The following is a 112,610-nucleotide window of genomic DNA, read 5'->3' as shown; positions in this document are numbered from 1 at the left end:
TCTCCTGCCTGTACGCGCCCACCGCGGCCTGGTGGAGCGGGCAGAGTGCCGCCGCGAAAGGGGTGCTCCTGCTCGGCACCGCCTTTCTCTTCACTTCTTTCTTCCCGCTGTGGGGCGCGGTAAGCGATACGCTGGCGGGCGACTTCAAAGCCCGCCGCAAACACGCCGGGCGGCTTCAGCCCGGAGAGATTTTGCCGCTGCTCGGCGCGTTCACTCCGCGTATGGCGGCGGCCGCCGGCCTGCGGCGGCTTCTCGACCTCCTGGCGGGTCTCGAAGCCGGGAGGAAGCCTTTCGCGCCAAGCGCGCCCGCGGCTTCCTCCGGCGCGCAGGAACAGCCTTCTGCGGCCCAGTCCGCCGAAGCCCCGTCTGCCGCGGAAAGCGCGGCGGACGCCGGCTTCGGCGCTGACGATACGGCCGGCGCGGCTGGCGCGGCTCGTTCCGGAAGCATTCCGGAACGCAGACACCGTTTCACAACGGAGCGCACGCGGCAGACCGTCCACCAAGGGAAGCAGGCGTATTTGCCTGCCGGAACCCGCTATGGAGGCGGGTGGACGATCAGGGGGTTGCATAACTGGAACGGCTTTATAGACGCCGTCCGCCGGGACCGACTCACCGTGGTGAGAACCGAGGAACTGCCGGAGAACGGAATCCGCAGAGCCGTCATCAGACGACAGGGAACGGACCCCCTTACCGGGGAAACGTTCACTTCCCTGACATACGGCAAAACGTTTTATCCCAAACACTACAACGATTCGGAGATTGATCGTTTAGGGGAAGATGCGCTGAACAAGGCTATTCTTCATAATCGGCTGCAATCGCAGAATGACCATCTCGGCCGCCTTCAAGCATACACATTTAGAGAAGAAGTGGTTGGGCCCGACGGAAAAATCATCGGAGTTCAGGGAAGAGTCCTCCCCGATGGCGAAGGCAATCTGACGGAAATTATCGACCATTTCCCTTACAATCACCGCCAGACAGTGTCGTTCCGCCGGCTTTCTGCGGATCAGGACTAAATTTTACCGCATTGTCGTAAGCACACGGGCTCATGTACCGCCGCTAAGCAAAAAGGCGATATGCGGAACGTCTGGAAAGGAGGACAACGATGGAAGCCAACATAGAGCTGCTGCGGCATCTGGCCCAGATTCACCGCCCCGTCGATAGCGACGCCGATGATATCTGGCATTATATGATTTTGAATATGGAAGAAGATGCCCTGGATCCCCCGGCGCTTCAAGCCGTCGCCTCCGCCTTGGAGAGTGAAACGAATCAGGGAATCGGGTTCCGTGAAATCCAGTTCGAGCGCGTGCTCGAGCACCCCGAGCTTGTCGAAATGGAATATTATGAGACGAATCTGGTCTGTCCGCGGGAATCGCTGGCCGCTCATATCCGTAAAATCCTTTTGCTGTACGACGCGGGGATGGAAGCTTAATATACCGGACTTGATCGCGTACCTCTCTCTGTGTCTCCTTACTCTCTAGCTGCAAATTCGCTTGTTCTCTGCCCGGGTTTCTTATTCCTTGGGCAATACACTCGACGTTTCTCTTGCGCTTTCCGCACGTTTTTCCGGAGCTTTATCACCGGTTCTTGCGGGTTCAAACGGCTTCCGGATACCGGGAGCCGTTTTTTTTAGGTAACGCAGTGACGCATTCCGGTAAGAAGTGCTATAATAATGGCTAAAATGAATTTCCATAACCCCGGAAGGATGGAGCGGAATGAACCCCCTTGCTAAGCAGTTGAATGAAACCATCGAAAAAGAAAACGCCTATGTGTATGAGATGTTATCGTCGTTGGGCAAGCAAATCTATTTCCCGAAAGTCGGCATTTTGAGCCAATCGGCCGAGGCGAAAACCAAAGCCGGTAAATATAATGCCACGATCGGTACTGCCATCGAGAAGGGTCAGCCTATGCACCTGAAGGTCATTCAGGATACGCTGTCCGCCTATGATCCGAAAGATCTTTACGAATACGCGCCTCCTGCGGGCAAGCCCGGTTTGCGCACCGCCTGGCGTAAAAAAATGCTGGAGGAGAATCCGTCCTTAAGCAACAAAACGTTCGGCAATCCGATCGTGACCAACGCCCTTACACACGGCCTGAGCATTGCGGCCGACCTGTTCGTAGAAGCGGGGGACCGCGTCATTATTCCGGATAAAAACTGGGAAAACTACGAGCTCACCTTCGGAATCCGCCGGGGCGCCGAAATCGTTACGTACCCGCTTTACAATGAAGACAACACGTTTAATTCCGCGGGACTCCGCGAACAGCTCCTAGCCCAGAAAGACAAAGGCAAAGCGTTCGTCGTTCTGAATTTCCCGAACAATCCGACGGGGTATACACCGGGACCGGAAGAAGGACGCCAGATCGTTTCCGTAATTCGCGAAGCTGCGGAAGCGGGCATCAATGTCGTGGCCGTTACCGACGATGCGTACTTCGCTCTCTTCTTCGAGAATTCCCTGCAGGAATCTCTTTTCGGCCAGCTTGCCGATCTTCACGACCGCGTACTGGCGGTTAAAGTGGACGGCGCTACGAAAGAAGAGTATGTGTGGGGCTTCCGCGTAGGTTTTATCACTTACGCCGGCAAGAATGAAGCGCTGCTCAGCGCGCTGGAACAGAAAACGCTCGGGATTATCCGGGCCACGATCTCCTCGTGCTCGCATCCTTCGCAGACGTTTGTCCTGCACGCCTTGAACTCTCCGGAATTCAACGCTCAGAAGCAGGAGAAGTTCGAAATCATGAAGGGCCGCGCGAACAAAGTGAAAGCTCTGCTCGACAGCGGCAAGTACGGAGACTCCTGGGATTACTATCCGTTCAACTCCGGCTACTTCATGTGCCTGAAGCTGAAAACCGTCGATGCGGAAGCGCTCCGCCAGCGCCTGCTGGAAGTTTACGGCGTCGGAACGATCGCCCTCAGCGAAACGGATCTTCGCGTCGCTTTCTCCTGCATCGACGAAGAAAACATCGAGGAGCTTTTCGACCTGATCTATCAGGGAGTACGCGACCTTGAGACGGTTTCCGCGAAATAAGCGCTACTTCTGTTGCTCCATATGCAAAAGCCCGGCTGCTATAGCCGGGCTTTTTATATTTATATATAGGAAGTCACAGAAGCGATCCCATGGAGACCCATAGGCGTGTCACAGGTCATGAAAGTCATCGGAGCCGCAAGAGTCACGGCAGTGTACACGGGGGGTCGCGGAGTCACTTGAACGGAATCCACAAGGTTCCATTCCACTGCACCGGCGTTCCCGCGGCCGTTCCGGCCGCGATTTTACCGGCGGGCACACGTACCGTCCTGCCCTCGATTTCCAGCACGGCCGACGGTCCGTCCAGCTCCCGCACGAGACCGGAACGCCGGATTTTGCAGCTGCTTTTCTCCTCCATTAATTGTACCTCCGTTGTCGTGTCTTTAATCCAAGCCTCTCCGTTCCCTGTCCCGCCGAGAAGTGCAGCCTGCGCTGGCGCCGCTCCCGGTGCCCGGTATTTCCCGGCCGCGTGACGGGTTCGCATCCGGCAGCCGAACATTCCTCCCGCCGTCACAGCTCGTGGACGGTAACTTCGCTGCGGATCATAAACCGGGCGTTAGGCCCCGCCTGGCCGATCCCTTTGGAAATGTAATATCGTCCATAAGAGGTTTCATGCAAGCCCTTCGTGATCCCTCTCGCCGCGAGCTCCCCCTTCCGGATAAAACGGAACAGAAACGGAACATGAAACTGCATGCCGTGAAAATGCCCCGCCATCAAGTAAGTAAACGGGCGCTTTAAACGGAGGACGAGGTTCGGATCGTGGGTCAGCACCACGACCGGCTTGTGCGCCGCGGTATGCCGGAACGCTTTACCGATCCGGCTGTGTCCGGTACCGAGGTCATCCACGCCGACGAACTGGAAGGCGCCGAGATCGGCCGACCGGTTGTTCAGCAGAGCAACACCCGCTTCGTCCAGAATCGCGTTCAGCTTCCTCATCCCGGCCGGATCCAGGCGGTGATCGTGATTGCCGAGAACGGCAAACGCCGGAATTCCGCGGGAAGCGACCGCCTTCATCACCTTTTCAACTTTCGGCAAATACTTGCTTCTGCGGGTGAAGTCGCCGGTTAGCGCGATATAATCCGGCTTTTCCGCGTCGATCAGCCGAGTAAGCCTGCCGGGACGGACCCTCAGCTTTTCGACGTGAAGATCGCTGATCTGCAAAATCTTAATGCCGAGCCCGGCCGGTACCCTCACGCGCTCCACTTTGAGCCACATGGTCGGTACGATCAAGAAGAGATACGCGCAGGCTGCCGCAGACAAAAGCCACACAAGTACAGTCATAAGTCTCATCCTGTTCCAGATAAAGGTTCCTTTCACCATAAGCCACGCATCCGGCGTTCGTCAAGAGACCGGATATCCCGGATAGCCCCGATAAAAAACAAACGCAAAATGTGTCTATTTTTGTCGAAGTGGGATACCTTGTACAAATAAAGCCCGGAAGCTATAATGAGATTACATAATGGCAATTAGTACCTATTATTTTGAAGGATTGGAGGTAAACGCGATGAAACGCTGGGTTTTTGCTATTCTTACGGTTGCGGCATTGGTTTACTCATCCGGACTGGCTTTTCCTTGGGGTCCGTGAGCCACTTAGAGGAACTGGGCTGAGCCTGGTTCTTTTTTTTATTTGGAGGTTAATATGATCTACTTCATCGTTCTGGCTGTCGTCATTACCCTTCTTTCGGGACGAAATCCGCTCTCCCTGGTAGAGAAAGTGAACTTCAAATTACCGTATCTCCTGCTCGGAAGTTTCGCCGCCCAGATCGCGATTTTCGCCGTAACGGTCCGGACAAACCGGACGTACCCCTATTGGACGGAAGCGGCCATTTTGGCTGTGCTTCTGTTTTTGTGGCTGAACCGGAAAGTTCCCGGCATCCCCCTTATTTTCCTGGGCGCTCTCTGGAACTGGACGGCTCTTGTCCTACACGGAGGGCTGATGCCCGTATCCGATACGGCGCTGGCATGGGCGGGACTTGCGACCCTGCCGGAGAATGAACCCCGCCATCAGCTCATGGCCGCGTCCGCCTTCTGGTGGATGGGCGATTGGATTCCGCTTGTACGAAGAGTAATCAGCATCGGCGATATAGGGATCGGAGCCGGACTCATCCGGTTTATGCTCGGAAATTCGGTGAAGAGGAGGAAGAATGAAGGACCATAACCCGTTTACTTCCCTGCTGTCGGCTTTCGGAATCCTCACCCTGATCACCGCATCGGCTTTTATCGCGCAAAACGCTTACGATCCGAAAATTTTGCTGCCTATCGCCGTCATGGTCATCGTCTTTGAAATGATGCCCCTTAAAATGCCTAACGGCACTTACTTCAGCGGGGGCACGATCGGTTTTATCCTTTCACTTTTTGAAATGGGATTTTTTGCAAGCACTTTCTTTCTTGTCCTGAACACGCTCACGTTTTTTACGCTGCATTCCAAGCCTTTCTATAAAATCAGATGGTTCCGCTTCTTCTCTACGCTCGGCATGTACGGCATCAGTATGCTGGCTGCCTGGGGTACGGGCGCTCTGACCGCTCAGGCCCCTCTGTACGTCAAAATCGTATGCGTATTTCTCGCGTTCGAGGGAGTGAACCTCCTGCTGAGGATGGGCATCGTGCGTTCGGTCACAGGTACGCCCGTTTCCGCAGGCAAAGCCATTTACGAGGCGCGCAGTCTTCAAATCGGCATCCTGATCGCCTCGGTCGTGCTTTATAAGATGCTGAAGCAGCCCAGCTATGAGCTTTTTATTTCGGAAATCGTATTCACGATCATTGCGATCAAGATCATTCATTATTTTGTTTCCGGGTATTTGAAGCAGATCGATATCATCGAAGAAAGCAACAAGCGCTACAAAAAGATGGCTTATTACGACTCGGTCACCGGTCTGCCCAACCGAGCTCATTTTAACGAACGCTTGACTCAGGACATTGCCGCGGCACGGGAAACGAAAGGAAAAGTCGGACTGCTTTTTCTCGATCTCGACCAGTTCAAAAATATTAACGACACCATGGGACACATCAGCGGGGACGCCCTGCTCGTTCAAGTCGCTGGACGGCTGCAAAGCTGTCTGGGGCAAGACCATACGGTATCCAGGCTGGGGGGCGATGAATTTACGATTATCGTGCGGGACATTGCGGGGGCGCAGGATTGCGTTCTGGTGGCCGAAACGGTCCTGTCCGCCCTGAAAACGGGTTTTTTCCTACAGGGGAAAGACATCTATATTACGCCGAGCATCGGCATCAGCCTGTATCCGGACAACGGATACGATTCGGAAACGATCGTGAAAAACGCGGACACCGCCATGTACAGGGCCAAGGAGCTCGGCGGCAACTTATACTCCATGTTCACCTCCGACCTGGAAGAAAATATTGAAAAGAAACTGATTTTGCAGAGAAATCTACATAAAGCGCTGGAACGCGGCGAATTCCATCTCGTCTACCAGCCTCAGCTCCAGCTGGATACGGGCCAAATTCAAGGCACGGAGGCTCTCGTCCGCTGGAACAACCCGGAGCTCGGCCTCGTATCTCCCGAAGATTTTATCCCGCTTGCGGAAGAAAGCCGGCAAATTCTTTCGATTGGCGAATGGGTGCTGAGGACAGCCTGCGAGCAAAACAAAGCCTGGCAGAACGAAGGCTTCCCGCCCGTCAGAATGGCGGTCAACTTATCTTCCATCCAGTTTGAACACGACGAGCTGATTCCCACGATCCGGCGCATCTTGGACGAAACCGGACTGGAAGCCCGGTGGCTGGAGCTGGAAATCACAGAGAGTCTTCTGCTCCGCAATAAAATCAAAACGATGCGTACACTCAGGCAGCTCAAGGAACTTGGCGTTCACATCGCCATGGACGATTTTGGCGTCGGCTATTCCTCCCTCAGCTACTTGAACTACTATCCGTTCGACCGGCTTAAAATCGACAAGTCCTTCATCCATCACATGAACGACCGCACAGGAGATGAATGGATCGTCCGCACGGTCATCCAACTGGCCCACGGCCTCCATATGACAGTCGTTGCGGAGGGCGTCGAGACGGAAGACCAGCTCGCTTATTTGAAAAAACAGGGCTGCGATTGCATTCAGGGCTTCCTGATCAGCAAGCCCCTGGCCCCCTCCCGGCTGCAGGAAAAGCTTTGGGGCGGCAGCGGAAAGGCGGAAACCCGGCCGGATTAATACAGAAGACCCGCAGGAAGCTGCGGGTCTTCTCAGCGTTCGGGCGGGGCCGGGGCGCCGCCGGGCGGCATGCGCAGGCTGGGACTGCCTGGACAGCATGGGCGGTCATCCGAGAAAGCCAACTTCGCACAAGATGCCATCTCTCCTTTGCGCATCAAGGTGTACGGAACGAAACCGGATGGAACTTTGACCTTGGAACATAAATTTGTTACAGTTAAGATTACAGTTAAATCGTTTTTGTTACAGTTACCCACAAGAGGTGAGCTTATGTTGAAATTGGGGATTCTGGATCAATCGCAAATAGCCGAAGGCCGTACGGCCTCCGACGCTCTTAAAGAAACGACCCGGCTTGCGCAGGAGGCGGACCGTCTCGGCTTCACCCGCTACTGGGTTTCGGAGCATCACGCTTCGAAATCGCTGGCCCACTCGAGCCCCGAGGTGCTCCTGGCCCATCTCGCGGCGGCGACTTCCCGCATCCGTGTGGGCTCCGGCGGCATTATGCTGCCGCATTACAGCGCCTACAAGGTCGCGGAGAACTTCCGCCTGCTGGAGGCGCTCCACCCGGGGCGGATCGACCTCGGGCTCGGCCGCGCGCCGGGCGGTATGCCGCTGGCGACCCGCGCCCTGCAGGCGGACAAATACGTCAGCATCGACCGCTATCCGGATCAGGTAGCCGATATCGCCGGCTACCTTCACGAAGCGATGCCTCCGGAGCACCCCTTCGCCGCGCTGCAGGCTTCGCCCTCCATACCGACGGCGCCGGAGGTATGGCTGCTCGGCTCCAGCGGCGAAAGCGCCCGCATCGCCGCCAGACAGGGCGCCGCGTTCGGCTTCGCCCAATTCTTCGGCAGCCCCGGCGGCGAGGAAGCCATGCGCCACTACAAGGCGCATTTCCAGCCTTCCGTGCTGGGCGACAAGCCGCGTACGCTGGCAGCCGTTCTCGCCGTCTGCGCGGATACGGAGGAAGAAGCGAACAAGCTCGCGTCAAGCACCGACTTGTACTTCCTGCGCCTGGAACGCGGCCTGGAGCTCGGGTTCTTCCCGTCCGTGGATACGGCGCTGAATTATCCGTACACGGAGTATGATCTCGCACGCATCAAAGAGCGCCGGGAACGGCGCATTGTCGGCAATCCCGAGCAGGTCAAACGCCGGCTTCATGAAGTTGCGGAAGCTTACAGCGCGGATGAGCTCCTGATCGTTTCGCCCATCCACAATTTCGGCGCCCGCCTCCGCTCTTACCGCCTGATCGCCGACGCCTTCGGTATGAAGGGCGAGGAGTAAAACAAGGCCGAGCATGCGCCCGCGTACCGCGCGAAACTCCCGGCGCCGTGCGCGGCGTCACATGACGGCGGTCAATCAGCAGCCCGGCTTCTCTCCGCCATAGCGGGCACGCAGCAGGCCAAACCGGCTGGGCCCGATTCGGTTTTGTTCCAATTCGGTTTTGTTCCGATCCGGCTCGCACCTTCCGAAAGGCGTTTCCCACGGCAAAATCGGCTAACCGCTCAAACCATTTTCACACCGCAGCCGCACCTTCATAGAAAAGCCCGGAGCTTGGGGATTTCCCCAGACTCCGGGCTTTTTTGCCGTGATTCTTACTTGATGATAATAGTCTCAACGACTTTATCTTTGCCTTTCAGCTCAACCGCAGTCGGCTTGACCAACCGGCTTACATCGCCTTGAATCGCAACGTCGGAGGCAACCTTGTACGTTGCTTTGTCCGTATTTCCGTAGACTTGGTTCGTTACGGTAACCGTAGCGATACGGCCTTCCTTGTTCAGCGTCATCGAATCGAAAAAGCCGCTGACCTGAAGCGTGCGGTCTTCAACCGCTTTTTTCGTTACTTCAATAAAAACAACCGTGTTGTTGTACGAGCGCAGTCTGACGACATCCCCGTTTTGAAGCTGGGACGCGCTTACTTTGGCGCCGTTGCGGTAAACGAACACTTCGGGATGCAGCGCATACGTTTTCAGGGTGCCGTTCTGATCGAGCACCAGCGTATTCCCGCTCACGGTTCCCGTCACTTTGCCGACGGCCGTGGTTTGGTCCTGTCCCGGCATCTGGCTGTCCGTGCGATCCAGCAGCGCGGCGAGCTGAGCGCGGGTTACTGGCATATTCGGACGGAACGTGTTGTCTTCGAAACCGTCGATCAGCCCTTTCTCGATAGCGACGGCCACATAACCGACGGAACCGGCCGGAATCTGCTTCGCATCCTTAAACGAAAGCTGCGTGTTGACTTTCGCTTTAGCCTCGGCATCCAGCTTCATCGCTTTCACGAGGAGAACCGTCGCCCACAGGCGGTCGGCAGGCTTGGACGGCTGAACCATGTCCTCGCTCTCGCCGAACAGGTCATTCTCAAGCGCTACGGCCACGTAACCTACCGCCCAGTCGGGAATTTTGTTCGCATCCTTGAAGTTCAGCTTCGTCTGCTTCTCTTCGTTCGATTCCGCTTTATCGCGCAGACCCATCAGCCGGACGGCAGCCGTAATGGCTTCAATGCGGGTAACCGTATTACGCGGTTTGAACGAACCGTCTTCATAGCCTTCAAAAACACGCTTCGAAGAAAGGCTTGCAATATTTTTCAGCGCCCACTCCACGTCCGAACCCTTCAAATCGTCGAACGTAATCCGGAAATCGAAAGAGCCGTGTACGCCGCCGTTTTTGCCCTCTTTCCAGTCTTTATCCTTATCATGGTCCTTATCCTTGCCGTTTCCGTTAGCGAACGCGGCAGTGCCTCCGCCCATTGCCATAGCGAGTACGACCGTGGATAGAACGGTTTTTTTCATGTTAAGTTTTTTCATCGGAAAACTCTCCTTTATGCGTGTAGGAATCAGCCCCGGCCCGGGCTGGATGAACCGGCAACTCTTCGCGAAGCATGACGGTTTACACTATAGCAATTCTTGGAGCCGCGGCGTTTTAGGGGGGTCCGTTCCAAGTGCAACCGGTAAAATGATGAAAAAAAGTCTCACTCTACCGGAGAGTGAGACCAATCACGACGAAATCAGGGTCAAAACGGACATCCTTGATATGCACGATGGAAGGCAGATACGAATCCAGCGAAATCGAAACCGGCGCGAGGGATACCAATCCCGGCGGCACTTCGAAGTTCCGGATATGCGTGCCCGTATGCGTTACGGTCAGTTCTTTGCCTGACCAGGCCAATTTAAACGTCATCTGCGCCCCGACAGGCACCGTATTTTTCCATAGCAGATTCACATCCGCGGTCAGATCCTCGCCGCTTCGTGTAAAGTCGGCTCCGGTTATCGTTACATCGGGCGATACCCGCGCGTGTTTGGCGATCGCCTTTTTGCCGAGCTGATTGAGTTCTTCATTGGACAGCCGGACTTCGGGCTTCTTGCTCCTGATGATATCCACCAGTTGGCTTTCCAGGGAAAGTTCCGTGTAAGCCAGATCAAGCTGCTGCTGAGGTTTGATATACGTTAAGAGTCCCCAGGCCGCCAGCCCCGCCGCAACGGCCAGAACGAGCAGGACCACGATTATACGCCGGATGATTTTCATGTTTATTCCCTCCTTGCCGTAATGACGCGTACCCCCTATTTACCCAGCGGACTCCAAATGAAAAAGCCGGTTCAACCCGAACCGGCTTGGAGTCTTATACGCGATGCTGCAGCTCCGGTTATTTCCCGTCTCCGTCTCTTTTGGCTTTCAGCCATTTCGGCGCGCCTTTGTTCTTCCGGTCCTGGGCGGTCTCCTGCTTGCGGGCGGCCTTGCGCGAGACCGGCTGCTGCGCGGAGCCTCCGCGTGCCGCTCCGCCGCGTCCCTCGCCCGCACCGCTGCGGGAGGCTGCGCCCGCGCTGCCGCGTCCCGTTCGGGCCGACGCGCCGCTGCGGCCGCTCTCTCCACGGCGATCCGTGGAGAGGCGCTCCCCGTCCGCGCCGGCAGTCCCGCCGCGGTGCGCCCCCGCTTCGCCGCCGGACGCGTGCTGGGCCGTGCCCGAAACACGGGCTCCGGCGCCCGCGTCATCCCGGCGCGGTGCGCCGCGGAAGCCGCTGCGCGGGCCTTGGCCGGCATCGACCACCCGGCCCTCGTACATCTCCTTCTCGTCGATGGAGATGCGCAGAGCCTTGCGGAACTTATCGATGATGAAACGCTCCTTCGGAGCGACGATCGAGATCACGGTTCCGCTGCGCCCCATCCTTCCGGTACGCCCCGCACGGTGCAGGTAGTACTCGGCGTTAAGCGGCATGTCGAGGTTGATGACATGCGTCACTTCCTCGATGTCGAGCCCGCGGGCCGCGACATCGGTAGCCAGCAGCAGCTGGAACTTGCCTTCGCGGAACGACTGCATGACGTTCGCCCGCTGCTGCTTGCCCGCCTCCCCGTAGAGCGCCTCCACGGACAATCCGAGGTGCTGCAGCTTCGATACGACTTCCGACACGTCGGCCGTCGCATTGACGAACACCATCGCCTTGGGCGGCTCGTACAGACGGATGATCCGGCGGAGCGTGTCGATTTTATTACGGGCTTCGCAGTTAAAAGCGAGATGCTCCAGCGTGGACGCCGTACGCTGATCCGGGTTGATCCGGATCTCGGCCGGGTCATTCATCAAGTTTTCCGCCGCTTGCCCGATCTCCGCGGGAATGGTCGCCGAGAAGAACAGCGATTGGGACGAGCGCTGAAGCGCTTTGAAGATCGAATAGACTTCTTTCATGGAGCCCAGCTCCAGCACGTGATCGACTTCGTCCACGATCAGCGTGGACACATGATGCACGTTCAGCTTACGTGCCTTGATCAGCTCGTTAATGCGGCCGGGAGTTCCTATAATCAGGTGTGGAGAACCTTTTTTGAGTCTCTCTACCTGCCGGGCCAGGGCCGCTCCTCCGATCAGAGCTTGGCACTTAATAGGACCGTCGCCGATCAGATCTTCCGCCACGCGCAAAATCTGCATGCCGAGCTCCCGTGTCGGAACGATGATAGCGGCCTGGACATGCTTCGCGTTCACATCGATCCGCTGCAGGGCCGGAAGCAGGAAAGCCAGTGTTTTGCCCGTTCCCGTTTGCGACTGCACAATAGCGTCCCGTCCCGTGAGAATGAGCGGGATCGCCTCGGCCTGAACGGCCGTCGGTCTGCCTATCCCCCGTTCCTTCAACTTTTCCGTCCAGACGGGGGCGATTTGCAGCTGTTCAAAATTGTCGTACATGAAGAACCTCTTTTCTGTATACCGTTGTTGTTTGTCTACATTATACGCGAGGAAGCTCCCGGGAACAAACCGGGGCATGCAAAAAAGGATGAGCTGCGGAGCCTGACCGCACTGCCCACCCTTAACGGCCCTATCCGGCCTGCATGGAGCGCTTATCTGAGAAAATCCCATTCTTCCAGCAGCATTTGCCGGATCGCCTCCCGCGCACGGTAAAGACGCTGCCGGATGACGCCTTCCGTCACGTTCATCTCTTCCGCCATTTCCTTGTAAGACATGTTATGAACCACTTTCATGGCCAGAATCTGACGGTAAGCGGGGCTGAGCTGGTTCACGTAATGGTTGATCGCTTCCTGCATGATCTTCAGCTCAACTTCCTTCTCCAGCGGGGTGCTGCCGGCCTCGTAAGCCGGGGCCGTTTCCCTCAGCGTCAGCGTTATCTCCGAATCCAACTCGTTGCGGTTGCGCTTATGCTTCTGCAAATAATTGAGCGTCACGTTGCGTGTCAGCTTCTTGAGCCAGCCTTCATATTTCTCCGTCTCCTTCAGTTGAGGAGCCTTGTCGATAGCACGGAGAAACGATTCCTGAATGATATCCTCGACTAAATTGTGATCCTGGAGGATGAAATAAATGGTCGGATATACCATCACATGAAATTCTTTATATATTTTTTCCTGAAGGCTTTTGTCCAGGTGGAAATAATTCGATGTAAACAAATGAATCATGTACTTCGACATGAGACATCCCCCTTATGTAAACCATTCCTAAAACTCATATTAGGCTATACCGAGGGAGTTAACAATATTAAACAGCAAAAAAATTCATTATATTTAAAGAAAAAGCTTACATTTCTATCCAAACATGCTTCTAAGTCTCATTTCGGATAAAATCAGGCGGGATAACGTCATTTTGCTCGCCAAAAAAGGAGATTTTTTTCTATTTCAATTTAGTAATATCAAGCTAGTTTCCTTCTTTTTTACTTTTCTTCCCTTCTATTTCAATTCTTTTTTGCTCCATCCAGCGGAAAACTTCGTCCAGCGCCACTTCGTCCATTTCCTTCGGAAAACGGTGTTCCAGCCCTTCGTAAATAAGCATGGTGTGATCTTTGCCCGCATGTTCAAGCGCTGCGGCCAGCTTGTAAGCATGCGAAATTTTAACCTGCGGATCGGCGGTTCCGTGCACGATCAGCACGGGAGACTCGATAAGGTCGGCCCATCTGGCCGGAGACCTGCGGATATATTCATCCGCCTGCTTGAGGGGATGGCCGACGACCCGTTTGAGCATACGCCGCAAGTCGACCCGCTCTTCATACGTGTCGTGAAGGTCGCTGACGCCGCCCCATACGACGACGGGGCCGACTTCCTCGCAGTCTCTGGCGGCCAGCAGCGCCATCAGCGCGCCGCGGGAGAAGCCGATCAGCGAGACCGGTACGGAGGCGACTTCGGGCAGATCTCTCAGCATCAGCAGCCCGTGATACACATCGTACCGGTCCTCTCCGGCAAAGTCCTCGCGTCCTTCTCCTCCTTCGTTGCCGCGGTAGAAGGGCGCGAAAACGACATACCCCCGCCGTGCCATCGAAACGATCCGGCGGATCCGCACCATTCCGACGCCCCGGATGCCTCCCCGGCAGTAGACGACCGCCGGCAGCGGTTCCGCGTGATCCGGCACGGCGAGATAGCCTTTGACGCGAAGTCCCTGGGCCGCGTACGTCACGACGTACAGCGAGACGTTTCTCGCGTGCCGGGACAGCAGCTCCCGCTCCAGGAGCTGGCCGTCTTTAAGGCTTCCCGTTTCGTTACCGGCCGCGCGTACGGCAGGCGACAAGGTGACCGGCGAGAGGGTGCTGATTTTTTTCCCCGATTGAATGGATTCCGACATGCTTGTTCAGCCTCCTTGTATGTATATATCCTGAATGTAGTTGCGGACCGACCCGGGACCCGTGGTGAAGGAAACTTTACAGTCCCCATGGCTTCCGATAGACTGGGAGTATCTTATTTTCATACGGAAGGAATGATCTTATGAGTCAAGAATTCGAAAACGAGTTTAACGCCCTCGTATCCAAAGCGGCCGAGCTGTTGACCGGGGACGGTTCCTCCGAAATGACCGAGAAAATAAAAATCTGGGCCGTCTATCAACACTTACATAAAGCGATGCCCGCTCTAACGAATCACTGGAACGGCTCGCACCCCGACGCCAAAACGCAAGTCCGGGCCATTTTCGAAGAAATCCGCGATCTCAACGAGCAGCAGAAGGCAAGCCGGGCCAAACCTGAATAAGAATTCGTCCACGCAGCCACAATAAGCCTGAGATCCCTTATAAAGGAGCGAAGGCATATGTCTAAAATCGCAGTCGAAGACAGCTTATCCAGTGTGAAGCAGGCCCTGCAGAGCAGCGGCTACGAAGTTACCTCGTTAAATCAGGCGGACGGAGCGTCCTGCGTGGTCATTTCCGGTCTGGACCAGAATTTGATGGGCTTCGAGGATGCCACCACCTCCGCTTCCGTCATCAATGCTCACGGCTTAACGGACGAAGAAATCGTCCAGGAAGTCGGCAGAACGACCGGGCAAAACCAGGGCTTCTGATCAGCGCAAACCGTCCTTGGTTTTCTTGCCGCACGTTTTTCCCATGGTTTCCATGGAACCGATTAAAAAAGCGATTCTCCTGCAGGAGAGCCGCTTTTTTTCTGGGTTATTTCTTGTTCAGCATGCGCTGTGCGGATTTATCCAGCAGACGGGGAAACAGCGAATACAGCTTCGTGCCGATTCCCGCTATAAAAGGAAGGTCAATCTCCGCCTTCTCTTTCTCGACCGCGCGGATGATCGCTCCGGCCACCCGCTCCGGCTTCAGCATGAACCAGCTGATGTTCTTGACGTAATTCCCCGTAGGGTCCGCCCGTTCGAAGAACGGGGTATCGATCGGACCCGGATTAACGGCGCTGAGCCGGACACCGGTTCCCGCCAGCTCCTGGCGAAGCGAATTTGTCAGGCCGAGCACGGCGTGCTTCGTCGCGGAGTATCCGGAGGACTTGGCCGACCCGATTTTGCCGGCCATCGAAGCGATATTGACGATGTGGCCCGAGCCCGATTTGACCATGGCCGGAAGAACCGCTTTCGTGCAGCGGACGATGCCCATGTAATTCACATCCATCATCTCTTCGAACTGCTCCAGCGGAGCGTCCAGAAACCGTTCGAATACTCCGAACCCCGCGTTATTGACGAGAACGTCAATCCGCCCGTACTCGGCCAGAACTTCGGCGAAAACCCGGTTCACTTCGGCCGTATTCTGCACATCGAGCCGGTACACGCCGCATCCGCCGCCGATCTCCGCCGCCAGCCGCTCCAGCTTGTCCCGCGAGCGTGCCATCAGAACGGGCACCGCTCCGCGCTGCGCCAACGCACGCGCGGTCTGTGCGCCTATTCCGCTGGAGGCTCCGGTGACGACGACTACTTTGCCTTCTATATTCATGGATGTGCTTCTTCCCCTTCCGATGACGCTTGTAGGCTTAGTATACCTTACGCGGCTTTTCTTCACCAGGCGGAGGCGGGCAGGACAGATTTTATTCCGCTCGAATTTAACTCCCCAATTAAATTCTCTCGCTCCTCCCGCACCCCGTATCGGAGAAACTCGCGTCAAAAAAAGACTGCTTCAACAGAAGCAGTCGTTTGGCCGGTTCTCCAGCTTGGTCCGGTTTAACTAAGCGAGAAGGACCTGAATATCCAGTTCGCCGATTCCGTCCATGAGCAGAGGAACCGTCAGCGCTTTCAGTGCATCCACCTCATGGACGTCTCCCGTGACGACCTTAGGGGGCGTAATGTCAACCTTGATGCCCTGATTGAACAAAATCGTACTGGCGTTGCCGCTGATCATGTTTCCGAGTTCGGAAATCGCACTGTGTCCCATTTCGTCCAGCTCGGTCAAAATAAATCCGCCCATCATAGCGGAAACCATCCGAAGCGCCGTTGATTCTTCAAAACCGAAGCGTATGTTTCCTTGCATTTGACCGGTCATACCGATTTGTATCCATACATAACGTTCGATAAAGTAAATATCTTTGACAGACAATTTACCGGTAGTCGGACGCACGTTCGCGACTTGTTCGATGACAATCCGCGCGGATTCCAGAAAAGGATTGATGTACTCCGCTTTCATGTGCTCTTTAACCCCTTTACCAACATATAGGAACAAAAATTGTTTCACAAGGCGATAAAACCATTCCTCCGGTTTAGGCACTCATGTCGGATTTTTTCGAACCAAACTTACACATTTTTCTACATTATATAGTAAAAATCGTTGTCCGTATACTTCTTTTGTCCTATTTTATCCATGTCAGCTTTGAGTCTTTTTTATCATTGGACCTATAAAGCGGGGCCAAACAGGAAGAGAATCGTGCGGCGGTCCTATTCCCCGTTTTGGGATTTTACGGATAGCGCGGGGATAGAGCAAATCAGTCTTTTACCGGATTAGACGCCGCCGAACCTCTTTGCACGTCATAAATGACCGCGCTTGTGAGGAAGCATTCCGTTTGGTACGATGAAAGGTGAGGTGAACAAAAACATGCACGGATTTTTGATTGATTTGGATGGCACCCTGTACAAAGGGAACGAAGCCATACCGGGCGCGAAGGAGTTTGTGGAGCTGCTCAATAAGAACGGCCTCCCTTACCTCCTTGTGACCAATAATTCGTCCCGCTCCCCGGAACACGTGGCCGGCCATTTAAACGGGATGGGCATAGACGTCGGGCCCGACCGCGTATACACGACGGCTATGGCTTCCGTTCAGTATTTGCTCGAACACGGAAGCGGCAATCGCGTTTACTGCATCGGCGAAGAAGGACTGCAGAGCGCTCTGCTGGAAGCGGGGTTCGAGCTCACCGACAAGGAGCCGGATTATGTCGTTCAAGGTATCGACCGGCAGCTGACCTACGACAAGCTGGCTTCGGCGGTCAAGCACCTGCTGGGCGGCGCCCGGTACATCCTGACGAACCCGGATCACCTGCTTCCGTCTGACAGCGGCCTGATTCCCGGAGCCGGCTCCATCGGCGCCCTCATCCGGACCGCTTCCGGCGCCAATCCGGTCGTCATCGGCAAGCCGTCGCCGGTCATTATGAACTATGCCCTGGCCCGACTGGAACTGCAGGCGAAAGACACGTGGGTGATCGGCGACAATACCGCAACGGACATCGGCGGCGGAATATCGGCCGGCTGCCGGACCGCTCTCGTGCTGACAGGCCTTGCCACGGAGGCCAATGTCCGGGAGCACATTTCGAAGTCCGGGAACGAGCCGGATCTGATTTGCCGAGACCTGCCTCATTTTTGGAACAGTCTTATGAAATAGCCCGGCCCGACAGCCTGGAAATGAGACAACTCCTTTTATTACAGAGAAACGGGAATCTCCCCTTGACAAAGAGCCCCGTTTCTCCCCCTCTTTTTGTAACCGGGATTGAAATGATCCCCCAAAACCCGATTGTCATTTATTTACATCCGATCATTTGAACTCTCCCCGGCCATCCTTTATAATAGAAAGAAAATTAAGTTATCTCGTTATATGTTTCGATAAATTTTACTTATAATCGGAGGGCTGCCCATGAATCTCAATCAATTGGAGACGCTCATCACGATTTCCAAGACGATGAGTTTCCGTAAGGCAGGCGAACTTCTCAACCTGACGCAGCCGGCCGTGTCTGCGCAGATTAGAAGCTTGGAAGAAGAGTTCGGGACGATTCTGATCGACCGCAACCAGCCTGTGACGCTGACGGACAGCGGCAAGCTGTTCCTGGAGCACGCCGAAAGAATCCTCCGCACTGTCGAGGATTTGAAACAACGGTTGGCCGATCTGAGCCAGACTCCCCAGGGCCATATCCATATCGGGACAACCACGTCCATTGCCATGCAAATTTTACCGCGGGTGCTGTTTTATTTTCAGGACCAGTTCCCTTTAATCAAAACCACCATTCATTCCATGACCTCTTCGCAAATTATGGCCAGTGTCGACAACGGCAGTGTAGATATCGGCATTTCGTATCTCTACGAAAAGTATCCGTCTCTGGAGGCTTCCGTCCTGTACTACGACACGTTCGAACTCATCGTATCCACCAGTCATCCGCTAAGCCGGTACTCTCATATTTCCATCGAGAAGCTGCGCAATCTGCCCTTTATCATGCTATCGCCGGAAACGGCGGGACGCCGATTCGTCGATCAGGTGTTCAAAACGTACGATATCAACCCGCAAATCGTGATGGAGCTGTCAAGCAGCGAAGAAGTCAAACGGATGGTCGAGCTGAATCTCGGCGCCGCCATCATCTCGAAGTTGTCTGTCGTCAACGATCTCGACCACGGTACGCTGAAAATGTTGAAAGTAGACGAGTTAGATATCACTCATCCCGTCGGCGTTGTGTACAAATCCGGCCGCTACCTCAACTCCGCGATGCACCAGTTCCTGCAGGATTTGAAAGGAATGCCGGAAACCCAATTTCTCGGTTCCGAATAGGAGGGCTACTTATGAAATTCGATCTTCATACGCACAACGAAAGATGCGGGCATGCAACGGGGACCATCCGTCACTACGTAGACGCGGCGGTGGAAGCGGGCTTGTCCGTGATCGGCATTTCGGATCATTCCCCTTATTTTTACAGCGAGCAGGACCAGTTGTTTCCCGGAATCGCCATGGCCAAAAGCGCCTTCGCCGCCTATGTGGAAGAAGTGCTCGGCCTGAAGAAGGAATATGCGGGCAAAATCGAAGTGCTGCTGGGCGTCGAATCCGACTTTTTCCCGGAGCATCTGGACCTGTACCGTTCCATGTATGAGAAATTCCCGTTCGACTATATTATAGGTTCGGTCCATCTGTCCGGCGGCGTCAGTATTTTTAACAAGAACCGGTGGAAAGGGCTTGACGACGCTCAGCATATCCTCCATAAAGAGACCTACTACGATCTGATCCAGCAATCGGCAAGAGCCGGATTGTTTCAGATACTGGGTCATATCGACGCGATGAAAGGATTCTATCCCGCTTTCTCGGACATTCCGACTCCCAAAGTGGACGAAACCCTGAAAGTCATCGCGGATGAGGATGTGGCGATCGAAATCAACACTTCCGGCAAAACCAAAACCGTAGGCGGATGGTATCCGTCCGATCTTATTCTGGAACGCGCCCTCCATTACGGGGTTAAAGTCACTTTCGGCTCAGACTCTCATGTTCCCCAGCGTGTTGGCGACGACTTCGAACTCGTAAGCAAGCGGCTGAAAGAAATCGGGTTTAAAGAATGGTGTTTCTTCCGCAATAAAGAGCGGGTTCTCGTTACCCTGTAATACCCGTCGCATTTCATAAAAAGACATAAGAAAACCGGCCGTCAATCGGCCGGTTTTCTTTAATTCCGTGAGCTGTGATTCCGGATGATCCGCAGGAAGTCGGCCCATAAAGCCGACAGTTCCCTGCACGGGCCATCCGGTTAGGACTGCCTGAAACAGCTTCTCCGTCCCAACGGAGATCATACAGGAAAAAGGCGTCTGCAAGATCAGAACCAGTTCCAAACAGGGAGCAGCGTGCTCATTTACTGCGGCTTCCGGGTACATTGCGGCGTAAGCAGCAAGTCTCCAGACAAAAAAAAAGCAGGCTTACCAACGGGGTAAGCCTGAAACGTTGTATATTAAAAAGGGGGTCTTGGTTATTATAATACCTCCCTTACATTATAGGAACGTAACAGAAATATTTCATTTATGTAACAAAATTGAAAGCGTTCTCTTATATTCCGACGGCAACTTCCCCGGTTTCGGCAGCATTCGCCTATGAAAAATTCCTTTTGTCTATTTCATAGAACAGCCGTTGCAGGATTCCGGGACGTGACGTATAATTCCAACAGAACAACCTGGTGAAGAGTCTACTATCGTCCGTTCATCCATATAAAAAAGCCGGAAAGCAGGTACAAGCCATGACCGATTTTCACCATCTTGACCATGTAAAGGAACAATCCACGTCCAAGCGTACGCTTTGGATTACTCTTCTCCTCACCTTATTTTTCACCATTGTTGAAGTTGTCGGGGGGATTATGTCGAACTCCCTCGCCCTGCTCTCGGATTCCGCGCATATGATCTCAGACGTCATTGCGCTCGGACTCAGCATGACCGCCATTTACCTGGCCTCCCGGAAACCTAACAGCCGCTATACATTCGGCTTTCTGCGGTTCGAAATCATTGCCTCCTTCCTTAACGGGCTTGCCTTGGCCGTGATCGCCATCGGAATCCTTATCGAGGGAATCAAGCGGTTTTACGAGCCGCAGGAGATTGATTTCAAACTTATGCTCATCATCTCCTCCATCGGGTTCGTGGTCAATCTGGTGCTCACGCTGGTTCTCCACCGCAGTATGGAAGAAGAGGAGAATCTCAACGTCCAGAGTGCCTTGTGGCATTTTATCGGAGATCTGCTCAGTTCCGTAGGGGTTATTATTTCGGCGGTGATCATTTATTTTACGGGAATGCTGTGGTTTGATCCTTTGATCAGTATCGTAATCAGCTGCATTATTTTCATCGGAGGCAGCCGGATCATTAAGGAATCTTTCCTCATTCTGATGGAATCCGTTCCCGCCAAGTTCAATCTGGAGGAAATCCGCCGCGATATCGGCAATGTCGAAGGGGTCGAAGATGTGCATGAAATGCACCTTTGGGCGATCTCGACGGATCATTACTCTCTGACCGCGCACGTTTTTATCGACGACAAAATCCAGCCGTTCTGCATCATCCTCGCCATTAACGAAACGCTGAAGGAAAAGTACGGCATTACGCATTCCACCATTCAGATGGAGCATGCGGGTATTCATCCTCACGGCGAATACGGCCGGGAATTTCTCAAACACCGGGAAGAGAAGCATCAGGAAGATTCTCCGGCTCCCGTTCAAAAACAAGCCATGACGTGAGACGACATGGCGCGCAAACACCGGAATCCCTTGCAAGGGGTCCGGTGTTTTTCGCGTTAGCCGGGCTTGTACCATTCTCATGCCGGGTGTTTTATAATGGATCTAACGTACCCATACCAGCCAACCTATCGGAGGTGCTTCCCATGAAAGCAGTTCTTCTCGAAACATTCGGCGCGCCGGAATCGTTCTCCATCGGAGAAATTCCGACCCCGGCCGTCCGGCCCGGACACGTGCTTATCCGCGTCGCCGCCAGCGGCGTGAATCCGATCGACGCGCGGATCCGCCAGGGCTTGATGCCGAATCTCGCTCCGCCCGCTCCCGCGGTCCTGCACGGCGATGTAGCGGGCACCGTCGAAGCCGTGGGCGAAGGCGTGACGAAGTTCCGGCCCGGCGACGAAGTGTACGGCTTCGCCGGCGGCTTCAAGGGCTTCGGCGGCGCACTCGCCGAATACATGCTGGCCGATGCGGAGCTCATCGCCCGCAAGCCCGCCTCGCTCTCGATGAGCGAGGCGGCGGCCCTGCCCGTCGTGGCGCTCACCGCCTGGCAGGGCCTGTTCGACCGGGCGCGGCTTCAGCCCGGCCAGCAGGTTCTCGTGCATGCCGCCGCAGGCGGCGTCGGCCACATCGCGATCCAGCTCGCGAAATGGGGCGGCGCCGACGTCTTTGCGACGGCATCCTCCGACGCGAAGCTGGACATCGCTTCGCGGCTGGGCGCGGACGGCGTCATCAACTACCGGACGGAATCGGTAGAAGATTACGTCCGCAGATGCTCGGACGGCGGCCAGGGCTTCGGCGTCGTGTTCGACACGGTCGGGAAGGACAACCTCGACCGTTCCTTCGCCGCCGCGCGCACAGGCGGCCATGTCGTCGCCATCGCCGCCCGCTCCACGCATGATCTCAGCCCGCTTCATGCGAAGGGGTTGACGCTGCACGTGGTGTTCACCGTGCTGCCGCTTCTGACCGGCGTCGGCCGCAAGCATCAGGGCGAGACGCTGGAGCGTCTTGCGCGCCTGGCCGACGAAGGGCATCTGCGCCCGCTGCTGGACGAGCAGCGGTTTACGTTCCGCGACGCGGCGGGAGCTCACCGCCGCCTGGAGTCGGGCAGCGCGATCGGCAAGGTCGTGCTGACGAACGATCTATAAGGACGTGCGGATGAACGACCTGTAAGGGCATGCCCCCGGATGCAGGCTGAGGCTGCGGCGGCGGGCGGTAAACTACTCATGATAAAAGAGCAGGTTTCGCAATCGTTCCCTCACGGATTTAGCTACTTTTGGAGCCGTATTTTAAACGTCGCTCCGTTTGCCTTGTTCACGTTGACGTTCAACTTGATGACCGGGCTTAGCTGGGTAACCGTCACCCCGGCATCCGCGGCAAGAACAGCCGATGCGCTCCTGTTAATTTGCAGAGGAATACTGCCCGTGTTCGTTTGAGTCGGATCGGCGGCGGCAATCTCGATTTCTGCGGAAGTTTCCGTGTAGACGACCGAAGCCTGTTTGCCGCTTGTCAGCAGATCCGTTCCGTTCACCGCAACCGACTTCGTGATGTTGTTCCAGAAATTCGCGGCAATCACATGTGAACTAAGATCTTGAACGGCTTGGGCATCGTTCGAATTTTCGAGCACGACAAGATCCGGATTTTCCGCATACGAGAGTGTTTGCGAAGCCGTTCTCCCGGAAAGAAGAACATACGCGTAGCTTGCGTTGGATGGGTTGATGCCATGGTTGAAAGCAAGACTCAAAAAGGAGTTCGTAACCGGTGTTGTCGGGCTGTCCTTATTGATATTCCGCCAAGAGCCCGTTCTCGTTTCCCGTAATCCGTCTATTGAGGGGAGTTGAGGAAAATAGTAGCCGATATCCGAATTCACCGTACTCCCCGCTAAATGAACCCATCTCACGCCCGCCATGGACTCCGACCATCCGGTCTGTCCCGGTTTGGCCCCTCCGTTGACCGTGAAACCATTCGTTCCGCCGCTGTCCAATTTGCGGTTTTCCACAATTGTTTCGATTTTACGCCCCGAAGCGCTTGAAATCCCCGTTCCCAGCGCAGCGACTTTGTCTCCCAGCAGAAACCAGGATTTTCTGCCTGTCAGATCGGTTCCGATGCCCGACAACCGCATACCCACTGCGGCCGCATTTCCGCTGGAGGCCCCGCCAACGAAATTGTAAGCCGATGTGCTTATATTTCCCTGATTGTCGGTAAGAGCACCGGAATCCACCGTTGTGCCGGGCAATCTGTACGGATTCACGGTCGGCCAGTAGTCATTGGAAAATTGGGTAAGATCGCCGTTGTACAGGTACGTCATTCCGTCTCCCGTGTGCCAGCCGCGCAAATTTTCGGTTCCCCCCGATTCGTACCGGGCTATGCGGCTCGAAGACATACTGATTCCAAAAGCGAAAGCCGGCCCCCTCTGGACAGCCCTGTCCATTTTAGGGAAAATTTTCGTCAGTTGACCGGCAGGAGCCGGGCTAACCGCAGAATCGTTCAGAACCGATTTGAGCCGGATGATATCGTCGGCAGGCAGACCCGCATAATAGGAACCGAAGCTCGTATCCTGCTGGACCCAGGCTTTTACCAGACTTTTCAGTTCTGCCTGTTTGGCCGCCGGTGCCGACAACGAGAGCCGGTTAACCGAAGCGACGATATCTCTTCCCATCTCGTGGTCCTGCTGATGCTGTCTCGATATCGCCCTGCCTCGTACCATATCCATGGCGGCGCCTTTATATATAACAGGCAGGAAGGAGTCCTGCACCCAGTTGTACACATTCCCCAGGTTTGAATCCGTTACCTGCCATGAAGAGCCGCTGAGTACATACAGAAGCCGTGACATGCCGGCCAGAAGCACCCGGCCGTAGCTTGCCGTATAGGCGATATTGGTATGCTGGATAAACGATCCGTCCCGGTAAAATCCGTCCCCATCGGTGACATAGAGAAAGATCTGGCTTAAGGCGTCCCGGCCTTGGGCCAGTTTTCCGCCTGTTTTGCCCAGAATTCCCCGTATCGTAACGACTTGGGCTTTATCCGACCGGTTGGCCCCCGTTTCGGTCAATGTACTGTTCAGGCGCTTGGTCGGATCGGGAACGAATTTATCGACCGCGGCGATATAATTCGCAAGCCGGACGGAGCCGAGTAGATCGTAGACCAATACCGCGGCATCGTTCAGCGCCTGAGGAGTCCCGATCTGCCAGTCCCACCAGTTGTCGGACTGGCTTTTGTTCTCGTTGTATATGCGGCTGTACATCCAATCGAGACCGTCTACGATGTCGCTTCCGAGCTCCGCGCTGCCGTATAGGGAAGACCCGGGCGTCGAATAGGCGCCCGCCAAACTTTTCAGCCGGTTGTAAGAGGCTGTCATTGTCTTGGATGCGCTCCAATCCGCAAGATCCGGCCACAGAAACGTGCGGCCCGCGCTTTTATCGAGCGACGCCCAGTATCCGCCGGCCGTTTCAGCCGAAACGGCCACTTGGGCCGCGATATCGGGGTCGCCTGCAGGGTAGTTACCGCCGGTGAGCAGGTTTTTCCATTTGATACGCAGGCTGTCAAATTCATCGGAGGCTTGGGCAGGTTGAAAACCGGCCGCTCCCGACAGCAGGACCAGCAGCAGAACCATGCCTATTTTTGCGGCGCGTAAGCGGTGAATCATCTTTTCCACTCTCCTTTTTTTCCATAGAAAAAGAGACCCTATTCTCGAAAAATAGCGTCTCCAATGGTATGGTCAACTTATTTAATTGTTCTGGGAATCGCCTTCCCGCCCCGGATGCAGGCTCTGGACCGCCCGCTTGGTTTTCTCGATGGAAGCGAGGCTGCTCTCGTAATCCCGTGAAACCAGCCCGACGTACAGCAGGTCGATCACATACAACTGGGCGATCCGCGAGCTCATGGCGCCCTGCCGGAAGTTCTGTTCCAGCGTGCTTGTGAACAGCTGAATGTCCGAATGCTCCGCAATGGGATTAAGCCCCAGCTGCGTCAAGGAAATAACCGTCGCGCCGTTCCGTTTGGCGATCCGCATCGCATGCAGCACCTCCGCATTTTCTCCCGTATAGGAAATGCAGAGGGCGGCGTCATCCGCGGTCAGATTCGCCGCGATGATCGCCTGCATGTCTCCGCTGTATCCGGCTTCGCACCACCGATTGATCCGGGCGGTCTTGTGCTTGAAATCTTCCGCTACAACCGCGGAGGCCCCGATCCCGAACAAGGCGATTTTTCTGGCGCGGGATAACACTTCGATGGCTTCATCCATAACTTCGGCCGAGAGGATAGCGAGGGTGTCCTGGATCGACTTGACGCTGTTGTGCGCCACGGACTCCATCAGCTCGCCCGTCGGGCTGCCGACGTTAACCTGCTGGAATTCCGCATTCTCCCTGGCGGGGACAAACAGGTCGGCGGCTATTCTCAACTTCAGCTCCTTGAACCCCTTGCAGCGGAACTTGCGGGACAGACGGACAATCGTAGCCTCGCTCGTTTGCGTGAGCCCGGCCAGTTTCTGCACGGATATATGGACCATGTCCTGCGGGTGGTCGAGAATAAACCGGGCGACTTTCTGCTCCATTGCCGTCAGCGAGTCGAAGGTTTCGTCTATGACAGTCAGTATGCCTTTGATCATGCTTTTCACGTCCTTAACGTGCGGGTTCAATCCCGTGCTTGTCTTCCCCTTTACTTTAGCGGCCCGTTTCCGAAAGCTCAAGTCCGAAGCAGGCTCATCCGCTTCTCGTAATGAGGGGAAACGAGATAAGGCCTCCCGGCCTGCGGCGCGAGCTTGCCGTTTTCGGTCAGCCCCGCATTGCGGCTTTCCAGGACAGCGATCAGCCGTTGTCTCCACATGTCCAGATCCTCCCGGTATTCGGGACAGCCGGACACGTCGCGGGTTTCTTCCCGGTCGCCGCGAAGGTCGAAGAGCTGCTCTTCATTCAATCTGGGAAACCAGATATATTTCATTTCCCCGTCCGTTACATACTGCATCTCCTGTTCCTCGGCGTAACAGGTGCTGTGTTCCCCGTGTACGAACCGGCGCTGCGCCCGCTCTCCCCGGATCAGGCCGAGAAGGCTTACCCCGTCGACCGTATCCGGGATTCCGGCTCCGGCCGCTTCCAGGAGCGTCGGCATAAGATCCTGAAGAACGACGGGAGCCTCCACCTTCTTCAGCCGGGTTTCCTGCCCGCCCCCCGGCAGTTTGACGAGCAGGGGAATATGCGCCGATCCCTCGTAGGCATACGTTTTACGCCATAAATGGTGATCTCCCAGCATATCCCCGTGATCCGAGGTGAACACGATCAGCGTCTCGTCCAGCAGCCCCGTCTTCCTTAAGTGAAAAAGCAGCCTCCCGATCTGATGGTCAATATGGTGGATGGACCCGTAATAGCCCGCTCTTGCCCGGTGGATTTCCTCCGGACTCCGGACGCCCCGCCAGGCGTCCGGTTTGGCGGCGTCCTCAGGCACGTTATGGCGCCCCGCCCAGTCTCCCATGAACGGCTCCGGCAGCTTTTTGCCCCGGTAGAGATCGAAATAAAAAGAGGGCGCGTCGTAAGGCGAGTGCGGCCTTGCAAACGACGTCATCAGAAAAAACGGCCGGCTCGGATCTCTTTTCTCCAGAAATTCGATGGATCGGTTGACCGTCCAATTCGTCGGATGCAAAAATTCCGGGGCGTGATAAGGCCTCGCCATCCAAGAGTTCCAGTCAATACCGTGATCGACGATTCCGTAATCGCCGGTCTTGTTGGCATCGAACCAGGCTTTGTAATCCGACACGAACCCCGGTGATTCCACCCGGCCCGATTCATCCAGTACCGTGTTGTGAAAACCGTTCAGCAGACGCTGGGGATGAAAGTGCATCTTGCCCACGCCCTGTGTGTGGTAGCCGGCCCGGCTCAGCTCGCCCGGCAGCGTGTGGGCAAATCCTCCGCCCATCGGGCCCTCGCCTCCTCCCATCCCGAGCACGCCCGTATTCCACGGGTCCATTCCCGTCAGCAGGGACGCCCTGGCCGGAACACACGAAGGCGACGGCGTATACGCATTCGTAAAGATCGTCCCTTCCGAAGCAAGCCAGTCCAGATTAGGCGTCTCGATTACGGAGTTTCCGTAGCAGCCGAGCGTATCCCAGCGCTGCTGGTCCGTCATTACAACCAATACATTCGGTTTTTGCACGATGGCATACCCGCTTTCAGCTTTTTATTCCCGTCAGGGCAATGCCTTGAACGAAGTATTTTTGAAAAAACAAGAAAAGCAGCAGAAGCGGCAGCACTGCCATGCAAGCGGCCGCCATCATAAGGGGATACTCCGTGGAAAATTCCCCTACGAAGCTTGATACCGCCAGTGACAGAACACGCATTTCATCCGAGCTTGTAAACAACAGCGGCCATATAAAATCGTTCCAGGACGCCATGATGACGAAGATCGCCAATGCGGCAAGGCCCGGCTTCGACAGCGGGAGGTAGATGGACCGGTAAATGCGGAAAAACGAACTGCCGTCTATACGGGCCGCCTCTCCGATTTCCTTCGGAATGGACATGAAGAACTGCCGGAGCAGGAAAATGCCGAATGCGCTGGCAAGTCCCGGTACGATCAAGGCATAGTAGGTATCCAGCCAGCCGAGCTGTTTCATGACGACAAAGGCCGGAATCAGAATAATCTGCTGCGGGATCATCATGTTGGATAAAATAAGCAGAAACAAGACCCTTTTGCCCGGAAAACTCATCGTCGCGAACGCGTAGGCCGCCAAAGAGCAGAACAGCAGCTGACCGGCGGTTTTAACGGCCGTTACCATAAGCGTGTTCAAATAATACCGGGAAAATCTGGTTTCCCTGAACACTTCCAGATAATTATCGAATCTCAGTTTTTCCGGGATCAGAACAGGCGGGGCCTGCATCGATTCGGCGAATGTTTTGAGCGAAGTGTCCAGCATCCACAGAAAAGGCAGCAGCATAATGGCCGCTCCGGCAATAAGCACGGCGTGCAGTACCATTTTCGCGAAGGGCACCCTCCGCTTTTCAAGCCGGCTCATTGATAGTGCACCCACTTTCTTTGCAGTGCCATCTGCACCAGCGTCATCGCAAAAATGAGAACGAACAGTACGACCGCCTGAGCGGAGGCGTATCCCATGCGGAACAAAACGAAGCCCTGATCATACATGTTGTAGACGACCGTTCTAGTCGCCTCCAGCAGAGCCGCATTTCCTCCGGTCATGACGAAAACCAGATCAAACACCTGCAGAGCGTGAATAACCGAGATCATCAGAACGAAGAAAAGGCTCGGCGACAGCAGCGGAAGGGTGATCCCGAAAAAAAGATACCGGGCCGAAGCTCCGTCCATCCTGGCGGCTTCATAGTAGGAGCCGGATATTCCCTGAAGCCCCGCCAGCAGAATGACCATGTTGTAGCCGACGGTAGACCAGACGGAGACGATCATAATGGACAGCATCGTGTAAGCAGGGTCCGAGATCCAATTCGGCTGGGGCAGATGCAGCCAGCCCAGGATATAATTGATCGGCCCGAATTCCGCGTTGTAAAGCCACTTCCAGATCATCCCGACCGCCGTAGACATTGTAACAACGGGCAGGAAGTACATCACCCGGTACAGAGACACTCCCTTCATTTTCCGGTTGAGGAGGACGGCTAATGCCGTGGCAAGAACCACGGAAACAGGGACGGTTACGATGCTGAACGTGGCGGTGTGAAGGATCGACTGAATAAATTCCTTGTCTTTCAGAAGGGCGGCATAATTCAGAAGTCCGTTGAAAACCGGTGCGGTCAGCCCGTTCCACTTGGTAAAGGACAGGACCAGGGAGGCGGCTGCCGGAAACAAGTGAAAGACCGCCAGACATAAGAACGCCGGAGCGATGAACAGATAAGCCCAGGCTGCTTCGATCCGGTAGTGCGCCCAGCCCCCGGCGCGGCTGCGTCTATTGGTTTTGTTCATTCGCGAGTATCCCGTTCATTTTCTGCGCGGCCGCCTGAAGGGCCTCTTGTACGGACTTCTTGCCGAGGAACGCGCCGGTCACTTCCTCCGTGAGGACCTTCTGCCATTCGGCCGTGTTTTTGGAAACGGGGTAAGGAGCCGTATGGTTAAGCGATGAAACGAAAGCGTTCATATCCAGAGCCGGAATCGACTTTGCCCAGAGATCGACGTTTTCCGTGTAGGCGGGGAAGTTAATGCCGTTCTTCGCCAGCAGCCCGGACCCTTCCTTACCGGCAAGCACTTTGAGGAGGTCCCATGTCTCTTGGGGGTGTTTTGTTTTATTGTTGATTACCCAGCTCGATCCGTGTACGTAAAAGCCCTGCTTCGCGCCCTTCGGCAGAGGGGCAACCCCGAGTTTGCCGCCGAGCATCCGGTTCAGGTTGTACGCGTCGAAAGACCCGCCCGGATACATGGCCGCTTTGCCCGAGCCGAAAATCTGCAGCGCCTCCGTATCCAACTGCTGTTGGGCGCTCGGAGAAATCCCTTCGTCCATCAGCGATTTCATAAACTCCAGCGCTTTCCGGGTTTCCGGGAGATCCAGACCGGACTTGGTGCGGTCTTCGCTGACGACGGAACCGCCCGCCTGGTAAATAAGCGGATAATAGCCCACCTGATCGGCGTTTACCGCAATGTAGCCGTATGTTTTTTTCTCCTTGTCCGTCAGTTTGGCGGCATTCGCTTTAAGCTTCTCCCAGTCCCACGTTTCGTCGGGGTAAGGGATTTTGGCCTGATCGAACAATTCCTTGTTATAAAACAAACCGAGCGATCCCAAATAATAAGGAATCCCGTAAGAATGCTTGTTGTACTTGTAAAGCTCGGTGATCCCCTCCGGAAAAACGGCCGTATCCAGCTTGTCTTTTTCTATGTAAGGCTGAAGGTCCGTCAGTAAGCCCAAAGCGGCAAATTTGTAAAAGTTAGGCCCGTTCATCATTAAAATGTCCGGCCCTGCCCCTCCGACGAGGCTTGTCTGCATTTTGGTCCAGTAATCCTTGTTAGGCGTAATAGTAATCTGGACGTTCACGTTGCTGTGCGTTTTTTTGTAGATCTCGATGGTCTGATTCAGCGTATCTTTCAGCTTCTCATCCCAGACGGCCAGATTCAACGTAATCGGTTCCTGCGAAGAAGCGCCTGCTTTTTCGCTTTGCGCCGTACTTTCGGCTTCCTGCGAGCAGCCTGCGGCAATCACCGCCGTCAATGCAGTCAAGGGCACTATTGCTTTCCATCTTGTTTTCCTTCTCATGACCAACCCTCCAAGTTGTAGGTTCGCTTTTGCTGCGAGCTTCCAGTGGACTGGTCGGCCGGCTGAACAAAACGGTTTGTAATATTTATTTCACCATTATACTATATGAGATAAATATTATTTCGTTTCATTTTATTCCGACTTTTCCTACCCGTCAAGTATTATTTAACAAAAAAAGAGCCGAAACGCTTATGCGTTCCGGCTCTTTATGGGTTTTTGTAACGAGAATCGATCGGCCGTAGCCCCATCAAGTCGGCTTAAGTTCCCCGGCTTTTCCTCTCCGCAGATGAGGATAAGCGATGCCGACAAGGATGAGCAGGACACCCGCCCACTGCACCAATGACACGCTTTCCTTAAGCACGGCTGCCGAAAGCACGACGGCTACGGGCAGCTCGGCCGCTCCGAGAATGGAACCCAGACCGGTCCCCAGCTTCGGCATGCCGTAGTTAAAGCATACGGTCGGAATCACGATCCCGAAAACTCCGACGAGCAGCGCATATTTCCAGAGTCCCTCTCCGAGCGCGCCGTTCCATATAAAACTCGGCGTATGATAAACGAATACGAGAAGAAGCCCTCCCATATTCATCATCAGGGTCCGGTTGATGGCCGGCACTCCCGTGCTCACCTTGCCGCTGAAATAAATAAAACCGGTGTAGGTCACGGCGGACAGCAGGCCAAGCACCACTCCGACTACAGGTAAATCGATGGAGCCGAGATTGGCCACGCCGGATGCCAGCCCCGTTCCGATCAATAGCAGCACCAGGGAGACCGCCTTCGCGCGGCTTGGTCTTTTGCGTTCCAGCACCGCTTCCAGAATGACGCCGATCCACGTGAACTGGAACAGCAGCACGATGGCGATGGAGGCCGGAACCGTCTGCAGGGAATTGTAATATAAAATGCCGGTCGAACCGGTCGTCAGCCCCACCATAAGCAGCGGCACCCATTGCCCCGGCTTCATTTTATGGCGGGAGAGCGTCAGAACGAGTACGAGCGAGATCAGCGTGCCGAACAAGTTCTGGGCGCCTACTACCTCACCCGGCTCGAAACCCGCGTCATACGCGAATTTAACGAACGTAGAGAGCATCCCGTAACTGCATGCTCCCAGGAATACAAGAATAATCGCTTTCCACATGATGGGATCCCCCTTCTCTCTTTCCGAACTAAACGGCGTGGAACGCTTTATTTCATTAGCATGCCGCAGGTTTTCTTTTCATAACAAAAGCACTTCCGCGCGGGAAAAGCTGCGCGGAAGTGCCGTATATTTCATAATATGCCAGGTTGGCGTGCTTACATGCCCAACCATTTTTTGAACAGACGTTTCGTGGTGTCCTTGTTCATTTCCGCGATGGAAGTCGTGAGCGGAATGCCTTTCGGACAGGAACGCACGCAGTTCTGCGAGTTACCGCAGCCCTCGATGCCTCCGTCTTCCATCAGCGTATCGAGACGCTCGTCCTTGTTCATTTCACCTGTAGGGTGGGAGTTGAACAGGCGGACTTGCGAAACCGCGGCAGGACCGATGAAGCTTGTCTTCTCGTTTACGTTCGGGCAAACTTCCAGACATACGCCGCACGTCATGCACTTGGAAAGCTCGTAAGCCCATTGACGCTTCGATTCCGCCATACGCGGTCCCGGACCCAGATCGTACGTACCGTCGATCGGAATCCACGCTTTCACTTTCTTGAGGGCGTTGAACATCCGGGTGCGGTCGATAACCAAGTCTCTTACGACCGGGAACGTACGCATCGGTTCTACGCGGATCGGCTGTTCCAGCTTATCGATCAAGGCAGCGCAGGCTTGGCGCGCTTTGCCGTTGATGATCATGGAGCAGGCGCCGCATACTTCCTCGAGACAGTTGGACTCCCAGCAAACCGGAGTCGTTTCGCCGCCGTCCGATTTTTTCGGATTGCGCTGGACTTCCATCAGTGCGCTGATCACGTTCATATTCGGACGGTACGGGATTTCAAACTCCTCTTTGTAAGGAGCCGATTCCGGGCTGTCTTGACGGGTGACGATAAACTTGACCGTTTTGCTTGGTACTGCAGTTTGCGCTTCGGCCATGATCAATGCCCTCCCTCTTTCTCTTTCTTCTTCTTGTCCGTAGTGTAGTCGCGTTTACGCGGTGCGATAAGCGATACGTCTACGTCCTCGTATTCGATAACCGGACCTTCAGGGGTCCACTTGGCTTTGGTGGTCTTCAGGAAGTTATCGTCATCGCGTTCCGGGAACTCCGGCTTGTAGTGAGCGCCGCGGCTCTCGTTACGCAGAAGAGCGCCCAGCGTCATCGCTTCGGAAAGTTCGAGCATGTTCCAGAGCTGTCTCGTGAAGGCGACACCCTGGTTGTTCCAGCGGGCCGTATCCGTCATGTTGATATTCTGGAAACGTTCTTTATATTCTTTAATCTTGACGATCGTCGCTTCAAGATTTTTGTTGTAGCGCACGACAGTCATGTTCGAAGTCATCAGCTCGCCAAGCTCTTTGTGGATGACATAAGCATTTTCCTTGCCGTCCATTTTAAGCAGGCTTTCGTAACGATCGGTGTGCTTCTGCTTCTCGCGGTCGAACATGGCGGTGGACATATCTTCCACGTGCTTGTCGAGACCTTGGATATATTCGATTGCTTTAGGACCCGCTACCATACCGCCGAAAATGGCGGATACGAGGGAGTTCGCTCCGAGACGGTTCGCGCCGTGAACGGAGTAGTCGCACTCGCCTGCGGCGAACAAGCCCGGAATGTTCGTCATTTGGTTGTAATCGACCCAGATGCCGCCCATCGAATAGTGAACCGCAGGGAAAATCTTCATCGGAAGCTTCCGCGGATCGTCGCCTGTGAATTTCTCGTAAATTTCGATGATACCGCCCAGTTTAACGTCCAGTTCTTTCGGATCTTTGTGAGACAGATCCAGGTAAACCATGTTCTCGCCGTTGATGCCGAGCTTCAGGTCGTTACAAACGTGGAAAATTTCACGGGTCGCGATATCACGCGGAACCAGGTTTCCGTAAGCCGGGTATTTCTCTTCAAGGAAGTACCAAGGCTTGCCGTCTTTATACGTCCATACGCGTCCGCCTTCACCGCGCGCGGATTCGGACATCAGGCGAAGCTTATCGTCGCCCGGAATCGCGGTCGGGTGAATCTGGATGAACTCGCCGTTCGCGTAGTAAACGCCCTGCTGGTACACGGCGCTTGCTGCCGTACCGGTGTTGATAACGGAGTTCGTTGTTTTACCGAAAATGATGCCGGGACCGCCGGTCGCCATGATGACGGCATCGGAAGAGAAGGTCTGCACTTCCATGTTGCGCAGATCCTGGGCGGCAATCCCGCGGCAAACGCCGTCGTCGTCGATGACCGCGCCGAGGAATTCCCAGTGCTCGAACTTCGTTACCAGTCCCGCTGTTTCGAAACGGCGGACCTGCTCGTCGAGCGCGTACAGCAGCTGCTGGCCTGTCGTAGCGCCGGCAAATGCCGTACGGTGGTATTTCGTGCCGCCGAAACGGCGGAAATCCAGAAGGCCTTCCGGTGTCCGGTTGAACATAACGCCCATCCGGTCCATCAAGTGGATAATGCCGGGAGCCGCGTCGCACATCGCCTTAACCGGCGGTTGGTTGGCGAGGAAGTCGCCGCCGTATACCGTATCGTCAAAGTGCTCCCAAGTGGAGTCGCCTTCGCCTTTCGTATTAACCGCTCCGTTGATGCCGCCTTGGGCGCACACGGAGTGGGAACGTTTTACAGGAACCAGGGAGAAAAGCTGTACGGGCACACCCGCTTCCGCTGCCTTAATGGTTGCCATCAGACCGGCCAAACCGCCGCCGACGACAATTACTTTTGAATTAGCCATTGCTGGTCACCCCTCCGATCATTCCGCTAACGACAGGAAGCTCCTGAAATTGCGGGTCTTTAAATGCCACGAGAGATGCGATGAACATTACAGACATGACAAGGAACAAGCCGATCCAGATATAGGAAGACACGCGTTGGGCGCGTGGACCCACCGTGATGCCCCAGCTGACAAGGAACGACCACATGCCGTTTGTAAAATGGAAAGACGCGGCGATAACGCCGATTACGTATATGGTCAGCAAAAGAGGCTGAGATACGATGTCATGCATCGTCTGTCCTAAGCGTTCATGCTCTACGTTGCCGAGTGCCACTTGAAAACGCGTTTCAAAGAAATGCCATGCCACGAACAGGAAGGTAAGAACCCCCGTGATCCGCTGCCATAAAAACATCTGGTTGCGGAAATAGCCGTAACGGCTTACGTTGTTGCGGGCCGTAAACGCTACGTACAGACCGTAAACGGCATGGTACAGAAGCGGAATCCAGATCCCGACGATCTCGAGCACAAGCACGAGCGGCAGGCTGTTCAGCCAGTTGATTTGATCCACAAACGCTTCAGGTCCCTTAGTTGCTTCAAAGTTGGTAAGCAAATGCTCGATCAAGAAGAAACCAACCGGAATAACGCCAAGCAAGGAATGCAGCTTGCGGTTAAAATACGAGTTCTTGCCCATTAGTGATGCTTCCCCCCTCAAATTTTCGCCTCGACACGATACGTCTCGACAATTCCAGACAAAACCAAATTCCATTGTACTCCCCTGTCCGGGGACCGTCAACCGCCAAAAAAGGCACACTCATCGCTTTTTCCTGCCTCGGATTAGCGACAATGGGCCGAATTTTTTGTGAACAACTGGTGACATATACATCGTACCTCTTTATCGCTTATAATGGAATTGCTGTTTTTTTATATTCATTATAATATTTTTGCATAATAAGAAGAATTTAAACCCCAGGAGGCACGAATTATGGAACATCTCGACGTTTTTGCTGTCGTTGTCGAACAGGCCAGCTTGAATAAAGCGTCGCAGGTGCTAAATTTGTCGCAGCCTGCCTTATCGCGCAAGATCATGAAGCTGGAAGAGCAGCTCGGCGTCCAGCTCTTTTCCCGCAAGGGGAAGCGCCTTGATTTAACCCGGGCCGGCGAAATCGCATACGAGTATGCGCTGGAGCAGAGGCAGGGCGAACGCCGCTTCCTGCAGACCCTGTACGAATATAAGACCGCCGGACGTCATATGAGCCTCACCATCGGAGCCAGTCTGACCACGCTGCAGACCACGCTCCCCGAGCTTGTGACGATGTACCTGGCGGAATATCCGTCCACGGATATGAAAGCTCTGACCGGCAAGACTCACGAGATCGTCATGATGGTCAAGGAGAAAAAAGTCGACATCGGCCTCGTCGCCTCCTCCATCGACCAGCCCGGACTCGCCTGCGAGCCTCTTTTCGACGATCATCTCTGTCTGGTGCTGCCGCAGGGTCATCCTTACCTGGACCGCGAGGAGCTGTCCATCGCCGATCTGAACGGTCTCTCGATGATTCTCTTCTCCAAAGGCACCTGGTACCGGGTGCTTACCGACGAGCTGTTTCACCGCTTTTTTATTTTTCCGGACGTCAAAATGGAAATCGACTCGTTCGAGGCGATCATGCGTCTCGTCGTTACGTGCCAGGCGGCTACGCTGCTGCCGAAATCGTACCTGCACGACCATTCGTCCGAGCAGGACGGACTCTGCGTCCGGGAGCTGCCCGAGCTTATGAAAACGCCGCGGACCACCTCGCTCATTTTTGTGAAGGAAACTCACCAGAACGAGGCGGTCGCGCATTTTATCCGCAAGGCCAAGGCGCATTTCGCGGGCTTAAGCCAGTAGTGCGGAGCCCAGGCAGAGGCCGCTGCCGCGCGAGCGTTTGGGGCCGTTACGCGGATATGCCCGTATCTCGGATATGCCTGTATAAAGGCTACAACGGCCAAGCCGACATGCTCCAAAGAGCCGCCGGCAGGGCCTTTGCCGCCGGCTGCACAGAACCTTCCAGCCCTGCACGGCCTGGCGAGGTTCTTTTTTTTCGCCAAGGTTCTGTTAAACTGTGTTGTTGATTTTTTATTGAAGCAACGGGCAGCACAGCGGAATTTATTTTTCGCTTGACCCTAACACCGGTGTCAGGACTCATACTATTCATATAACCTGCTAGAAAGGAAAAAAGATAAGTTATGGATATTACTCCACAAGAAGAAATCATGATTAAGGCACTCCGTGAGGCTGCGTTACCTCCTTTATTTGTGCTCATACGAATTAGAAATGAGATTTCAAATGACACTGTAAATGTCGAAGAGAGCCGAAGAGATGTCGTCGTAAAAACAATGGAAAAATACATCAGCCCATTATGGAAAGACTATCATGAGGGGAAAAATTCACAAGCCAAAGAAGAATGAACCGCCGAATTGGGCGGTTTTTCTTTTGGACAAAAATCAACACTCAAGGATAACAAAGCCTTCGCCAAAAAACCGCCCCTGCAAGCAGAGGCGGTTTCCATTTTTTATCGTCCGGAAGAAAAATTTCTTTCTTCCATTATTGCGGCCCTGGCTTCGCATGCGGTAAGCCATGCGCGCCTTCGCCGCCGCTGTCCTCTTCAAGGCCCAGCTTACGCGCCACAAAGGCCGTGGTGCTCGCCTGGAACAGGATGGTGATCAGAACCGCCATAAACGTAACGGAAGCGATCAGATCCGCATGGGCGATGCCCAGCCCCGCCACCATGCCGGAAAGCGCGGCCGGAATCACGCCGGTTTCCCTCACCCAGAACATGAAGACAATCTCTCTCCAAGTCCATTTCGCTTTGCGGTCCGGCAGCGCGCAGAGAAGCACGACCAGCGGACGGGCGATGAACATGAACACGAAAATGATGCCGAGACTCGGCCACAAATACTTGAGCAGCAGCGGAAAATTGACCTGGCTGCCGAGCAGAATAAAAATCAGCATCCGCATCAGAACGGTCACATTTTCCGAGAAATGCGTCATTTCCTGCTTTTTATCCTCCATATGCAGCTTGAAGACGTCGGAATTGCCCCAGATCAGCCCGGCCGTGAACGTCGCCATAAAACCGCTGACCCCCAGATGTTCACCTGCCAGATAAGAGCCGAGAGCCGCCGCCAGCATCAGGATCGTCGCGTAATCGCGCAGAAAGCCGATTTTCACGTGCGCGGTCAGGAAGGCTCCCGCATACCCGATAATGGCGCCGACCGCCAGCCCGCCCAGCGCGGTTTTCACAAACTGCCAGGCGCCTGAAGCGACGGATACGTGCTCCGTTCCCAGAAGGATAGCAATCAGCGAGAAGGTAAGGATGGAGCCCGTAGCGTCATTGAATGCCGATTCGCTCTCCACCGTCTCGCGCACCTTGGTCCGGATTCTCACCTGTTTGAACACGGGAATAAGCGTAGCCGGATCGGTGGAAGAGATGATAGCTCCTAGGAGAAGCGCGTGCAGCCAGGGCAGGCCGAGAAACCAGTGGGAAGCGGCCGCGACCGCCGCGCACGTAAGAATGACACCCGGTATACTGAGCAGCGTGACGGAGATCCAGACATGCTTCAGCCCGCTCAGCCGGATATTGCGCCCACCGTCGAACAGAATAAGCGTGGAGCCTACGACCAGGATGAACTGGTTGGTCAGCGAGCTGCTCGGTTCGGCGATCCAGTGAAACGCTTGCCCGAAAATCATCCCCGCGATCAGAAAAAGCGCCACATCGGGCAGGCGCAGCCATCCCGCCAGTTTGCCGAACAACATGCCCAGAACGACAATCAGGATAAATAAATACAGCTCATAGTCAATAAGCTGTGTCAAAGCATTCTCCATGCGCATACGCCCCTTTCCCGCTTCTTACCGAATCGCGCGGCTCTCAAACGTATCGATCTGCTCTTTCGTGCCGATGACGACCATCACGTCTTTCTCGTGCAGGACGTCTTCGGCGGTAGGCGCGATAATCACGTCGTCCGTCTTATTGATGGCGACGATATTGCAGCCGTACTTGGCCCTCGGATCGAGCTCCTTTAGAGTAAGGCCGGAAATACGCCGGGAAACGACGAGCTCCGCGATCGTGTAGTTTTTGGACAATTCGATGTAATCGAGAAGGTTCGGCGACACCAACTGGTGAGCCACGCGCACGCCCATATCCCGCTCTGGAAAGATAATCCGGTCCACGCCGATTTTCTCAAGCACCTTGGCATGCTGATCGGTCAACGCCTTCGCGACGACCGTTTTAACGCCAAGCTCCTTAAGCAGAATCGCCGCCATGATACTCGCCTGGATGTTGTCTCCGATAGCCACGACGGCGCAGTCGAAATTGCGGACGCCGAGCGAGCGTAGAACCTCTTCGTCCGTCGCGTCCGCAACTACGGTATGGGTGAGCTTGTCGCTCATCTCGTCTACTTTCTCTTCGTCTCTGTCGATGCCCAGCACCTCGTGCCCGAGCTGAGTCAATTCTTGGGACAAGCTGGAACCGAAGCGTCCGAGTCCGATAACTGCATATTGAATGAAAGCCATTGTTTTGTTTCTCCTTAACCTATCGTGATTTTTCCTTCGGGATAACGGTACAGTTCTTTCTCGGCTTTAGGCTGCAGCGCATACGCCAACGTCAAAGGCCCGAGACGTCCGGCGAACATGGTCAGGGCGATCATAACCTTGCCGAACACGGTAAGCTTCGTGGTCAGCCCCAGGGTGAGTCCTACAGTCCCGAATGCCGAAGTCACTTCATACAAAATCATAAGAAACTCGTGATCTTCCGTCGTAGACAGAAGCATGGTAACGAAAATAACAAGAAAGAGTGCAAACATCGTCAGAGTGATCGCCTTCAGGATGCGTTCCTTGCCGAGACGATTGCGGAAGAAGACGATATCTTCTTTTCCCCGCACCATCGCCACGATTGCCCCGACCAGCATCGTAAACGTAGTCGTCTTGATCCCGCCCCCGGTAGATCCGGGAGAAGCCCCGATAAACATCAGGATGATCATGAAAAATTGAGTGGCTTGGCGGAGAGAAGCGAGATCAAGCGTGTTCGCCCCCGCCGTACGCGGTGTGACCGATTGAAAGAACGAAGCGAGAATCTTGCCGCCGAAGTCCAATGAACCCAGCGTTTTCGAATTGGAATACTCGAAGATAAAAATAACAAGCGCCCCGGTCACGATCAGAATGCTTGTGGCGCTCAGCACCACCTTGGAGTGAAGGGTCAGCCTCTTCGTTTTCCGGTAATCCATCACATCGGACATCACGATAAAACCGATCCCGCCCAGAACGATGAGCGCCATCGTCACTACATTGGTAATAAAATCGTCGGCGTAAGCGGTCAGCGAAGAGAATGGGCCGGTAATGGGACCGAACAGGTCAAACCCGGCATTGTTGAAGAAGGAAACGGCATGCCAGATGCCGTAGTACAACCCCTTCGGAAAACCGAGATCCATCGACCAGCGGGCGGTAAAAAGGACAGCCGCGATTCCTTCGATGCTCAGCGAGTAGATCAGTACTTTCCGGAAAAGGCGGACAATGCCTTCCATGCTGCCCTGGTTCAAGGCTTCCTGAAGCAGCAGCCTTTCGCGGAGCGATATCTTCTTGCGCAGGATGAAGGCAAAAAGCGTCGCCATACTCATGAACCCGAGGCCGCCGATTTGAATCAGCGAAATGATAACAATTTGCCCGAACATCGTAAAATGCGACCCGGTGTCTACCACGACCAGACCTGTTACACAGGTAGCCGAGGTGGCCGTGAAGAGGGCGTCGATGAACGGAAGCGGCAGCCCGTCCGTTGACGAGACCGGCAGCATCAGCAGGCCGGAACCGATGAGGATAATGAGGGCAAATCCGAGAACAAGGATCTGCGGCGGCGTAAATCTCGACTTTTTTAACACATAATTTCCTCCTATATGAAGCACAAAAAAGACACTGGAAACCCACTGCCTTTCGGTTATGGTTCCTGCTGTCGCCTACGAGGTTAGCTGACGGATTCGGATGTACAGGCCACCCTATTTACCCTGCCCTATTCAGGCACAAGCGGTAAAATTCACCCCAATGTATGGTTCCCCCGTTTTCCTGCGGAAATTCGGCGTATGAAGTTGCGCGAAGAAATGAATCATCCGCATTATATATCTGTTATTAAACAAGCACAAAGCCCTTTTAACCGGATTTTACGGGGGGAAACCTGGACAATCTTCCTGCAGCTAACTGGGAGTCACGAATTGGCATCCTTACGCAAACTGTGATACGGTTAAAAAAACGATCGGAGAAGGAGCTGACCATGAAAAAATACGGTCTGGATAAACCGCTGCTGCTGCTCGCCCTGACCGGATTCCTTCTATATGCGGCCGTAGTTTTCATCTATAATACCGGAGCCGCTCCCGCCGGTTCCGATCCTTACGAAACGGCAGCCTCCATTACGAAAGAACAAGCCGCGGAGGCAGCGGTCGCATGGCTGCGGCAAAGGCAGGGCGCCGATACCGTAAACGGTTCCGGCGTCGTTACGGGCGGCGGGGCTCCCGGCACATTCGTCAGCTACCAATCGGAGAAGGAACTCAGCGGTTATCTCACCAAAGAGAAGCTTCAAACGTTGTATGACAAAAGCTACGCCAGCCGGGTGCCCGTCGATTACTATCGGGTAGAAGTCACCGAGGCTTCCCCTTCGGTCCGGAAGTCGATCATCGATATCCATATGACCACGAAAGCCGTCATCGGCTGGTCCGGCCTCGGCGGCGAAGCCCAGGCCGCCGTGTCCGCGGCCGATGCGGAGAAGCTCGCCCGGGAAGCGATAGCGAGGCAGGGCTACGAAGAGGCGGAGTTCGAGCGGATCAGCCCGCCTGCCGCCAAGTCCGGTCTGCTGCTGTTCGAGCGGCGGAAAGAGCCTGTCGGGGACGCTAAGCTGACGATCAGCGTGAAACTGGACGGAACCTCCGTTGCCTCGTTCACCCAATCGTTCCGGCTCCCCGACGCTTTTACGTCTTGGCTGGAACACCAGGAGGATACCGCCTCCATGTGGACCCGCATCAGCTTGTGGGGCAACGGCCTGATGGCCCTGATCGCCCTCGGCTATACCGTCCTTAAATGGAGGACGGTCGATTTTTCCCGGGGCGTCCTGCTAACGGCGGTGTATGCCGTGATCTACGTCATGAACAACATCAACATGTATCCGGCTTATAAAGCCGGCAGTACGCTGACGAGCAGCGGCCAGGAAGCGATGCTTTCGATCGTGCTGATCAACTTCGTGACGCTGCTGATGGCCGCAGCCGTCTACTTCTCTTTCACAGCGGGCGATGCCCTGTGGAGACGCGAAGGAAAGTCCGTCATGCCCCGCTGGCGCGACGCCGACTTCGGCTCGCGCGTAACCCGCAGCATGGCGCAGGGCTATCTGCTCTGCCTGTTCCTGCTCGGCCTCCAGCAGGTGCTGTTCCTTGTGGCGGAGAAAGGCTTCGGCGTCTGGTCGGTGAACGACCCGATGTCGTCTCCCCGCAACATGCTGCAGCCCGCTTTGCTTCCGCTGATGGCTTGGGCGGCGGGCATCTCCGAGGAGGCCACCTTCCGGCTGCTCGGCATCGCCCTGTTCAGCAGGCTGCTCCGGTTCAAATGGCTGGCCGTGCTTCTGCCCAGCCTCATCTGGGCGGCGGGACACACCGCCTACCCGATCTACCCGGTGTACACCCGGCTGATCGAGGTAACGGTGCTCGGCCTCGTGTTCGGCTACGCCTTCCTGCGGTACGGCTTCCTGACCGCCCTGTTCGCCCATACGGCCATGGACAGCATCCTTATGGGCTTGTCCCTTCTCACGGGCGAAGGACTGGCAGCCGGCACGCCTGCGCTCGGCCTGCTCTATATGGCGCTGCCCGCCGCCGTCGCCCTTGCGGTATCCTGGCTTCACAAGCTGAGATTTGTGAGCGGAAGCAGGCGGAACCGGCGGCCCGTCTAGAGAGTCGGCGGGTTTGCCTGAAGCGGGGGCAGCGGACCGCCTGCCGGCAGCAAGCCGCCCGGACTCTTGGATACGGCAGCCCGGACACGGCGGCAGTGCGATGGACACGGTCATGCGGCACATCGCCGCGAAGGAGCGGCACGGCGCAAACGGCATAACCGCGTGGCTGCGGCAAGGCCCGGAAACCGGCGGAAGTGCAATCACGCCGACTTGCGCCGCATAAAACGCACAAAAAAGAGGAACCGTCTCAAATGGACGGTTCCTCTTGTTCTTGTTCTCCCCGCAGAGCGGTCAATATTTGTGCGGCGAGTTTCTCGCCGATCCCCAGAGGCCGGAAATCTTCGACCGCGGCCTCTTTGATTTTTTTAACGGACCCGAAATGCTTCAACAGCAGCTTCCGGCGTTTCTCCCCGATACCGGGAATGGCATCGAGCTGCGAAACGACCATCGACTTCGCCCGCCGTTCCCGGTGGAACGTAATCGCGAAGCGGTGGACTTCGTCCTGGATCCGCTGAAGCAGGTAAAATTCCTGGCTGTCGCGCGGAATAGGAACGACTTCGGCGGGGTCGCCGGCCAGCAGCATCGCGGTTTTGTGCTTCACGTCCTTGGACAGGCCGCACACCGGAACGAACAGCCCCAGCTCGTTCTCCAGCACGTCGATAGCGACCGACATCTGCCCTTTGCCGCCGTCCACGATGATCAGATCGGGCAGCGCCAGGTTCTCCTTCAGCACCCGCTCGTAACGGCGGCGGATGACTTCCCGCATGGACTCGTAATCGTCCGGTCCCTGCACCGTCTTGATCTTGTATTTGCGGTATTCCTTCCGGTCCGGCTTTCCGTCCGTGAAGACGACCATCGCGGCCACAGGGTCGGAGCCCTGGATGTTCGAGTTGTCGAACGCCTCGATCCGCGTGACAGGCCCCGTACCGAGCCAACTGCCGAGGTTCTCGACAGCCAGCACCGTGCGCTGCGCATCCCGCTCGATGAGGCGGAACTTCTCCTCCAGGCCGACGCGCGCGTTGTCCCTGGCCATGTCGACCATCTGCTTTTTCAGCCCGCGCTGCGGAAAATGCACTTTCACCTTCAGCCAGCTCTCCAGCGCTTCCTTCACGTCTTTCTGCTCCGCGGTCGTCGGCATGCTGCGCGAATCGGAACCGGCGTGTTTCTCGGCTTCCGCCGCGAGCGGCGACGGCGAGGCCGCCTCTTCCGGGGCCTCCCGCAGGCTCTCCGGCGATCCGCCGTCTTCTCCGGCCTGCCGCACAGTCGCGCCCGCCGCTGCCTCCATACCGGCGCTCAGGCTTTCTGCCGGCAGTTCCTGCTGACTGCGGCCGGGCAGGAAGATTTCCTTCGGCAGCGCCGGGTTCTCGCTGTATACCTGCATCACGTAAGTGATGAAGTCCTCGTACTCGTCTCCATAGTACGGGAACATGGTCACATGCCGTTCGATCAGCTTGCCCTGGCGCATGTACAGAATCTGCACGCACATCCAGCCTTTATCGGCGACGTAGCCGAAAATATCGCGGTCCACCACATCCGTCGTCGTAATCTTCTGCTTCTCCATCACCGCGTCGATGTTCACGATCAGATCGCGAAGCTCCTTCGCCCGCTCGAAGTTCAAATCCTCGGCCGCGGCGTGCATCTTCGAGGTCAGCTCCTGTTTGACCTGTTCGTGACCGCCGTTCAGGAAACGCACAATCCCCTGCACCATCTCGTCATTCTGCTGTTGCGTGATGTCATGCTCGCACGGAGCCAGACACTGGCCCAGATGATAATACAGGCAGACGCGGTCCGGGATCGTTTTGCACTTCCGCAGCGGATACAGCCGGTCGAGCAGCTTTTTCGTCTCCTGCGCGGCAAACGCGTTCGGATAAGGCCCGAAGTACTTCCCCTTGTCTTTGACGATCTTGCGCGTCACTTCCAGACGCGGGTGCTCTTCATGAGTAATTTTGATATAAGGAAACGACTTGTCGTCTTTAAGCAGCACATTATATCTCGGATAATGCTGTTTAATCAGATTGCATTCCAGGATAAGCGCCTCGATGTTGCTTGAGGTCACGATATATTCGAAATCACGGATTTCCGACACAAGCCGCTGTGTCTTCCCGTCATGGCTTCCGGTAAAATAAGAACGCACGCGGTTTTTGAGCACTTTGGCTTTTCCCACGTAAATAATCGTGCCTTCCGCGTTCTTCATAAGGTAGCAGCCCGACTTATCCGGCAGCAAGGCCAGCTTGTTGCGGATATGCTCCTCGCTCTCCTCGCGGGTCATTCTGTGGAGAGGTTCTCCCCCCCGTTCTTCCGTCACTGCCTCTCCCTCCTTAGGCTTCCTGTATCCAAAATGGTCCTGTCTTTATCGGATAAATGCAAAAAAAGCTCCTTTTCAGCATAGCAGAAAAAGAGCTTTTTCTCATCGTTTGTTTGCGCGAGGCAATTATTGGTGACGGGAAAGAACGTTCTTGAGCGCATCCTTCGATTGGAAACCGACAACTTTATCGACCGGTTGACCGTTTTTGAATACGATCAGGGTCGGGATGCTCATAACGCCGAAGCGGGAAGCGGATTCCGGATTGTCATCCACGTTCACTTTCGCGATTTTCAAGCTTTCTTCCTCTTTAGCCAATTCTTCCAGAACCGGTGCGATCATCTTGCAAGGTCCGCACCATGGTGCCCAGAAATCAACGAGAACCGTGCCTTCTCCTTCTACTTCACCTTTAAAGGATTGGTCTGTTACGTTTACGATCGCCATGATTTCTTCCTCCTCATTTATCTAAAAGTTCATCGAAATCCTTAGCGGATCCGGATATTGTCAACATGTAAAGTATACCACAATGTGTCGGTTTTTCAACCGAACAGGGCAAGCCCTAAAATCTGGCAGTCTCCGGGTTGTGCCAACTTTGTCATGCTTTGAATCTCCGGGCATCTTTACAAGTTTCGCGAAAAATGGGTATACTGGCAATAAGCCTACGTCTGCTTATTTTCGAGCGGACAAGTGAGGAGGAACAGGCATGAGCGATCCTAAACATCCGGAACTTCATCTCAATGAAGAGCCCCGCAACGACCTTATGGATGTTGCCCTCGGTTTTGGCGGATTCTTCGCCGTTTTGATGATCATTTTCATCATTGGGGTCATTATTAAACTGGTGATCGGATAATCCGGACCGCCTGAAAGAAACCTGCTGCATATGCGGACAGGTTTTTTTCTTGTTTTCCGGCGTTTTATCGGGAGAAAAATACCTTTTGGCAGCAATCAAGCAGGACTTTGGTCTCAAAACGGAGAATTCTGGTAAAGGGCCATTTACGCCCTTCCTAATAACAGATGAAACTAGAGAAAATGGGGTGCCCTTTTTGATTCAATTGTCTGATGACCGGATAAGGCAGGTGCGTTTTACCGGTATAACCGAGAATGACCTGCAGCTGCTAAAAGCAAATGAACCCGCTTTCAAAGAAATCGTGGAAGTGGTGGTGGAGCAGCTCTACGAGCAAATCGCCGCCGAACCCGAACTCAGAGACCTGATCTCGCGACACAGCACGCTGGAGCGCTTGAAGCAGACGCAGGCGGATTACTTCCTGTCCATGACTTCGGGCGTACTGAACGAACAGTATATCCAGAACCGGCTGATCGTAGGCAGAGTGCATTCCCGGATCGGTCTGACAACGGAATGGTACCTGGGAACCTACATGCTGTATCTCGATCTGTCCCTCCGTCATTTCAAGCGTGTCCTTCCGGACGGAGCCTGGCTTGAAGTTGTCCATTCCCTGACGAAAATGTTCAACCTTGACTCGCAGCTCGTTCTGGAAGCGTACGAGCATGACGAGAAAGCTAAAATACAACAGTTGGCCGATGATCAGGCCATCATGCTCTCCGGCATTTCCAAAGCCGTTCAGGACCTCGCCTCCATGATGGTCGAGCTGAGCAGCAGCAGTCAGATCGTGGCCGAGACGGCCGTACAAACCGCGGAGTCCCAAGACAAGTCGCATCAATATTTAAAAGACCTGGAGGAAGAAGTCGGCCACATCCACGCGATGGGCGCTCTCATGAAGGAAGTGTCCGAGCAGACTCACCTTCTCGGCCTCAATGCGGCCATCGAAGCGGCCCGTGCCGGCGATGCCGGGCGCGGCTTCGAAGTCGTCGCCAACGAAGTGCGCAAGCTCGCCTCCCGTTCCCGGGAATCGCTGGAGCTGATCGAGGACAAGCTGACCGCGATTCGCACGATTCTCGGCACCGTACACGGCGAGTCCGAGCAGACGTCCATCTACGCGCGCACGCAGGCCGCAAGCTCCCAGGAGCTCAGCTCGTTCGTCCAGATGGTCGAGCAGGTCGCGCACGACCTGGAGCGCCTCAAAAAGAAATAAGCCGGGCAAGATCGCTGCCGGCTCCTCCTTCCCTGCTCCGCGGCATGCTGGCGGCGTATCGCGGAGCAGGAACAACCAAGAGCCGCCTGCGGATCACATTCCGCGGCGGCTCTTGGCGTATACGAATAAACGGGGGGGCAGCTAGGCCCCCCGTTTGTTATATCCGTCTACGGTCACGACTTCGACGTAAGGCCGTACACGGTCCATAATCCGCTGGCCTTTGTACTCTTCGTCACCGTCTTTGTTCGTGAAGCTGAAATGCTTCTCCAGGGCGTCCAGATCGTAATTGGACGTAAAGAATGTCGGCTTGCGGTTCATCCGGTAGTTGAGAATCGCTCCCAGGACATGGTCGCGCAGCCACGGATTGAGATTCTCCGCTCCGATATCGTCGAAGACCAGAAGGTCCGTCTCCTTCAGCAGCTCGATCGTCTCCTTCAGCTTTTGCGGCTCCCCGAACATCCCCTTGAGATCCTCCGCAAAATCCGGCATATATACGATGGCTCCCGTAAAGCCTTTTTTCGCCAGCTGATAAAGCATGTAGCACATCAGGAACGTTTTGCCCGTACCGAAGGAGCCCTGCAGGTAAAGCCCTTTCTTCTGCAGCCCTTCTTCCGTTGTCCGCATCACATAGTCGTTCAGGAAATCGACAGCCTTGGCGCGTTCCATATCCGTCCGCAAAATATCCGTGTACGTATGCTCCCGGCTGAGCGCCTGCTCGTCGATGTGAAACGTGCGGATCCGGCTGCGGATCGCATCCTGGGACTGCTTCGCTATAAATTTGCGGCAGGCCGTTTTTTCTTCATGAATATAAGTCCGGCCGCCGTTGTCTTCCACGTTCAGCATCGTATAATGCCCCTGCATATCGTTCGGGCACCGCTCCAGTCCCGGGCAGTTCAGGCAGTTCTTATGTTCTCTCGCATACTGGTACAGACGGTTCATGTTGATTTTGAGCGTATGATCGTCCAGCTGCGGATACTGTCCGCGGAGCTTCAGGATCAGCGGATCCTCCAGCACCTGTTTGGCCTGTTCCTCCGCCCTCTGCATCCAGCTGCTCTTGGGCATTTGTTTCAGCATATCGGACAGGGATTCCATCGGGGTTCCTCCTCCCGCCATTGTCTAGCACTCTCAGGAATTAAACATTTCATCGAGCTTCTTCGCCTTGCGCAGCATCGCTTCCAGCTCTTCCTCCGTTACGCGGGACGTCTGTCCCTTGTTCTGGACGATCGGAATCTGCGGCTTCATCTGCTTGCCTGCCGTGCGCGCTTTCCCTTTGCCGGCGTAACCGCCGGAAGCTTTGGCCGCCGCCGCTTTGGCTGCCGCCTGCTGCCGGAACTGCAGCCGCTGGCGCACATATTCGACGGCCTGCTCGAACGAGGCGATCTGCTTGCCGAGCATGTCCGACGCGACCGCTTCGATGGACGACTTGGCCCACGAGCGTTTGTCGATATGGATATAATGAATCAGGACATTAATGACTTCTTCTTTAAGCTTATAATTGAGATCGATTTTCTCGAAAATATCCAGAACCCCGTTCGGAACCGGACCTTGGGTGAAAAAGCTTTGCAGCACCAGGGTGTAAGGTTCGTTTCTAAGCAGCGAATTGTACTGGTGCTCGTTGTGCGCTCCCTGCAGGAAAGCCGGAACCTCCAGGTAGTACTGCATTTCCACCGACCGGGTTCCTTCTTCGGAATCGGCCGTATTGTCCCCGGCGTCGCCCGGCTCTGCGCGGTGAAGGAAGCGCTCGCGCTCTTCCTCTCTCTTCTTTCCCTGGCGGAAATACAGATTCGCCTTGTACTGCAAGGAATCGATCTGAAGCTCGCCGTCCTCGTCGAACATTCCGTCCTCATCGAGCAGACGAACCGTTTCCTGCAGAGTCAGGCTGTATTTCCTCGCTACCATGTTAATGGAGATCATCGTTTCGGGCTTGTACTTCAGATTCTCGACATAGATGCGGTTAAACGACTCCCGGGGATACCGGGTGATGAGATCCGCGTAGGCGTAGCCTTTGGTCGTCACGTCAAGCGCCTGCGCCGCCTGTTTGCCGGCCGACGCTTCGTACAGCGCCTGCTCCAGCTCGTAGTCGATCACCTGGGTGTTCAGGCGAAACAGCTCGTAGAAAGGAACCGACAAATTCTCGCTGTCCGCTCCCGCCAGCTCCGCGGGCTCCGGCATCGTAAGCTCGTCGCGCAGCGACAGCAGCAGAAACTTGCCGATTTTGTCCCGGAGGAGCAGGGTCAGATGCTGATTGCGGAAAAATTCGTTAGGTGAAAGCGGGCAAGACAGCGTGTACTCGTAGATGTAATCATCCTCGTCCTCCATGTAAATGCGAGACGTCTGGAGCAGCCCGACGGCCTCCAGTTTCGAGGACTGCTCGATGAACAGCTTGCGGCTGCGCTCGCCCGGGTCCAATTCCAGCGATAAAAAAAGCTTGCGCTGCTGCTCCAGCCCGGCATAGCCCGTTTTATCCGACGGGACCTGCTGGTAGAGCGTATGGTACAAGCTGACGGCATAGCCCCCGATCATCGGCTGATAGATCGAAGACAGCATTTTATAATCAAGACTGCTTAACGCGAAATCCCGGTACACGCAGAACCGGTGATTCTCTGTAAAATGCAGCAAATTGGTCAATCGCATAGCATCAAACTCTCCATCCGTACCTTAAAAGGTCTGAACATCATTTTACCACAAATCTCGACAGGGAAGGGAGTGAAAAATGTTACCTGGCCTTAATGACGAGGGGCCGCCCCGACTAAAGTCTAACTCCAAAACCGCCTTAGGGCCGTTTTGGCTCTCCTCCCGATCCGGTAAGATAAAGACATGAAATACGGAAACGGCGCAAGACAAACGAGCCGGACGGTTCCGGACCCCACAATCGACTATTCCAAAGGAGAGAATTAATCATGAATAAACTTTTCCGTTCCAGAACAGACCGTAAGCTTACAGGACTTTGCGGAGGCCTTGCCCAGCTGCTGGGCGTAGACGCTACCATCGTCCGCCTGATCGCTGTAATCGGAGCCGTGTTCAGCTTCGGCACCTTCACTCTGATTTACATCGTCGCTTCCTTGCTCGTTCCCAAAGAGCCTTATGCAGGCTACGGCTATCACGATTCTTACCACACGTACTAATCGGCTGCGGAAGCCGCAAACGGATGTCCCTTCTAAATTAAGAAAGCCCGGAGCTGATGCTCCGGGCTTTTTCTGGCTGTCTTTACAGCGTGTTCTAGAACATTTTGAAGCCTTTGATTCTCAGCGTGCGGATCGTCGTGCCGCTCACGACGGCCCCTATGAGTCCTCCGATGACCGGCGCGATATCCACCGCTGTAATCGATGTCATTTTGTCGCTGTAGTAGAAGCTCAGCCCGATGATCAGCGCCACAAACGCATAGACCGGAAACCAGGTCGTTTTCATCAGCATATTTAGAATAAACCCGAGTCCAAAAAACAGCACGAACATCAGGACGATGACGATGACCAACTGAATCAAAATCGGTCCACTCCTTTTACGCATTCTTCTCTCTATTGTAAAGCAATTTCCACAGTCAGGTAAAGTGTCCACATCATGAACATTGAGCGCACGACACCGTTTGTTCATTTGCCTTTTGAAAGCGGAGCCGATACAATGAGAAAGATTGGTAAGACCCGAATTTCTCTAGATTAAAGGAGGGTTTCCGTTTCTTATGAGTGAAGCCATCGAAACATTAGAAGGTTGGTACGCCCTGCACGATTTCCGCCGCATGGACTGGAATGCCTGGAAAGAAGCGTCTCCGGAAGAGCGCAAGCGCGCGGAGGACGAGCTTCGTTCGTTTATCGGCGAGTGGGCAACAATTGAAGATAATAAAGAAGGAAGCACGGCTCTGTACAGCATCGTAGGCCAGAAGGCCGATATTCTGTTCATGCAGCTCCGCGAAACGCTCGAAGAGCTGAACGATCTGGAGACCGCCTTCAACAAATCGGCGTTCGCCAAATACACAATCCCGGTCTACTCCTATGTATCGGTCGTCGAACTGAGCAGCTACATGGCCAAGCCGGGCTCCGATCCGATGGAAAATCCCGAAGTGGTCGCACGCTTGAAGCCGACGCTGCCTAAAGCGAAGCACATCTGCTTCTATCCGATGAACAAACGCCGTCAAGGCAGCGACAACTGGTACATGCTCGACCTCGAATCGCGCAAAGCCATGATGCGCAGCCACGGCATGATCGGCCGCAGCTACGCCGGCAAAGTCAAACAGATCATCACCGGCTCCGTCGGCTTCGATCTGTGGGAATGGGGCGTCACGCTGTTCGCCGACGACGCGCTGCAGTTCAAGAAGCTCGTGTACGAAATGCGCTTCGATGAAGTGAGCGCACGCTACGGCGAGTTCGGCGACTTCTACGTCGGCAACCTGCTCGACAATGACCGCCTCGGCCGTCTGCTGGACGTATAGCCCGCCCCGCGGCAAGCAAAAAAGCCTGAACGTTTCCCTTAGGGAAGACGTTCAGGCTTTTTTGCGCCGGCGGACGGGGCGCGCCCTCTCCGCCAGGGGTCCGGCGGGAGGTGCCGCGGCCGGCGCTTCCCCGCGGGGCGCGACTCGCGACCGGCGAACCGCGCCGCAGCGGCCGCTTGCGGGCGGGCCTCGCGTACACGCAGCCGCTGCGTTCCGTACGGCCGCCTAGCTTCCGTACGCATGCCGTGGGCGCTGCGTACCGCGAGTTAAGCCCTGTAACACGCGATTCGGCTTCGTTGCGTGCCCGCAAATCTCGCGAAGACCGGCGGGCCGTTATATCCCGTCTCGGCGGAACCCGACCGGCGCGATACGGCTCCTTAGTCCTCGTCGTCTTCCTCCGCGATCCGCTTCATTTCGGCTTCCATCTCCGCCTTGCGGCGCAGATAGTCCTCCGTGTCGCGGTCACGCTGGCGGCTCTTCTCCTTGAGCCGTTCTATCGCCGGAAGGATAAGTATGTCGATCTCCTTCTGAACGACGGCCACGTGACCGTATTCCTTCTGATTCTCCAGATAGTGGCCGACTTCGATCAGCGCATTGTAGCGGTCCAGCTCGCTGCGGGTCAAAAGCCCGCGTACTTGTACACTGCAGTGTCTCATTTCGTATGTACACCTCCCCCGGCTGCCTTATCCGTTCAGCAAAAAAGCCGCCCCGGCGCGCCCTCTGCGGACGGTTGCCGGTGGCGGCTTCGGTCTTGATCATCCTGTCCGGAAAGCCGATTAGCGCAGCTTTCCTTTGCGGACCACGAGCGGAAGACCGCCAATCGTATACAGGTAGCGCATATCGATGACTTTCTTCATTAGAGCCGCCGTACCGCCCTTCATTTTCTTCGTACCGACAATGCCGATGGCTTCGCCTTTGCCCAGGGAAGCTACCGTGCCGCGGTTGACGAACGCGAATTCCTTCAACGCGTTGCCGCGTATGGAAGCCACGAGGTTTAACGCGCAGTTCTCCCCCTGCTGGGTCGCGATTTGAGCCGTCGGCGGGTAAGGCCTCCCTTCGGGATTCATCACGAGGGAGCAGTCGCCCGTTACGAAAATATTGTCGTAACCCGGCGCGCGCAGGAATTCATCGACCTTGATGCGGCCGCGCATCGTTTCGAAGCCCGCATCCTCCAGGAGATGATTGCCGCGGATTCCTCCCGTCCAGATGACGGTACCCGTTTTGATGAATTCGTCCCCTGCGATGAGGACGCCTTCCGGCGTGCATTCCTTGATCGCGGTGGCGATTTTGAACGTGACGCCTTTATCGGTCAGCAGGCGCATCGCATACTCCACCAGCTCCGGATCGAAGCCGGGCAAAGCCGTCGGAGCCGCTTCGATATTATAAATGTGGACAAGCGCCGGGTCCACGTCGAACTCTTTGCACAGCTCGGGGATACGGTCCGCCAGTTCCCCGACGAATTCAATGCCGGAGAAACCCGCGCCGCCTACGACGAAAGTCAGCAGCTCTTTGCGGTCCGGCTCCTGTTTGAACCTCGCGAACTGGTATTCGATGTGTTCGCGGATATGACGTACGCTGTTAATGCTGCGGATCGTCATCGCATATTCTTTTAAACCCGGGATTCCGAACGTTTCCGGCTCGCCGCCGAGACCGATAACCAGATAATCGTAAGACAGGGTGCCGTCTTCGAGGATGACTTTCTTCTCCCCCGGACGGATTTGAACTACGGTCGATTTCACGAAGTCCACCTTGAATTCATCGATCAGTGAGGAAATATTGACGCGTGCATTATCAGGTTTATCCGTTCCGGCTGCGGGCATATGCAGATGGGTCGTAATATAATGATAATCATGCTTGTTCACCAGCGTTACGTCCGCTTCGTTATAATTTAACAGTTTCTGAAGACGTAAAGATGTTACAACACCACCGTAGCCAGCGCCCAATATGACTATCCTTGGGACTCTACTCATTGGTTCTCTCTCACTTCCATACTTTTTTAAGGGCTTGCATTGTGAAAATTAACACATATCTCCTTACGGATATGCCCGTGAAAATGTTTCTCTCTCTATCCTTCGAGCCAGGCAAATTCGCCATTTTTCACGGAAATGCAGCACCAATCTCATGCAATCATATAATGTGCCCTGTTAAATAGCAAGGGTCAATTTCCTCAAAAACGAAGGTTTTCCAACCAGTAATTTCCACCGACTAAAGGGGAAGTTAGTCCCAAATTAGCGCCTTTGGAAGAGCCTTTCAGAAGGATTGTCAACCGGTTTGCTCGGCTTTATACATCTATTTGGTTTATTTCCGCATTTCGGGCGTTTATAATGGAGCAGAAAGCAATGTGCAGAACAGTGGAGGTGTCCGAGTAGTGAGTGAAACCGAAATTCAGCACGACCAAGTGAAAGATCTGATCATCATCGGGGGCGGACCGGCCGGTATGTTTGCGGCGTTTTACGGGGGTATGCGTCAGGCTTCCGTTACGTTAATCGAAAGTATGCCTCAACTGGGCGGGCAGCTTGCCGCTCTGTATCCGGAGAAGCATATATACGATGTAGCGGGATTTCCGAAAGTGACCGCGCAGGAGCTTGTGAACAGCCTGGCCGTCCAGATGAATCACTTTCCGATTCACGTTTGTCTGGAAGAGAAAGTTCTGCAGGTGGTCAAGAAAGAGGAGCGCCTGTTCGAGGTTATCACGGATAAGGAATCTCATTTGGGCAAGGCGGTTATCATTACCGGAGGCGTCGGCGCCTTCGAACCGCGCCGTCTGGAACTGCCGGATGCTGCCCGGTACGAGAAAACGAATCTGCACTATTTCGTCAGCGATCTGAACTCGTTCGCCGGTCAGAAGGTTCTTATCAGCGGCGGAGGCGATTCCGCCGTCGACTGGTCGCTCATGCTGGAGCCGATCGCCGAGCAGGTTACGCTCATTCACCGCCGGGATAAATTCCGCGCCCATGAGCACAGCGTGGAGAAGCTGATGAATTCCCGCGTCAACGTCGTCACGCCGACCGAAATCACCGGGCTCGAAGGCGAAGATGCGATCCGCAAAGTAACCCTGAAGCATGTCAAGACAGGGGAAGAAACGGTGCTCGACGTCGATGCCGTCGTCGTTAATTTCGGTTTCGTTTCTTCATTGGGTCCGATCGCGGAGTGGGGGCTTCAGATCGAGAACGGCTCCATCGTCGTCGATTCGCGGATGGAGACGAACGTACCCGGCATCTTCGCGGCAGGAGACATCACCACGTACCCGGGCAAGCTGAAGCTCATCGCCGTGGGCTTCGGAGAAGCGCCCACCGCCGTCAACAACGCGAAAGTTTATCTGGACCCGTCCGCCAAACTTTCACCGGGACACAGCAGCAACATGAAGTTCTGATGCAAGAGCCGCAGACCGACTCTTACAAATGAAAATAAAGCACGAAGGGCATTCTAACTTTGACGCCGCGAACCCGCGAGCCGATTGAGGAGGAATGCCTTTTGTCTACTTTCTGCGCCGTTTGCAACGGAATGGACGAGCTCAGCGCCGTCTGTCCGCACTGCGGAAGCGGCAGCGCGTCCGACTGCGGACGGGTTAACGATTATTTCGGCCCCTACTCTCCTTACCGGCCGATCGAAGATATCTCCATGACCAACGGATACCCGGATGTCACGCGGAGCGAATGTCTGCATATGCTTTATTGCGAGGCATGCGGCGCAAGCTCGGTGCTGGCCGTTTCCGAGAGCTTAGCTTGATCTTCATTCTATTTTGACCGGCGGACAAAAAAAGAAGCTACGCAAGCGCAGCTTCGTCGCTATGATAAGCTTCCAGCACAATATGTCTCCGGTTAATTTCGCCTAGTAGTAAATCGACAAATTCCGATTCCAGTTCAAGGTCAAGGGCTTTGAAATACGATTCAACGAGGGTCTCGTCGCTAATCTGTCTCATACCAACCACCTTTCCTGCTTAACTTGTCATTATATTACCATGTGCCAAAAATTAGAACAATCGTTCTGTTATCCACAATCCCATGTGCATATCTTGTGGGTAATTTGTGAATAGACTCTAATATTGGCGAGTTTTGTAGGTGGGATGATGTGGACAAAGTTATACACACCTTTTTTTACTTTACCGTGATAAAAACAAATAATCGGAACTTGTCCCTCCATCAACAGAATTCATGAAGCTTCATTTGCGGATTTATTTAAATCTCCGCGCTGATTTCCCATATAACGGGAATAATCCGACTCCTTTCGCATATATTGAACGTAGTTGTCGTCCCTACTCCCTTTTGGGACCTGTAAATTTCACAGGATGGACGATCTCATTTAACGTAGATTTAATACTGGCCGTTTATACTGGGTTCAGTAAGCGAAAGGAGAAGTGAGTCATGATCGTCTACGACATCGTAGTCAACGGAGAAGTGAAAGAGACCATCCGGCCGCAGAAGCTCCGTTTGAAGGAACTGTATGCGTACATGCTGGAACAGTCCAAGCAGATGAAAATGAAGTACGGGGAAAACACGCGCGTTCTCAAACGCATTCTCTATTAATTGCATATTGATTCCCTGGTGCCCCCTCTGATAGACTAGGAGGGTAAAAGGGAGGCTGTATTGCACTTGGAAAATCAACCTAAAAAAATTCAAATCATCGGCGAATTCAAAAAGTTTATTATGCGCGGCAACGTTGTGGACCTTGCGGTCGGCGTTATCATAGGGGCCGCTTTCAATAAAATCGTGACCTCGCTCGTCAACGATATCCTTATGCCCCCGATCGGTTTGCTGCTCGGCAAGATGGATTTCAAGAATTTAAAACTTCCTCTGTCAGGCGGCGTCACGATCAATTACGGAGCCTTTATCAATAACATCATCGATTTTATCATCGTTTCGGCCGTCATTTTCCTGATGATCCGCCAGATGAACAAGCTGCGCAGAAAAGAAGAACCTCAAGAGGAAGTCAAGTCCGAGCCGACGAAGGAGTGCCCCTACTGCATTTCGGAAATCGCCGCGAAGGCAACCCGCTGTCCTCGCTGCACTTCGGTGCTTGAACCGGAAGCGCTGCCCCAATCGTAGGGCCGGTTCGCTCTGCTTTCATTTCACATCTTAACCTATTGAATTCCACACAAAAAACCTGCTAGATGGCAGCCTTGGGGCGCATCTCGCAGGTTTTTATTTTTCCGGGCTCTCATACTCCCTGAAACAAAAGAAAAGAACCGCAGGGACGTAAACCGCCCTGGGGTTCTCTCTCTTAACCGGCTTAGTCGTCGCACTTCTCCGCTTTGCCTTCTTCGCCTTTCACCTTGAAGGAAGCGCCGCAGCCGCAAGATGCTACCGCATTGGGGTTGTCGATCGTGAAGCCTCCGCCCATGCCGGCATCCTTGTAGTCGATCTCGACGCCATACAGGTATTTCGCGCTTTCCGGGTCCACGACCACTTTCAAGCCGCTGAAATCCAGAACCTTATCTTCTTCCTTCTGGTCGTTGTCGAAACCCATACCGTACGAAAAACCGCTGCATCCGCCTTCTTTGACACCGACGCGCAGAAAAAGATCCGGTGTTTCCTCGGCCGCGAGCATTTCCTTGATTTTGTCCGTTGCCTCTTCACTGATCTTGATCAGACTCATATAAATAAACCTCCTTGTACGGAGCGGCCTTAGTCCAGCGCCCGACTCCTGAAAGCAGTCTTTTAGTAATCCACTTATCTTCCTTTAGTATACTCCTATTCAAGCTTCGTCTCAAGAGGTGACTCTCCCCGCTCCAGTTGGTAGTACCGCAGTATAAGTTTGTCGAGTCTTCTGCTGTCGTGCTGTACACTCGGGTGCAGGAATCCATATTTCATCCCGTTCTCTACCATCTGGGACCGCAGCTGCTCGATTCTGACGTCAAGCTTCTGTCTGCATTCCCACTCCTCCGATTGCTGCATATGTACCTACCATCCTATCCAAAAAAAGATCACCACTTCAGTGTACATCAAACCCCGAAGGATAATAAAGACCTTTTTACCAGTTTTTGTCCGGGTCTGCGAATATATTTACCGGCAAACCGGTACAGAGGCGGCGGTTCAGGCCGCCCTGGAAGAGCTGCAAGCTTTATCCTTATTGCCCCTTTGGGATGACAGGTTTATAATAGGAGGGATGAAACCGGACTTTTATCGCTTTTTTTAGTATGGAATCCTGCAGCCGACGTTATTCGGTTGACGGGATATGCTTCTTTGTAGAGGTTCACTTGATTTTGAACGTACGGTGAAAAATTTACACAGGATGGATTCAAAAGATCCGACGGGGAGGGTATACTAGTGAATGTCATTATAGACAGTCCTGACCGCCGCATGGCGGAAATTGCAGAAAAGGTTGAGAACGGAGAACGTCTTTCGCGGGAGGACGGCCTGTTTTTGTACCAATCGGACGATTTGTTGACCATTGGTCAATTAGCCAATAAGGTCAACCTGCGCAAGAACGGCAAAAACGTGTATTTTGTACAAAACATGAGTTTGTATTTTACAAACGTATGCGAAGAACACTGCGCGTTTTGCCATTTCCGCAGAGATGAAGGCGAGGCAGGCTCCTACACGCTGACGCCTTCTGAGATGCTGACGTATATCTCCGAAAATTTCCACCCGGATATTCGCGAGTTCCACATCAGCCAGGGTCACAATCCGCACGTGCCGTTCCAATATTATGTGGACGCCCTGCGCACCCTGAAACAGCATTATCCGCAAGTATCGATCAAAGCCCATACGGCGGCCGAAATCGACTTCTTCGCGCGAATCAGCGGACTCAGCTACAAAGAGGTGCTCCGCACCCTGATGGATGTAGGTCTCGATACGCTGCCCGGCGGCGGAGCCGAGATTTTGACCGAGCGCTACCGCAAGAAGATGAGGGTCGAGAAAGCCGACACGAACCAATGGCTGGATGTCCATCGTTCGGCTCACGAGCTCGGCATGAAGACGCATGCGACGATGCTCTACGGCTCGATCGAGACGCTTGAAGAGCGTATCGAGCACATGGCCCTGCTGCGCGATCTGCAGGATGAAACCGACGGATTCCTCGTGTTCATCCCGAATTCGATCCAGCCGGCCAGCGCGAGCGCGGGTATCCGCCGCCGCGTGCCTGCCGTCGACGAGCTCAAAACGATTGCGATCAGCCGTTTGATGCTCGACAATTTCCCGCATATTAAAGCCTATTTTATTAACATGGGCATCAAAGTGACTCAGCTTGCGTTCCAATTCGGCGCATCTGACGCTCACGGAACCATTGTGAAGGAACGCATTTCCCACGCCGCGGGCGCTCAATCGCCGGACGGAGTCACGAAAGAAGATCTGGTCTGGCTGATTAAAGGAGCGGGACGAGTTCCGGTTGAACGGGATACCTTCTACAATGTGGTTCAAACCTACAACTAATTGGGGTAAGAACCTTTTAGAAGCCTTTGACACAAGATGATGCAACGAACAAAAGCCATGGCAGAAGGGATTCATGTAACATGAACAAGTTTGTTATTCTGGGAGGCGGTTATGGCGGCATAACCATAGCCACGGAGCTTCTGGAAAAAGAAATACCCGACAACTGGACGGTCACGATGGTCGACCGTTCGCCTTTTCAAGGGCTGAAGACGGAATACTACGCGCTGGCTGCCGGTACGGCCGCCGAGACGGAACTTCGCGTTGCCTATCCGAACGATCCCAGATTATCGCTTAAATACGGAGAGGTTACGGAAGTGAACCTGGAAACAAAGCAGGTGATCTTTGCCGACAAAGAACCGCTCGACTACGATTACCTCGTGATCGGCCTCGGCTGTGTGGACAATTTCCACGGCATTCCGGGCGCGCAGGAATTTTCCAACGGCATTCAGACCTTCTCGCAAACCCGCATCACGTATCAGCGTGTCAATGACGTCGTTCCTTACGGTCAGGTTACCATCGTCGGCGGCGGCCTGAGCGGGGTGGAAATGGCGGCGGAGCTTCGCGAAAGCCGGCAGGATATCAATATCCGTATCCTGGACCGCGGCGCAAGCATTCTGTCCTCCTTCCCAACCAAGGCGAAAGAATTCGTACGTGACTGGATGCTCGACCACGACATCGAAATGCGTTCCCACGTCTCTCTGAAAAGACTGGAAGGCGGCGATCTCTACAACGAAGAAGAGATCATCCGTACGGACGCCACGATCTGGACGGCCGGCATCAAGCCGAGTCCGATCGTCGAACAGCTCGCGGTGGACAAAGATCCTTCCGGACGCGTTCTGCTGAACGAGTACCATCAGATCCCGTCCCACCCGAACGTGTTCGTCGTCGGTGACTGCGCCAGCCTGCCGTTCTCCCCGAGCGCCCAGGCGGCCGAATCGCAGGGCAAACAGATCGTCGAGGTGATGCAGGCTCTGTGGAAGAACGAAACGCCTAAGCTAGGCCAGATCAAGCTCAAAGGGGTCCTCGGTTCCCTCGGCAAGAAGACAGGCTTCGGCCTGATGGGTAAGAAAACCGTTATGACAGGCATGGTTCCGCGTGTCCTGAAAAACGGAGTCCTGTGGATGTCCAAACACCACTGGGGCTAGAAAAGCAAAAAAAAGCCCGGTTTGCAGACATTGTGCAGACCGGGCTTTTTGTTATTCAGTCGCCGAACAGATCGTACATCTCTTCGACTTCCTTTATTTTTTTGGAAATTTCGTCAAACAGCTTGTCGGCTGTCTCCGCCGCTACGATTTCACCGTTCACCATGGCAAAAGGAAAAAGGTAACATTCCCCGCAGTTTCCCAGACATCCGTATTCGATGACATCGTAATCCGGATTGTCCTCCAGCTTCTTCATGACGGCGTCCGTACCGTGATGCATATTGCTTGCGCAAAACTCAATGATAGGTCTCATGTTTGATCTCCACCTGTTTCACAAACTATCTGTATTGTAACACATCCGGGGAGATTTGAGCATAGGATCGCGGACGGACGGCACGCCATTATCTTCCCCTGGTATACTCCGGTCTGAAGTACAGGCTCCGCATAATGTCGGTGATCGAGTCTTGAACGTCGAACGCATCGGCCACTACACCGCTTCCGCTGCAGCGCGCGCAGGCCGTTTTCCCGCTTCCTCCGCAGGACGTGCAGATTCCCCGGTCTCCCCGGCTTCCTTCACCGGAGCAGCTTTGACACTCCGTTTCCCCATCCCCATAACAGTGGAAGCAATCGTTATTCTCGTTCATCGTGACTCAATCCTCTCCGCTTTTAATGTTATAATACAGTTCTCGTTTTATATGATTTGTATTATATAACATATGCCGCAGAATAAGAAGTGTTTTTTTGAAAAAAAATAAACGGCCGGCCCGAACGTCCGGCCGCCCCTTTCTATGCGGGGGATATTTTTTTTTCCCGAAATGTACTATAATAAAATAAGAAAGGAGTCGATTGAAATGACTGAAAATACCCAAAGTGCAACCATGTATGATGAAGTACTTGAGGTTCTAGATAAGCTTCGCCCGTTCCTGCAGCGTGATGGCGGTGACGTGGAACTGGTGGACGTGGAAGACGGTATCGTAAAACTGAAGCTGATGGGTGCATGCGGAAGCTGCCCGAGCTCCACGATTACGCTGAAAGCCGGTATCGAGCGTGCGCTTGTCGAAGAAGTAGAAGGCGTTGTCGAGGTTGTTCAAGTATTCTAATAAAAAAGACCGGCCCTTGGGGCCGGTCTTTTTTATGGCTTATGGGCATGAAGCGGGCTCCGCTTATCTGCCCTGCTTCAGCATCGGCAGCGTCTGGATCGGATCGAGGCCGCCGTTCACTTCCATGATGTTCCCCGTCAGGAAATCCGACTTCGGGTCGCACAGGAAGGACAACACCCGGGCGACATCCTCGCCCGTGCCGGGTCTGCCCCGCGGCGTTTCATCGTCTGTGCAGTTCTCCACTTCCTCGATCCGCTTCTCCTTGTTGGCTCCGCGGATATCGCCCGGACAGATCATGTTCACGGTGATCCCGTGGGCCGCTTCTTCTTCGGCCAGTGTCTTCGTGAACGAAACCAGCCCCACCTTGGCGGCCGCATAGACGGCCCTGTGGGGCCAAGCACGCGCTTCGGCGGCATGGCCGAAGCCGAAGTGGATGATGCGGCCCCAGCGCTTGCGCCGCATGTGGGGCAGCAGCGCGTGATCCAGCCGGATCACGCCGAGCAGGTTGCCGTTGATGAGATAATCAATCTCATCGCGCTTATAATCCGCGAACAGCCTCCGTTCGCGGATGAAAGGGCCGGCGTTGTTGACGAGCACATCGACGCCGCCCATCGTTTCCCCCACCGTCTCCGCGATGCGCTCGATATCCTCGCCGCGGGAGACGTCGCCTTGAATCGCGGCGGCGCGGACGCCCGTATTCTGGATGTGCCTGACCAGGTCGTGCGCTTCCTCTTCACTATGTACATAATTGATAACGATATCATACCCTTGATTGGCCAGCGTTAGCGCCGCCATTTTGCCGAGCCCTTTCGCGCTGCCCGTGATGAGAGCCGTTCTGCGTACCTCCGCCATGATTCTCCTCCCCGTTTTCCCCTATGCTGCCCTTGGATATATATTGGAACACGAGATCCATCGTGATGCAAACCATCTCGTATCCGCGGTCCATCTGCGCCAGATTATCCGCGATATTCTCCACTTGGATACGGTCGCCCAAATAGGAGTGGGACAGCATCAGATCATCCAGCATCTCTACATTCACGTAGTGAATTTCCATATTCCGCTGGTTGCGAAGAACCTGGAGCGGCTGTTTGGCTTCTGTTTTCAGTTCGTACAGTTTTTGCTGCAGGGCGGGATGAACCCCGCTCTCTCTCATTTTACGCAATACGGTAAAAAAGGAAAAGTGCGTTTTGAGGGTCTCCGTTTTGAGATCGAACAAATCGTTCAAAAAATACCCCAGCTTATCCAGCACCGAAAAAAGACGGATAAGCGCGTTTTTATAAAAATAAACATACCGCCTGTAATCGTCCAGCTCCTCGGGCTGCATTTCATCGAGATAAGACTTCTTGACACGTTCGGCAAAACGTCCGGCGCAGTATTTGCTTTCCTCCAGCTCATCCAAAGCATCGAGAAACCCTTGGGACCATACATAGAGTCTATGCAGCTTTTTGGGGCTGTAGGAGGGCGAAGAATGTCGGCTTTGCTGAAGGACGTTCAAATAACGCTTGATCGAAGTGAAAGCTTGTTCCAGCCGCTCGTCGGAGCGCTCGCCGCGTTTCGTCTCGTTGAAAATCGTTCTTAGCATGGCTTTCACTCATTTCCTTATTTTTTTCAGTATGAGCTCCGTCTCCGCGATCCATACATTCGGGTCCGGCCGGCCCGGAGCTTCCTATGAAGCGGCCGCTCCTTACGGGGCGTCTACTTTGGGATTACCCTAAATGAGCCTTTTTCGAAAAACGGGAGTCGTCGGCGCTCGGCCCGGACGTCTCGGCTGAACGGTTGATCCGCCCGCTCCGGGCCTTCCGGGAAAGCGGGTCAAGGCCCCATCCGTCTCCGTTAGCCGCCGCACGGTGCATCCAGACTCCACCCGGCATTCCGTCAGACAAATTTTCGCGGCAAAAAGAAAAACGGCTGCCCTTCACATTCGTGAAAAGCAGCGCGTTTTCCTTCCTCTAATTGAATGCGGCGTGGAATCAACCGCAAGTTCTCGGGTCGAAGGGACGCCGGAGACAGCCAGGCCCGCAAAAAGTCATTCCGTTACGGCTTCCTTTCGGTTAACGGGAGCCTTCGCCTGCTTCGGACTTTCCTGCTTGCTGCGCGGCTGCTCGGCACCCAGCGGTACGCGCGCATTCAGCATCACGACGCACAGGTAGCTGATCCATCCGAACAAGGCGCAGATCAGAACCGCGTGGATCATGCCGGTGAACAAGAAAGCCGTATCGTGTCCCAAGGACCAGGTAACGGTAGCTCCGCTGAAAATTTGAGCGATCAGGAAGCCCAGCACCCAGCCCGCGCCTTTGTACACATTTTCAAGATGGCTGTATTTCTTCCGTGCGATCAGGAACAAAGCGAGTCCGAAGATGAACATAATCACCGCCGCGATGCGGTGGACAAATACGATTCCGGTGGCGCCCGTCAGTTCCGGGACGACCTGTCCGTTACAGAGCGGCCAGCCGATGCAGCCTCCCGAAGACTCCGTATGCCGGACAAAAGCGCCCACATAAACGACGATGTAGCAGTAGACGCCGACAAACCAGACGAAAGCGCGGAAGCCGCGGCCGATCGGAGCGGCATCTTTCGGCAGCGCCGGTGTGCGGCCGTCCGCCGTACGGGCGACAGAAACCGCGTAGTTTCCCCATTTCGTGAACGTCAGCCAGAGCAGCAGCGTCATGGCGAAAGCAAGCAGCGAAAGGCCGAAATGAAGCGCCATAACCGCGGAAGACTGCGAAAAGACAACGGCCAGGGCACCCATAATCGCCTGCAGCACGGTGAAGAAGCCCGCACCCGCTACGAAATATTTCGCGTCCTTACGGCTGACCGTTTTGAAAACAAGAATAAATGTGGCGAGCAGCAGCAGACCCACAAGGCCCGTCACCGCCCGGTGACTGTATTCGATAACGGATGAGATCGTATAGGCCGGAACGAACTTGCCGTTGCAGAGCGGCCATTCGTTACCGCAGCCCAAACCCGAATCGGTTTTGGTTACGAGCGCGCCCATAATCACGATCAGGAACATGCCGATCATGGTCAGAAAGGACAACCGCTTCGTTAATTTATACATACCATGCACCTACTTCTCTATAATCAATAAGGCTATTTTTGCAAGAGATTTGGCCGCCAGACAGCAGCAATGCCGCTTGTATTCATTATAGCTACTATTCGGGGCCAATTCCATTCGCAAATGTTACAAAGCCTTGAAAGAAGCGGCTGGCACGCGGCCCATCATTAGGGAGTCCCTAATGACCACAAATTATGCAGAAAGACGCGGCTGGAAACGGTATACAAAAAAACAGCCGTTCCCGAAGGAACGGCTGTTTTTGTTTTACTTAAAAGAGAACGGGTCTCCCGAGTGCCTGTATTACTTGGCCAGCGCGTTGCCCACTTCGATCGCACGGTCCAGGAACTGCTCGATCTCTTCACGCGTTTTGCGCAGCTTGCTGACAAAACGGATCAGCTCCTGCCCGCCGCTGAAGGCGATAAAGCTCGGAATGCCCAGAATGTTCAATTCTTCGCAGAGATCGGGCACTTCGTCCCGGTCCAGCTCGATGAACGAGATGCGCCCGGCATACGCCTTTTCCAGATCCGGCATAAAAGGCTCGATATAATGGCAGTCTTTACACCAGGTTGCTTTAAAAACGGCAACGGTCACTTCGGATTTCTCTACCGCCGCCCGGAAATCTTGTTCATTGTGGACTTTTTCCATGGGGATCACCTCGAATAGAATCGTCCGGCCTTCATTCCCGACCGGCTTCATCGGAATCTGATAAACTTGTTTATCTTATAGCATGCTCCTCCGGGCCTGTCAATAACGGCAAAAATGCGGTCCATTCGGCCATTTACAGACATTGTAAAAAGTGATATCATATGAATATCAAAAAGATATTTTAAATTTTCTGATTGTCTAAAAGGAGATGAACGCGATGACCGAACGTCATGTATGGAAAATCAACGGATTTGTCGGCCTGCTTGCTATGGTCTTATTTATCGGAGCAGGTATTTTCTGCCTGACCGCGGAGCTGATTATCCCCGCCGTGCTGCTGTTTGTGCTGGCAGGCGTAGTGCTCAGCTCGTTTACCGTCGTACAGCCGAACCAGGGGATGGTCGTCAATTTTTTCGGCCGCTACAGCGGCACAGTCCGCGACAGCGGCTTCTGGGTAACGATCCCCTTCAGCGAGCGCAAAAAAATGTCGCTGCGTGTCCGCAACTTCAACAGCGCGCGGCTGAAGGTCAACGATGTGGACGGCAATCCCATTGAAATTGCGGCCGTCGTCGTTTTTCGCGTAGTCGATACGGCCAAAGCCAAGTTCGAAGTCGATAATTACCAGGCATTCGTGGAAATTCAAAGCGAGACCGCTCTCCGTCATGTCGCCTCCAAATACCCGTACGACTCATATGCCGGAGAAGCCTACTCTCTGCGCGCCAACAGCGAAGAGGTTGCCAAGGAACTCACCCTCGAGCTGCAAAGCCGCCTCAGCGTAGCCGGCGTTGAAGTATTGGAGTCCAGGCTGACTCACTTGGCCTACTCCACCGAGATCGCAAGCGCCATGCTCCAGCGCCAGCAGGCCTCCGCCATCATATCCGCACGCGAGAAGATCGTAGAAGGCGCGGTCAGCATGGTGCAGATGGCAATCGCCCGCCTTCAGGCGGAAGGCGTCGTCGAGCTGGATGAAGAGCGCAAAGCCGCGATGATCAACAACCTGCTCGTAGCGGTTGTCTCCGACAGGTCCGCCCAGCCTGTCATCAACTCCAGCTCCATTTATTAAGCTGACGCATGGCTGTTAAGAAGAACTTTCCGCTGCGGCTCGATCCGAAGCTCCATCAAGCTTTGGAGCGCTGGGCAGCCGACGAGTTCCGCAGCGTCAACGGGCACATCGAATTCCTGCTCCGGGAGGCGCTGGTGCGTGCAGGCAGAATGCCGGGTCACGCACCGGCGCCGCCTCCGGAATTGGAGAATGAGAACTGAGGCGAGAGGCGACACAAGCCTCCCGCCCCACCATAAGAGAGCCGATACTCCCCTCGGGGATATCGGCTCTACATTTTTAAGGCCATGCGTGAGCTGCACTGCTGCTCTTTTCTTCAAACGTCACGGCTTAATTCTTTCTTCACCTTAAAGTTAACCAGCTTGATCCCTCTGCATTCCACGCTTTGCTCCCAAACCAACCGGAACCCGTGATGTTCGAAAAACGGTTTCGCCGTGATACTCGCGTCCGCTTCCAGTTCGGCAAGCCCCCGGTTTTTTGCCTCGTATTCAAGAACGTTCAGTAAAGCTGAAGCTACTCCTTGTCCTTGAAAATCTTTATCCACGTACAGTCTGTCCACGTATCCGTTTACGGTCATATCCGAAAAGCCCACAATTTTGCCATTGATTAGAGCGACATACGTGATATTGCGGCTCATCGAATCCTTCCAGGATTCCAATCTGAGTTCCTCTTCCTCTTGGGATGCCCATGCATGAAGCTGCTCTTGGGTATAATCTTTCTTATTCACGGAATGAACGGTTTCATAAAACAACGAGACGATGGGGCGAATATCCGATACCTGAAACTTTCTGATTTCCATTTTATCTCCTCTTTGCCATCTTTGTAGGATTATCGCCGTATGCATCCGGCTTTAACCCCTTGCTGGCAAAAAAAGAGCGGGCTGTATACAGCCCGCTCCCTGCTCATGCTATTCGGCTTCCGCCTTCAATTTCTGCCGTATTTATTGACGTGTAATGATAACTGCATCCTGCTTGCTGTCCCATTTCGCTTCCCCGCCCAGCGCTTCGGCCAGGAATCTCAAAGGAACGCTGGTGTAGTCCCCGTGAAGCTCGACAGCCTGCTCCAGCGTCACCGGCTTACCGTCGACAAGCGCTTCGGCGCTGCCCAGCGTAAACACGATCGTATGGCCGCCGAGATCATCCGTTACCGTAATTTGCTTCGTTTCCCCGTCCCATTTCACTTTCGCGTCAAGCATATTCGCTACGTGCGTCACCGGCGCCATGGAAACATCGCCTTTGCGGTAGCCCCCAAAGCCGAACAAACTCATGTCCTCATCGTCCAGCGGCAGCGTAAAGGAACGCTTCGTAATCTGGAGATCCTCTTTGAGCAGCTTATAGATCGAGGAATTTTTATCCACCGATTTCAGGAAGCTTCCGAGAGAAGGAACCGATTCGGGATCAGCCGCATCGAAGACGAAACGGTCTCCTTCGGCTTTGACAGGGTTGATCGTGACGGGCTGATTAATATTCCATCTTTCACCGGTCACGCTCAGTTTGATCCCTTTCAATCCCGATTCCGCTTCAGGCAGCGGAATGGTAATTCCCGCGCTGCTTTTGCGGATTTGCTGGGAGCTGTCCACATACAAGTCCACGTTTACGGACGAGCGGTCGCTCAGAATGTCGCGGATCGGCTCATTGCCGGGACCGTTCACCAGCTTGTCGGTCGTTTCGTCATAGCTTGCCAGAACATCCTTCAGCCCGGTTTGTACGGCGGTATACATCGTTTCGACCGCTAGCGTTTTGTTGGACAGATAAGCATCCAGCAGCTTGTTCTCCTCGCCCGCTTGTGCGGCGGCTTCTTTGGCGATCGGTCCGAATACGTCGAATACGGTGCCGAGGAATTCCTTCAGGCCTTTCTCATCTGCGGCGATGTTCTGCAGGAAGGTTTTGACCAGACCGAGCGCTTCGCTGCCTTTAATTTCGGCATGAAGTTTTTGCAGGGAAACCGTCTCATTGTTCACTTTCTCCGAAACGGACGTAACCCCGATCGTCTTCGGATTCGGCGCATGGCCGATGAAGAACGACGCAAGCGTCGGAAGTTTGTCTTCGAGCACCTTCTGAAGCTCCTGGATGCTCTTCTGGCCCGGTACAAGTAAGCCTCCGTTAAGCTGACCTGTCTGCGCATTGCGAATGTAAATCGGCTTGCTTACGCCTTCGATGCGGATCATAATATCTTCGTTCTGAAGGGAGAGCTCGAAAGGGATGCTTCCCTTGCCGTATGTAAATTCGCCTTTCATCGATGCGTTCCGGGGATCCTGGATCTTCTCCTCCGTAAACTTGATCGTCACTTCTTTAAACAGGCCTACCAGCTTCTGCGCCTCGGGCGGCAGTCCGGCCAGATCTCCCGTCAGAAGTTCAAACTTGAGTGACTCCTGCGATTCCGCCGATTTGACGGCGTATTGGTTGACCAGCGCCTTGTTCACATCAAGACCTCCTACGGATTCGCAACCCGTAAGGACGATCATGAGCGCGCCCGTACCCCCGCACACAACCTTCTTCCAGTTATTCACTTTCATTTCTCCGGCTCCTTTCCAGCTCCCAAGTATTGCTAACTCTTTTATATACGCACAAGTAAGCAAAAAGACTCACATTCCCGATAAATTTTCCTGGAAAGCAGGACCGCTGCCCATTTGTTTGCATATCGTGCAAGAAGATGGAAAATCGGAAAAACCGGGCATCCTAATGATAGACGTTACGGCTGCTTCACAAAGTATTCCGGGGAAAAGAGGCTGCAACAATGAACGGCAACGGGGTCAAAGAGAACAATCCGCTCAAAGCGATCGGACACTGGCTGGCGGGTGTACCGCACACGATTACCCAGCTTGCATCGGGCAAACTGGCTTCTTTGCAGTCCGCGTTTCACTTGGGCCAGAGTGCCCAGAAACTTGTACCGGGCAAAGACAGTGTCAAAAGATTGCGCAGGACCTGGAAGGACCTCGCGGTACTGCCCGTAAGCCCGCTGGCTCCGGAGTTTTCCTTGTCCGCGCAGGAGCGGCGCCTCGTGGAGCGCATCCGCCTCGATACGCAGCGGAAAAACCGGAACAACGTAACCCGTACCCGGGCTTACTGGAACCTGTATGAGCAGCATCCCGAGCTTCATTGGGCCCTTCTCGCCCATATGGTCTCCCGCAACGGCGGCTGGAACATGACGGACCTGGAAGGGGAGTTTCTTCCCGCCCTGCTGAAACGTCCGGGACGCGAAGCTCTTTTCGCTTTTCTGGAGAGAGCGAATGCGCTCATATTCGGGGACGCTTACCCGCAGCTGCTGCTCTACGAGGAGTCGAAGCGGTCCGGCGAGCCTCTGTTTCACCTGCTCCCGGCCTTCGGGGTGTCCGTTTTTATGAGGCCCGTCTGGGAGGAATTCTGGGCGGTTCACGATCCGGTGCTGCTAACGGTCTCCCTCATCGTAAATGAACAACATTTTATAGAAAGCCGTGTCGTCAAACAGCAGTATTTCATTACGCATGTTATGGAAACGGCGGAATTTCAAGCCCAGGCGCTCCTTCAGCTGAATCAGGTTTTCTTTCCTTTCGCCCTGCACAAAGATCCTATGCACAAGTCCGCAGACCGCCTGAAATTGGCCGGTGAAATATTGGAAGACTTCACGGATATCAAGGAACGGATCGGATTCGGAAAAACGCTGTACGCCATCTTGTTCGGCATTCCGGCGGTCCACCAGGGCGTGGTGCTTTTCGCTTCCGCACATCCGCACACCGGCTCACGGGCGGACTACTGGCCGCATTTGTTCTCCCGCATCCGCAAGGACGCCCCCGGAGTCGGCGCAGCGGGCCCGAAGCTGGAAGGCTGCGAACTTAAGGCCGGAGCCGCGGGCATCTACAGTCCGGAGCTCGAACGCACGTGGAAAGACGTTCCGCTGACGGCTCCCGAGCCCGGGGACTGGTTTCCCGCGTATGCCGAGAGCGTGACGGGCTACTTTGGGGACATCGACGTCCCCGCTTTGTTCGAGATGAGCGCCGAATGCTGCTTCGGCCTCCATAAAATTCAACTGGCCGCCCTCGCGTCCACTCAGTTGAAAGGGGACTAAAAAACGCCCGGCGTCCCTTCTGCTTATGCAGAGGCACATCGGGCGTTTTTGAGGGGTTGGTCCAGCCGTCGCGGAGGCGTCCGCCGGGCGGCGCAGCGGGGCGCGAGGGCACAGGCCCCATCCCACGGGCTCGCAGACCGCTTGGCGCTGAAGCTTTATCCCCGGCGTCCGAGCACGCGGCCCGCCTTGGCATAAAGCTTCTGCAGCGGCGCGGGGAAGGTCTTGATGTCATCCTTCGTGACCACTTTCGTGACAAACAGAAGGATGACATAGAGCACGCAGGCCAAGGCGCCGATCAGGACGGCGTTGACGGTTGCGTTCACGACTCTCCACGGGAACAAGTGGAGATGCTCGAAGAGCAGCCGCTCCGCGAACACGCCTATCACCGCGACGACAGCCGTCGTGACGATCAGGCCGGTCCAGCGGCGCGGAGCCATGATGCGGAAGGTAACCACCTTGCGCATCACGGCCAGGTTAAAGGCGGACATGACGATGAAGCAGAGCATCGTCGAAGCCAGAATGCCGTAAATGCCGAGCCACGGCGATAGAATCAGGTTGCCGAGCAGCTTTACGGCTATGCCGAAGACGACACTGGACACGAGCGCGCGCATTTTGCCCATGCCCATCAGAACGGCGCCCGACGTCTGCATGATGATCTGGAACATCGCTCCCGCGGTCATCATGGCGATCATCGGAGGGCCGTACTCGTAGCCTGTCGGAGTGCCGCCGTAGTCGAACATGCCCGAAAGCGGGCGTGCCGCCGTACAGATCGCCAGAACCATGGGCAGGCCGGACAGGATAGCGAGCTGCATCACGCGGGAGGACTGGTTGCGGACCAGCTCCAAGTCCCGGCGGGAGTAAGCACCCGAAATAATGGGGACGACCGACTGGCTGAGCGCGATCGCCAGCACGATCGGCAGCCCCGCAAGCGATTGGGCCTGCCCGCCGAGGATACCGACGATATCCTTGGCTTTGGCTTCGCCGATCTGATCCCGCAGAAGCGGAATAATGGTGGAAGAGTCAATGTTATAAATCAGCGTAACCGTAATCGAAAAAATAACGATCGGAATGGACAATCTGAGCAATTGGCCGTAAATTTGCCCGTAACGGAGTTTTCCTCCCGATGGGCGGTTTTGACCGGTTTCCGTATACACGGGTTCGGAAACCGGCAGCGTCCCCCTGTCTTCTTTACGCAGCTTAAGCGCGAAATACAGCATGACGGCCAAGGCTGCGATTCCGCCGGTTACACCGCCGAAGGACGCCCCCGCCACGGCCCAGTCGAGCGAGACGCCCAGCAGCAGATAAGCGAGCCCCACCGCCGTAATCAGACGGACGATCTGCTCGATCACCTGCGAGATGCCGTTGGGCATCATTCTCTGGCGGCCCTGGAAATAACCGCGCATGATGGCGATCAGCGGGAAAAACAGCAGCGCCGGAGCGATGGCCAGCGTAGCCAGCGTGGCATGAGGATCACCGGACGATTCCGCATAATGCGGAGCCAGAAGGAACAGGATCGCGCACATGACAACGCCGGCTCCCACCGCGAATATCAAAGCGGCTTTGTAGATCCGGTTCGCTTCATCCATCCGCCCGAGCGCGGTCCGCTCGGAAATCATTTTGCTCAGGGCACTCGGAATCCCCGCCGTTGCGATAACCAGCAGATTGCTGTAGAGATTAAAAGCGATCGCATAACTCGCCATTCCCTCGTTCCCCAGCATATAAACGAGCGGAAAACGCTGAAATACACCGAGAAAGCGGGCAATCAAAGCCGCGACCGTCAAGATCAGAGTGCCTTTGACTAGCGAATCCTTAGACAATGTCGTTCCTTCTCCCCATACATAATAAGACCGGAAAAGGAGATCCTTTTCCGGACGTGATCGGCTGACGCCGTTTTACTTCGCCTGAAGCTTCTCCAAAGGCTGCGCGTTCCCGTAAACCGGCTTGGTCGTACGTACCGGAGCCGCCCATTTCACACCGTTTGTAATAACTTTCAGAACGTTCTCGTTGTAATAGGTCGGATACGTTTCATGACCGGGACGGAAATAGAAAATCCGGCCCTGCCCGCGGTGATAGGTGCAGCCGCTGCGGAATACTTCTCCGCCTTCGAACCAGCTGACGAAGACCAGCTCGTCCGGCGCGGGAATATCAAAATGCTCCCCGTACATTTCTTCCTGCTCCAGCTCGAAATATTGCCCGATGCCTTCGGCGATCGGATGGGAAGGATCCACGACCCACAGGCGTTCTTTCTCACCGGCTTCGCGCCATTTCAAATCGCAGGAAGTGCCCATCAGCTTTTTGAAAATTTTCGAGAAATGACCGGAGTGCAGTACGACAAGTCCCATGCCGTCCAATACGCGTTGGTGTACGCGGTTCACGATTTCATCGGCGACTTCGCCGTGAGCTTTGTGTCCCCACCAGATCAGAACGTCCGTGTCATCCAGAACCTCCTGCGTAAGCCCGTGCTCGGGCTGTTCCTGCGTTGCGGTCCGGATCTGGAAGGAGTCTCCCGCAATCCCCGCCGCAATCGCTCCGTGGATGCCTTCCGGGTATACTTCGGCTACTTTGGCATTCGTTTTCTCATGCACGTTTTCATTCCACACGGTTACTTTAATCATTTCGGTCTTCCTTTCCAAAGGAGAGATAAGGCGTATTCCGCGCGCTTCCGCAGTCCGCCTTTTTTGACGGGTATCCCTGAAGGGGTTAAATCCAAATGATAAACAGAATGATCATCAGCAGTTGAAGAACGACTTTGACGACAACGCTGGAGAAGAAACCGAGAACCGATCCTACCCCGACCTGGGCGGAGTGCTTAAGGTTCGAGCCATGGATCAGTTCGCCCAGCACAGCGCCGATAAAAGGCCCCAGGATAAGCCCGAAAGCCGGTATGACGAACGGACCGGCGAGCAGACCGATCGTGCTTCCCCATACGGACGCCTTGGAACCGCCGAATTTCTTGACGCCGAACGCACTCACGAGATAGTCGGCGATAGTGATGGCGATAACGATCGCCGATTGGATCAGCCAGAACCAGAAGCCGAAAGGTTCAAAGCTGAAGAAAAACCCGTAGACGAAAAAAGCTCCGAAGATAGCGAGCGCACCCGGAAGAATAGGAAAAATCGCACCCAGCATCCCGACGGCAAACAGCAAAATAATGAGGATCCATCCCAAAATAGCCATGTCTTCTCATCCTTTCTTCCCGAAAAACGTCCGCGGTTATCTTAATGGGCGGATAACGGGTCCAGCACGTATTCCTGAATGATTTTGGCGACCCCGTCCTCGTCGTTGGTAACCGTAACAAGGTCGGCGATACGCTTCACGCCGTCCTGGGCATTGCCCATAGCTACGCCCAGACCCGCCGCGCGGATCATCGCGATGTCGTTCTCGCTGTCGCCCATGGCGATAACCTGCGACATCTCGATGCCGAGAAGCTTGCAGACTTCTTCGATGCCGCTCGCTTTGCTGATTCCTTTGGGGTTCAGCTCCAGATTGTCCGGATGGGAGTTCGTGATTTCCAGCTCTCCCCAGCGGGCCAGCTCTCCGCGGATGATCTCCAGGCTTTCTTTATTTTCCGTGTAAAAGCCGAATTTGAGCCACTCGGGTTTGGTGATATCTTCCGCCCAGTTATCCCGGTTGTACATGCCCTCGACCGAATAAGCCCAATACCAGGTATCGTGCTCAATCGCCAGGTCGTACATCCGTTTGACCAGATCCAAATCAAGCAGCGTACGTTTCAGAAGGTCGTGCGGAGCTTTCCAGACTTCGCTTCCGTTAACGGAAACGATCGGGGTTTCCAGCTTGAGCTCTTCCGCATAAGGAAGGGCGCTTTGCACGCCGCGTCCGGTCGAGAAAATAACGGTGACTCCCGCTTCCAGAGCCGCGTAAATCGCTTCCCGGTTCGCCGGGGAAACTTGCTTTTCTTCGTTAAGCAGCGTGCCGTCCATATCCAATGCTACCAGCTTATATTGACTCAAAATGTTTCCTCCTCCAAGCTTTCCTTCAGGAAAGCCGCTTCGTAAGTATTGCCCCAGACTCCCGGGAGGGGAATCTGGAGCTAAACGAAACTTTTATGTCAGAACGCGGCTACGGTTTTCTTCGTGGTTTCTTCCATGTAGGTCGCGTGCCAGAGAGCGAACATGTAAATGGTCCACAGACGGCGTGCATAATCGCCCTGTCCGTCCTGATGGAGCTTGGCCATTCTTTCGACCGCGTCGATTTTTACATAGTCTTCGATGCCGCTCGCTTTAATCTGCTCCACCATGGTGGAGCCCGTCGGCCCTTTGAGCCAGTCGCGCAGCGGAACCGGGAATCCGAGCTTCGGACGGTTCAGGATGAAATCCGGCACGATGCCTTCCATCGCTTTGCGGAAGATATGCTTCGTGGTTCCTTCGGCGATCCGGTACTTCGTCGGGATGCGGCGGGCAACCTCGAACAGCTCCTTGTCGAGCAGAGGAACGCGCAGCTCCAGGGAATGGGCCATTGTCATTTTGTCCGCTTTCATAAGGATGTCGCCCGGCATCCACAGATTCATGTCGATGTACTGCATCCGCGTCACGGGATCCTGATGCTTCGTCTTGTCGTAATATTGGGCGGCAATCTGGAACGGATTCTGATATCGCTTGAACATCTCGCTGTCCACGCGCAGCACTTCCGCCTTCATATCCTCGGTGAAAATTTTCGCGTTGCCGAGGAAGCGCTCCTCCAGCGGAGTCGTTCCGCGAAGCAGGTAATTGCGGCCCTTCATGCCCGCGGGCAGCATTTTCACCAGCCGGTGGAGCATGCGGCGTACGGAAAGCGGCAGGCTCTCCAGCGGAGCCAGCGACAGAGGCTCCCGGTAGATCCGGTAGCCGCCGAACAGCTCGTCCGCGCCTTCGCCCGACAGCGTCACGGTAACGTGCTCACGGGCAAGCTGGGCCACGTGGTAGAGCGCGATGGCCGAAGGGTCGGCAACAGGCTCGTCCTGATGCCAGACGGCTTTCGGCAGCGTGTTGAAGAAATCTTCGCGCGTGATGATCTTGGAGTAGTGCTCCGTACCGAGCGCTTTGGCCGTTTCGGCCGCGATCAGGGTCTCGTTGTTCGTACCTTCGAAACCGACGGAGAACGTCCGGATAGGCTCGATCTGGCGCATATGAGCCGCAATCGCGGTCGAGTCGATTCCGCTGGACAGGAAGCAGCCGCGCTCCACGTCGCTGACCATGTGATGGACGACGGAATCTTTGAGCGTTTCGCGGATTTGCTCCACATACTCCCCGAAGGGGCGGTCCACCGGATCGAACATCGGATCCCAGTAGCGGTGAATCGACATTTCGCCGTCGAAGGACGCTTTTATGTAGTGCGCCGGCGGCAGTTTCTGAATCCCCTCGAACATCGTGTTCGGTTCAGGGACGTACTGGAACGTCAAGTAGTTCATCAGGCTCTCGGTCCGAATGGACGGACTTACGCTTCCCGATGCGACAAGGCTTTTGATCTCGGAACCGAACAGCAGCTGCCGGTCGTTGTACTGATAATAAAAAGGTTTGATGCCGAAATGATCACGGGCGGCGAAGAGCTGCTTCTTGCGGCGGTCCCAGATGGCAAAACCGAACATGCCGCGAAGATGCTTCACGCATTCTTCGCCGAATTCTTCGTACAAGTGGACGATGACTTCGGTATCGCTGTTCGTCCGGAAAACATGGCCGCGGTCCTGCAGCATGCTCCGCAAAGATTTATAATTGTAAATTTCCCCGTTAAAAATGATCCAAACGGATTCGTCTTCGTTGCAAAGCGGCTGATGGCCCTCCGCAATATCGATAATCGACAGTCGGCGGAACCCGAGCCCGATCCGATTCTCTGTCCAAAAGCCCGAGTCGTTCGGGCCGCGGTGATGAATCACGTCCGTCATCTGCTGAAGCATGGATACGGATGGCTCTCTATCTTCAAAATACATAATACCGGTGATACCACACACGAGTGATTCACACCTCCACTAAAGCTACAACTAGTCTTGTTGTTATTCGATAAACTAGTATAGCACACCCGGTCGCCTTTCTGAAAATGAAAACTCGCGGCCCCCTTTAACCGCGGCTTTTGGAGCGTGCCGGAGACGCTTGAAATTCCTTGGAATAGAAGCGTCTCCGCCTTTTTCCGGGGACCGCGGGCAGCCCTCGTTTACAAAAAGGCAATAACCCACATGAGGCGTTTAACAGATGAAGCCAGCCTCCGTTTTTTCATATCCACCGCCCCTTTTCCTTTATACACAATTGTTGGTATCAGGCAACTTTTGAAGCAAAAAAAACCGGGTTCCTGCTCTCAGTCTATGTCCCTTCCCGTTAGAAGTGACAAACATGAGCAGGTGCCCGGTTTGGCGATATGGTCTGGCGGCCGGTCATGCCGACGGTTTTGCCCGCCGGCCCGGCTGTACCCGTGCGGGCAGCAGCCTCCGCGAACACGGCAAGCTACCGCGCTCTCCGTGTCCGGGGAGTTCGTCTCCCCACACAGTCTCCCGACAGCCCTCCGGGCGTCCACCGTCACGCGGAGCCCCAGGCGAGGAGGCTGCACGCGGTGTCCCGGCCTAATGCTTGGCTGTGTCGTCCGTCTTGCCGCTGGCCGGTCCGCGCGGGGTGCCGTTCAGGCCGATATATTCGTCGTACGCGTCGAACATTTCCCTCGCGATCGGAGCGGCGCCGTAGGAGCCGTAGCCCCCTTCCGGGACGACGACCGCAACGGCAAGCTTCGGCTTATCGGCCGGAGCGAACGCGATAAATACGGCGTTGTCCACCTCTTTGGAGCCGATCTGCTGCGTGGACGTACCCGTTTTGGCGGCTACGGTGTAGTTGACGCCGTCGAAGCCCTGCTTGCTGACTTCCTTCATGCCTTTGAAAATCGTGTCCCAGTACTGGGGCTTGAACGAAGTTTCCTCGCTGAGCACAACGGGATCGAACTTCTTGATGGTTTCGCCTTCGTAGGTCGTGATGCGGTCCACGAACAGCGGCTTCATCCGTTTGCCCCGGCTGGCGAGCATGGCGGTGTGCTGGGCGAGCTGCAGCGTGGTCGACTTCTCGTTCTGCCCCCAAGACGCGTATACGAGCGCGGACTGCTTGCTGTCCAGCTTCGCATTGGCAAGTGACTCGTTGGAGCCCGCATACTCGTTAGGAAGGCCGCTTTCCGTAGAAACGACGAGGCCGAACCGCTTCAAGTAATCGTCCCACACCTTGAGCCCGTCCTCCCGGTCAAAATACAGCCGTTCCCCGATCAATGCGGACATAAACGTATTGGAGGAATGCTTGATCGCATCGGCGGCATTGATCGGACCGAACGCTTTGCGGCCGGAGTTCCAGATCGTGCTTTGCGATCCCTTTTTACCGAACGAATAAGAGCCCCGGTCGTTATAATAATCGTTCACGCCGAAAAAGCCTTCTTTGAGCCCGACAAGCACGGTCAGCGGTTTAATCGTCGAGCCCATGTACACGATGGAATTGGCGTGCTTTTTCAGCTCGTTCTCCGGATAATCCGGATAGGCCGTCGTAATCGTCCCGTTGTTGACGAACGGCTGGATTTTTTTGTACTCCGTCGTCTTAATCCCGCCGGTCCATAGGTTGGGGTCGTAATCCGGCATGCTGGCCATGGCGACGACACGTCCCGTATCGACTTCCATGGCGACGGCGTAACCCGAACGGGCATTGGGCGAATAGCCGTAGGAGCTCGATTTCGGCTGACGCAGGTAAGCCAGATGATCCATAATTTTCTGTTCCGTGCGGTTCTGGATGTCCTTGTGAATCGTCAAGTACAGGTTGTTGCCTTTTTCGGGCTTCGTGATGGACACGGGCCCGATAATTTTCTGCGAGGAGTTCACGGGATATTTCTTATAGCCGTTCTTGCCGCGCAGTTCTTCCTGATACATCAGCTCAAGCCCGTCATAGCCGACGTCTTCCGTATCGAGATATTCGGCCGTGTTTTCTTTGTTTTTATAAAAGCTGAGCCCGTATTTGGATTCCCTCGCGGTCGAAAACTGCCGCATGTATCCGGTCAGCTGAACCGCGATTTTATCCTGGTCGTAGGTCCGGATGCTCTCTTCCATCACTTCGATCCATTTGAATTCATCCCGGTGCTCCAGCAAATAGGACACCTCTTCCTTCGTCAGATCGGCTTTGATCCTTCTCGGAATGGAGTAATAGCTCGGCGCCTTCGTCTGCTGCTGGTTGATATCGTAGCCTACGTCCATCAGCTCTACGATTTCCTCGGGCGTCAAAGGTTTGGCCGTCTTGGAACCGTACTGCTGGAAAACGTCCGCAAGCTTACGGGCGAGGCCGATTACCTCTTCCTTATTGTTCTGCCCCGATTCAATCCGGAAAAAGACGGACTGGACCGGAATCGTATAGGCAATGGGGTAGCTGTTGGAATCATAAATATTGCCCCGGATCGGCGGGATGGGAGTTTCCCGGTTGGTGGCCGAGTTCTCCTCTTCCGCGAGCCTGTCTCCTTCGACAAACTGGAGGATGGCCAGACGGACGATCAGAACGGAAAACAAAATAAACGTCGTGAAAAAGAACAAATTAATGCGAACAGAGAAACGCGTGCGTTTAGAGGAATCCGGTTTTTCTAAATCTTCGTTGTGCATCTTGCTTCCTTCCTTGTGTCCTTTTCTATCCTTGCTCTATCTACCAGTTTACCATAGACATGTACCGCTAGAAAAATGTAAGAGAATGGGAGAATTAATTTCTTATGGTTCCCGCAAAAGAAAACCGCCCCCATAAGGGAGCGGTCCTCTAAGCTTCACGGATATGCGTCTGATTAAAGTTGGACGGGTTAAACCAGTCGCCTCCGCTGGAAAACCAGGTGGAATCGAGCGGAATCCATTTCTTGGAATCCGCCAGGTATACCTCGTTCCAGGCATGCGGACCGTATCCGCCCCGGCCGTCGTACCCGAGGCCGGTCACCACTTTCACGTCGAGACCGACGGAACGGGCCATAACGGCGTAGAGACGGGAATAGTCGATGCATACTCCTTTGCGCGTCGCAAACGTATCCTCCGGCGTCTGTTCCTTCCAGATACGCTGCTGCTCGTAAAGCTCGACTTTGTTCCAGTCGTATTCGACCCGGCTGCCGACCCATTTATAGAGCAGCTCCGCCTTCTCCTCGTCCGTCTTGCCTGCCTTCGTGACTTCCTGGGCGGCCGCGGAAATATTGTTCGGGATGTTCGCGTCCAGAACCTCGTATTTACGCTGCAGAATCTGGCTGAATTCCTGCTCCACGGCCCTGGTGAAGACCGGCACCTGGTTTTGCAGAAAATCGCCCGTAAACGGCTGGATGACTTCCTGCGCGCCTTTCTGGTACAGGGACGAAGCCTGGATATACCCTGTGGGCTTCGCCTGCGGGAACAGCGTCACAAAAACAAACAGCACGGCTACGACGAGCAGGGCCCGCCAAACGCCCGTTACGGACCCGATCAGTCCGCCTGTCGCCGCGCTGATGACGGAAGGGCTGTTCTCCCGGTCCCAGCGGCTTTGCGCCCATCTGAGCAGAACGGGATCGACGAACCAGTAAAGAGCCTGACGGATAATCAGATAAGCCAGCAGGAACAGGACGCCGAAGCGGAACAGTTCAAAGTCGCGGATAGCCGTAACCGCCGTATAATACGTCTGCTTCCAGACGGGCATTTCCTGGGCGGGTATTTGAATGGCAAGGCTGCTCAGCCAATTGCGGACGGGGTCCGAAACCAGGGTCGCCGTCTGCCAGGCTAGATAGATGGCCACTACCGTGATCAGAATTCCGCAGACCATATGCAGCAGATGCTTGGCAGAACCGGAGGCTCCGCGTATGATGCCTTGAATGGCTGAAACGATCACGATGAGGATAAGTGCAACCGAGATGAAATTGATCGTCGTGTCCCCGGAAAACAACGAGGTAAACATAGGCAGGCGGGCCTCCTTTTACACACATATAACTTCGCTTTGTATTATTGGCCGGCGTTCTTCTTCGCCTGCTCGACGAATGCGCGGACCGCTTCTTCTGCTTTAACCTTAAAAGTCTGGTTCATAAACGTGACGGACACTTCGGACGAACCGGGTGTTCCTACAATTTTAACATTTTTGGTCGCGGCTGTATAAGTACCGTCCGGGTTGGCCGTGTAGGTGGCATCCTTCGCCTCGTTCTGCACGGCTTTGACCGCTTGACTGCTGAGTTCGGTTAACGCGGCGTTTCCGATACTTTGCAGCGTTTCCTTATAGTTGGCTCCGTAAACCACCAGCGCCCCCACAATGGCGATAACCAGCAGCCACTTTACCACGGTTTTGACGAGACTGACGACGACCAGTAGAACGATGACAGCCACGAGAATCAGCAGCCAGCGCTCCTGAAAAAACGCTATCCAGGCATCCATTTCCTTGTATATCCCCCTTTGTAAAATAAAATACCGGCTCCGCCCGGCGGAAAGCTTTTATTCCTCTTCCCGTTTTCTGCGGAGCTCCTTCAATTCCTGCCGAATCTGTTCTTCGCGGTCGGTTTCCTGCTGCACGCTCCGTCTCGTTTTCAGAAATCGGATAACGGCCAAAGCGCCGAGCGCAGCCAGCAGAGCGACGATGAACCGGTCCATACGGCCACCTTCTTCCTTTCCTATTACGTGCCTGAACGCTAACGGTAGCATAAGTACGGGACAAGGGGCGTACATCTAGAAAAGACGAACGGAACCGAGAAGTTGTTTCGCCAGCAAAAATAACGAGGCGGTGTGCTACGTATGAAAACGGCAATATGGCTCTATTTCTTCATGTTTGTCGCATTCTTCGACTTACATGCCCAATACCCCATTCTGACACCCTTCGCCCTGTCCCTGGGCGCGGCGCCTTCTTTTATCGGTCTGATCATGGGCATGTATTCCCTCACCCATCTCCCCGGCAATCTTCTTGCCGGATACGGGGTCGATAAATACGGAAGCAAGCTCTTCATCGTGTTCAGCCTGATTGTAGCAGGTATCGTACTTATCTTTCAATCGCAGGTTAAAGACCCTTGGCAGCTTCTGATGATCCGTTCCATCAGCGGTTTCGTTCTCGCCTTCCTGTCTCCCGCCTGCTTATCGATGCTGGCCAAAATCGCCAAAGACAGCGTGCACCAAAGCAAGCTTATGGCCGGAAACGGGCTGATCCACACGCTCGCTTCCGTCGTCTCGCCCGCTGCCGGCGCCTATCTCGTCGCCCAGTTCGGCTTCACGGCCTCCTTCACCCTCCTCGGCTGGCTCCTTATCGTGACGGGGCTGCTCTCCATTCCGTGGCTGAAAGAAACGCGCCCGGAAGCCGCGGCTCCCCCGCTTCACACGGGGACCGGTTCCGCAGGGATAAGCGTATCCGCCGCCATGTCCCGCAAGCCGGGAAGCGGCGGCACGGAAGCCGCCGCGCCGTCACCCGGTTCGCAGGGCACCGGACGGAAGGCTGCACAGCTTCATGCGCCGGCAGCGGACAACTCCGGAGGTCTTGCCGGAGGCGCGGACAAAATCCCGTGGATGTTTTATTTCGTTCCGCTGGCGATTTCTTGTTCGCAGGGAATTTTGTTCTTCGAGCTTCCCCTGATGAAAACAGCCCAGTCTTCGCTGCTTACTTCCGGCCTTTTCTTCTCTCTGATCAGTCTCGGCGCTCTCGTTACGCTCAGCATGCTGTTCCTGAACCGGATACCGCCCGCCCACCGGACCGTTTCCGGCGCTCTTGCCCTGGCGGTGCTTTTCTTCGGTCTCGCGGTGGACTGGCCGCTTCCTTTGACGGTCACCCTGTTTATGATCGGGATGGCCAAAGGCCTTATTTTCCCGTCGCTCGCAACCCTGCTCGCCGGAATAACGAGCAGCAACCGTTACGGGAGAGTGTTCTCGCTCCTCTCCATCGCGTACTCCATCGGCGCTTTTATCGGTCCGATGGTGGCGGGCAAGCTCCGCGACTCCATCTCGCCTTACTTCATTGCGTTCGTTATCCTCATGGCCGCCCTGACACTGCTTCCGTTCCGGGTTCTGAGACAGAAGCCCGCGGCTGTCTGAGAGCCGTCCGTCTCATTTCACGTCCGATTTGGGCAAAAGCACAGGAATTCCTTCTCGCGGCGCCATAAGATACAGGAGCAGGTGATCTTCTAAATAAAGGAGTGAAGACGAATGGGAGCAGTCGGCGGATACGGCGGTTGGACTTCGACGGGAACGATTCTCGTTCTGTTCATTTTGCTGGTTATCGTTTCGCGCACCTTCATCTAACCCTAAAGCGCCTGCAAAAGGCGCGAAAGACGGCTTGAGCGTTCAAGCCGTCTTTTTGCCGTTTCGACATTTCCCAGGAAATGCACATCGTTCTTTGCCGATCGGACTATTTGTGAGCCGGAATTCTGTCCATTATAATAAATATCAACACGTATCTGCACCTTGAACAGACAAGCGGAATGAGCTTGAACGGAGGAACCGGGAATATGTCTATCGCCATTATTGTAGAGGGAAAAAACGACCGCAGCAGGCTTAGGCGTCTGCTCAGCAGTGAAGTGGATATATACTGTACATACGGGACTCCCGGCACCGAAGCTCTGGAACAGCTGAAGAAAAAAGTCGGGACGAGTGAAGTGTATGTGTTTACCGACAACGATTCTTCCGGCAAAAAAATCCGCGGCCGCCTCCGGGACCTGTTCCCGGACGGCGAGCAAATTTACACGAGACGCGGATACGCGGGCGTGGAAGGCACACCCGAGGAATACTTGATCCAGCAACTGGAAAAGGCAGGGCTCGAAGAATACATTGTGTATCCCCCGGCTCCTGCCTTGTAGGTTCCGCCTATTCCTTGCTTAACGTCTTGATGTCTTTTACGATGGTTTTGTAATCCAGATCGGGTCTGCCCGGATTGTAATACGTACGAATCTGGCCTTTTTTGTCCACCAGCAGGATGACGTTGGAATGGGTGAAATTTCCCGTGTTGTCCTTCGTGACCCCGATGGAGTACTTCTTGGCCAGCTGTGCCATTGCCTGTTCGTCCGTGCCGGTCAGAAATTTCCATCCCGTGAAATCGGCGCGGTTGCGGACCGCATACTCCTTAAGGGCGGTGGGTGTGTCTCTGGCCGGATCGAACGAGATCGATACGATGTCCGCTTTGTCCGCAAATACTTTCTGGGCTTTCATCTCATCCTGGACTTTGGATAAAAAATTGGTCGTTATCGGACATACGTCCGGACAACTTGCGAAAAAGAAATACACCAGTTTAACCTTGTTGTCGAAATCGGAAGAAGAAACCTTCTTGCCCTCCGTATCTGTCAGTTCAAAAGGCGCCGCGGTGCCGACCGGCTTATCCTTCAAATAAGCGCTGGCCTGCTCCTGACCGTATAATTTGTAGGCAAACGATGCGATGATCGCAAGCAGAACGACGGTAATACCTACCTTAAACCAGTTTTTTGCCCAAAATCCACCCGCCATAAATACACTTCTCCCCTCTAAATAAACATCCCATGTCGCCATGGGATGTCTTGTTCATCTGGATTCAAGTTTGGGTAATCTACTTTATAAATTCATAATGGTCGAATCGACCACCATGATCAAAAACAGCAGTGTCAGGTAATTCACGGAATAGATGAACATGCCTTTGGCCCATTTGTCGTCATCTTTCGTCTTAAATCCTTTGTAACCCATAAAAGCCCAGATCAGCCCCATAATCGTCGCCGCGAAGAAATACAGCGGTCCAACGTGAGCGTCTCCGCCGTAGAAGAAGAGAAGCTGGGAAACCGGCACCAGCAGGACGATGTAACGCATCATGCTTACTTTGGTGACGTAGTTGCCTTTCACGACAGGCAACAGCGGATAACCGGCTGCACGGTATTCTTCCTTCCTGCGGATTCCAAGCGCCCAGAAGTGCGGCGGCTGCCACAGGAACATGATGAGGAACAAGATGAGCGCGGTCATATCGAGCTTGCCTGAAACGGCGCAGTAACCGATCACGGGCGGAACCGCTCCGGAAAAGCTTCCCGCGAACGTGCTCCATACGGAAGTACGTTTGAAAATAGCCGTGTAAACCCACACATACAGGAAAAGACCGGTCAAACCGAGAAGAGAACTTAACGGGTTCACGGCGACAAACAACAGGGCGATACCTGCGATGCCGAGAATAATTCCGTAGCCGAGCACCACGGACGGCTTGATTTTGCCGCTTACGGTAGCCCGCTTCTTCGTCCGTTCCATTTTGGCGTCCATATCGCGGTCCAGGTAGTTGTTAAGCACCGTTCCCGAAGCCATGACAAGCGCCGTGCCGACCAGGGTGAAAATCATCAGGAAAAACCAGTCTATCGTAAAGTTTCCCGCCGATGCGATCCAAAATCCGCCGAAAGCGGTAATCAGATTAGAAAATATAATCCCCGGCTTGGTCAGGGCAAAATAATCTTTCCATGTAGCCGGCTCCGAAGGAACATCAGTCTGCACCGCCGATTCGACTTCCGCTTGATGATCCGCGTGAAGCACCGTATCGGGAGCAGCCTTGTATCCTAATTGTTTATCCAAGGATCTCAACCTCCATAGAAATTCATCAAAACCATAACGAGTCATCTGTTTTTCGTACCCACTCATCATATCAAGCAGGACCACGTTTGACAATGTAATGGCATGAGTTGTCATCATATTGTCGAATTCGGACAGACGGTCCCGCCACGTTCCCGACGAATTCTTTCCTAGACGTCACAAAACGGATTTAGTATAGTTAAATTAATCGTTTTAGGAAAATTAAAGAAAGCAGTTAGAAAAGATTTAGATTCCTAAACATTTTCCTAACAATTTTCATCCACCTCATGCAAGGAGGGTCCCCCTTAATGTCGAGCATTCTGATCATTGAGGACGATAACAGCATTGGGGATATGATGTCGATTTACCTGGCGGAAGACGGCTACACGGTAAAACGCGCTTCGGACGGTCAATCGGGGCTCCGGCTTTTCAAAGAATTCGAGCCCGACCTAATCGTCCTGGATATCATGCTCCCCGATTCCGACGGGATGAAGCTGTGCGCGGATATCCGCAGTCTGTCTTCCTTGCCTATCCTCATGGTTTCTGCGAAGAACGATGTGTCCGACCGCGTGAAGGCCCTGCTGATCGGCGCCGACGATTATTTATGCAAGCCTTTCAGCATGCGCGAGCTTTCCGCCAGGATTCAGGCTCTTCTCAGACGGTCTCAAATCGTACAGGCCAAATCCGCCCCGGCGGTCAGAGAGGCTCCGCCGTCCATTCATGTGGATACCGATAAGCGCTGTTTATACGTCAACCACATACCTGTGGAAACAACTTTCTCCGAGTTTGAACTTATTAAACTGCTTTGGCTGCATGAGGGAAAAGTGTTCAGCCGCGAAGAGCTGCTTAACCGGATCAGGGGCATCGATTCTTTTGTAACGGAACGGGCCATTGACGTACATATCGCGAATTTGCGCAAGAAGATCGAAGTCGATCCCAAAGATCCCAAATACATCAAAACCGTGTGGGGAGTCGGATATAAATTCGCTCTCGCCGCGGAATAGCCCTAATGAATACCTTGTCGACGGTTTTTGTGCCGGCGCAAGGTTTTTTTTGTGTCACGAGACAAGCGCCTAGACCATATGCTAAGTAAGGAAAAGCGCCCATCCGGCAAAAGCCGGCGCAACAACGCGAACCTAGTGGGCATTATAAGGAGGGTATACTCCCATGACGATCAGTTCAAATCCAGGCAGCAAATCGTACGGCACAACAGCTCCCGGCTACACGACTTATCCGTCTTACCCCGGATCCGCACAAGGCGGTTATCCTTCGTCCCCGGGCTCTCAGTTCCCCGGAACCCCGTTTCCGGGCTCGCAATTCCCCGGCTATCCGTCTTATCCGGGCCAATATCCTCCTCCGGGAGCGGGGTCGGGCAGCACCGGCGTCCCGGGCGGAGTGAGCCAGCTTCCCCTGGAAGAATCGTTCATCGAGAACATTCTGCGGCTCAATCTGGGCAAAGTCGGCACCTTCTACATGACATACGAGAACAACAAAGAATGGAACGCGAAAATTTTCCGCGGCGTTATCGAAGCGGCGGGGCGCGATCACATCATCATCAGCGACCCCAAAACGGGCGTGCGCTATCTTCTGCTGATGGTCAATCTGGATTACGCGACGTTTGACGAGCCGCTGAACTATTTCAACACGCCGGTTCAGCCCCGGTAACGGATTCAGAATGAAGCCCCGGCAGACAGCCGGGGCTTTCCTTTTGCCCGTCAGCTTTATTTCGCTTAAGCCGTAGGCTCTTTCAGGTTCTAATCCGTCTATAAAGGTTAATGAAACGTAGCCGGAATGCCCTTCTATTCATCCGGACCGATGGACCGGAAATGCCAGATGTGCAGCTTTTCCCCGCCGCCTTTGATCCACGGGTGCATACACCCCCATGTAGGATCTCCGCCGCTGACACGGACTTCCCGCATACGAGTGTATTCGTCAGGGGAAACGGGAGTCCATATCTCGACGAACAAGTTAGGCTGGTCTGTCCCTTCCAATAAGGAGAGTTTTTCGTTATCCCGGAGTCTTTCCCGCATAAAGGACAGGTAAACCTCGCGCGATTCAGGCAGTATGGCGTATTCAACAAAAACTTTACTCATTTTTCCCCTCCGCTTGATTTAAATTCACACCGAACATGGTAAACTATAATATACCGTCAAAGACAATTCCAGCTTAGGAGGAGAGCCAGTGGATACGGGAACCCATTTAGTCATCGGCTTCGGCCTCGCCGGCTTATCCATGGTGGATCCGGTAGTAGCCTCCAACCCTTCGGTCATGACCGCTGTTTTCATCGGGACCGTATTGGGCTCGCAGGCTCCGGATTTCGATACCCTGCTCAGATTCAAAAACAATGCCGTTTATATCCGCAATCACCGCGGCATTTCGCACTCCCTGCCGTTCGTCGCTCTTTGGACTCTGCTTATCACAGGTGTTCTCGCCCTTATCTTCCGGGGTGTGCCCGTCCTGCATGTAGGAATGTGGGTTTTGATCGCCGTGGCGTTTCATGTCTTTACCGATTTGTTCAACACCTACGGAACGCAGGCCTTCCGGCCTTTTAACCAGAAATGGATATCGTGGAACATTATCCACATTTTCGATCCGTTTATTTTTACCGCTCACCTTGTCGCGATATTTCTGTGGGCCGTTCACGCCGCGGAACCCACATTGATTTTCCCGGTGCTGTACGGGCTGATCGCTCTCTATTACGTATGGCGGACACTCGCCCACTATCTGGTGGAAAAGAAGCTGCCGGTCCAAGATCCCGCACACAAAGCCGGGGATAAATATATGGCCATTCCCACCTATAGTTTAACGGCGTGGAATGTGGTCAAGCAGGGCGAAGACGGCCTGTACACCCTTGGGGACCTGCGGAAAGGGAATCTCCGGTGGATCGATCAGGTCAAATGCGATATCCATCCGGCGGCGGAAGCGTCCAAAAGCCACAAGGACATCCAGGCTTTCCTTTATTTCTCGGGCCATGCGTGCGCTCAGGTGATTGAAAAGCCCTGGGGTTATGAAGTAAGATGGAGCGATGTAAGGTATCGGCACCGCAAGCAGTATCCGTTCGTTGCCGTGCTGCTCATGGACCACAGCTACAAGCCGCTCGATTCCTATATCGGCTGGCTCAGCGACGACCGTCTTCAGAAGCGGCTCCGTGTGGACAGCTACTAGAGCGGGGCACGTCATCACTTATGTACGACTGTACGACGGTTGTTAATCCGCGCCGATACCGGCGCGGTTTTGCCGTGTCCGCATCGCCTGGATCACAAGGCAAAGCCCGAGGGACAAGTCCCTCGGGCTCATATGAAGACTGCGTATTACAGTTTCCGCAAGATTAGCGGCCTTGACCTTGACCTGCCAGCTGTTGCTCAGCGATTTGCACCAGACGACGAGTGATGTGTCCACCGATCGCGCCAGTGTCACGAGTAGCCATGTAACCGTAGTAACCATCTTGAGGAATTTGAATGCCGAGTTCTTGAGCTACTTCGTATTTCAATTGTTCCAGAGCTTGGTTAGCTTGAGGTACTACCAGTACGTTGCTGCTGCGAGATTGTCCAGTTCCCATTGGGATCAGACTCCTTTCGGTCAGTTAAGATTCTTGATGTATTTGCAAGCTTGCAAAGATAGTATGTGACGGTTGAAGAATTCTATACGCATCTCAAACAAAAAAACTTTGAAAGCAGGGGATTTTCAATGAGTCGCGGACTCGCACTACTTTTTGCCGTGATCGGCACTCTACTTCTGGCAGGCATCAGCTTCGCCATCGCCCTGAGGGAGCCGCTGCTGGTCGTGCTGTTTATCGTCTTGTCCATCGGTTTTATGGGATTCGGATTCGCTACAAAAGCAAAAATGCGCCGCAAGCGGGAAGCCTCGGGAAAACAATAACCCGAAGCGCCGCTACGGCGCTTTTTTTAATTTGCTTTACAGAAGAACAAAGCCCATCCGTTCTTTAACCTGCTTAATCGTTTCTCCCGCAAGCTCCGACGCTTCGGCCGCCCCCTTGCGGAGGACATCGTAAAGCTCTCCGGATTCGCGGATCTCGCGGTACCGCTGCTGAATCGGCTCCAGCGCCGCCACGACGACTTCGGCGAGATCTTTCTTGAAGGCGCCGTAGCCTTGGCCTTCGTATCTCGCTTCCACCTCGGCTACCGTCATATCGGCACATTGGGAATAAATGCCCATGAGATTGCTGACTTCCGGCTTGTTCTTAGGATCGAACTTCACTTCGCGGCCCGAGTCCGTCACGGCGCGGCTGAGCTTTTTGCGGATTACTGAAGGCTCGTCCAGCATGGCGATGAAGCTGCCGGGGTTCGGATTGCTCTTGCTCATTTTCTTGGATGCATCGTCCAGCGACATGATGCGCGCGCCCACTTCCGGAATATACGGCTCCGGAATCGTGAACGTATCCCCATAGCGGTGGTTAAAGCGGGCCGCCAGGTCGCGCGTAAGCTCCAGGTGCTGCTTCTGATCCTCGCCTACCGGAACGAGGTCCGCATTGTACAGCAGGATGTCCGCCGCCATCAGCGAAGGGTACGTGAACAGCCCGGCGCCGACAGATTCCTTACCGGCCGATTTGTCTTTGAACTGGGTCATCCGTTCCAGTTCGCCGATGTAAGTCAGCGTCGTCAGGAGCCATCCCAGCTCGGCATGCTCCTTGACCGTGGACTGCAGGAAGACGCTGGCTTTGGCAGGATCGATTCCGCAGGCCAGATAAAGCGCCGCTACCGATTCCGTCTGTTCTTTCAATGCGGCCGGGTCCTGAGGAACCGTGATGGCATGAAGATCCACGATCATAAAATAGCAGGTATGCTCGTTCTGGAGTTTAACAAAGTTGCGAAGGGCCCCGATATAGTTGCCGAGCGTTAATTGACCGCTTGGCTGAATGCCCGATAGTACGCGTTTCATGACAAAACCTCCTGTTTGAATCTGAATTTGGATTGGGAAATAAACGCAAAAAAGGCCTCTCGTCGAAGGGACGAGAGACCGCGGTGCCACCCTTATTCGTTTGCCTGCTGCAGGTACCGCACCCGAAATCCGCGGACCGCAAAAAAAACAAACCTTCGTCTCCGATAACGGGGAGAAAAGCCGTTTCCGTATACTGGGAAAGGTCCATGCCGCTTAAAAAAAGCAGCTGGTTCCATGAACCGTCATCGCCGGTCCGCTTTCCGTTCCACTTTAAGCTCGGGGATCCATTCGGCCTGCATGTTCCGCCGGTTCACACCACCCACCGGCTCTCTGTACGGAACGAATACCGCTTACTTGTTCCCGTCTTCGCGTTGATTGCATCGATTTTTATTTATTATACCCCGTTTGCTCTTAATGTCAACGACAGCGCAAACTACAGCCAGGTCGTTTTCTCTTCATAAGGGGTTCTTGCCGTAGGTTTCGCGGGCTCTGCCGGGTGACCGATAAAAAGAGTCCCGACGACCTTCCGGTTCTCGGGCGAACCGATAAACTCGTGCATGCGCCCGTCATGGACCAGCCCCACTCCCCGGGTCCGCCAAACAAGGCCCAGACCCATCTCTTCGGCCGTAAGCCACATGCCGTATATCGCGCAGGCGGCCGCATATTCGTTGTCGTGGCTGGAAGGTTCGTCGCCGGGAATGACGTCCGCAGTCACGACGATGACGAGCGGCACGCCTTTAACGGCCTTCATCGTCTCTTCCACCAGATGAGGCTTGGTCGGAAATCTTTCCGTCAGAAAAGCTTCGGCAGCAGCCTCATAGCGTGCCTTGGCTTCTCCTTGGATGACGTAAAAATGCCAGGGCTCTCTGAGCCTGTCGTTAGGCGCTGTAACGGCCGCTTGCAAAAGCGTGCGGATATCCTGCTCCTCGATCGGTTGCTCCGTGTACCCGCGAACGGCACGCCTTTTGTTCAGCAGGTCCAGAATAGATGCTGCGGCTGTAGTCATGTATGGTGCACCTCCGAAAAAGTTTGGGTTACAGATAACTTCGGAATGTTAGTCATTCCTTAAAAGCGTTCGGTATGGCTCAAAAACAGCAAGCTAAAACCTTCTCTCTCGCACAGACAAAAAAATCATCCGGGAATTTAGTCCGGGCTGTTAAACAAGGCCGTCCCTCATCTTCCGGAAAAGAAGGCATTTCTCGATCCATCTGCGCGGCATGTCGGGATTGGAAGCGAAATGAAGATGGGTGTACCCCGATACGAGGCTGCCGTTAAGCGCCCCCTCTTCCTTCGATCCGCGCATTCCTTTCGTTTTGTACGCGGGCGGGAGCGTCGCAGACGCCCCTGGCTCGAATACGGAATAATGGAACTCGTGCCCTCTCGCCGTATCGTCCGGACCGAGCAGGAAATTCCCTTCCGTCCCCGTCGCTTCCCTGTAGCCTAACGCCGCAAGTTTGGTCTGCATAGTCACCTTGCCCGGAACGAGGCCGAGCATCGGATACGGCCTGCCGGAGGTGTCCACGATCGCATCGGTCAGGAACATATACCCGCCGCACTCCGCCAAGGTCGGCAGACCCGATCCGATGCCCTCGGCGATGGACTGCTTCATCTCCTGAAGCTCCGCCAGGCGCTCGGCAAACTCCTCCGGGAAGCCTCCTCCCAGGTAGAGCCCGTCAACACCTGCGGGCAGCTTCTCTCCGGCAAGCGGGGAGAAATAAACGAGCTCCGCCCCGTAAGCTTGAAGCAGTTCCAGATTTTCCGGATAGTAGAAATGGAAAGCCGCGTCTTTGGCGACCGCGATACGCACCCGGGGTTCCGGCGGAGGGATCGTCTCGGGAGCCGCATCCGCATCCGCGCCTGCCAGCGGGCTGCGCGTGGCCTCCGGTGCCATGCCGCCTCTATCCGCTTCCTGCGGCCGGAAGAGGCGGGCAGACGCTTCCAGCGGCTCCGTATCGGCAGCCTGCAAGAGCCGCTCCAAATCCGTGTGAGCGGAAATGCGCTCCGCCAGCTGCGAGAAGAACGGCGACAGCTCGCCCCGCCCGATGGACGGGACCAGCCCCAGATGACGCTCCGGCATCGCCAAATTCTCGTCCCGCAGCATGTAGCCGATTACCGGGACCCCGCACTCCTGCTCGATAGCGTCCCGCACGATCCGGTAATGCCCCTCGCTGCCGACCAGATTGGCGAAGACCCCGGCGATCCTGACGCGTGGGTCCAGGAGCTGGAAGCCCTTCACGATGGCGGCCGCGCTGCGCGCCATGCTTTTGCAGTTCACGACCAGAATGACCGGGCAATCAAGCAGCAGGCTGATTTCGGCCGAGCTGCCTTCGTTCGTTTTCGGGTTTTTGCCGTCATAAAAACCCATTACGCCTTCGATGACGGCGATGTCGGCGTCCCGGGACGCCCGGCAGTAAATCTCGCGTACGGTGTCCGCCGGAAGCATCCAGCTGTCCAGGTTGCGGGACAGACGGCCCGTAACCGCGGTGTGATAGGTCGGATCGATATAATCCGGACCGCACTTGAAGCCTTGTACGGACAAACCTCTCGCTTTCAAAGCGGCCATAACGCCGATCGTGACCGTCGTCTTGCCGACGCCGCTGCCCGTTCCTGCGATGAGGAGCCGCTTAGCCCGGCTGACGATCAGACCGCCCGCTTCCGGGACAAAATCCGCGGCAGACGTTTCCGCCGTTACGGAGAGGGTTCCCTGTTCTTTTTCCTGCTCAGCAGCCATCTCTGTCCCTCTCTTTCCATGTGCCGTTATTTACTGGGGAAGCTCTTCGGTGAACGGCTGAATGCCGACTGAAATCGTTACGTTTCCCGATTTTTTCTTCACAAGGGCCAAGGGGACGGAGCCGCCGATGTATCTTTGGACGGCAGGCTCGCTGACCCCATACGCGCCCGTATATTTGAACACGGTAGGAGACGGCTGATTCATCGGCATTTCGTTCAGCTCCTCCGGCGTATAAGTGACCAAAGGCCAGCCATACTTGCCGCAAACGGCCAAAAGCCCCTCCTCATCAGCCTTCAGGTTGATGGTACACACCGTCTTTACGCTCCGGATCGAAAAATCCAGTTCGGACAGCGTGGAGGCAATGACTTCCTCGATCTCTTCGGCAGGCGTTCCCCGGTTGCAGCCTATGCCGAGTACGATCACCTTCGGCCGGTAAAGGACGCCATTGCTCAGAATCGCCTGCTCGGCCGATGACAGCAGCCGGTGCGTGACGACGAGGGCCGCATGCGGCGCCGCTTCCAGCGCCTCTTGCACACTGCCGTAGCTGCGGATATTTGGCGGAACGGGAGTGTCCAGAGTCCACCAGCCCGGCTCCCCGGATTCGATGACGACGGCGACCTGCTCTTCGTTGACTACCGAAGCGCTGACCGGGGTCAGTTTGTCGGCGGATTCCCACTCCCAGCCGAATCGGCGGCCGAATAAATCGACGGCGATCGTTTTCTGGACATCCGAAGCCGTCGTGATGACCGCACGGGCCCCCATCGCGGCGGCGACTTCACGGGCCAGCTCGTTCGCGCCGCCCAAATGTCCGGACAGCACGCTGATGACATGTTCCCCTTTGTCGTCGATGACGACGATGCCCGGGTCTTTTTTCTTGTCCTGCAGCAGCGGCGCAATCATGCGGACTACGGCTCCGAGCGAGATGATGCAGATAATCCCTTTGTATGCGGGAAATAACGCAGGAAACAGCATCCTGACGCTGCCTTCGAACAATTGGATGCCCCCGTAAGGGCTGCTTGTCGTGCTGGGAGAAGCCGCTCCGACTACAGCCGCATTGACTGGCGTGGTCCCGGCCGTACCGGCGGATGCGATAGCCGCCGCGGATACTGCCGCGTTAGCGGCTTCCGCCCGGGCCGATGCCTCCGCTCCAGCCTCGCTGGAACCCGTGGACCGGACCCCGCCTGCACCAGCGGAAGCTACCTCCTCTGCGCCCCCGCTAGAGACAACGTCCTCATCCCCGCGTGCGAATTTGCTCATGTAATACACGTCCACGCCGCCGAAAGAACGGAGCAAGTTGCGGGCAAGCTCCACCCCGTGCTTCGTGATGGCGATAACCGCGTAATCGGAGCGTACCCGGATTTCCGGCACGATTCCTTCCTGGAGGGAAATCATGGCTTCACCCCGCGGCGGTAGCGGTGCGTAAACGATTTGTCATACAGCTTGGAGCGGTATTCCTTATCGTGGATATGAGGGTCCAGCGCCCAGCCTGCAAGAATCATCGCATGGGAGCGAATCCCGTTGCTCCGCATATCCGCTTCCAGATTCTCCACCGTCGTGCGGACAATCAGCTCGTCGGGCCAGGTTGCTTTCTGAACGACGGCTACCGGCGTATCCTTGCTCCAGCCCGCTTCCAGCAGGTCTCCGACGACCTTTTTGACCAGAGTTGCGCTTAAATACAAAGCCAGGGTGCAGTGATGCTTGGCCAGCTCACGGAGCTGCTCGGCTTCCGGCACAGGCGTTCTGCCCTCCGCCCGCGTCAGAATGAGCGTCTGAGTGAGGTCCGGGATCGTAAGTTCCGCCTGAAGCGCAGCGGCGGCGCCGAATACCGAGCTTACGCCCGGAATGATTTCTACGGGAACGCCGGCTTTTTTGAGCAGAGTCATCTGTTCCATAATCGCTCCGTACACGGCAGGATCGCCCGTATGAACGCGCGCGACCAGCTTTCCTTCCTCCACCCGCTTGATCATAAGGGCGACCATTTCGTCCAGCTCCATGCCCGCGCTTTTGAGCACCTCGGCCTCGGGTTTGGCCCGGGCGATCAGGTCGTCGTTAACAAGTGAATCCGTATAGAGGACGACATCGGCCTCCTGCAGCAGACGAAGTCCTTTTACCGTGATCAGATCGGGATCTCCGGGCCCCGCGCCGATAATAACCACACGGCTCATTTTCTCACCACCATCAAAGTCAGATATTCAAGCTGCCGGCCCTGGAGTTCCCGTACGTCCAGCCAGACGGACTCTTCGGCGGACGTCACTTTCGTGAGCACGGCCGCTTTGTCCGTAAGACCGAGGTCCCCGAGCACCTGCAGCATAAGATCGATCACTTTCGCCACCTTGATAAACACGACGCAGTCGTGCTCTTCGATCGCTTCCCGGACCGCCCCGTAATCGTCCGTTGCCGGAACGATGGCGATCCGCTCGTCTCCGTCGGCCAGCGGAATGCCGAGCCGGGATGCCGAGGCGTTGACGGAAGAAATACCCGGGACCGATACGGTTTTCGCTTCGGGATGGCGCTGCTTAAGAAAACGCATCATATGGATAAACGTGCTGTAAAGCATGGGATCGCCCTCCGTAAGAAACGCGACATCCCGGCCCGCGGCCAGATGTTCCCATACGGCATCCACCGTCTTGTTCCAGCTTTTTTCGAGGGCTTCCCGGTCTTTCGTCATCGGAAAAGTCAGCCCCAGCATTTCCTTCGCCGTCGTATCGACGTAAGTCTCCGCAATCTTCAGCGCGTAGCTCTGGGCACCGCTTTTTTTGCGCGGGTACGCGATTACCGGGGACTGCTTGAGAATGCGGAACGCTTTAACGGTCAGAAGCTCCGGGTCCCCCGGACCGACTCCAAGCCCGTACAGGGTCCCTGTTCCGCTTGTTTCCGCGCGATTCGCGGGTTGCCCGGCACCACCCGAAAGGGTGCCGCTTGCTGCATATTCGCTCATGTGGCTGTGTCTCCTTTTTCTGCAGGTATGTCGAATGTATCCGTGTTTTCTTCAGGAGGGTGCGCGGCCGTCAAGATATAGACCGGATTCAGCGCGTCAAAACGCGTCAGCTGCAAAATCGGCTTGCTCCGCGAAATCTGGACGAGCTGGATGTCCGTCCGCATCCCTTCTTCGGCAAAAGCGCGCATCGCATCGCTTAAATTCTCGATGGTGACGGCATTGAGCACAATGCGACCCCCTTTCTTCAGCCGCGAAGCGCAGATGCGCAGGAGTTCTCTCATCTCTCCGCCGGTACCGCCGATGAAAATCGCATCGGGATCGGGGAACGCCTCCAGTCCTTCAGGCGCCCTTCCGTGGACGGCCGTCAGATCGACCCGGAAACGCCGCGCGTTTTCATGGCAGTTGGCGAGATCTCCCTCGTTTTTTTCGATGGCAAAAACCGCCCCCTCGCGGGCGATCCTTCCCGCCTCGATGGCAACGGAGCCGGTACAGGTCCCGATGTCCCACACCACGCTGTCCGGCCGGAGAGCAAGCTGGGCAAGACTCAGCACGCGCACCTCGCGTTTGGTGATAAGCCCTTTGTCCGGCTTGCGCTGGGCGAACTGCTCATCGGGAATGCCGAGCGGCCAGACCGGTGAAGGACCCGTACGCTTCAGCACCACCAGGTTAAGCGGAGCGCACTCGGTACGCGCAAGCTGCTCCAGCTCGTACCAGCCCGTGCGCTCGGCGGCTCCCCCGGCATTCTCGGCTACGAAGGCGCGGTATTCGGTCATCCCGTACTCGAGCAGATAAGCGGCGATAGCGGCCGGCGTATTATGCTCGTCCGTCAACAGCGCTACCTTCGGCCTGCCGTCGATTCGCTGGGCAAGGCCCTTGATGCTGCGGCCGTGCAGGGACACGACGTGCGCGTCCTGCCAGCTCTCGCCCATCCGGGCGAAAGCAAGCTGGAGCGAGCTCAGGTACGGATAAAGCTCCACCTGGAGCTTACGCGCGAGCAGGGAGCCGATGCCGTAGAACAGGGGATCGCCCGACGCCAGCACGACAACCGTCCGCTCCTCTGCCGCAAGCCCATCCGTCATTGCCGACAAGCCGCCTTTCAGCACCTTCTTCTCCCCCCGGTAATCCGGAAAAAAAGCCAGATGCCGCTCCCCTCCGACCAGCACCTCGCTTTCCTCGATCCACTGCCGGTACGCCGGGAGCAGGCTGTCCGCTCCGTTGTCTCCTATCCCGATCACTTTAATGGGTTTGTTCACTTGTCTTTCCCCTTTCCGTATAAAACAGCCTGACCCAGAAGCTGAGCTTTCATGGAGATCAGGAACGTTTCAATCGTGACAGATCCGTCGTTCTCCCGCGCCGTCTGCTCCATTCCCATTTCCTTCAAGCTTTCCCGGCAGCAGCGGCTGCTCATTTCCTCGAAGAAAGCCGTCAGGCCCAGCTCCTGCATCCGGTCCCCTACCTGGGAGGCCGTGTTGGCCGAGAGCACCTCGCCGATGAGCTCCGCGTCCGCGCCGGCCGCTTCCGCGAGCTCGGCCAGAAACCCGAAATCCACCGGGGCGCTTTTGGAATGGACCATCATGACGCCCTGCGCCAGCTTGGAGAACTTGCCCATCATGCCGACGAGCGTAATCTTCTTCACGCCTTGGCCCCGGCACTGCTTCAAAGCAAAGCCGACAAAGTCCCCCATCTCGACAAAAGCTTCTTCCGACAGCCCGGGATACAGGTCGATGCCGAACTTCTCCGAACGTCCCCCGGTCGAGAGCACGATGTGCTCGCAGCCGCAGCGTACGGCGACCCGGATCGCCTGGGCCACGCTCGCTTTGTAGGCCGACGTGGAAAAAGGGACGACGGTTCCCCGCGTTCCCAGAATAGAAATGCCGCCGATGATCCCCAGACGGCCGTTCAATGTTTTCTTCGCGATTTCCTCGCCGTCCGGAACGGAAACGACTACTTGAACGCCGCGGTCGGAACCGTAAACGTTCAGGACGTCTTCCACCGCTTCCCGGATCATTTTGCGCGGAACGGGGTTGATCGCCGCCTCGCCGACCGGAACGGGCAGACCCGGTTTCGTGACCCGGCCTACTCCGATTCCGCCGTCGATGACGATCCCGGGTTCCGATAGCCACTTCACCTCGGTAATAATCCGGGCGCCGTGAGTCGCATCGGGGTCGTCGCCCCCGTCTTTGATCGTCTCGGCAGAAGCCGATTCCTCGCCGACCGAGCAGGCCGTCATCGTGAACGTGACGACCTCCCCGATCGGCAGCCGGATCGTCGCTTCGCTTTGCAGCTCCTGCTCGATCAGCGCGGTCAGAGCCGCCTTAGCCGTAGCCGCGGCACAGGAGCCTGTCGTGTAGCCGTGGCGGAGCGGTTTGGCTGCCTGCTCTTCCATAGGCGTAAGCTTACCCCCGCTTCTCTGCCATCAGAGACAGCGCATTGACTGCCGCGACCGCGACCGGACTGCCTCCTTTGCGGCCGATATTCGTAATGAACGGCACGTCGAGCTGAAGCAGCTCTTCTTTGGATTCCGCCGCGGATACGAAACCGACCGGAACGCCTACGATAAGTCCCGGGCGCGCCTCGCCTTCCTTGACTAGACGGATCAGCTCCAGCAAAGCCGTAGGAGCATTCCCGATGGCGAAAATCCCGCCTTCCGCTTCACGGATCGCCTTGCGGACCGAAATGATCGCGCGTGTCGTGTTCAGCCTTTTGGCCTCTTCCATCACGTCCGGATCGGAGATGTAAACGTTGACCTTGCCGCCGAATTTCTCGATGCGGGGTTTGCTGATTCCCACCTGCACCATCTGAACGTCCGCCACGACCGTGCGGCCCGCCCGGATCGCTTCAATTCCGGCTTCTATGGCACGGGGATGAAAAACAAGGCTTCGGCCCAGCTCGAAATCGGCCGATGCGTGAATGACCCGCTGGACAACCGGGTACTGCTCTTCGGTAAAGTCGTGAGAACCCAGCTCCTCCGTAATCATTTCAAAACTTTTCGCTTCTATTTCCTGCGGCTGAACCGTCAGCGGTTTAAATTCGGTACGAAAGTCCATTAGGAAGATACCTCCTGCAAAAGATCGGCGGCCGCTTTCAGCACGCCCTCATAATCGGAAAAATGAATGCCGTATTCCAGGCCCGGACGGCCGATCACGATCGTCTCGATCCCCATCTCCAGAGCCGCTTCGAGCTTCTCGTCCACCGCGCCGACTTTTCCGCTTTCTTTGGTAATCATCAGCGTCACGCCGTAATGCGAATAGAGCGCCTTGTTCAATTCCTTGGAAAAAGGACCCTGCATCGCCACGATATTGCGCTGCTCGATCCCGAGCTCCTCGCACTTCTCCATATTGTCGAGACGCGGGAGCATGCGGGCGACGAGCCTCACGTCCGGCAGTCCGCCGAGACGCCGGGCAAAAATATGTAGCGTCTTGCTGCCCGTCGTCAGCATGACAACACCGCCGCGAACGGCCGCCAGCTCGGCGGCGTGCGCGTAATCGTCCGCAAACACGATGCCGGGCCGGACCTGCAGGTCCGACCCTTCCCGTTCGTAGCGGACGTACGGCACAGCCGCCGCTTTCGACGCCGCCATGGCGTTGCGCGAGGCTTCCTCCGCGAAGGGATGGCTCGCGTCTACGACGAGCGAGACCTCTTCGCGCCGGATGAGCGCCGCCAGGGCTTCGGCGTCGAGGCGACCGACGGCGGCGGCGATGCCGGCGTCGGTCAGGCTCTTGGCGGCGCTGTCGGTGACGACTGTCGCCAGCACGCGGTGCCCGGCCTGCGCCAGCAGCACCGCGAGCTCGCGGGCGTCGCTCGTGCCGGCCAGGAGGAGGATCATCGTCCTCCCTCCCTGCCGTCCGCGCCTGCGGCTACAGGGCCAGGCGCAGGCCGGGACGCTTCGCCACCGGTGGCGCCGGCCTCGCTTGCGGCACGGCTGTCGTCCGCATGGTTATGCGCGTGCGCCTCATGATCGTGATGTTCATGGCCGTGATCATGATCGTGCGCATGTCCGTGAACGTGTTCGTGTGCATGCCCGTGATCGTGCTCATGGTCATGATGGTGCCCGTGGTGATGATCGTGTTCATGGTGGTGATCATGATCATGGTCGTGATGATGGTGATCATGATCGTGGTCGTGATGATGGTGATGATCGATATGTTTCATCGCTTCCAGACGGAAGGAGCACATATCGCAGTTCATTTTCACCTCGTCCTGAAGCGCCTCGCCCGCGCGGTCGCGGAGAATGCCCCCAAGAATCGGATCAAGGCCGAAATAATCGGTCATCTCAAACGTACAATCGGGATAGCGCAGGGAGAAGTCAAGCAGCATGCCTTCCATCCGTTTGATCAAAATCCCCGTAAAAAGAAAATAAGGAAGCACGATCACTTTCTTCGCGCCCAATCTCAGGCAGCGTTCGATCCCGTTCTCCAGAAGCGGCGCCGTTACGCCGATAAATGCCGTTTCGACCCAGGGAACCTGGAGCTTTTCCCAGAGCAAGCGGGAAATTTTGAACAGCTCGCTGTTCGCATCGGGATCGCTGCTTCCGCGTCCGACAACCAGTACGGCGGTATCCCCCGGCGTTTCATCGCGGAACCGGTCCGCCCCGCCCAGCCTTGCCGTCATGATGTCGACTACACCTTCATGTACGCCGATCGGCCGTCCGTAAATGAACTGCACGCCCGGGTAACGCTCTTTCGCTTCGTCAATGACAGCCGGAATATGAATCTTGGCATGACCGGCGGAAAATAAAATGATCGGCACCACGGCAATCCGGGTGGCTCCTCTGTTGACGCAAGTCTGTATCCCTTGCGAAATTGTCGGTTTTTCAAGCTCCAGAAAACAGGTTTCGATTATGGCCTGCTCCATCGTTTCGGCGAGCCGGCTTACAAACGCCCGGACCTCGCTGTTCCCTTCCGCGTCACGGCTTCCGTGACCTACAAACAGTACCGCATCCATCGGTTCTGCCTCCTTTTTTGTATCCCTGTATTGAAAAGAACTCCTCGTGTTTACGGGTTCGTTAATCTCCGCACAAAGCGTTTTCGATTTGAAAAGCGGGGACTTCCCGGTGACGGTAGCCCTCCAGCTCTTTTACGCGGGCAAAAAACTTATGGAACCGTTCGTTCGGGTGCCCTTCGTTCCGGTACCGGGCGACGATCCGCTCTATGGTCTCGACCAGCTTGTCCGGCTCGATGCCTTCCGCAACGGGCTGCGCCGCGTGGGCATTGCGGCCGACCGTTTTCCCCCCGAGGAACAGATCAAACTTCTCCCGGCGGTACACGATGCCGATATCTTCCTTCACCGCGCCGTAGCAGGCCATGCCGCAGCCGTTGAAACCGATTTTCATCTCTTTGGGCACGGCCGCTCCGCCCAGAAGATCGTGAAGCTCCTCCGCATACGGCACGGCGTCGCCCTTGTCCATATTGCAGAAGTCGCAGGCTTTGACCTGGACCACATCGCCGACCGGAGCCAGCAGAAGCCCTTCTCCGCGAAGCCGTTTCGTTACGGAATCGGGATCATCGGTCCGCAGCTTGACGAGCAGTTGATGATGGGGCGTATACTCCATCGTTCCTGTATCGCCGACAGCGGCCGCGAGGACCATCAGCTGTTTGGCGGTCAGGTTTTTGTTCGCGAGTCCGGGGCTGACGGCGAACTCGAGAATAGCCTGCTGGCGGAAAAATCCGCTTGGGGAAGCGGAGGGAGCCGTTCCGCCGGGCTCGCCCGTCACGAGACGGAGCGCCTCTTCCGCCAGCTCATAGGCGGTAGGAGCCGAAGCCTCGACGGAAGCCGCAGGTGCGGCAGACGGACGTAGGGCGACCGCAACCGCCGAGTCCCCGTACTCCCCGGCCCCCGAAGACGCGGGCTTATCGTACGCGGACCGTGTCCCGGCCGCTTGTATGCGGACCGGCGAATCTTCGCGGTCGTAGTCGTCGGCAGTACCGGTTCCTTCGGCTTCGGGGCTGTATTCGCCGTAGCCGTCATCCCCGTACTCGTCCTCGTCGAAGAAGGACGGCAGACCGGCGCTGCCGGCTTCCCGCTGCTCCGCGGACCGGAGAGCGGCACCGGGCTGTACCGGCAGGGCCGCTTCCGTTTCCGCGCCGGTTTCCGCTTCCTGCTCCAGAGCCCACGGCTCGGCTTCCCGCCGGAGACGCTCATGAGGGCGCAGGGGCTGAATATCGCTGTCCAGCGTATACTTGCGCTGATAGCCCCTCGGCGTAATCATGAGTCCCTCGTAGTTGCGGGTCGCGGAGTTGCCGATGATCACGGTAGTAAGCATGCCGATGTCATGCTCCAGCATCTCCGCAAGCGTCGTCAGCACGACGTGCTCCCTGTCTCGGTAGGCGCTTTTGACGATACCCACCGGAGTATCGGGAGAGCGGTGTTTCAGCAAAATCTGCTGCGTCTCCACGATCTGGCGTGTTCTTCTGCCGCTCCGCGGGTTGTACAGAGCGATGACGAAATCGGCGGATGCGGCCGCTTCGACTCTGCGCCGGATGAGATCCCACGGCGTCAGGTGATCGCTGAGGCTGATCGTGCATGCGTCGTGCATGACGGGAGCTCCAAGCAGCGAAGCGCACGAGTTGATCGCCGAGATGCCGGGCACGATTTCGACTTCCACGCCATCGCTCGGCTTCCACCCTTTCTCGATCAGCACCTCGTACACGAGACCCGCCATACCGTAGACGCCCGCATCGCCGCTGGATATAACGGCCACCTTACGCCCGGCCTCCGCCTGTCTGACGGCTTCCTGCGCACGGCTCACTTCCTCGGTCATGCCCGTACGCACGACCTGTTTGCCGTCGATCAGACTGCGTATCAGATCCACGTAAGTGTTATAGCCAATAATGACTTCGCTTTCCGAAATCGCCTCGCGCGCGCGTTTTGTAATATGGGCTTCGTCCCCGGGGCCAAATCCGATGATAAGCAGTTTACCGGCCATTCCCATTCCTCCTCTTCCCTGTAAAAAAAGCTCCAGCGCTTACGCTGAACAACCGTTATCAAGCAGTCCGGCCTTCCTGTCCGCTTCGAACAGGCGGCCTTCTATATGCACGGCGGTGCGCCTTCCGGCGGCCTGCCGTTTGCCTTCCCGTCTCGTCCGGACAATAAAAAAAGCATTTCCACCCTCTTCGGATAGAAATGCTTCGAACTTTCGAGCCATTAAGCGGGAATATCCCGCATATGCTTCCAACCCGCACAGTCGCCGGCCCCGGGCAGTCTTGTACGCCCACGTTCCGGCAAGCCGCCGTTGGCAGCGATTCAGCCGTTCTCAACACCTCCCTAAATCCTCGTAGGTTATCTAGTGTTATTTAAACAGGCAGGTCTCCTGGCTCGGAGCTTTCTTCGGCGCCTTCCCGGAAAATCCAGTGACGTTGATGCCGAAAAAAATTTTCCCCTGCGATTGCAGGGGGCTCCTTACAGTGGCGGGTCCGCGTCGGTCTTTCACCGAACTTCCCGTTTTAAGCCGAACCCGGTTCTTATGGACTGTCTGATCCGTTCGAATGGGCTCCGCACCTGTTTTTACCATATTCGATTGTGTTCTGTTCATCATAACATCCGGTCAAAGAACTTGTCTATGCCGATAAAAGCTCCCCTCAACCGAGCAGATAAACTCTGGCTTCATAAGGCCGCAGTTTGAGGACGCCGGTATCCTCGCCGGAGACGGGATCGTAATTTGAAATGAGAAGCTCCGCGTTCTTCCCCTTTCCCAGCTCTTCCGGCCATGTAAACTCCGGCGTTCCGTCGAAAAAGTTCAGAATCACCAGCAGCTTCTCCCCGTTCAGCGTCCGCGTATACGCATAAATTTCCGTGTCCAGCGGAAGCAGAAGCTTATATTCGCCGTAAACGATGACGGGATGCTTTTTGCGAAGCGCGATTAAGCTGCGGTAGTAGTGGTAGACGGACTGCGGATCGGCTGCCGCTGCCGCCGCATTGATCCCGGGATAATTCGGGTTCACCTTGATCCACGGTTCCCCCGTCGTAAATCCGGCGTTCGCCGTGTCGTCCCACTGCATGGGGGTGCGGGCGTTGTCCCGGCTTTTTTTCCAGATCGCCTTCATGACTTCGTCCTGGGGCTTGCCGAGCAGCTTGGCCTGCTTGTAGTAATTGATCGTTTCCACATCGCGGTAATCGCCGATCAGATCGAACGCGACATTGGTCATGCCGATTTCTTCCCCCTGAAAAATATACGGCGTCCCTTCCAGCGTCAGGAGAAACGCAGCCAGCATTTTCGCGGATTCCACCCGGTACCGGCCTTCATCTCCGAACCTCGAAACGGGACGGGGCTGATCGTGATTGCCGAGATAGTTGGCATTCCAGCCTTTGCCGTGAAGGACCGTCTGCCAGCGGCTCATCACTTTTTTCAGCTCCAGCAGGGTCCACGGCTTCGACTCCCATTTGCCCGTCCCGGCGGAAGCCGCATCCAGATTCATATGCTCGAACTGGAAAACCATGTTCAGCTCATGGCGCTCATCCCCCACGTAATCCAGCGCCTGCTCCGGACCCAGTCCGGATGTTTCGCCGACCGTCATGATGTCGTAGTTAAACAGCACCCGGTCATTGAGTTTGTGCAGCAGCGTATGTACCTTTTCCAGGTTCGAAAAAAGCTGGTAAGCCTGCACAACGGGCAAATGCCGGGGATTATCGGCATCCGGCAGCCCTTGCGCTTTTACGATATGAGCGATGGCATCGAAGCGGAAACCGTCGACACCCTTGCCTAGCCACCATTGCACCATTCTGAAAAGCTCGTCGACCATTTCGTCGTTCTCCCAGTTGAGGTCGGGCTGATGCTTCGAATACAGATGCATGTAATACTCATCCGTCTCCGGGTCGTGCTCCCAGACGCTTCCGCTGAAGTAAGACTCCCAGTTGTTCGGGAAGAGCCCCTCTCTCCCCTTCCTCCAGATATAATAGTCGCGTTTGGGATTGTCCCTGGAAGAACGCGATTCTTTAAACCAGGCATGCTGATCGGAGGTATGATTCAGCACAAGATCCATCATGATTTTCAGCCCGCGCTTGCGCGCTTCCAGAAGCAGCTCGTCAAAATCCTCCATCGTGCCGTACTGCGGATCGATCTCGTAATAATCGCTGATATCGTAGCCGTTGTCGGCGCCCGGCGAGCGGTAAACGGGACACAGCCAGATGACGTTGACGCCAAGCTCCGCGAGATAATCCAGCTTGGAAATAATCCCGCGCAGGTCCCCTCGGCCGTCCCCGTCCGAATCCTTGAAGCTGGACGGATAAATTTGGTACACGACACTTTCTTTCCACCATGTTTGGTTCATGTGAATTCTCTCCTCTCCCTCAGCCTCTTCCTCCTTGGAACGACGGATATTTCGTCATCCCTCCGTCCGCGAACAGCGTGATACCGGTGACATAGCTTGACTCCGACGAGGCCAGCCAGGCGGCTACGGCCGCAATCTCTTCCGGTTTGCCGATATACCCCATCGGAATGAGGGCTTCCACGCCGGCGCGCGCCTGCTCGTCGGCGAATTTCGTTTCATTGATGGGCGTGTTGATAGCCCCCGGCCCGATATTGTTCACCCGGATTCCTTGGGGCGCAAACTCCAGCGCCAGCGTTTCGGTCATCATTTTGATGCCGCCTTTGCTCGCCGCATAATGGACGAAATGGGGCCAAGGGATCATTTCGTGCACGCTTGAAACGTTGATAACGACCCCTCTGATTTCATGCTCCAGCATATAGGAGATGGCTTCCCGGCTGCCGAGAAACGCCCCGGTCAGGTTCACGTCCAGCACTTTACGCCAATCGTCGGCGGACAGCTCCTGAGAAGGAACTTCATTCTCGATTCCCGCGTTGTTGATCATCACGTCCAGAGAACCGAAATGCTCGTGGGCGGTTTCCACCAGCTTCTTCACGTCCTCTTCTTTGGTCACATCTCCCCGGATCGCCAGCGCTCTGCCCCCCGCGGCTTCCACTTCAACGATCAAGGCGGGAATGTTTTCTTCATGGCTCAAGTAATTGATCAGGACATTCGCTTTCTCTTGGCCGAAACGGACCGCAGCCGCTCTTCCTATCCCCGTGGACGCTCCCGTGATGACAACCGTTTTTCCTTCCAAATCCTTGTACATGGCGGTACCTCCTTGATTTTGGAATGCGGGCCTCGCAGAAGACCTCCACCTTAATTAAACGTTTTAGAAGGAAAAAACGCATAAAAAAAGAACAAACCCCGGCTGCAAGCAGCCTGGAGTTTGTTCATAAACGCTTACGGCCGTTAACGCGGCCGACGGAACTTATAAGGAAATTAGTACAGGAACGTGCGGGAGATAATAACCAGCAGAATGAAAAGAACCAGAATTGCACCTACGCTCGTGCCTATGCCCCCGTAGCCTCCGTATCCTCCTACTCCTCCTACTCCGCCTACTCCGCCTACTCCGCCTAATCCGCCAACATAACCCATCTTTCGTATCCCCTCTCGGTGAGTTATTGTCTTACCGTACACTATATGTCGTTCCGCTAAAATGGAGTGGATGTCAGCCCGCATTCGGTTAAATTGAGTTATATTCCGCCGGTGCTGTCGTCCTACGGGGCGTTACAAGCGCTTTTTTAACGTGAACACCGTCAGCTCGGGCCTGCACCAGAACCTGACGGGGTGCATCGTCATGCCGATGCCTCGGTTCGTGTACACGTGCAGCTTGCCGCCGCCGAGTTTGTACAAGCCGTCGACATACTTCCGTCCGTACATCGGCGTCGTAATCGCGCCGTAGAACGGCAGCCGGACCTGCCCCCCATGGCTGTGCCCGGACAGCTGCATATCGACCGGCGCTTCCAGCGCGATATCCGCGAAATCCGGGGCGTGGGACAGCAGGAGCACGAAGTCGTCTCGGCGTACGCCTTTCAGCGCCCGGTCCAGATCGGGGCGGCCTTCCCACATGTCATCGACGCCGGCCACCCGGATCAGCGCCTTGTCTTTGCCGACCGCGACGGACCGGTTCGTGAGCAGCTCGAAGCCTCCCGGCTTCAGCACCTTTTCCGTCTCCCCGGGTGAACCGTAATAATCGTGATTGCCGAGCACCGCAAATTTACCCAGCGGAGCCTTGAGTGCCGCCAATGCGTGACTGACTACGGAAGCGTCGTACACGCGGTAATCGTACAAATCGCCGGTGAAGCACAGCAAATCCGGCTTGAGCGCGTTGATCATGTCCACAAGCTGCGGCAGATCTCCGGGCGCCAGATAGGGTCCGACGTGAACATCGCTGAACTGGACGACACGTACGCCATCGAACGCCTGCGGCAGCCGTTCCAGCTCCAGCCGGACATGCTTGGTGCGGATCCAGTGCGGTTCGGCAAACCGCGCGTATCCGTAGGAAACAAAAGGGGCTGCCAACAAAGCGCCTGCCAGAAATTTGCCTTTTGCCAGAAAGGCTCTGCGTGTCATCTTCGGATTGGGGTCCATCGTGTTTCCTTTTCCTTTCTCCGGTTTCGTTTGTACTTGATCTTAACATGTCTCCGGCCGGAAGGCCAAAAACGCCCACTTCTCATCTTCAGCACCGTTAAGGCTCCGGAAAAATACGGGTTGACAAAGCCTCTTCATTTTCATTATTGTGCTAAGTGTACTACATTAAATAGTACACTTTAGAATTTACCTGGCCTAACGACACCACGCGTTCTTCATCCTACTTACCTCCAAGAAAGGGGTGCCTCCTTCGATGATCAAAATCAACGAGCGAAGCGAACTTCCCATATACGAACAAATCATACTAGGAATGAAAGAACTCATACTCAAGGGGGCGCTTCAGCAGGGAGACCGTCTGCCCTCTGTCCGGGAACTCTCCGCCGCGGTCCTCGTCAATCCGAATACGGTCGGCAAGGCTTACCAGGAATTGGAGCGCCAGGGCATCATCGAAACGCTGCGCGGTAAAGGCACCTTTGTCGCCAAGCCATCTTCACCGGGTATGGAAAAAGAGCGCCTTGAGAAGTTCCGCTCCACTTTCCGTCAGCTTCTTGTCGAAGCCGCTTATCTCGGAATCGATGCCGATCAGATTAAAGGCTGGACCGAACAATTTTACAAAGAAATCAAGGAGTAAAGGAGTATCCTTATGCTAAATGTTGAAGCTCTCAGCAAATGCATCGACGGGCGTCCGGTCCTGGAAGATATCCGATTCGAGCTCGGCCAAGGCTCCATCGCCGCGCTCGTCGGCCGCAACGGAGCCGGCAAAACCACCCTGCTCCGGACCCTTGCCGGCATTCTGGACCCGGACCGCGGAGAAGTCCGATGGGAAGGCCTTTCAATTCACGAGCATCCCGATGCCAAGCGGAATATCCTATATGTCCCCGATTCCCTTGATATGCTGGGAGGCTACACGGCCAAGGAATGCGCGAACCTTTATCGTCTTGCCTATCCCAACTTAGATCCGGTTTATTTTGCGGACCAGCTCTGCAGATTTCAGCTCCCGGAGCACAAAAAAATCCGCACCTTCTCCAAAGGCATGAAGGCGCTTATGGGCATACTTCTCGCTTTTTCATCCAAACCCAGCCTCATTCTCCTCGATGAACCCACGAACGGTTTGGATCCGATCGTGCGCAAGCAGGTTCTTTCCTTCCTGGTCGAAGAAATCGCGGACGGGAGCACGTCCGTTCTCATTTCGTCCCATCAGCTGCAGGAACTGGAGCGCATCGCGGACACGGTCATCATGATCAGGGAAGGAAAGCTGGAGTCCGTTTCCTCTCTGGAAGAAACCAAAAGAACCCTGCATAAGCTGCAGGTCGTGTTCAATGGAGAGCCGCCGGAAAATTTCCTGTGTCTGCCTCAGGTGAGAGTCGCGAGCCATGTGGGCCGCGTTTATACGCTCCTGCTCCAGGACGATGCCGGGCAAACGCTCCAGCATCTTCAACACCTGAATCCGCTGCTGGTCGAACGGCTCCCCATCCAATTGGAAGATGTATTTGAATACCGTCTGGGAGAGGGTGACGAACATGCTGTCTAAAGCACTGTGGAAAAAAGACTACAAGCAAGCCAAGCTGCTGTTGTGGTTTATGCCTGCGGCGGGGATTTTGTTTCTGGTTTTTAACCGGATGATCGAATTGATCACATCCCCGGCAAACATGAAATGGAAGCTGCTATTTATGCGTGAGCATCCGGAAAACGCCACGATATACGGAAATGAATTTATTCACTACCGGATTGCGCTTGCCGTCCTGGCGCTAGGAGCCGCGGTCCTGCTTATCGGCATGGAGCGGCGCGGCCTTCATCAGGATTTCACCTTTTCGCTGCCGTTCAAACGCACTCAAATTTACTGGAACAAATGGCTTCTGGGCATTATTTTTATCCTCGGATCGGTTCTCCTCACGAACGCACTGGATATTATCGTGATTCTCTTATCGCCGTTCCATGACTATTTCACTCTGTCTGTCCACGTGCGTGAGATCTTTCGTTCAACCCTCATATTAACCGCTTGGTATACCATCGTCCTGTTTGCAGGAACGTTCACGGGCGGGGCTTTGACACAGATTCTTCTAGCCATAGTCGCCGGCGTGCTGCCGATGGGCCTCAAGAGTATGTTAAGTTCTTTCTTCTCCGTTTACTGGTCCGGATATAGAGAGCTATTACCCTCGGCTGTTAGATACAATTGGCATTATTTAAACCCTCTGGTTCTCGTTACGGACAGCTGGTATCCACCGACTTCGCTTTATCTGTTCGGAATATGCGCGGTTTACATTTTAATTTTCCTGGGAGCCGGGCTTTACGCTTATTCGAAAAACAAACCGGAGAACAATGGCAAGGCCATTCTTTTTCCCCGTCTAGAACCTTACTTTCTGTGGAGCGTCGTAGTTTGCGGAGCATGTTTTGCGGGAATGATCGGCAAAAATTTCATAGCCGCCTACTATCGATACCAGCAAAATGGAACGTCTTATTATGCCTATGGCCTTGCTTTTCTTCTTGGCGGAGCGATCGTTTATTTTCTTCTTCGTTTCCTGCTGCAACGCCGATTCAAGTTCATTTAAGAAATACCGGGATATAAATGAGCACCGGCCAAACGGAAACAGAAAACGAACATACGAAAAACCCGCCAGCCATGCTGACGGGTTTTTCGTATGTTCGTTTTACTGCCTGTAGCGGGTTATGTGTCCATCTGCTTCTTCCTTGTGCCATGGCTACTATGGCGGAAAGAAACCCACTGCCGTTTCTATAGAAAATGTCGTTAGTATGCTCATATAGAAGGCTCGAAGAAACGGCCTTGTTTTCTAGTTCCTAATGATCTCTGAATAAAGAAATGACCAATTAGTGTTCCTAAAACAATGAAAGCCCTACCTCTCTTTCATCCTTGCGGCTCCGATGACCGCGCCAGTGTGAATCAAGTAACACGGTAAACAAATTCTTAGGGTTGTTGGAATTTGATTCGGTGGAGGAATGTTATTCATAAAAGAGGAACTAAAAAAGAGGGTTTAACAATACAATTACATATTATATCATAGACGAATCATTTTTTGCAATACCCAATATCCATCAACTGTGCTCATCCGGTTCAAAGCACGATTCAGGCGTATCCGGTTATAGCGCTGGGCAAGCATGTAGGGCACATGCCTTCCCGAACATCCGGAAGGCGACGGTACCGCAGCCTGTCCTACCGGCTGACCGATTTGCGGCAGCATAACCCAAAAGAGCAAGACATCCCTTTAAGGGACGCTTGCTCTTTTCGGTTTAAGCAACGGTTTCTTTTTCACGGGTCACATCCAGTACGTCCAGCAGGAACATAAAGATCGGAATCCCGATAATCAGTCCCCATACACCCATAAAATGCTCGCAGAAGATGAGGACGATAAAGGTGTAAAACACGGGCAGGTTCGTTTTGGCGGACATCAGCTTCGGATTCAGCATATAAGCTTCCAGGGCGTGCAGAACAGCGACCAGGATAAGCACATATACCACCATCATGATCCCGTCTATGCTGTAAGCAATCGTACAGAGCGGAATCAGGGATACGATGACGCCCGCCACGGGGACGAGGCCCAGCAGGAAAATCATCAGGCCGAGGCCGAACAGCTGAGGAAAACCGAGAATCCACAGCGCGATAACGGACAGAATACCATTTACGAGCGCAATGAGGAACTGAGCTTCCAGCACTTTACCGAAAGAGTGGACAAAACGGCTGCCGAAATAGGCCACCTCTTCGTAAAACGCCGCGATTTTGCTGTCTTTGAACTTCGCGGTAAAGCGGATGATCCTCGGCTTCTCGAGCAGGAAAAACAGGCTGAGGAGCAGGGCGATGAACACATGCAGAAGCACTTTTCCGATGTCGGTCACCGATTTGAACACAAAGCCGAATCCCTGATTCATATACTTCGAGAGCTCGGTCTGTTCAATGTAAGGTTTAATCAGGTTGATGATATAGCTGAGCACCTCATTGTCCTGCGGCTGCGTATAAAATTCATACAGCTGCCTGACGACCTGCGATACCTGGACGGCCACGACAGGCAAATACCTGTACATTCCGATCCCCAGCAGCGCCAGAATAACCACGTACAGAATCGCAACGATCCAGCGCCGGTCCACTCTCATATACCGGTTCAGCCTGGATGAGACGAACGACTGCATACGGTCCATCAGAAAAGCGAAGATGAACGTAAGCAGAATGAGATTGATCATGCTCTGCATAGCATAAAGAATAAGGGCAAGCAGGGCGAAGATCAAAATCCTCCGGAAACCTTTGCTTTGGAAATATTGTTTGGTAAACATGTGATGGTGTGCTCCTATCCTCACAAAACTCGGGGCCTTTCCGCCCGCTCTAACTCTCTCTACTATATAACGAAAAGACGGGAATATGGTTCCGGTATTTCAGAACTTTCAGCAAAAATTGCGGGCGGCACGCCCCTGCCCTTGCGATTATGATAAAAAGTATGAAAAAGGAGGCGGTTTTATGCGGGAATTTCCTGCATTTTTGCGGCAATTGCTGCACAACGGCTGGTTCTGGGTCGCTGTGGCGGCAGGCGCGATTGCCGGAAGTTTGGGCTGGCTGCTGTACATGAGGCTCTAGTCGGCTTGTTTGCACCACAACGGCCGGAAAACGGGTATGACTCTTTCTCCTTATACATCCTGTCTAACAATTGGTTTTTCTATACCTCCGGAAAGTGAAAGTTTGATAGAATCCGAAGGTTATAAAAAAGCAGCCTGCTCCTTTTGATAAACGGGACTGGTTGTTTTTTTGCTGCTTGTAGAGCTTAAAAGAGGCAGTGAAGCGGGTATTTTACAAATACTAAATTTACAATTTTGCCTATTTATGTTATTTTTTAAGATAGGTTGGCCAACCTACCATTTATTATAACCTGGAGGTGTCGTTTATGAAAAAAATCATTGTCCTCACGCTTCTTTTCCTGCTGACCTTAGGAGCCTCTTCCGCTTTCGCCGAAACCGAGCCTAACGATACTTACACAACCGCCAATGTTTTGTCCCAAGGGGACAACTTCGGCAAACTGAGCGGATCGCTCGACAGAGACTGGTGGACCGACCAAGTTCCGGCCGGCAGCGTACACAAAGTCACGCTCACGTCTCCTTCCAGCTATCCTTACCTCATTACGTTATATACACTGTCCCCGCTGGGTGTGCCTGTATACCAGTCCTCCGCAAGCGGCAACGGATCGGTTACGCTGAACGGCGGCGCGTCCGGGACTACTTTTTTCGTTAAAGTGTCTCCAGCTTTCCTGAATGTCGATACAAGAAAAAATTATACGCTCAATCTGTCCACCGTCAACTAAAATCTTCCTGACGAGGGGTTCGGAAGAGCCGCTTTATCTGCAACAAAAGACCTTGAAGGATTTCCTTCAAGGTCTCTTGTTCGTGCCGGCCTACTGACGCCGGCGGTTCAAGTGAACGAACGTAACGGCAAGCGCCGCAAGAAGCACGCCCCCCTTGATGATATCGAAGGAGTAGTACGGCACGTTCAGCATCGTCAAGCCGTTGAGCAAGATGCCGATCAGCACCGCTCCGAAGAAAGTGCCGATTACATTGGGCTTGCCCGCGCCCAGGACGGAATACCCCACGAACACGGCCGCCACCGCTTCCATGAGCAGCGGAGCCCCCGCGTCGATCTGGCCCGAACCGATCCGGGCCGCATACAGGATTCCCCCTATCGCGGCGAAGAGCCCCGAGAGCACGTAGGCGGCCGTCCGCACCCGGTTTACGCCGATGCCGGACAATCGGGCGGCTTCGCGATTTCCTCCCGTAATATAGAGTTGACGGCCCCAGCGCGTGTACGTCAAGAAAATATGGACGGCCGCCACCGCGATAATCATCAGGACGACGGGAACCGGCAGGCCGATGATTTTTCCCTGGCCCAGCCATTTGAAGCTTTCCGTCACTACACCCTTTGCCGTCGTTCCGTCGGGCATCGGCATGTTGTTGTAGACCGAGAACCCTTTGGTGTACGTCTTGTGCACCCCTGCGATGATATACATAACCGTCAGTGTGGCAAGCAGGTCGGGAATGCGCACCTTCACAATAAGGAAGGCGTTAAGCAAGCCGATTCCGATGCCGATCGCCAAGGGTACCAGCAGGACCACGATCAGGGGCTGCTCGTACCAGACCATCAGCGAAGCGGCCACGACGGTCGTAATGGAAACGGTAGAGCCGACAGACAAGTCGAATCCGTCGACAATCTGCGACAATGTGACACCGATCGCCACAAACGTAACAATAGAAATGGAACGCAATATATCAAAAATATTATCATAACTTAAGAAGTTCGGGTTCGTGATGGAAAAAAAGACAAAAACCGCGGCGATGACGACAAGCGTCCCGTAGCGGAACGAAACGTCCAGTGCTTTATCTTTCAACGTGTTCGGCCTCCCCTGCGCTGGCATAAGATAAAATGGCTTCCGCCGTGGCTTCCTCGCGGCTGAGCTCGCCTGTGATCCGGCCGTAGCTCATCACGAGAATCCGGTCGGCGATCCCCAGAATTTCGGCGATTTCGCAGGACAGGTAGATAACGCCCTTGCCCTCCTGCGCCAGCTGTCCGATCAGCCGGAAAATGTCGCTCTTCGCGCCGACATCCACGCCCTTCGTCGGCTCGTCGAACATGTACACCGAAGCGTCCGTCGGCAGCCACTTGCCTACAGCCACCTTCTGCTGGTTGCCGCCGCTCAGGTGCTTCACCGGCCGCTCCGGCTGCGGCGGCTTCACCCCGAGCTGGCCGATCAGCCGCTCGGCGTGGCCGCGCTCCTCGCGCCGGCGGATGAATCCGCCCGCGCTCAGGCTCCGGAGAATCGGCAGCGACAAG

The 112,610-nt window shown here is 55.0% G+C and carries 114 protein-coding genes and 2 riboswitches (2 of these 116 cut by a window edge); of the genes, 42 read left to right on the top strand and 72 right to left on the bottom strand.

The features are described 5' to 3' along the window. The 3 genes from ABH899_RS23965 to ABH899_RS23955 form a co-directional block, all read left to right on the top strand. A protein-coding gene (locus ABH899_RS23965) for a PrsW family glutamic-type intramembrane protease (RefSeq protein WP_370001111.1) crosses the window boundary here: on the top strand, positions 1–1,013 show its end. It extends 1,240 nt beyond the left edge of the window; only the last 1,013 of its 2,253 coding nucleotides appear in the window; the start codon falls outside the window, past its left edge; the stop codon is at positions 1,011–1,013. 89 nt (positions 1,014–1,102) lie between these two features. After that, positions 1,103–1,429, top strand: coding sequence for a hypothetical protein (locus tag ABH899_RS23960; protein WP_009676401.1), 327 nt, complete (start codon positions 1,103–1,105; stop codon positions 1,427–1,429). 283 nt (positions 1,430–1,712) lie between these two features. Further along, entirely contained in the window at positions 1,713–3,020 is a 1,308-nt protein-coding gene (locus ABH899_RS23955) for an aminotransferase class I/II-fold pyridoxal phosphate-dependent enzyme (protein ID WP_370001109.1), read from the top strand. 172 nt (positions 3,021–3,192) lie between these two features. On the opposite strand, the gene ABH899_RS23950 is transcribed toward ABH899_RS23955, so the two are convergent. Together ABH899_RS23950 and ABH899_RS23945 are read right to left on the bottom strand one after the other, a co-directional pair. Next, positions 3,193–3,501, bottom strand: coding sequence for a hypothetical protein (locus ABH899_RS23950; RefSeq protein ID WP_370001107.1), 309 nt, complete (start codon positions 3,499–3,501; stop codon positions 3,193–3,195). Between the two features lie 26 nt (positions 3,502–3,527). Continuing rightward, positions 3,528–4,298, bottom strand: a complete 771-nt coding sequence (locus tag ABH899_RS23945) for a metallophosphoesterase (protein ID WP_370001105.1) — start codon at positions 4,296–4,298, stop codon at positions 3,528–3,530. Between the two features lie 358 nt (positions 4,299–4,656). On the opposite strand from ABH899_RS23945, the gene ABH899_RS23940 reads away from it, so the two are divergent. The 3 genes from ABH899_RS23940 to ABH899_RS23930 all read left to right on the top strand — a co-directional run bounded on the left by ABH899_RS23940 (position 4,657) and on the right by ABH899_RS23930 (position 8,455). Continuing rightward, a complete protein-coding gene (locus tag ABH899_RS23940) occupies positions 4,657–5,175 on the top strand; it encodes a DUF5317 domain-containing protein (RefSeq protein WP_370001103.1) in 519 nt (172 codons plus the stop codon). Next, complete coding sequence (locus ABH899_RS23935) at positions 5,162–7,174, top strand: putative bifunctional diguanylate cyclase/phosphodiesterase (protein WP_370001101.1); 2,013 nt, start codon at positions 5,162–5,164, stop codon at positions 7,172–7,174. The genes ABH899_RS23940 and ABH899_RS23935 overlap by 14 nt, the downstream gene beginning before the upstream one ends. 267 nt (positions 7,175–7,441) lie before the next feature. Further along, complete coding sequence (locus tag ABH899_RS23930) at positions 7,442–8,455, top strand: LLM class flavin-dependent oxidoreductase (RefSeq protein WP_370001099.1); 1,014 nt, start codon at positions 7,442–7,444, stop codon at positions 8,453–8,455. A 311-nt stretch (positions 8,456–8,766) separates the two neighbouring features. On the opposite strand, the gene ABH899_RS23925 is transcribed toward ABH899_RS23930, so the two are convergent. From ABH899_RS23925 to ABH899_RS23905, 5 genes are all read right to left on the bottom strand, one after another. Beyond that, on the bottom strand, positions 8,767–9,972 hold the full coding sequence (locus ABH899_RS23925; RefSeq protein ID WP_009674864.1) for an S-layer homology domain-containing protein: 1,206 nt from the start codon (positions 9,970–9,972) through the stop codon (positions 8,767–8,769). Positions 9,973–10,141: 169 nt separating this feature from the next. Beyond that, positions 10,142–10,690: a hypothetical protein gene (locus tag ABH899_RS23920; protein ID WP_370001096.1), complete on the bottom strand. Its 549-nt coding sequence runs from the start codon at positions 10,688–10,690 to the stop codon at positions 10,142–10,144. Between the two features lie 118 nt (positions 10,691–10,808). After that, positions 10,809–12,332, bottom strand: a complete 1,524-nt coding sequence (locus ABH899_RS23915; protein WP_370001094.1) for a DEAD/DEAH box helicase — start codon at positions 12,330–12,332, stop codon at positions 10,809–10,811. 152 nt (positions 12,333–12,484) lie between these two features. Next, the gene (locus ABH899_RS23910; protein ID WP_009676277.1) at positions 12,485–13,066 is read right to left on the bottom strand and encodes an RNA polymerase sigma factor; all 582 of its coding nucleotides are present in this window, start codon (positions 13,064–13,066) and stop codon (positions 12,485–12,487) included. 223 nt (positions 13,067–13,289) lie between these two features. Then, positions 13,290–14,207, bottom strand: coding sequence for an alpha/beta hydrolase family protein (locus tag ABH899_RS23905; RefSeq protein WP_370001092.1), 918 nt, complete (start codon positions 14,205–14,207; stop codon positions 13,290–13,292). Positions 14,208–14,347: 140 nt separating this feature from the next. Between ABH899_RS23905 and ABH899_RS23900 the strand changes: the two genes are divergently transcribed. Further along, on the top strand, positions 14,348–14,605 hold the full coding sequence (locus ABH899_RS23900) for a DUF2573 family protein (protein WP_009676279.1): 258 nt from the start codon (positions 14,348–14,350) through the stop codon (positions 14,603–14,605). A gap of 57 nt (positions 14,606–14,662) precedes the next feature. Next, positions 14,663–14,911 (top strand): YkuS family protein, encoded by a 249-nt coding sequence (locus tag ABH899_RS23895; RefSeq protein WP_370001090.1) that lies wholly within the window; start codon positions 14,663–14,665, stop codon positions 14,909–14,911. Positions 14,912–15,017: 106 nt separating this feature from the next. Here the strand turns inward: ABH899_RS23895 and ABH899_RS23890 are convergent, their stop codons facing one another. Further along, the gene (locus ABH899_RS23890) at positions 15,018–15,794 is read right to left on the bottom strand and encodes an SDR family NAD(P)-dependent oxidoreductase (RefSeq protein WP_370001088.1); all 777 of its coding nucleotides are present in this window, start codon (positions 15,792–15,794) and stop codon (positions 15,018–15,020) included. A 228-nt stretch (positions 15,795–16,022) separates the two neighbouring features. Next, positions 16,023–16,478, bottom strand: coding sequence for a chemotaxis protein CheX (locus ABH899_RS23885; RefSeq protein ID WP_370001086.1), 456 nt, complete (start codon positions 16,476–16,478; stop codon positions 16,023–16,025). Between the two features lie 405 nt (positions 16,479–16,883). On the opposite strand from ABH899_RS23885, the gene ABH899_RS23880 reads away from it, so the two are divergent. The 5 genes from ABH899_RS23880 to ABH899_RS23860 all read left to right on the top strand — a co-directional run bounded on the left by ABH899_RS23880 (position 16,884) and on the right by ABH899_RS23860 (position 22,376). Beyond that, on the top strand, positions 16,884–17,663 hold the full coding sequence (locus ABH899_RS23880; protein WP_016423550.1) for a TIGR01457 family HAD-type hydrolase: 780 nt from the start codon (positions 16,884–16,886) through the stop codon (positions 17,661–17,663). A 249-nt stretch (positions 17,664–17,912) separates the two neighbouring features. Then, positions 17,913–18,815 carry a LysR family transcriptional regulator gene (locus tag ABH899_RS23875; RefSeq protein WP_009676241.1) on the top strand — a complete coding sequence of 301 codons (903 nt, stop codon included), beginning with the start codon at positions 17,913–17,915 and terminating at the stop codon, positions 18,813–18,815. Between the two features lie 11 nt (positions 18,816–18,826). Further along, positions 18,827–19,633 carry a histidinol-phosphatase gene (locus ABH899_RS23870; protein ID WP_009676254.1) on the top strand — a complete coding sequence of 269 codons (807 nt, stop codon included), beginning with the start codon at positions 18,827–18,829 and terminating at the stop codon, positions 19,631–19,633. Positions 19,634–20,253: 620 nt separating this feature from the next. Beyond that, positions 20,254–21,234 carry a cation diffusion facilitator family transporter gene (locus ABH899_RS23865; protein ID WP_370001085.1) on the top strand — a complete coding sequence of 327 codons (981 nt, stop codon included), beginning with the start codon at positions 20,254–20,256 and terminating at the stop codon, positions 21,232–21,234. Positions 21,235–21,377: 143 nt separating this feature from the next. Further along, positions 21,378–22,376, top strand: a complete 999-nt coding sequence (locus ABH899_RS23860; protein ID WP_370001084.1) for a zinc-dependent alcohol dehydrogenase family protein — start codon at positions 21,378–21,380, stop codon at positions 22,374–22,376. A 122-nt stretch (positions 22,377–22,498) separates the two neighbouring features. Here ABH899_RS23860 and ABH899_RS23855 read toward each other — a convergent pair whose 3' ends face one another. From ABH899_RS23855 to ABH899_RS23810, 10 genes are all read right to left on the bottom strand, one after another. Continuing rightward, positions 22,499–24,874, bottom strand: a complete 2,376-nt coding sequence (locus ABH899_RS23855) for a polysaccharide lyase 8 family protein (protein WP_370001083.1) — start codon at positions 24,872–24,874, stop codon at positions 22,499–22,501. Between the two features lie 81 nt (positions 24,875–24,955). Further along, positions 24,956–25,834, bottom strand: coding sequence for a MurR/RpiR family transcriptional regulator (locus ABH899_RS23850; protein ID WP_370001082.1), 879 nt, complete (start codon positions 25,832–25,834; stop codon positions 24,956–24,958). A gap of 77 nt (positions 25,835–25,911) precedes the next feature. Beyond that, positions 25,912–27,372 (bottom strand): arylsulfatase, encoded by a 1,461-nt coding sequence (locus tag ABH899_RS23845; protein ID WP_370001081.1) that lies wholly within the window; start codon positions 27,370–27,372, stop codon positions 25,912–25,914. Between the two features lie 16 nt (positions 27,373–27,388). Further along, entirely contained in the window at positions 27,389–28,228 is an 840-nt protein-coding gene (locus tag ABH899_RS23840) for a carbohydrate ABC transporter permease (protein ID WP_009676265.1), read from the bottom strand. Beyond that, the gene (locus ABH899_RS23835) at positions 28,225–29,142 is read right to left on the bottom strand and encodes a carbohydrate ABC transporter permease (protein ID WP_370001078.1); all 918 of its coding nucleotides are present in this window, start codon (positions 29,140–29,142) and stop codon (positions 28,225–28,227) included. Before ABH899_RS23835 ends, ABH899_RS23840 begins: the two co-directional genes overlap by 4 nt. Further along, on the bottom strand, positions 29,126–30,421 hold the full coding sequence (locus ABH899_RS23830; RefSeq protein WP_370001076.1) for an ABC transporter substrate-binding protein: 1,296 nt from the start codon (positions 30,419–30,421) through the stop codon (positions 29,126–29,128). The genes ABH899_RS23835 and ABH899_RS23830 overlap by 17 nt, the downstream gene beginning before the upstream one ends. A gap of 247 nt (positions 30,422–30,668) precedes the next feature. After that, positions 30,669–31,553: an EamA family transporter gene (locus ABH899_RS23825; protein WP_370001074.1), complete on the bottom strand. Its 885-nt coding sequence runs from the start codon at positions 31,551–31,553 to the stop codon at positions 30,669–30,671. Positions 31,554–31,708: 155 nt separating this feature from the next. Beyond that, a complete protein-coding gene (sdhB, locus tag ABH899_RS23820; protein WP_009676242.1) occupies positions 31,709–32,479 on the bottom strand; it encodes a succinate dehydrogenase iron-sulfur subunit in 771 nt (256 codons plus the stop codon). A 2-nt stretch (positions 32,480–32,481) separates the two neighbouring features. Then, positions 32,482–34,254 carry a succinate dehydrogenase flavoprotein subunit gene (sdhA, locus tag ABH899_RS23815; RefSeq protein ID WP_218228107.1) on the bottom strand — a complete coding sequence of 591 codons (1,773 nt, stop codon included), beginning with the start codon at positions 34,252–34,254 and terminating at the stop codon, positions 32,482–32,484. Then, positions 34,247–34,924 (bottom strand): succinate dehydrogenase cytochrome b558 subunit, encoded by a 678-nt coding sequence (locus ABH899_RS23810; protein WP_009676260.1) that lies wholly within the window; start codon positions 34,922–34,924, stop codon positions 34,247–34,249. The genes sdhA and ABH899_RS23810 overlap by 8 nt, the downstream gene beginning before the upstream one ends. Before the next feature lie 291 nt (positions 34,925–35,215). On the opposite strand from ABH899_RS23810, the gene ABH899_RS23805 reads away from it, so the two are divergent. After that, positions 35,216–36,115 (top strand): LysR family transcriptional regulator, encoded by a 900-nt coding sequence (locus ABH899_RS23805; RefSeq protein ID WP_009676276.1) that lies wholly within the window; start codon positions 35,216–35,218, stop codon positions 36,113–36,115. A gap of 338 nt (positions 36,116–36,453) precedes the next feature. After that, positions 36,454–36,675, top strand: coding sequence for a hypothetical protein (locus tag ABH899_RS23800; protein ID WP_218228106.1), 222 nt, complete (start codon positions 36,454–36,456; stop codon positions 36,673–36,675). 136 nt (positions 36,676–36,811) lie between these two features. Here ABH899_RS23800 and ABH899_RS23795 read toward each other — a convergent pair whose 3' ends face one another. From ABH899_RS23795 to ABH899_RS23785, 3 genes are read right to left on the bottom strand one after another with little or no spacing between them, the layout of a single operon-like run. Next, a complete protein-coding gene (locus ABH899_RS23795; protein ID WP_370001071.1) occupies positions 36,812–38,089 on the bottom strand; it encodes a cation:proton antiporter in 1,278 nt (425 codons plus the stop codon). Between the two features lie 24 nt (positions 38,090–38,113). Then, positions 38,114–38,776: a potassium channel family protein gene (locus tag ABH899_RS23790; RefSeq protein WP_370001069.1), complete on the bottom strand. Its 663-nt coding sequence runs from the start codon at positions 38,774–38,776 to the stop codon at positions 38,114–38,116. A gap of 14 nt (positions 38,777–38,790) precedes the next feature. Next, positions 38,791–40,134, bottom strand: a complete 1,344-nt coding sequence (locus tag ABH899_RS23785; RefSeq protein WP_009676240.1) for a TrkH family potassium uptake protein — start codon at positions 40,132–40,134, stop codon at positions 38,791–38,793. A gap of 57 nt (positions 40,135–40,191) precedes the next feature. Then, positions 40,192–40,341, bottom strand: a riboswitch (cyclic di-AMP (ydaO/yuaA leader). Positions 40,342–40,520: 179 nt separating this feature from the next. Here ABH899_RS23785 and ABH899_RS23780 point away from each other — a divergent pair. Together ABH899_RS23780 and ABH899_RS23775 are read left to right on the top strand one after the other, a co-directional pair. Next, positions 40,521–42,179, top strand: a complete 1,659-nt coding sequence (locus ABH899_RS23780; protein ID WP_370001067.1) for a CPBP family intramembrane glutamic endopeptidase — start codon at positions 40,521–40,523, stop codon at positions 42,177–42,179. 13 nt (positions 42,180–42,192) lie between these two features. Next, a complete protein-coding gene (locus ABH899_RS23775; RefSeq protein WP_370001065.1) occupies positions 42,193–42,402 on the top strand; it encodes a hypothetical protein in 210 nt (69 codons plus the stop codon). Between the two features lie 24 nt (positions 42,403–42,426). Here the strand turns inward: ABH899_RS23775 and uvrC are convergent, their stop codons facing one another. Further along, on the bottom strand, positions 42,427–44,448 hold the full coding sequence (uvrC, locus tag ABH899_RS23770) for an excinuclease ABC subunit UvrC (protein WP_370001313.1): 2,022 nt from the start codon (positions 44,446–44,448) through the stop codon (positions 42,427–42,429). A gap of 162 nt (positions 44,449–44,610) precedes the next feature. Further along, entirely contained in the window at positions 44,611–44,925 is a 315-nt protein-coding gene (gene trxA / locus ABH899_RS23765; protein WP_009676258.1) for a thioredoxin, read from the bottom strand. A gap of 259 nt (positions 44,926–45,184) precedes the next feature. On the opposite strand from trxA, the gene ABH899_RS23760 reads away from it, so the two are divergent. Both ABH899_RS23760 and ABH899_RS23755 read left to right on the top strand, forming a co-directional pair. Continuing rightward, positions 45,185–45,331 (top strand): YqzM family protein, encoded by a 147-nt coding sequence (locus tag ABH899_RS23760; protein WP_009676287.1) that lies wholly within the window; start codon positions 45,185–45,187, stop codon positions 45,329–45,331. A gap of 193 nt (positions 45,332–45,524) precedes the next feature. After that, positions 45,525–46,532: a protoglobin domain-containing protein gene (locus ABH899_RS23755; RefSeq protein WP_370001063.1), complete on the top strand. Its 1,008-nt coding sequence runs from the start codon at positions 45,525–45,527 to the stop codon at positions 46,530–46,532. A gap of 141 nt (positions 46,533–46,673) precedes the next feature. Here the strand turns inward: ABH899_RS23755 and dnaI are convergent, their stop codons facing one another. Both dnaI and ABH899_RS23745 read right to left on the bottom strand, forming a co-directional pair. Next, entirely contained in the window at positions 46,674–47,624 is a 951-nt protein-coding gene (dnaI, locus tag ABH899_RS23750) for a primosomal protein DnaI (protein WP_009676271.1), read from the bottom strand. A gap of 33 nt (positions 47,625–47,657) precedes the next feature. Next, entirely contained in the window at positions 47,658–49,166 is a 1,509-nt protein-coding gene (locus tag ABH899_RS23745) for a replication initiation and membrane attachment family protein (protein WP_370001061.1), read from the bottom strand. 266 nt (positions 49,167–49,432) lie between these two features. Between ABH899_RS23745 and ABH899_RS23740 the strand changes: the two genes are divergently transcribed. Beyond that, a complete protein-coding gene (locus ABH899_RS23740) occupies positions 49,433–49,657 on the top strand; it encodes a PspC domain-containing protein (protein WP_009676275.1) in 225 nt (74 codons plus the stop codon). 94 nt (positions 49,658–49,751) lie between these two features. On the opposite strand, the gene ABH899_RS23735 is transcribed toward ABH899_RS23740, so the two are convergent. Further along, positions 49,752–50,015 (bottom strand): YuiB family protein, encoded by a 264-nt coding sequence (locus ABH899_RS23735; RefSeq protein WP_009676274.1) that lies wholly within the window; start codon positions 50,013–50,015, stop codon positions 49,752–49,754. Positions 50,016–50,208: 193 nt separating this feature from the next. On the opposite strand from ABH899_RS23735, the gene hemQ reads away from it, so the two are divergent. Then, a complete protein-coding gene (gene hemQ / locus ABH899_RS23730; protein ID WP_009676262.1) occupies positions 50,209–50,955 on the top strand; it encodes a hydrogen peroxide-dependent heme synthase in 747 nt (248 codons plus the stop codon). Between the two features lie 377 nt (positions 50,956–51,332). Here the strand turns inward: hemQ and ABH899_RS23725 are convergent, their stop codons facing one another. Next, entirely contained in the window at positions 51,333–51,611 is a 279-nt protein-coding gene (locus ABH899_RS23725; protein WP_009676256.1) for a hypothetical protein, read from the bottom strand. A 120-nt stretch (positions 51,612–51,731) separates the two neighbouring features. Further along, positions 51,732–52,925: an NAD(P)/FAD-dependent oxidoreductase gene (locus tag ABH899_RS23720; protein ID WP_370001057.1), complete on the bottom strand. Its 1,194-nt coding sequence runs from the start codon at positions 52,923–52,925 to the stop codon at positions 51,732–51,734. Positions 52,926–53,323: 398 nt separating this feature from the next. Here ABH899_RS23720 and ABH899_RS23715 point away from each other — a divergent pair, with 398 nt between their 5' ends. Next, positions 53,324–54,328, top strand: a complete 1,005-nt coding sequence (locus ABH899_RS23715) for an NAD(P)/FAD-dependent oxidoreductase (protein ID WP_370001055.1) — start codon at positions 53,324–53,326, stop codon at positions 54,326–54,328. A 101-nt stretch (positions 54,329–54,429) separates the two neighbouring features. Further along, on the top strand, positions 54,430–54,684 hold the full coding sequence (locus tag ABH899_RS23710) for a hypothetical protein (RefSeq protein WP_218228100.1): 255 nt from the start codon (positions 54,430–54,432) through the stop codon (positions 54,682–54,684). 37 nt (positions 54,685–54,721) lie between these two features. On the opposite strand, the gene sda is transcribed toward ABH899_RS23710, so the two are convergent. Beyond that, positions 54,722–54,877: a sporulation histidine kinase inhibitor Sda gene (gene sda, locus ABH899_RS23705; RefSeq protein WP_009676266.1), complete on the bottom strand. Its 156-nt coding sequence runs from the start codon at positions 54,875–54,877 to the stop codon at positions 54,722–54,724. A 442-nt stretch (positions 54,878–55,319) separates the two neighbouring features. Here sda and ABH899_RS23700 point away from each other — a divergent pair, with 442 nt between their 5' ends. Beyond that, the gene (locus tag ABH899_RS23700; RefSeq protein ID WP_009676280.1) at positions 55,320–55,481 is read left to right on the top strand and encodes a hypothetical protein; all 162 of its coding nucleotides are present in this window, start codon (positions 55,320–55,322) and stop codon (positions 55,479–55,481) included. Between the two features lie 93 nt (positions 55,482–55,574). After that, positions 55,575–56,000 (top strand): large-conductance mechanosensitive channel protein MscL, encoded by a 426-nt coding sequence (mscL, locus tag ABH899_RS23695; RefSeq protein WP_085981308.1) that lies wholly within the window; start codon positions 55,575–55,577, stop codon positions 55,998–56,000. Between the two features lie 184 nt (positions 56,001–56,184). On the opposite strand, the gene erpA is transcribed toward mscL, so the two are convergent. Continuing rightward, on the bottom strand, positions 56,185–56,544 hold the full coding sequence (gene erpA / locus ABH899_RS23690; protein ID WP_170318715.1) for an iron-sulfur cluster insertion protein ErpA: 360 nt from the start codon (positions 56,542–56,544) through the stop codon (positions 56,185–56,187). A gap of 101 nt (positions 56,545–56,645) precedes the next feature. Continuing rightward, positions 56,646–56,849, bottom strand: coding sequence for an aspartyl-phosphate phosphatase Spo0E family protein (locus ABH899_RS23685; protein WP_016423556.1), 204 nt, complete (start codon positions 56,847–56,849; stop codon positions 56,646–56,648). A gap of 372 nt (positions 56,850–57,221) precedes the next feature. Between ABH899_RS23685 and mqnE the strand changes: the two genes are divergently transcribed. Together mqnE and ABH899_RS23675 are read left to right on the top strand one after the other, a co-directional pair. Further along, complete coding sequence (gene mqnE / locus ABH899_RS23680) at positions 57,222–58,325, top strand: aminofutalosine synthase MqnE (RefSeq protein ID WP_009673165.1); 1,104 nt, start codon at positions 57,222–57,224, stop codon at positions 58,323–58,325. A gap of 80 nt (positions 58,326–58,405) precedes the next feature. Further along, a complete protein-coding gene (locus ABH899_RS23675; protein WP_009673186.1) occupies positions 58,406–59,470 on the top strand; it encodes an NAD(P)/FAD-dependent oxidoreductase in 1,065 nt (354 codons plus the stop codon). 55 nt (positions 59,471–59,525) lie between these two features. On the opposite strand, the gene ABH899_RS23670 is transcribed toward ABH899_RS23675, so the two are convergent. Both ABH899_RS23670 and ABH899_RS23665 read right to left on the bottom strand, forming a co-directional pair. Beyond that, a complete protein-coding gene (locus ABH899_RS23670) occupies positions 59,526–59,780 on the bottom strand; it encodes a YuzB family protein (protein WP_317957031.1) in 255 nt (84 codons plus the stop codon). An 88-nt stretch (positions 59,781–59,868) separates the two neighbouring features. Then, positions 59,869–60,111 (bottom strand): hypothetical protein, encoded by a 243-nt coding sequence (locus ABH899_RS23665; protein ID WP_370001050.1) that lies wholly within the window; start codon positions 60,109–60,111, stop codon positions 59,869–59,871. 207 nt (positions 60,112–60,318) lie between these two features. On the opposite strand from ABH899_RS23665, the gene ABH899_RS23660 reads away from it, so the two are divergent. After that, positions 60,319–60,567 carry a NifU family protein gene (locus tag ABH899_RS23660; protein ID WP_009673094.1) on the top strand — a complete coding sequence of 83 codons (249 nt, stop codon included), beginning with the start codon at positions 60,319–60,321 and terminating at the stop codon, positions 60,565–60,567. A gap of 63 nt (positions 60,568–60,630) precedes the next feature. On the opposite strand, the gene ABH899_RS23655 is transcribed toward ABH899_RS23660, so the two are convergent. The 4 genes from ABH899_RS23655 to ABH899_RS23640 all read right to left on the bottom strand — a co-directional run bounded on the left by ABH899_RS23655 (position 60,631) and on the right by ABH899_RS23640 (position 64,267). Next, a complete protein-coding gene (locus tag ABH899_RS23655; RefSeq protein ID WP_370001048.1) occupies positions 60,631–61,419 on the bottom strand; it encodes an SDR family oxidoreductase in 789 nt (262 codons plus the stop codon). Further along, complete coding sequence (locus ABH899_RS23650; RefSeq protein WP_370001046.1) at positions 61,328–62,149, bottom strand: Cthe_2314 family HEPN domain-containing protein; 822 nt, start codon at positions 62,147–62,149, stop codon at positions 61,328–61,330. Before ABH899_RS23650 ends, ABH899_RS23655 begins: the two co-directional genes overlap by 92 nt. A gap of 444 nt (positions 62,150–62,593) precedes the next feature. Continuing rightward, a complete protein-coding gene (locus ABH899_RS23645; protein ID WP_009673118.1) occupies positions 62,594–63,625 on the bottom strand; it encodes a COX15/CtaA family protein in 1,032 nt (343 codons plus the stop codon). 297 nt (positions 63,626–63,922) lie between these two features. Further along, on the bottom strand, positions 63,923–64,267 hold the full coding sequence (locus ABH899_RS23640) for a thioredoxin family protein (RefSeq protein WP_370001044.1): 345 nt from the start codon (positions 64,265–64,267) through the stop codon (positions 63,923–63,925). Positions 64,268–64,484: 217 nt separating this feature from the next. On the opposite strand from ABH899_RS23640, the gene ABH899_RS23635 reads away from it, so the two are divergent. Further along, positions 64,485–65,327, top strand: a complete 843-nt coding sequence (locus ABH899_RS23635; protein ID WP_370001042.1) for an SPFH domain-containing protein — start codon at positions 64,485–64,487, stop codon at positions 65,325–65,327. An 8-nt stretch (positions 65,328–65,335) separates the two neighbouring features. Beyond that, a complete protein-coding gene (locus tag ABH899_RS23630) occupies positions 65,336–65,527 on the top strand; it encodes a type II toxin-antitoxin system antitoxin (protein ID WP_370001040.1) in 192 nt (63 codons plus the stop codon). A gap of 113 nt (positions 65,528–65,640) precedes the next feature. On the opposite strand, the gene ABH899_RS23625 is transcribed toward ABH899_RS23630, so the two are convergent. Then, entirely contained in the window at positions 65,641–66,123 is a 483-nt protein-coding gene (locus ABH899_RS23625; protein ID WP_370001038.1) for a GNAT family N-acetyltransferase, read from the bottom strand. A gap of 141 nt (positions 66,124–66,264) precedes the next feature. Then, positions 66,265–67,839, bottom strand: coding sequence for a copper amine oxidase N-terminal domain-containing protein (locus ABH899_RS23620; protein ID WP_370001036.1), 1,575 nt, complete (start codon positions 67,837–67,839; stop codon positions 66,265–66,267). Between the two features lie 221 nt (positions 67,840–68,060). Here ABH899_RS23620 and ABH899_RS23615 point away from each other — a divergent pair, with 221 nt between their 5' ends. Then, positions 68,061–69,368, top strand: coding sequence for a DUF2515 family protein (locus ABH899_RS23615; protein ID WP_370001034.1), 1,308 nt, complete (start codon positions 68,061–68,063; stop codon positions 69,366–69,368). A 155-nt stretch (positions 69,369–69,523) separates the two neighbouring features. Here ABH899_RS23615 and ABH899_RS23610 read toward each other — a convergent pair whose 3' ends face one another. From ABH899_RS23610 to ABH899_RS23570, 9 genes are all read right to left on the bottom strand, one after another. Then, positions 69,524–71,185: a putative polysaccharide biosynthesis protein gene (locus ABH899_RS23610; RefSeq protein ID WP_370001032.1), complete on the bottom strand. Its 1,662-nt coding sequence runs from the start codon at positions 71,183–71,185 to the stop codon at positions 69,524–69,526. A gap of 75 nt (positions 71,186–71,260) precedes the next feature. Next, positions 71,261–71,983, bottom strand: a complete 723-nt coding sequence (locus ABH899_RS23605; RefSeq protein ID WP_370001030.1) for a ThuA domain-containing protein — start codon at positions 71,981–71,983, stop codon at positions 71,261–71,263. Between the two features lie 85 nt (positions 71,984–72,068). Continuing rightward, positions 72,069–72,545, bottom strand: a complete 477-nt coding sequence (locus ABH899_RS23600) for a DUF456 domain-containing protein (protein ID WP_370001028.1) — start codon at positions 72,543–72,545, stop codon at positions 72,069–72,071. A 41-nt stretch (positions 72,546–72,586) separates the two neighbouring features. After that, positions 72,587–73,339, bottom strand: a complete 753-nt coding sequence (locus tag ABH899_RS23595) for a Cof-type HAD-IIB family hydrolase (protein ID WP_370001026.1) — start codon at positions 73,337–73,339, stop codon at positions 72,587–72,589. Between the two features lie 98 nt (positions 73,340–73,437). Beyond that, positions 73,438–75,312 carry an asparagine synthase (glutamine-hydrolyzing) gene (gene asnB, locus ABH899_RS23590; protein WP_370001024.1) on the bottom strand — a complete coding sequence of 625 codons (1,875 nt, stop codon included), beginning with the start codon at positions 75,310–75,312 and terminating at the stop codon, positions 73,438–73,440. A 603-nt stretch (positions 75,313–75,915) separates the two neighbouring features. Further along, positions 75,916–77,961 carry a peptidoglycan D,D-transpeptidase FtsI family protein gene (locus tag ABH899_RS23585; RefSeq protein WP_370001022.1) on the bottom strand — a complete coding sequence of 682 codons (2,046 nt, stop codon included), beginning with the start codon at positions 77,959–77,961 and terminating at the stop codon, positions 75,916–75,918. A 148-nt stretch (positions 77,962–78,109) separates the two neighbouring features. Beyond that, entirely contained in the window at positions 78,110–79,255 is a 1,146-nt protein-coding gene (locus ABH899_RS23580; protein ID WP_370001020.1) for a transglutaminase domain-containing protein, read from the bottom strand. Between the two features lie 44 nt (positions 79,256–79,299). Beyond that, positions 79,300–79,722, bottom strand: coding sequence for a hypothetical protein (locus ABH899_RS23575; RefSeq protein WP_217558421.1), 423 nt, complete (start codon positions 79,720–79,722; stop codon positions 79,300–79,302). A gap of 57 nt (positions 79,723–79,779) precedes the next feature. Next, positions 79,780–79,935: a hypothetical protein gene (locus ABH899_RS23570; protein WP_370001018.1), complete on the bottom strand. Its 156-nt coding sequence runs from the start codon at positions 79,933–79,935 to the stop codon at positions 79,780–79,782. Between the two features lie 141 nt (positions 79,936–80,076). Between ABH899_RS23570 and ABH899_RS23565 the strand changes: the two genes are divergently transcribed. The 3 genes from ABH899_RS23565 to ABH899_RS23555 all read left to right on the top strand — a co-directional run bounded on the left by ABH899_RS23565 (position 80,077) and on the right by ABH899_RS23555 (position 82,118). Next, positions 80,077–81,357: an MFS transporter gene (locus ABH899_RS23565; protein ID WP_370001016.1), complete on the top strand. Its 1,281-nt coding sequence runs from the start codon at positions 80,077–80,079 to the stop codon at positions 81,355–81,357. Between the two features lie 111 nt (positions 81,358–81,468). Continuing rightward, the gene (locus ABH899_RS23560) at positions 81,469–81,564 is read left to right on the top strand and encodes a hypothetical protein (RefSeq protein WP_016423559.1); all 96 of its coding nucleotides are present in this window, start codon (positions 81,469–81,471) and stop codon (positions 81,562–81,564) included. Positions 81,565–81,770: 206 nt separating this feature from the next. Then, on the top strand, positions 81,771–82,118 hold the full coding sequence (locus ABH899_RS23555) for a toprim domain-containing protein (RefSeq protein WP_009673128.1): 348 nt from the start codon (positions 81,771–81,773) through the stop codon (positions 82,116–82,118). Between the two features lie 7 nt (positions 82,119–82,125). Here the strand turns inward: ABH899_RS23555 and ABH899_RS23550 are convergent, their stop codons facing one another. Beyond that, positions 82,126–82,758: an SCO family protein gene (locus ABH899_RS23550; RefSeq protein ID WP_370001013.1), complete on the bottom strand. Its 633-nt coding sequence runs from the start codon at positions 82,756–82,758 to the stop codon at positions 82,126–82,128. Between the two features lie 84 nt (positions 82,759–82,842). Beyond that, entirely contained in the window at positions 82,843–83,832 is a 990-nt protein-coding gene (gene cyoE / locus ABH899_RS23545) for a heme o synthase (protein ID WP_370001011.1), read from the bottom strand. Positions 83,833–84,137: 305 nt separating this feature from the next. On the opposite strand from cyoE, the gene ABH899_RS23540 reads away from it, so the two are divergent. Continuing rightward, positions 84,138–84,833 carry a response regulator transcription factor gene (locus tag ABH899_RS23540; protein WP_009673178.1) on the top strand — a complete coding sequence of 232 codons (696 nt, stop codon included), beginning with the start codon at positions 84,138–84,140 and terminating at the stop codon, positions 84,831–84,833. Positions 84,834–84,996: 163 nt separating this feature from the next. Continuing rightward, on the top strand, positions 84,997–85,494 hold the full coding sequence (gene gerQ, locus ABH899_RS23535; RefSeq protein WP_370001008.1) for a spore coat protein GerQ: 498 nt from the start codon (positions 84,997–84,999) through the stop codon (positions 85,492–85,494). A gap of 134 nt (positions 85,495–85,628) precedes the next feature. Here gerQ and ABH899_RS23530 read toward each other — a convergent pair whose 3' ends face one another. Continuing rightward, on the bottom strand, positions 85,629–85,922 hold the full coding sequence (locus ABH899_RS23530) for a hypothetical protein (RefSeq protein ID WP_370001006.1): 294 nt from the start codon (positions 85,920–85,922) through the stop codon (positions 85,629–85,631). Positions 85,923–86,010: 88 nt separating this feature from the next. Between ABH899_RS23530 and ABH899_RS23525 the strand changes: the two genes are divergently transcribed. Next, the gene (locus ABH899_RS23525; RefSeq protein ID WP_009673142.1) at positions 86,011–86,994 is read left to right on the top strand and encodes a metal-dependent hydrolase; all 984 of its coding nucleotides are present in this window, start codon (positions 86,011–86,013) and stop codon (positions 86,992–86,994) included. A gap of 163 nt (positions 86,995–87,157) precedes the next feature. Here the strand turns inward: ABH899_RS23525 and ABH899_RS23520 are convergent, their stop codons facing one another. Further along, positions 87,158–87,388, bottom strand: coding sequence for an alpha/beta-type small acid-soluble spore protein (locus ABH899_RS23520; protein WP_218228088.1), 231 nt, complete (start codon positions 87,386–87,388; stop codon positions 87,158–87,160). A 128-nt stretch (positions 87,389–87,516) separates the two neighbouring features. On the opposite strand from ABH899_RS23520, the gene ABH899_RS23515 reads away from it, so the two are divergent. After that, positions 87,517–87,708, top strand: coding sequence for a DUF5325 family protein (locus ABH899_RS23515; protein WP_009673090.1), 192 nt, complete (start codon positions 87,517–87,519; stop codon positions 87,706–87,708). Positions 87,709–87,744: 36 nt separating this feature from the next. On the opposite strand, the gene trpS is transcribed toward ABH899_RS23515, so the two are convergent. The 16 genes from trpS to ABH899_RS23435 all read right to left on the bottom strand — a co-directional run bounded on the left by trpS (position 87,745) and on the right by ABH899_RS23435 (position 105,793). Continuing rightward, positions 87,745–88,728: a tryptophan--tRNA ligase gene (trpS, locus tag ABH899_RS23510; RefSeq protein WP_218228087.1), complete on the bottom strand. Its 984-nt coding sequence runs from the start codon at positions 88,726–88,728 to the stop codon at positions 87,745–87,747. 433 nt (positions 88,729–89,161) lie between these two features. After that, complete coding sequence (locus tag ABH899_RS23505; RefSeq protein ID WP_370001003.1) at positions 89,162–89,734, bottom strand: nitroreductase family protein; 573 nt, start codon at positions 89,732–89,734, stop codon at positions 89,162–89,164. A 150-nt stretch (positions 89,735–89,884) separates the two neighbouring features. Then, on the bottom strand, positions 89,885–91,459 hold the full coding sequence (locus ABH899_RS23500) for a cobyrinic acid a,c-diamide synthase CobB (protein ID WP_370001001.1): 1,575 nt from the start codon (positions 91,457–91,459) through the stop codon (positions 89,885–89,887). Between the two features lie 30 nt (positions 91,460–91,489). After that, on the bottom strand, positions 91,490–92,851 hold the full coding sequence (locus ABH899_RS23495) for a cobalt-precorrin 5A hydrolase (protein ID WP_370000999.1): 1,362 nt from the start codon (positions 92,849–92,851) through the stop codon (positions 91,490–91,492). Next, on the bottom strand, positions 92,848–93,624 hold the full coding sequence (gene cobM / locus ABH899_RS23490) for a precorrin-4 C(11)-methyltransferase (RefSeq protein ID WP_009673080.1): 777 nt from the start codon (positions 93,622–93,624) through the stop codon (positions 92,848–92,850). The genes ABH899_RS23495 and cobM overlap by 4 nt, the downstream gene beginning before the upstream one ends. After that, complete coding sequence (cobI, locus tag ABH899_RS23485; protein ID WP_370000996.1) at positions 93,621–94,397, bottom strand: precorrin-2 C(20)-methyltransferase; 777 nt, start codon at positions 94,395–94,397, stop codon at positions 93,621–93,623. Before cobI ends, cobM begins: the two co-directional genes overlap by 4 nt. Next, positions 94,394–95,650: a precorrin-6y C5,15-methyltransferase (decarboxylating) subunit CbiE gene (gene cbiE, locus ABH899_RS23480; protein WP_370000994.1), complete on the bottom strand. Its 1,257-nt coding sequence runs from the start codon at positions 95,648–95,650 to the stop codon at positions 94,394–94,396. Before cbiE ends, cobI begins: the two co-directional genes overlap by 4 nt. Then, on the bottom strand, positions 95,647–96,783 hold the full coding sequence (locus tag ABH899_RS23475) for a cobalt-precorrin-5B (C(1))-methyltransferase (RefSeq protein WP_370000992.1): 1,137 nt from the start codon (positions 96,781–96,783) through the stop codon (positions 95,647–95,649). Before ABH899_RS23475 ends, cbiE begins: the two co-directional genes overlap by 4 nt. Before the next feature lie 10 nt (positions 96,784–96,793). Beyond that, complete coding sequence (locus ABH899_RS23470) at positions 96,794–97,444, bottom strand: precorrin-8X methylmutase (protein ID WP_009673181.1); 651 nt, start codon at positions 97,442–97,444, stop codon at positions 96,794–96,796. Beyond that, positions 97,444–98,223 carry a precorrin-6A reductase gene (gene cobK, locus ABH899_RS23465; RefSeq protein ID WP_370000990.1) on the bottom strand — a complete coding sequence of 260 codons (780 nt, stop codon included), beginning with the start codon at positions 98,221–98,223 and terminating at the stop codon, positions 97,444–97,446. The genes ABH899_RS23470 and cobK overlap by 1 nt, the downstream gene beginning before the upstream one ends. Continuing rightward, positions 98,220–99,341 carry a sirohydrochlorin chelatase gene (locus ABH899_RS23460; RefSeq protein ID WP_370000988.1) on the bottom strand — a complete coding sequence of 374 codons (1,122 nt, stop codon included), beginning with the start codon at positions 99,339–99,341 and terminating at the stop codon, positions 98,220–98,222. Before ABH899_RS23460 ends, cobK begins: the two co-directional genes overlap by 4 nt. A 61-nt stretch (positions 99,342–99,402) precedes the next feature. After that, a complete protein-coding gene (gene cobJ / locus ABH899_RS23455) occupies positions 99,403–101,322 on the bottom strand; it encodes a precorrin-3B C(17)-methyltransferase (RefSeq protein WP_370000986.1) in 1,920 nt (639 codons plus the stop codon). 357 nt (positions 101,323–101,679) lie between these two features. Continuing rightward, a riboswitch (cobalamin riboswitch) is annotated at positions 101,680–101,869 on the bottom strand. A gap of 105 nt (positions 101,870–101,974) precedes the next feature. Continuing rightward, the gene (locus ABH899_RS23450; RefSeq protein ID WP_370000984.1) at positions 101,975–103,663 is read right to left on the bottom strand and encodes a glycoside hydrolase family 13 protein; all 1,689 of its coding nucleotides are present in this window, start codon (positions 103,661–103,663) and stop codon (positions 101,975–101,977) included. A gap of 19 nt (positions 103,664–103,682) precedes the next feature. After that, the gene (locus ABH899_RS23445) at positions 103,683–104,468 is read right to left on the bottom strand and encodes a glucose-1-dehydrogenase (protein WP_370000982.1); all 786 of its coding nucleotides are present in this window, start codon (positions 104,466–104,468) and stop codon (positions 103,683–103,685) included. A 173-nt stretch (positions 104,469–104,641) separates the two neighbouring features. Further along, the gene (locus tag ABH899_RS23440) at positions 104,642–104,797 is read right to left on the bottom strand and encodes a hypothetical protein (RefSeq protein WP_370000980.1); all 156 of its coding nucleotides are present in this window, start codon (positions 104,795–104,797) and stop codon (positions 104,642–104,644) included. 132 nt (positions 104,798–104,929) lie between these two features. Further along, positions 104,930–105,793, bottom strand: coding sequence for a metallophosphoesterase (locus tag ABH899_RS23435; RefSeq protein ID WP_370000978.1), 864 nt, complete (start codon positions 105,791–105,793; stop codon positions 104,930–104,932). 253 nt (positions 105,794–106,046) lie between these two features. Here ABH899_RS23435 and ABH899_RS23430 point away from each other — a divergent pair, with 253 nt between their 5' ends. The 3 genes from ABH899_RS23430 to ABH899_RS23420 are packed head-to-tail and all read left to right on the top strand — an operon-like array spanning position 106,047 to position 108,342. After that, positions 106,047–106,424 carry a GntR family transcriptional regulator gene (locus ABH899_RS23430; RefSeq protein ID WP_370000976.1) on the top strand — a complete coding sequence of 126 codons (378 nt, stop codon included), beginning with the start codon at positions 106,047–106,049 and terminating at the stop codon, positions 106,422–106,424. A 12-nt stretch (positions 106,425–106,436) separates the two neighbouring features. Then, positions 106,437–107,324, top strand: coding sequence for an ABC transporter ATP-binding protein (locus ABH899_RS23425; protein WP_370000974.1), 888 nt, complete (start codon positions 106,437–106,439; stop codon positions 107,322–107,324). Beyond that, positions 107,314–108,342 (top strand): hypothetical protein, encoded by a 1,029-nt coding sequence (locus ABH899_RS23420; RefSeq protein WP_370000972.1) that lies wholly within the window; start codon positions 107,314–107,316, stop codon positions 108,340–108,342. Before ABH899_RS23425 ends, ABH899_RS23420 begins: the two co-directional genes overlap by 11 nt. A 697-nt stretch (positions 108,343–109,039) precedes the next feature. Here the strand turns inward: ABH899_RS23420 and ABH899_RS23415 are convergent. After that, entirely contained in the window at positions 109,040–110,074 is a 1,035-nt protein-coding gene (locus tag ABH899_RS23415) for an AI-2E family transporter (protein WP_370000970.1), read from the bottom strand. A gap of 602 nt (positions 110,075–110,676) precedes the next feature. Here ABH899_RS23415 and ABH899_RS23410 point away from each other — a divergent pair. Next, positions 110,677–111,090, top strand: coding sequence for a hypothetical protein (locus tag ABH899_RS23410; RefSeq protein ID WP_009673070.1), 414 nt, complete (start codon positions 110,677–110,679; stop codon positions 111,088–111,090). Between the two features lie 90 nt (positions 111,091–111,180). On the opposite strand, the gene ABH899_RS23405 is transcribed toward ABH899_RS23410, so the two are convergent. Both ABH899_RS23405 and ABH899_RS23400 read right to left on the bottom strand, forming a co-directional pair. Continuing rightward, on the bottom strand, positions 111,181–112,167 hold the full coding sequence (locus tag ABH899_RS23405) for an ABC transporter permease (protein WP_009673127.1): 987 nt from the start codon (positions 112,165–112,167) through the stop codon (positions 111,181–111,183). After that, positions 112,157–112,610 carry the 3' portion of a sugar ABC transporter ATP-binding protein gene (locus ABH899_RS23400; RefSeq protein WP_370000967.1) on the bottom strand. It continues 1,067 nt past the right edge of the window, so the window shows 454 of its 1,521 coding nt (coding positions 1,068–1,521); its start codon lies off the right edge, out of view — the gene reads right to left on this strand; the stop codon is at positions 112,157–112,159. Before ABH899_RS23400 ends, ABH899_RS23405 begins: the two co-directional genes overlap by 11 nt.

It is taken from the genome of Paenibacillus sp. RC84, from assembly GCF_041260495.1.
Taxonomy (GTDB): domain Bacteria; phylum Bacillota; class Bacilli; order Paenibacillales; family NBRC-103111; genus Paenibacillus_F.
This window is presented reverse-complemented; position numbering and strand designations above follow the sequence as displayed.

What these genes read in the sequence shown, in the direction of transcription:
- ABH899_RS23960 (WP_009676401.1), top strand. Translation starts at nt 1,103, where the DNA reads ATGGAAGCCAACATAGAGCTGCTGCGGCATCTGGCCCAGATTCACCGC.
- ABH899_RS23955 (WP_370001109.1), top strand. Translation starts at nt 1,713, where the DNA reads ATGAACCCCCTTGCTAAGCAGTTGAATGAAACCATCGAAAAAGAAAAC.
- ABH899_RS23950 (WP_370001107.1), bottom strand. Translation starts at nt 3,501, where the DNA reads ATGCGAACCCGTCACGCGGCCGGGAAATACCGGGCACCGGGAGCGGCG.
- ABH899_RS23945 (WP_370001105.1), bottom strand. Translation starts at nt 4,298, where the DNA reads ATGACTGTACTTGTGTGGCTTTTGTCTGCGGCAGCCTGCGCGTATCTC.
- ABH899_RS23940 (WP_370001103.1), top strand. Translation starts at nt 4,657, where the DNA reads ATGATCTACTTCATCGTTCTGGCTGTCGTCATTACCCTTCTTTCGGGA.
- ABH899_RS23935 (WP_370001101.1), top strand. Translation starts at nt 5,162, where the DNA reads ATGAAGGACCATAACCCGTTTACTTCCCTGCTGTCGGCTTTCGGAATC.
- ABH899_RS23930 (WP_370001099.1), top strand. Translation starts at nt 7,442, where the DNA reads ATGTTGAAATTGGGGATTCTGGATCAATCGCAAATAGCCGAAGGCCGT.
- ABH899_RS23925 (WP_009674864.1), bottom strand. Translation starts at nt 9,972, where the DNA reads ATGAAAAAACTTAACATGAAAAAAACCGTTCTATCCACGGTCGTACTC.
- ABH899_RS23920 (WP_370001096.1), bottom strand. Translation starts at nt 10,690, where the DNA reads ATGAAAATCATCCGGCGTATAATCGTGGTCCTGCTCGTTCTGGCCGTT.
- ABH899_RS23915 (WP_370001094.1), bottom strand. Translation starts at nt 12,332, where the DNA reads ATGTACGACAATTTTGAACAGCTGCAAATCGCCCCCGTCTGGACGGAA.
- ABH899_RS23910 (WP_009676277.1), bottom strand. Translation starts at nt 13,066, where the DNA reads ATGTCGAAGTACATGATTCATTTGTTTACATCGAATTATTTCCACCTG.
- ABH899_RS23905 (WP_370001092.1), bottom strand. Translation starts at nt 14,207, where the DNA reads ATGTCGGAATCCATTCAATCGGGGAAAAAAATCAGCACCCTCTCGCCG.
- ABH899_RS23900 (WP_009676279.1), top strand. Translation starts at nt 14,348, where the DNA reads ATGAGTCAAGAATTCGAAAACGAGTTTAACGCCCTCGTATCCAAAGCG.
- ABH899_RS23895 (WP_370001090.1), top strand. Translation starts at nt 14,663, where the DNA reads ATGTCTAAAATCGCAGTCGAAGACAGCTTATCCAGTGTGAAGCAGGCC.
- ABH899_RS23890 (WP_370001088.1), bottom strand. Translation starts at nt 15,794, where the DNA reads ATGAATATAGAAGGCAAAGTAGTCGTCGTCACCGGAGCCTCCAGCGGA.
- ABH899_RS23885 (WP_370001086.1), bottom strand. Translation starts at nt 16,478, where the DNA reads ATGAAAGCGGAGTACATCAATCCTTTTCTGGAATCCGCGCGGATTGTC.
- ABH899_RS23880 (WP_016423550.1), top strand. Translation starts at nt 16,884, where the DNA reads ATGCACGGATTTTTGATTGATTTGGATGGCACCCTGTACAAAGGGAAC.
- ABH899_RS23875 (WP_009676241.1), top strand. Translation starts at nt 17,913, where the DNA reads ATGAATCTCAATCAATTGGAGACGCTCATCACGATTTCCAAGACGATG.
- ABH899_RS23870 (WP_009676254.1), top strand. Translation starts at nt 18,827, where the DNA reads ATGAAATTCGATCTTCATACGCACAACGAAAGATGCGGGCATGCAACG.
- ABH899_RS23865 (WP_370001085.1), top strand. Translation starts at nt 20,254, where the DNA reads ATGACCGATTTTCACCATCTTGACCATGTAAAGGAACAATCCACGTCC.
- ABH899_RS23860 (WP_370001084.1), top strand. Translation starts at nt 21,378, where the DNA reads ATGAAAGCAGTTCTTCTCGAAACATTCGGCGCGCCGGAATCGTTCTCC.
- ABH899_RS23855 (WP_370001083.1), bottom strand. Translation starts at nt 24,874, where the DNA reads ATGATTCACCGCTTACGCGCCGCAAAAATAGGCATGGTTCTGCTGCTG.
- ABH899_RS23850 (WP_370001082.1), bottom strand. Translation starts at nt 25,834, where the DNA reads ATGATCAAAGGCATACTGACTGTCATAGACGAAACCTTCGACTCGCTG.
- ABH899_RS23840 (WP_009676265.1), bottom strand. Translation starts at nt 28,228, where the DNA reads ATGAGCCGGCTTGAAAAGCGGAGGGTGCCCTTCGCGAAAATGGTACTG.
- ABH899_RS23835 (WP_370001078.1), bottom strand. Translation starts at nt 29,142, where the DNA reads ATGAACAAAACCAATAGACGCAGCCGCGCCGGGGGCTGGGCGCACTAC.
- ABH899_RS23830 (WP_370001076.1), bottom strand. Translation starts at nt 30,421, where the DNA reads ATGAGAAGGAAAACAAGATGGAAAGCAATAGTGCCCTTGACTGCATTG.
- ABH899_RS23825 (WP_370001074.1), bottom strand. Translation starts at nt 31,553, where the DNA reads ATGTGGAAAGCGATTATTCTTGTATTCCTGGGAGCATGCAGTTACGGG.
- sdhB (WP_009676242.1), bottom strand. Translation starts at nt 32,479, where the DNA reads ATGGCCGAAGCGCAAACTGCAGTACCAAGCAAAACGGTCAAGTTTATC.
- sdhA (WP_218228107.1), bottom strand. Translation starts at nt 34,254, where the DNA reads ATGGCTAATTCAAAAGTAATTGTCGTCGGCGGCGGTTTGGCCGGTCTG.
- ABH899_RS23810 (WP_009676260.1), bottom strand. Translation starts at nt 34,924, where the DNA reads ATGGGCAAGAACTCGTATTTTAACCGCAAGCTGCATTCCTTGCTTGGC.
- ABH899_RS23805 (WP_009676276.1), top strand. Translation starts at nt 35,216, where the DNA reads ATGGAACATCTCGACGTTTTTGCTGTCGTTGTCGAACAGGCCAGCTTG.
- ABH899_RS23800 (WP_218228106.1), top strand. Translation starts at nt 36,454, where the DNA reads ATGGATATTACTCCACAAGAAGAAATCATGATTAAGGCACTCCGTGAG.
- ABH899_RS23795 (WP_370001071.1), bottom strand. Translation starts at nt 38,089, where the DNA reads ATGGAGAATGCTTTGACACAGCTTATTGACTATGAGCTGTATTTATTT.
- ABH899_RS23790 (WP_370001069.1), bottom strand. Translation starts at nt 38,776, where the DNA reads ATGGCTTTCATTCAATATGCAGTTATCGGACTCGGACGCTTCGGTTCC.
- ABH899_RS23780 (WP_370001067.1), top strand. Translation starts at nt 40,521, where the DNA reads ATGAAAAAATACGGTCTGGATAAACCGCTGCTGCTGCTCGCCCTGACC.
- uvrC (WP_370001313.1), bottom strand. Translation starts at nt 44,448, where the DNA reads ATGACCCGCGAGGAGAGCGAGGAGCATATCCGCAACAAGCTGGCCTTG.
- trxA (WP_009676258.1), bottom strand. Translation starts at nt 44,925, where the DNA reads ATGGCGATCGTAAACGTAACAGACCAATCCTTTAAAGGTGAAGTAGAA.
- ABH899_RS23760 (WP_009676287.1), top strand. Translation starts at nt 45,185, where the DNA reads ATGAGCGATCCTAAACATCCGGAACTTCATCTCAATGAAGAGCCCCGC.
- dnaI (WP_009676271.1), bottom strand. Translation starts at nt 47,624, where the DNA reads ATGGAATCCCTGTCCGATATGCTGAAACAAATGCCCAAGAGCAGCTGG.
- ABH899_RS23745 (WP_370001061.1), bottom strand. Translation starts at nt 49,166, where the DNA reads ATGCGATTGACCAATTTGCTGCATTTTACAGAGAATCACCGGTTCTGC.
- ABH899_RS23740 (WP_009676275.1), top strand. Translation starts at nt 49,433, where the DNA reads ATGAATAAACTTTTCCGTTCCAGAACAGACCGTAAGCTTACAGGACTT.
- hemQ (WP_009676262.1), top strand. Translation starts at nt 50,209, where the DNA reads ATGAGTGAAGCCATCGAAACATTAGAAGGTTGGTACGCCCTGCACGAT.
- ABH899_RS23725 (WP_009676256.1), bottom strand. Translation starts at nt 51,611, where the DNA reads ATGAGACACTGCAGTGTACAAGTACGCGGGCTTTTGACCCGCAGCGAG.
- ABH899_RS23720 (WP_370001057.1), bottom strand. Translation starts at nt 52,925, where the DNA reads ATGAGTAGAGTCCCAAGGATAGTCATATTGGGCGCTGGCTACGGTGGT.
- sda (WP_009676266.1), bottom strand. Translation starts at nt 54,877, where the DNA reads ATGAGACAGATTAGCGACGAGACCCTCGTTGAATCGTATTTCAAAGCC.
- ABH899_RS23700 (WP_009676280.1), top strand. Translation starts at nt 55,320, where the DNA reads ATGATCGTCTACGACATCGTAGTCAACGGAGAAGTGAAAGAGACCATC.
- ABH899_RS23685 (WP_016423556.1), bottom strand. Translation starts at nt 56,849, where the DNA reads ATGCAGCAATCGGAGGAGTGGGAATGCAGACAGAAGCTTGACGTCAGA.
- ABH899_RS23675 (WP_009673186.1), top strand. Translation starts at nt 58,406, where the DNA reads ATGAACAAGTTTGTTATTCTGGGAGGCGGTTATGGCGGCATAACCATA.
- ABH899_RS23670 (WP_317957031.1), bottom strand. Translation starts at nt 59,780, where the DNA reads ATGAGACCTATCATTGAGTTTTGCGCAAGCAATATGCATCACGGTACG.
- ABH899_RS23665 (WP_370001050.1), bottom strand. Translation starts at nt 60,111, where the DNA reads ATGAACGAGAATAACGATTGCTTCCACTGTTATGGGGATGGGGAAACG.
- ABH899_RS23660 (WP_009673094.1), top strand. Translation starts at nt 60,319, where the DNA reads ATGACTGAAAATACCCAAAGTGCAACCATGTATGATGAAGTACTTGAG.
- ABH899_RS23655 (WP_370001048.1), bottom strand. Translation starts at nt 61,419, where the DNA reads ATGGCGGAGGTACGCAGAACGGCTCTCATCACGGGCAGCGCGAAAGGG.
- ABH899_RS23650 (WP_370001046.1), bottom strand. Translation starts at nt 62,149, where the DNA reads ATGCTAAGAACGATTTTCAACGAGACGAAACGCGGCGAGCGCTCCGAC.
- ABH899_RS23645 (WP_009673118.1), bottom strand. Translation starts at nt 63,625, where the DNA reads ATGTATAAATTAACGAAGCGGTTGTCCTTTCTGACCATGATCGGCATG.
- ABH899_RS23640 (WP_370001044.1), bottom strand. Translation starts at nt 64,267, where the DNA reads ATGGAAAAAGTCCACAATGAACAAGATTTCCGGGCGGCGGTAGAGAAA.
- ABH899_RS23635 (WP_370001042.1), top strand. Translation starts at nt 64,485, where the DNA reads ATGACCGAACGTCATGTATGGAAAATCAACGGATTTGTCGGCCTGCTT.
- ABH899_RS23630 (WP_370001040.1), top strand. Translation starts at nt 65,336, where the DNA reads ATGGCTGTTAAGAAGAACTTTCCGCTGCGGCTCGATCCGAAGCTCCAT.
- ABH899_RS23625 (WP_370001038.1), bottom strand. Translation starts at nt 66,123, where the DNA reads ATGGAAATCAGAAAGTTTCAGGTATCGGATATTCGCCCCATCGTCTCG.
- ABH899_RS23620 (WP_370001036.1), bottom strand. Translation starts at nt 67,839, where the DNA reads ATGAAAGTGAATAACTGGAAGAAGGTTGTGTGCGGGGGTACGGGCGCG.
- ABH899_RS23615 (WP_370001034.1), top strand. Translation starts at nt 68,061, where the DNA reads ATGAACGGCAACGGGGTCAAAGAGAACAATCCGCTCAAAGCGATCGGA.
- ABH899_RS23605 (WP_370001030.1), bottom strand. Translation starts at nt 71,983, where the DNA reads ATGATTAAAGTAACCGTGTGGAATGAAAACGTGCATGAGAAAACGAAT.
- ABH899_RS23600 (WP_370001028.1), bottom strand. Translation starts at nt 72,545, where the DNA reads ATGGCTATTTTGGGATGGATCCTCATTATTTTGCTGTTTGCCGTCGGG.
- ABH899_RS23585 (WP_370001022.1), bottom strand. Translation starts at nt 77,961, where the DNA reads ATGCACAACGAAGATTTAGAAAAACCGGATTCCTCTAAACGCACGCGT.
- ABH899_RS23580 (WP_370001020.1), bottom strand. Translation starts at nt 79,255, where the DNA reads ATGTTTACCTCGTTGTTTTCCGGGGACACGACGATCAATTTCATCTCG.
- ABH899_RS23575 (WP_217558421.1), bottom strand. Translation starts at nt 79,722, where the DNA reads ATGGATGCCTGGATAGCGTTTTTTCAGGAGCGCTGGCTGCTGATTCTC.
- ABH899_RS23570 (WP_370001018.1), bottom strand. Translation starts at nt 79,935, where the DNA reads ATGGACCGGTTCATCGTCGCTCTGCTGGCTGCGCTCGGCGCTTTGGCC.
- ABH899_RS23565 (WP_370001016.1), top strand. Translation starts at nt 80,077, where the DNA reads ATGAAAACGGCAATATGGCTCTATTTCTTCATGTTTGTCGCATTCTTC.
- ABH899_RS23560 (WP_016423559.1), top strand. Translation starts at nt 81,469, where the DNA reads ATGGGAGCAGTCGGCGGATACGGCGGTTGGACTTCGACGGGAACGATT.
- ABH899_RS23555 (WP_009673128.1), top strand. Translation starts at nt 81,771, where the DNA reads ATGTCTATCGCCATTATTGTAGAGGGAAAAAACGACCGCAGCAGGCTT.
- ABH899_RS23550 (WP_370001013.1), bottom strand. Translation starts at nt 82,758, where the DNA reads ATGGCGGGTGGATTTTGGGCAAAAAACTGGTTTAAGGTAGGTATTACC.
- ABH899_RS23540 (WP_009673178.1), top strand. Translation starts at nt 84,138, where the DNA reads ATGTCGAGCATTCTGATCATTGAGGACGATAACAGCATTGGGGATATG.
- gerQ (WP_370001008.1), top strand. Translation starts at nt 84,997, where the DNA reads ATGACGATCAGTTCAAATCCAGGCAGCAAATCGTACGGCACAACAGCT.
- ABH899_RS23530 (WP_370001006.1), bottom strand. Translation starts at nt 85,922, where the DNA reads ATGAGTAAAGTTTTTGTTGAATACGCCATACTGCCTGAATCGCGCGAG.
- ABH899_RS23520 (WP_218228088.1), bottom strand. Translation starts at nt 87,388, where the DNA reads ATGGGAACTGGACAATCTCGCAGCAGCAACGTACTGGTAGTACCTCAA.
- ABH899_RS23515 (WP_009673090.1), top strand. Translation starts at nt 87,517, where the DNA reads ATGAGTCGCGGACTCGCACTACTTTTTGCCGTGATCGGCACTCTACTT.
- trpS (WP_218228087.1), bottom strand. Translation starts at nt 88,728, where the DNA reads ATGAAACGCGTACTATCGGGCATTCAGCCAAGCGGTCAATTAACGCTC.
- ABH899_RS23505 (WP_370001003.1), bottom strand. Translation starts at nt 89,734, where the DNA reads ATGACTACAGCCGCAGCATCTATTCTGGACCTGCTGAACAAAAGGCGT.
- ABH899_RS23500 (WP_370001001.1), bottom strand. Translation starts at nt 91,459, where the DNA reads ATGGCTGCTGAGCAGGAAAAAGAACAGGGAACCCTCTCCGTAACGGCG.
- ABH899_RS23495 (WP_370000999.1), bottom strand. Translation starts at nt 92,851, where the DNA reads ATGATTTCCCTCCAGGAAGGAATCGTGCCGGAAATCCGGGTACGCTCC.
- cobM (WP_009673080.1), bottom strand. Translation starts at nt 93,624, where the DNA reads ATGAGCCGTGTGGTTATTATCGGCGCGGGGCCCGGAGATCCCGATCTG.
- cobI (WP_370000996.1), bottom strand. Translation starts at nt 94,397, where the DNA reads ATGAGCGAATATGCAGCAAGCGGCACCCTTTCGGGTGGTGCCGGGCAA.
- ABH899_RS23475 (WP_370000992.1), bottom strand. Translation starts at nt 96,783, where the DNA reads ATGGAAGAGCAGGCAGCCAAACCGCTCCGCCACGGCTACACGACAGGC.
- ABH899_RS23470 (WP_009673181.1), bottom strand. Translation starts at nt 97,444, where the DNA reads ATGGACTTTCGTACCGAATTTAAACCGCTGACGGTTCAGCCGCAGGAA.
- cobK (WP_370000990.1), bottom strand. Translation starts at nt 98,223, where the DNA reads ATGATCCTCCTCCTGGCCGGCACGAGCGACGCCCGCGAGCTCGCGGTG.
- ABH899_RS23460 (WP_370000988.1), bottom strand. Translation starts at nt 99,341, where the DNA reads ATGGATGCGGTACTGTTTGTAGGTCACGGAAGCCGTGACGCGGAAGGG.
- cobJ (WP_370000986.1), bottom strand. Translation starts at nt 101,322, where the DNA reads ATGGCCGGTAAACTGCTTATCATCGGATTTGGCCCCGGGGACGAAGCC.
- ABH899_RS23450 (WP_370000984.1), bottom strand. Translation starts at nt 103,663, where the DNA reads ATGAACCAAACATGGTGGAAAGAAAGTGTCGTGTACCAAATTTATCCG.
- ABH899_RS23445 (WP_370000982.1), bottom strand. Translation starts at nt 104,468, where the DNA reads ATGTACAAGGATTTGGAAGGAAAAACGGTTGTCATCACGGGAGCGTCC.
- ABH899_RS23440 (WP_370000980.1), bottom strand. Translation starts at nt 104,797, where the DNA reads ATGGGTTATGTTGGCGGATTAGGCGGAGTAGGCGGAGTAGGCGGAGTA.
- ABH899_RS23435 (WP_370000978.1), bottom strand. Translation starts at nt 105,793, where the DNA reads ATGGACCCCAATCCGAAGATGACACGCAGAGCCTTTCTGGCAAAAGGC.
- ABH899_RS23430 (WP_370000976.1), top strand. Translation starts at nt 106,047, where the DNA reads ATGATCAAAATCAACGAGCGAAGCGAACTTCCCATATACGAACAAATC.
- ABH899_RS23425 (WP_370000974.1), top strand. Translation starts at nt 106,437, where the DNA reads ATGCTAAATGTTGAAGCTCTCAGCAAATGCATCGACGGGCGTCCGGTC.
- ABH899_RS23420 (WP_370000972.1), top strand. Translation starts at nt 107,314, where the DNA reads ATGCTGTCTAAAGCACTGTGGAAAAAAGACTACAAGCAAGCCAAGCTG.
- ABH899_RS23415 (WP_370000970.1), bottom strand. Translation starts at nt 110,074, where the DNA reads ATGTTTACCAAACAATATTTCCAAAGCAAAGGTTTCCGGAGGATTTTG.
- ABH899_RS23410 (WP_009673070.1), top strand. Translation starts at nt 110,677, where the DNA reads ATGAAAAAAATCATTGTCCTCACGCTTCTTTTCCTGCTGACCTTAGGA.